Origin of the sequence: Photorhabdus sp. S10-54 (genome assembly GCF_963878145.1) — a bacterium.
Lineage (GTDB): Bacteria > Pseudomonadota > Gammaproteobacteria > Enterobacterales > Enterobacteriaceae > Photorhabdus > Photorhabdus kayaii.
The window spans coordinates 1-84,176 of sequence record NZ_CAWNXG010000021.1 but is presented as its reverse complement, the minus strand read 5'-3'; the positions used below and the strand labels follow the sequence as shown (position 1 = coordinate 84,176).

The following is an 84,176-nucleotide window of genomic DNA, read 5'->3' as shown; positions in this document are numbered from 1 at the left end:
AGCTCGATACAAGCATTAAGCTACAGAGTGAGTTGCTGGAGCAGCAGAATGAAATCGTTAATCAGCAGGAGAGGATAAGGCGCCTGTCTGAACTGGATAATCAGCATACAAAGGAACTAGCCAATGCCAAATCTGAAATTGATGTGCTTCGTGATGATATTGCCGCTGGTCGTCGCCGGTTGCGCATCGCGGCCACCTGTGATCAAGACAAAGCCAGTTCCTCCCCCGGCGTGGATGATGCAGCCAGCCCCAGATTGGAAGACCCCGCTATCAGGGATTATTTCACTCTCACCGAAAGAGTAACAACGATGCAGACACAACTAGAGGGCTTGCAGGACTACATCAAAACTCAGTGTCAGTAACAGCCCAGTCACAACAAGAGAAATTCAATTGTAGACATATCTCTACGGTTGCTTCTGATGGCAAAACTCGCGAGCACTGAAGACAATATTGTTTTCCCATGATGTAAGTAAATACAGCTCAGTCAAACCGTCAAAGTAACTCATTCAGAGCATTCTGCTGACAGAGTGCACGATAGTAGTGATTTCTTTATGGGCGCCCTGCGAGCAGATACTGACTTTTTAGCATAAAGTTCTAAATCTAACTATTTCCAAACTGGAAGGGGTTCTAACTGTTTCTGTTTGATGATGTAATGCACAACTCGGCTAGGGTCGCTCCCGAAAAGCGGATTTTGTCACCGCCTGCCGAGTACCAATGACGATTAACGAGACGAGGTTAATATGACACCCATTGAATATATTAAAAGCATTTCTTTTTATGATTCCGTTGCATGTGATGTGTTAAATGCGATTGAAGCAGGCACATTAACAGAAGCGCAAGCAATAGTTGAATTCATGAAAGTGAAAGCCGAACAGGCTAAAGTAAATGCAGAACAAACAGACGTTCTGTGGAAGCATCTTGAACTGAAAAGTCTTAAAGAGGCTAAAGCTTTTCAGGTAACGCAATGTAAGGGGATGCCGAACACAGTTAGAATTTCATATACAGTTACTGACGAATGCGGCAATGAAACTTTGCGGAAAGATCATCACATGCTTCTTACTGACGTATACAGATGTCGCTTTATTGTGTTTTTAGAAGAATTAAAGAAAAGCGCAAAAGAGTTTTATGAAACAGTAATGCAGGGAGCTAAATGGGATCTCGGAGATACAAGCGAAAAGAGTGCGGAGTGTCTAATCGTCGGCGGAAAGCACCACGGTAAGCGACGTACTTTAACTTCAAGAGCAGAAAGATACGTACTTGTAAGTGATGATGTTTTTCCTTTTGTTGATGTTGACGAAATCCCAGTACATTACTGGGCGGCTGGGGATGGTAAAACTTACATGATCGCAACAAATGAAGAGTTAATCATGTCTGATATTGATTTAGCTATTTCAGAAACAAATCCGCCGCTTAAGCCGATAAATTAAATTCAAACCCGGTCGCCCAGTGCGGCCTTTTTTATTCTGAGGAAGAGATGTAGAGAGGTAAATATGCCTGAGCACCAAATACCCCCGCACAAACTTGCACCGGGACTAAGAATACGTGAAGCAGAAGTAGCAGAAAGAAAAGCCAAGATGCTACTGGGTATCATAAAGCTAAAGCGGTACCACGGGTTAAGTGACGAAGAATTAGAGCAGGTCATGAAGATGGCCTGTGAACTGTCGAAGTAAGGAACTAAGCAATGGCACAAAAGAAAGTCACGCTCACAGATGAGCAAAAGATTCTTTTCGATGCCTTAACTCCATTACAGCAAAAATTTGTCACTCACATTCTTAAGGGTAAGAACTTAACAGATGCTTACAAGCTGTCAGGGGGGAAGGCGAAAGGAGAATCGGCTCATACCCAAGCAAGTAGAATGATGAGTTTTGATAAGGTTAAAGCTTTTCTCGACGCAATGAACGCCGAAGCCATCTCAGATGCAGTTATGAGCCGCCAAGAGGCTCTTGAGCGACTATCAGCAATGGGCCGTGTCTCTATCTACAATATAGCCGAGTTTCGCAACTGTCAGATAGGGGAAGACGAGGACGGTAAGCCGGTATTCCAAGCTTCATGGCAATTCAAAGATTCAGCATTGCAAGACCCCGCCGCATTGAGCGCCATTTCAGAACTCACTACAGGCAAAGACGGCATCAAGTTAAAGCTGCATGATCCGAAAGCCGCAATAAAGCAATTGAGTGAGCTACAGGGTTGGGAAGCGCCGAAGAAAACAGAAGTCACTGGCGCTGGTGGTGGACCGATACAGATAGCCGACTTAACCGATGAGCAACTGGATGAGAGATTGAAGGAGTTCGGATATGGCCGTCGCTCATCACAACTCGATGAGAAACTTACAGACTCTTGAGGCATATCGGCGTCGAGCAATAGAACAAGCCCGATCATCTTTGATGGATTTCACGCTCTACACAAATCCGCGGTATGAAACGGGATGGTTTAATGAGCTGCTGTGTCTTGAGTTAGATCAGTTCCTGAAAGATGTTGAAAATGGCAGGATGCCGCGCTTGATGATATTCGCCCCGCCAAGGTCTGGAAAAAGTGAATTAGCGTCTCGTCGGCTTCCGGCTTATGCGCTAGGCAAGCACCCGAACTGGCACATTATCTCTTGTTCATACTCGTCTGATTTAGCTAATCGCATGTCACGAGATACCCAACGCATTATTGATACAGAAAAATATCAAGATGTGTTTCCGAACACGCGACTTAACGGAACGAACATCAGAACACTGGCTGGTGGGGCAATTCGTACTGCTGAGCTATGGGAAGTGCTGGACGCAAAAGGCCAGTTACACGGTGGTTCTTATCGTGCGGCGGGGGTGAATGGCGGTATCACAGGTCAGGGGATGAACATCGGCATTATTGATGACCCGGCTAAAGATTATAAAACAGCATCATCTCCGGTTTACCAAGAGGCGGTGATGGACTGGTATGACACGACGTTCTTTACTCGCGCTGACCCGAAATTGAATGGCATTGTAATTATCCTCACACGCTGGCATCAAAATGACCTTGCAGGGCAACTTCTTAAGCTAGCGGAGGAAGGCGGCGAAAAGTGGCGTGTTGTCAGTTTTCCGATGGAAGCCGAGAAGGAAGAAATTCACGAGCTGAACGGCAAAACATACCACTTAAGAAAGCCCGGTGAAATTCTGTTTCCTGAGCGCATGCCGCGTGATTTTGTTGATAAATGTAAACAACGGGGTTCGCTGGTCTGGAATGCGCTCTATCAACAACGCCCCACAGCAAAAGGCGGCGGCTTAATCAAGTCAGCGTGGTTTGGTGAGTACAAAGTCCTTCCCCCTATTCGTTGGAGCACGGTCTATGGAGATACGGCTCAAAAAATCAAAGAAGCCAATGACTATTCTGCTTTTGAATTATGGGGACTCGGTGAAGACGGAAAAATATACCTGATTGACATGATCCGGGGAAAGTGGGAGTCCAAGGAACTTAAACGTCGCGCGGTGGCGTTTTGGGTGAAATGTAAAGCCAGAAAAGATTGTGGTTCTTTGATTTCAATGAAAATAGAAGATAAAGCCTCTGGCACTGGGCTGATTCAGGAAATCCAGACAGAGGCTCTATGCCCTGTCATACCCATTCAGAGAGATAAGGACAAGTTCACCCGGTTGATGGATGTTCAGGGATATATCGAATCTGGATACATCTATCTCCCCGCCGAGGCTGAATGGATAAACGATTTTCTAACTGAGATGGAAGCCGTTACATCCGATTTTAACACCCACGATGACCAGCTCGATCCGATGATGGACGCCATTTCTGATATGAAATCTGGTGACCTGGTTATATGGGAAACTTTAGGACGATAACACCATAAAATAACGGTTTCATGCCAAAATCACCCCGAAATGATTTTGGTGTTTTTATTAACAACTCAGTAACAAATAAAAGCGCCTGATTTGCCAAGAAAGATTGAGGGTTTTATCCATTTGGGTAGCGAATTTGAGTGAACCCCAAACCCTCGGTTCGCCTAAGATCCATTATGTTAAAAAGTCCCTAAATCCGACAATTTTCAGTGAGAGAGCAATGACCCGTAAAAATCGCCGTAACGGCACAAAAAAGCCCGTTAGGACTGCTGACGGGTACAACAACTTTAATGCAAAACTGGGCGGGTATACCTCGAATATTCAAACTGGCGGTACCTACATTCCAGGTTACATCTCACGCAACAGAGTACAAATTGAGTTTGGCTATCGTAGCTCATTCTTAATTGGCGCTGGTGTGGATGCGATGGCTGACGATATGACGCGGAAAGGCATAACGATTAGTTCACGGATGAAACCCGATGCAAAAGGAAAACTGGAAACGCTCTGGGAAGATATCGGGATTTGGGACGAGTTAAATAATACCCTGAAATGGTCTCGTTTGTACGGAGGGGCATTGCTTGTGGTGTTGATCGACGGTCAGGACATGTCTACACCGCTCAATCCTGAAACAATCAGTGAGGGGCAGTTTAAGGGCGTGATGTGCCTCGACCGCTGGATGGTCAAGCCGACAGATAGTGACCTAGTAAAGGAATACGGCCCCTACTTTGGAAAACCCAAGTTCTATAACGTAGTGATCAATCAACAGGGAATTCCCCCCTGGAAAATCCATCACTCGCGCGTTATTCGCATGGAAGGCGATACGCTGCCATTCCAGCAAGCTTTGACTGAAAACGGCTGGGGGATGTCGGTTGTAGAGCGCATTTTTGAGCGTGTCCAAGCTTTTGACACAGCAACGGTAGGTACGACTCAGCTCATTCACAAAGCGCACTTGCGGACGTATAGCATTGACGGGTTAAGAAAAATTCTTGCGGTGGGCGAAGGAAGTCCAGTATATGCTGCGCTGATGAAGCACATGGATATGATCCGTGAGTTTCAGACAATTGAAGGTATGACGCTAATGGACGCGTTGGACACATTCCAGACTCATAGCTATTCATTTGCCGGTATCGCTGATGTCATTTTGCGCTTTGCTGAGCAGGTATCAGGTGCTACAGGTATCCCATTAGTCCGTTTGTTTGGGCAGTCTCCATCTGGATTCAGTACGGGCGACGGCGACTTGGAGAACTACTACAGCCGGGTTAACACACTGCAAGAAAGACGTCTCCGCCGTCCGTTGAGATGGTTGTTGGATATCTCTCATCGCTCGTTATTTGGTTCGCCCCTGCCTGACGATTTCGCTTTTATATTTAATAAATTGTGGGAGATGTCGGACACGGACAGAGCAACAATGGCTAACAATGTCGCGACGGCTGTCAGTACGCTGGTGGATCGGCGAATCATGCCTGTCCACGCTGCTATGAATGACCTGCGCAACTTGTCTGACATTATCGGCATTGGAGGTTCAATCACAGATGAAGACATTGAGGAAGCAAAAAAACAGTGGACGGAGTCTGAATCTGAAACCAGCCCTCCGCCGACGTTCAGTAGTGCAGTACGAGAAAAGCCTACAGGCGATAGCTCATCAGGTGGGCGAAATCGTCACCGGTTATTACGATGGTTCTCAGGCTAGCGCTGATACCGTTTCTGGTCATCTTATCGATTACTCGCAGGTTCTTGACGATTGGATTGCCTCTGTTGCACACAAAATGTTCCTTCAAGTTGAGGGTGAAGAATGGCACCAGTGGCGTTCTGTGTCTCAGCAAATATCTGAAGGGTTACGCGACGTAGTGGGGAATACACCTGTCGGTCAGGTAGCCCAGGACGTTGTTTATCGTCAGATTCAACTGATGAAATCCTTGCCTCTGGAAGCTGCCGAACGTGTTAAAGAGATTCAGGATAGAGCGATACAGGCAGTTATCAACGGTGAGAGGCCGGGCGAGCTTTATCAGATGATTATGCAATCCGGCGAGGTTGCATCAAGCCGTGTGCGAATGATAGCACACACGGAGATAGGGAGAGCGACCGGCGCACTCACTCAGGCACGAGCATTGTCAGTGGGTTCAGAGGGCTATTGGTGGCGCATTGAGGGAGCCGGTACGCGTCCTTCGCATAAGAAGATGAAAGATAAATTTGTGTACTGGCACAAACCACCCACTTTGGACGGGATGACAGGCCACGCGGGATGCCTGCCATATTGTAAGTGTTGGTCGGAAGTTCACATACCCCCACCGAGAAAGTAACCCATGAAATATTTTTTTACGACGAAGCTTGGTGAAACACGCTATCTACAAGCCGATGGCTCTTTGCTGTGTAAAGACGTACCGATAGCGCGTACCGGCACTCAAACTTATCTACCCGAAGAAATAGATTTACAGCCGGATGCTAGCGGCTTAGTGACGGTTTATCGCACTGAGGATGAGGTTTTCTCACCCGAAACGATGGCGTCATTCGAGGGGGTGGCGGTCACACTGGACCATCCCGAAGATGATAAAGGAAACATTGTTTTCGTTAATCCTTCCAACTTCTCAGAACTGGCGCATGGTCATATTCAAAATGTGCGACGCGGCACTGGCGATAAGTCCGATCTGCTGGTGGCTGACGTGCTGGTTAAACGCCAGGAGGCTATCGATGCAGTAAACACTGGAATGACAGATGTCAGTTGCGGTTACGACACTCAATACAAACAGTTGGCCCCAGGTAAGGGCAAACAATACCAAATCACAGGAAACCATCTCGCCATTGTTGAGAAAGGCCGGGCGGGTTCTCGCTGTGCGATCGGGGATTCAGCCCCAAATTTTAAATTCAAAAAGGAGAAGCCTGTTATGGCATGGCTTAAAAGATTGGCTACGGCCGTCAAAACCAAAGACGACGACACATTAGCGAAACTCATCGATGAAGCGCCAGAACTTCCATCCGATGGGATGACTTCGATTCCGGGTGCAACAATCAATATCAATGTACCTTCTCAGGCAACCGCATTACCGCCTGCGGAGCGAACTACTACGGACACTGATCCCGATGCTAAAGATAAGCCAACAGGTGATAACGATATGCCGCCTTGGGTTCAAAAATTCATGGATTCGGTATCAACTCGCTTGGATGCATTAGAAGGGAAAACGGCGGATAGCAACCCTGATGACGAAGATGAAGACGCGAAAGTAACCGGCGACGCTGCATATCGACGCAATATCATTGCTGACGCGGAAATCATTTGTCCGGGCTTTAAACCTACAGGTGATAAAGGACTCAAGCGTCAAGTGCTGAATCAGGCTATGCGCACTGGCGATAGTACTTATCTGAAATCGTTCGGCATCTCGGATTATTCTAAAGCGCCGAAAGCAACGGTTGATGCTGTTTTCAACGGAGCAGTTGCTGTTAATAAGGCGAAAAACCATATCCAACCCATTCCAACACGCACTGGCGATCATGTGCAGGCTATCGCTCGCACCCCGGCAGAACTGAACAAAGTCTACGCCGATTTCTGGAAACGTAACAAATAAGGTAATCACACATGGCAGGAACATCCTATTTAACCCGTATGCCGCTTGGCTTTAACGGAACGGTCACTCGTTTGCGCGATTTGACCACTGAACCCGCAATTCTGGACCCCAAAAAAGTGTTTAGTCAGTACGGACTGGCTGGCAAGTACAGCGGTGATAAGTTCGTACCGCTAGGCGATGGTGACACTGTAGATGACGTAGTGGGTATTTTAGTTCGCCCTTATCCCATTCAAGCCCAATCCGACATGGCTCATCTCGGAGTAAAGGCTGGTACGACTGGCGATATCCTAAAACGTGGCTATATGGCGGTCGCTGTAAAAGGGGCAGAAAGCGCAAAGAAGGGCGGTAAAGTCTATGTTCGCGTGAAGGGCGCAACGGACGACAGCCCACTCGGATCGTTTCTTATTATGCCTGATAAGACCGCTGAAAACACACCTGAATTACCGGCAGTCAAAGTGATGGGGCCGGGTGATGCATCAGGCCATATCGAAATCGCATATAACATTTAAGGAACGCTATGTTTACTATTGATAAAGCCACAAAAGATTCTACCGGTGTATTTCTTGCCGGAGAATTAGAGCGCATCGATCAGACGCTTAATTTGCCGCTGGTTTCGTTTAAATGGAGCCGCGATATGTCGCTCCGCACCGATGTATCTATCGCGGATGAGGTTTCATCTTTCACTAACACTGACTTGGCAGCAATGGGCGGGGTTAACCCGAACGGCAAAAACTGGATCGGCAAGAACTCGACTGCGGTTGCCGGGATCAGCCTAAACATTGAGAAAACGCCACAACCTTTAACACTGTGGGGCATGGAAATTGGCTGGACGCTACCGGAGTTAGCCTCTGCTCAACAGGTGGGACGTCCAATTGATACGCAGAAATACGACGCCATGCAATTGAAATGGAACATGGACGTTGACGAGCAGGTTTATATCGGTGATGCCGAGTTAGAAATGACCGGGTTACTTAACTTGTCTCAAGTCACCCCTCGCGCCGCCGCCGCCGCGTGGACGAAAGCAACTTCCCCTGACGATATCGTTGCTGATATCAACATTTTGCTGACGGATGCCTGGCTGGCGTCGGGTTATGCGGTATGCCCGCGCAAAATCGGGTTAGCGCCTGAGTTGTTCGGTCTGTTAGTCAGCAAGAAGGTTTCAGACGCGGGAAATATCTCAGTACTGGAGTACATCAAGATTAACACCATTGCTTTTCAAGAGAACGGCGAGCCGCTTGAGATTGTCTCCATGAAATGGGCGTCTAAACGCGGTGCGCGTGGCGCACATCGTATCGTAGCGTATACACAGGAAGAGAAATATATCCGCTTCCCGTTAGTTCCTTTGTTGAACACGCCATTAGAGCCTCGCGGTTTGTACCAATTGACCACCTACTACGGACGCTTGGGGCAAGTCGAAGTGCCGTACGCGAATACTATTGCCTATCTGGATATCCCTGTAGCTTGATTAATAGCGGGTTAGTCCCGCTTACTGAGGTTGATATGAAACGATATATGGTTACAGGTAGCGTTACACTAAGTTTTCCTGATGGCCGCGAGGCGGTGCTTTCGCCGGGTATTAAATCGTTCTCGGATGAAGTGGCGAAACACTGGGCTTTTCCTTCCTATGCGCAAGCGTTGGATAATCCTGTTGAGGAGCAGGACGACAAAAGGGGGAGGGCTGGCAGTGACAAAAAACAGTCTTCTTCCGACAGTTGATCAATTCCGCACCGACTTTCCCGAATTTTCCGACAAAACCCACTACCCCGATACAGCAATCAATTTCTATCTCGGTCAGGCGGATAATCTGCTCGACCAGACTGTTCACGGCGATCAGTTCGTCTATCTGGCTGAACTGTTCACGGCGCATTACGTCGAGCTGAGAGGGAAGGCTGTTATGGGTGCCTCTATCAGCGGCAGGGTAAATACTGCCGCTGGTGGGATAGCGACGTCAAAATCCGTCGATAAAGTCGGTGCTAGTTATGATGTGTCGGGCATCATTAATCCTGATGCCGGATTCTGGAATAATACGGCGTACGGGCGCGAGTTCTTTTGGTGGTGGTCGATGTTCGGGGCTGGTGGGAGGCAATTGTTATGAAAAGTGGTTTGACGGTCAGAAAAGACAATGCAACGTCAGTGCTGGAATCCCTCAAAAAGCTATCAGGTATGGACGTATTGGTAGGTATTCCGGCAGATAAAGCCGCGCGTGAAGACGGGGAAAGCCTGAACAACGCGGAAATCGGCTATCTGCAATCCACAGGGGCAACCGTGAAACTGGGTGGAAAAACGGTAACGCTTCCTCCGCGCCCTTTTCTTGAACTCGGTATTGATGATACCAGGGACCGCACAGCCTTACATTTAAAAGCGGTGGCAGAGCTTGCTCTTGAAGGTAAGCAGGACGCGGCTATCCGTGAGTTGGAAAAAGCGGGACAAATTGCGCGTGACGGGGCAAAGAAAGTGATCGGTGACGGTGATCGACTGGCTCCCATTTCTGATGCGACAAAAGAGGCTCGGCGCAGGCAGGGAATACCGGGGGATAAGCCGCTTTATGCTCATGGCTATCTCTTGCGCTCTATCAACTATGTAGTGAGGAATAAAAATGCCGTTTCTTGATGTCACTGATGTTTTATTTGATCCCGATTTCTGCGATACGACACTGAAATATACCCGGCGCACCGTCGTTGTTGATGATGATGGGTTTGCTACTTCGGAAAAAACCACTCAAGGTTTTGCCGGAGTGGTGACAGTTGATAGTTCTCTTGAGGCCCAAATAAGGATGTCCGGGCAAGTCGTCAGCGGTAATATTCTGATTATCACAACAACGCGGCTGATTGCGGGTGAAACTGATAAAACGGGCGATGTTGTCACGTATCAAAACCGGGATTATTTGGTTAAATCGGTTGATCCTTATACGGCTTACGGCGCGGGTTTTGTTCAAGCCCATTGTGAGCTATTGCCGTTCGATGGGGGAATTCCTATTGAATAATAGTACACAACCGGGCTGGCTTACACCGGTGTCAGCCCCGGACTATGACCGCGAGGTAGAGCGAAAGCTGTCTCGCTGGATGAGTTCAGTTAGCGGTTTACCGGGGAAAATGATGTTTCCGAAATGGCAACCGAACGATGAAACACGCGTCTTCCCTAGTCACAATGCTAACTGGTGCGCTTTCGGGATCTCGTCGATAGTTTCCGATGATAATCCCGCTTTCGTTAATCAGACGGATGAAAGCACCGATTTGTGGCGTCATGAGAAAATCGAATGTCTTATCTCGTTTTACGGTCCAGCAGGGCAGCGCCATTGCACACAATTTCGCGACGGGATCACGCTCAGTCAGAACAACGCTGAATTAAATCAATTTGGTCTGTCACTCAGCAACTACGGCCGTATCTTTTCCGTTCCCGAACTCATTAACAACCAGTGGGTGCGTCGTTATGACATGACGATCACCTTGCGGCGAAAAGTGGCGCGTGAATACGGTGTTAAATCACTGGTGGAAGCGCCGGTTAAATTCTTTGGAGATTAAATTATGCAGGGATTACCTGTTTCAAATATCGTCAATGTCACGATAAACATGGCCCCGCGTGCCGCGCAATCCCGAAACTTTGGTTCATTGCTGATAGTGGGCGCCAGTCATGTGATTGATACCCATGAGCGGCTACGCTTGTATTCCGATATCGATGGTGTTGGGGCTGATTTTGGGTTAGATACACCAGAATATCAGGCGGCGGCGCTTTATTATTCTCAGTCACCCCGTCCCGTTGATTTACATATTGGTCGGTGGGTAAAAGATCAGGCATTTGCCGCTTTAAGAGGCGCAATACTGACTAAGCAACAACAACAAGCCATCAGCCACTTTACAGCTATTACGGATGGCTCTTTTAAGTTAACGATTAACGGTAAAGAAGCGGCATACAACGGCATCGATTTGAGTAAAGAGACCAATCTTAATGGCGTCGCTCAACGGGTAGCGGAAAAGCTGAGAGAGTGTTCAGTGACGTGGGATGCATCACGTTTTGTTATTTCGTTGCAAGCATCAGGCTCGATAGGTTATGTCTCATCAGCGACTACCGGAACTTATATTGGTGACCTGTTAAAACTGGACAAAGTATCAGGCGCTACCGCTATCGAACCGGCCAAGGCAGAAACCCTTGCTGAAGCAGTAGCGACATTGGGATCGGTATCCGGTGGCTGGTACGGACTGGTGGTTGCCGATAATACACTGACGGACGATGATGTTCTCTCTGTTGCTGATTACATTGAGTCCGCATCTGTTTCCCGTATCTATGGACATACAGCGCAGAAAACAGAGGCATTGGACACTGATGTTGATACCGATATCGGATCACAACTGAAAGCTGGCAACTATCAACGTACGCTCTGGCAATATTCATCCGGTAAACCCTATACCGTGGCTTCTCTGATGGGGCGAATGTTTACCGTCAATTTCAAGGGCAATAACACCACCATTACCCTGAAATTTAAACAGGAACCGGCTGTGACGGCGGAAAGCCTGACAGCAACCCAAGCCAACGCTTTGAAGAAGAAAAACGGCAATGTTTTTGTTAACTACAACAATGATACAGCCATTATTCAAGAAGGGGTTATGGCGAACGGGGATTTCATTGATGAGCGCCACGGTCTGGATTGGTTACAGAACTACGTTCAGAACAATCTTTATAACCTGCTTTACACCAGTACCAGCAAGATCCCCCAAACTGACGCAGGCGTTACGCGTTTACTGACCAATGTTGAGCAATCCCTTGATCAGGCGGTAACAAACGGGCTGGTGGCTCCCGGTGTTTGGAACGGCGGACAGATTGGACAGATCCAACCGGGCGATACCTTAACCAAAGGGTATTACGTCTACGCACCGCCAATTGCAACGCAGGCACAGGCTGATAGAGAAGCCCGAAAAGCACCGGTTATTCAGTGTGCAATCAAATTAGCAGGTGCTGTTCACTATGCTGATGTCATTATTAATGTAAACAGATAAGGGTTGATAAATGGCTACCTATTCATTTATGGATGTATCCGCATCCCTGACCGGTCCGACCGGGGTTATTGATGTTGGGTATGGTTCGGCAACTTCGGGGGAAGGGATCACAATCACGATGACCGAAGCCAAGAACACGATGACCATCGGCGCAGATGGTGAAGGGATGCATTCATTACATGCGGGAAAATCCGGCTCTATCACAGTGAACTTGCTGAAAACTTCACCGACGAATAAAAAACTCTCACTGGCTTACAACGCGCAATCGCAGTCATCAGGAACATGGGGGAATAACGTCTTTTTGATACGTAACCGGGTTTCTGGCGAAGTCACGACAGCGCGGGGTTGTGCATTTCAGAAACAACCGGATTACACCAATGCCAAAGATGGCGGTACCGTTGCGTGGGTGTTTGACTGCATCAAAATAGACCAGGTATTAGGAGAGTTCTGATGGAATTTGAAGTTAATGGTATTCAATACCGTACGGCAAAGCTGAACGTGTTCGATCAGCTCAAAGTATCCCGTAAGTTACTCCCCGTTCTTGCCGGGCTGGTATCAGATATTCGCGCCGTACAGACGATGGCCCAAGACAAAAATATGGAAGGGGCTTTAGAGAAGGCGCTGCCTAAAATCGCACAAGCAGTTAGTGACTTAAGCGACGAAGATTGCAACGCGATCCTTTACCCCTGTTTGTCCGTTGTTTCCCGTCAGCACGGTAAGGGATGGACAGCCGTATTCTCCCAAGGAGTCTTGCATTTCGATGACATAGACCTGCCGACACTGTTACAGCTTGTGGCACGTGTAATCGGGGATTCGCTGGGAAATTTTTTGCACGCACTCCCCGCCGCCGAGACGCCGTTCCCGCCAGCGGCTTAGTACTTGACACTTTGCCGAACGGCGAAGAGTTCATTATGCGTCCTATAAGAAAGGGAATGGTCTCAATGGGTGAGATCAAAAGTGGGATGGTTGATTTGGCCGATATCGCATTAATGAATGATTACCTCGATTTGGAAGACGATAACGAGGCCCGGATAGCACGCTGGAGAGATGCCCATGAGCGGTAATATTGACACAATTAAAGACTACCTTATTAGCCTCGGTTTTAATGTAGACGAAAAAGGGAGAGGTAAATTTGATGCGGTGTTAAAAGGTGTCACTGCCAACGTGTTAAAAGTGGGTGCTGCTGTTGAAGGGGCGGCACTCACTATCGTCGGTTTTACCACTAAAATTGCAGCGGGCTTAGATAAGCTTTACTGGCAGTCACAGAGAACCGGCGCCACAGTTGCCGGCATTAAAGCCCTGGGTTACGCCGTGCAACAGATGGGAGGCAGCGCCGAAGCCGCACAAAGTGCACTGGAAAACATGGCGCGGTTTATGCGCAATAATCCCGGTGCGGAAGGCTGGCTTAACCGGCTTGGGGTGCAAACTCGCGACTCGTCAGGCCAGATGCGTGATGCTGCCAGCATACTGGCGGGTGTCGGCCAAAAGCTTAGTAATATGCCTTACTACCGGGCCAATCAATATGCCCAGATGTTGGGCATTGATGAAAATACGCTGATGACCATGAGGCGTGGGTTAGCGGGTTTCACTGCTGACTATCAGATGATGTTGCAGAAAACCGGGTTCAATGCGGATAAAGCGGCGCAACAGGCGAATAAATTCACCACCGCGTTACACGGCTTTAACGCGGTGGTGGGTATCTTACGCGATAAGATTGGCGCTAATCTCGCTAATGGTCTGGCGGGTTCTTTCGATTCTTTACGTCAGCGTATTCTTGATAACTTCCCTAAGATAGAGGCCACACTCACTAAGATTATCAAAGGCATTTTGTGGTTTGCCGATGTATTTTCCAGAATGGTTTACCGAGTCGTACAGGGCGTCGGGGAGATTATTAACTGGTGGAAGGGGCTGGATGAAAGCAGCAAAATGCTGATTGCCATGTTCGGGGCGATTGTTGTTGCCTGGCGTTTGTTGAACAGCGCCTTTTTAATGTCACCCATCGGCATGATCACCGTGTTAATCGGTGCGCTTCTCCTGCTCTACGATGACTATAAGACATGGAAAGAAGGCGGCAAAAGTTTAATTGACTGGAGCAAGTGGGAAAAAGATATCGACCGCGCGGTCGATGCCTTCAAAACAGTAGGGAACTGGATTAAGAAAGGTGTTGACGGTATCGGCGGCTGGAAAAATGCTTTCCTAATTCTGGGTGGAGTTGTTGCAACTACCTGGGCTGTGAAGATGCTTGCGGGATTCGCGAAAGTGTCCGCTGCGTTAGCACCACTGATGGCCCGCCTTGCTCCACTGCTGGGGCTGGTGGCCTATGGTGGATATCTGTACAGTGACTGGGATAACATCAAACAAAATGTAGAATCCTCGTGGGACTACAACACTCGTCAGATAAAAAGAGGGATCGGGGATTTCGGTCAATGGTTAGGTATCGACAACAGTTGGGCCAATAAGCATCAAGGCGGCTTACCCAACCCTGTCACTGCGGATATCCCCGGCATGCCCGGCGCACCCACGCCGCCCCCCTCACCTGAATATAATGAAAGAGGATTGCGTAACAATAACCCCGGCAACTTGAATTTTGCCGGGCAACGAGGCGCGACAAGGGAAAATGGAGAGGGGCGTTTTGCCCGGTTTGAAACCGCGTTTGACGGCTTGCGAGCACTTTCACGCCAGTTAACGTTATACGCCAGTCGTGGACTCATAACGATACGCGACATTATCACGAAATATGCGCCCCCGGAGGAAAACGATACCGAAGGTTACATTGCTTTCCTTACTAAGTGGCTCGGTGTTGATCCGAACGCACAGTTAAATTTACAGGACCCGCAAACTCTGATGGCGATGATGAACGGCATCATTCAGCGCGAAAACGGCCGCAACCCCTATTCTAGTGAACTGATTGGTAAAGCCGCGATGGCCGGAAGCGGCAGCGTTCAGCAAACGACTAACATTACCGTTCATGGCGCAACCGACGCTAAGGCAACGGCGGATGAAATCGCGAGTCGGCAAAATGGCGTAAATGCCCGTCTGATACAGCAGGTGAGTTAATGGATATTTTATCCGCGATTTTTCAGCAGCAAACCCGTAAGTTTGGTACTGAAAGTATGTTACTTGTGCCAAGTGTCGTTATCGCTGAAAAGCACACAGACGCACTGGAAATCACAGAGCACCCCGTGGAAATCGGTGCGGCGGTCAGTGACCATGCCTACAAAAAGCCCGCTGAAATCACAATGGAATTGGGCTTTGCTGGTGGTGGTTCGCTGCTTGATTTTGTTGATACGTCAAAGATTGGGTTGAGTATGGGACTTAGCCCAAAAGAAACCTATCAGAAAATCCTGGACCTTCAAGAACTGCGTGAGCCATTTAACGTCATTACTGGCAAACGCACTTATGAAAACATGTTGATCAAAGCGATTGAAGTCACCACGGACCGACACAGTGAAAACGTATTGTTGTGCACGCTGACATTGCGCGAAGTGATTATTACCTCGACGCAGAAAGTACAAGTTGCTCAAAAAGAGGTCATGAAAACCGGGGTGTCTACGTCAGCCGTGGAGAATTCCGGCACAAAAACATTAAAGCCAGTCAACGAGTCTGTTTTATCAGAAATAAAAGAGGGTGCCGTTAATGCATTTAGAAGCTACATAAAAGGAGGCGGCTGATGCAAGTATCAGAAATCCCACTGACAGCGAGCAACCAATTTTTTGCAATAAAGCTCGGTGATATTAACGTCAAGATGCGCCTGATTTACCGAGACAGCGCCGGTTGGGTAATGGATATTCAGGATAAATCAGGCGCAGATTTGCTGACTGGGGCGCCGTTAATACCCGGTATTAACTTATTAGAACAATACCCGTATTTGGGGATCAACGGCATGTTAGTTATTGCCAATGATGCAGACAGCGCTGAATACCCGACAAGCACAAATCTTGGGTTATCTGGTCATTTATATTTTGTACAGAGGTAAAAACATGAGTCAGAACTGGTTACGTCATTTTGAATTAATGTTGTTAGATGATCAGGGTAAAGGAATCGTCTTATCTGACTTTAGAGTCATATTTAATATTGAGTGGTTCAATATTAGCAATCCACGCGTTGCGACGTTAAAGATTTACAATCTTTCCAAAAATACCAGTAATCGCATATTAGGTAGCGAGTTTTCGAAGATAAAAATTATCGTGGGCTATGATGGTGTGACCCCTACAGTTCCTGAGAGCGAAGTCGGCAAAGCTCGCACCGTTGAACCGGGTACGACCGGACAGCGTGACGGCAAAAACTATGGTGAAATCTTTAGCGGGGATATTCGCTATACGATGACCGGGCGCGATAACCCCACTGATACGTATACCCAAATTCAGGCGTGTGACGGTAATGAAGCCTTTATTTATGCTTTCGTCAATCAAACGGTAGCGGCGGGATATACCCTGAATGATGTCTATAACCTCGCTTTGCGCAGTCTGGAGCCTTACGGTATTACCGCAGGGGCAAAACCCAAAATGCCGGATACTGTTTTTCCTCGTGGAAAAGCGTTTTTTGAAAAAACACGATATGTATTAGACAATATCGCGCAGCAGTGCAATGCAAAATGGCAATTTGTAGACGGTAAAGTGGAGATGATTTCTGAGGAAATGGCCGTGCACGATGTTGTGGTGTTAAACAGCCGGACCGGATTAATTGGCATGCCGCAACAGACTATCGGGGCGGGCGTGAATGTCAGGTGTTTGATTAATCCGAATATCCGGGTAAATGGGTTAATTCAGTTAGACGAAGGCTCGGTATATAGAACGTCCCTACCTAATTCCGACATCCAGATGTCTGGCGGGCGACTAACCGATGAAAACGATAACGGGAACCTTTATGTAAATGGGGTGCCTAATCCTCCAGCGAGCATTGCTACCGATGGTGTATATATCGTCAGAGGCATTATGTATACTGGGGATACAAGAGGCAATGCGTGGTATCAAGAGATGATGTGTGAGGCACGCGGTGCGGCTGATCTTAAGACTAAATCGGCGCAAGAAAAGGGCTTGTGATCCATAGGAGAGTGCAATCGTGCGAAATATGTTTCTAACAATACTGTTATCATCTTTATTTACCTTCGGTTCCGCGCATGCAGCCATTCAGTGCGGGACGTACAAAATGACGATGAATGATAATGAAGGGATGACTAGAATTAATGGGGAAATGGTGACTTCCCAGAAGGTGACTTATTTAAAAGAAAATGGTGATGATGCAAACGCTAAGTGGGACATGGGCCTCATGCCTGCCCGCGACGGCAACATGTACGGCTTCCAGTTTATCAAGCGCAACGGTAAAGCATGGCTGAATGTCCAATTGCTCCAAAACGCTATGGACGCACCGAAAATTATTGGTTCGTTTCCTTGTAAGAAAGTGGCGGATTAAAGGCGACTGAGTTATGGATGGTTTTGTAAACCTTGCTCTGGCAATAACTTTTTTGTTTATATATTTTGCACCAACTTACGTTGCATCACGCCGGATGCATAAGCACATTTACTTTGTCGCTTTTGTGAACATCATAGTAGGATGGACTATTATCGGGTGGTTAGGCTGTATGGCTTGGGCGTTAACCAAACAGGAAATAGACTCAGTGATAACCGAGAATGAAGATTCTCTAAGAGATTGTCCGTATTGTGCTGAATTGGTCAAGAAAAAAGCCAAAATATGTAAGCACTGCCAGAGGGATATTTGACGTGTGTATTAAAATAATGGGGCACTATGCGTAGCTTATTTTTTATATCAATATCTTTGATGATTATAGCATTTCCGGCGAAGAGTAAGAGTTTAAATGATTTTTTTAATGATTATCCTGAGTTGAGTGAGAATATTTTCACTAAAAATGCCATACAGGATCAAGCAGAAAGCTTTGCTACCCAGGAAGCAATGAGAAGAGATACACCCGCGGATAAGATAGTTTCATTAACCAATAAATTAGTTATGGAAAATGGGTACGATTACGCAAGATTAGGTATGAGAAATTTAAAATTAGCGTGCTCAATTCCTGATGTTGCAGAAATAAACTCTCTTAGTAAATCTGATTGTACTTTGATAAGCAAGTATGCAGAGTAATGAATGTCGATGCGTAAGAAGGTGGCGGATTAATTATAAGCTTATCGGCGGTACGGGAAGCGAGTATACTGTACTTCTTTGTACTGTTTTACATACCAAAGGGGGTTCACATGGCTGTAGGAATGACAACGTTAGTAATGTTGCTAACGCCGCTCCCTGATACTAATCAGTTAGCAAAATTGCCAGAGTATCTTTCTGCGCCGATTACGCAATTGGTACAGGATAGATCAGGGCAAAAGATACTGACCGCTCAAGAGGCTATGTCATATTTCTCTGAATCTAAAATGGCGCTTGCCTACCTGAAAGAGAATGCCCAAATTGGCATTGAATTACTTGAAACTATTGACCGTGACGGGATCGAACCCGGTATAGATATTTGTGATGTAGTTGAACGCTATGAATTCGCTGCAAAAATCGTGACGAGTCAACTTCATCTCCTGAAATTAAGCTATATTCTTGCGGAGTCTTCCCCCGCATGGGGATCGCACGTCAAGTTATTCCAAACACATTCTCAGGGAGCACTGAGGATTTTTGCAAACAACAGAAATGTTTTATTGCGTATTGCAGCAACGCTAAAGCAATATCTACCCGTTAATGCGAGTGAGCACACGCCGAAAGCTGATGTGGAAAGTTACAAAGAATTGGTGAACCTCTCGCATAAAAAGCTGGGTATCCCATTGCCTGCATGGGGTTAGGCATGGTTTATGTCAGCGTAGCAGAAGATCTGCTTTTTAACACAGCCGCTTATGATTACGCCGCCATGTTAGCTAAATATCTGAGTGATGCGGAAGAGGTTTCGGGTTGGCTTGGGTGCCAAGGACGCTTTGAGCGTAACATGAAGGCTATGGAGTCTGGGTTATGGAAGTTACACATACTTCCACTGAATGAAAAACCGTGGCCGGCAAAAGTGATGTTACATAACAGAAAAAGTGACAATTATCTGGTTTATGCCCAACACTGGTACTACGAAAATCATTATCAGGTTATAGCCGTGGTGATACCGGATGCCCATGCACGTATTGATAAGCTCATGAGTAGACTTATTCGCATGGTAGAAGATTCTTTCCAGTGCTTAAGTGAGCAAGAATTGAAATTGCTTAACCATGTAAGCGCATGAGCCATTTTACCAAGAAAAAAAAACAGAGACCCGCCCCGCGCGGGTTTTTTTTATGGAGTTTCCCCAATGCCAGTCTCAACAGAATCCAGAACCGGCGATTTATCCGAAACCCTGAAAGCCATCAATCATTCGCTTTCTTCTCAGCTTAGAGTAGCGATACCGGGCATTATTCAATCCTTTAATGCCGAAGCAGTAACGTGCGTTGTTCAGCCTGCGATTAAAAGTGGCACAACTGATAAAGACGATAAAAAAACATCAGTATCCTTACCCTTGCTTGTAGATGTGCCCGTTATATTCCCAAGGGGCGGCGGCGTGACGCTAACTTTCCCGGTAAAAGCGGGTGATGAATGCCTGGTGGTATTTGCTGATCGCTGTATTGATTTCTGGTGGCAATCGGGAGGCGTACAAGAACCGGCAGATGAACGCCAGCACAGTTTATCCGATACTTTTGCAATTGTTGGTCCACAATCTCAGGCAAAGAAAATTTCAGGGGTTAGCACAAACACCGCGCAGCTAAGAAGTGATGATGGCGCGGCGTATATCGAACTCGATCCCAACAGCCATAACATCACGGTGATTACACCGGCAAAACTTACCGCCACGGCAAACGGCGGTACTGAAATCACTTCACCTGAAATCACTCTGAACGGCAACGTCACCATTAACGGCAACTTATCGCAGGGGATGGGGGCTGGTGGCGGAACTGCAACGATGCAAGGTCCGGTCACCGTGAATAACGATGTGACAGCAGCAGGGATTAGCCTGAAAAACCATGTCCATAGTGGCGTGCAATCGGGTGGCAGTAAGACGGGGAAACCTCAATGAGATACAGAAGAGAAGATCCGGACGGAGATTACAGTTTCGGCCAGGGGGATAATACGTTTCTGATTAATTCCCCGGAAGCGGTTGCGCTGGCAGTAAAAACCCGGCTGGCACTATGGCGCGGTGAATGGTTCTTAGATATGAAGGAAGGTACGCCATACGTACAGTCCGTGCTTGGAAAACAACGATCAGATGTTTATATCCTTGCCGTTCGTGACCGAATCTTAAAAACGAAAGGCGTTAAATCCATTCTCTCATTTGACACTCGCAATGACGGTACGACACGCCGTCTCACCTTCACAGCAACAATTGATACCATTTACGGGCAAGCAACGGTAACAAGCGAGGCATAATGTTAAATCTTGACACTTTGGGGCTGGCCGCAACTGTGACAGCTTCGGGCATCAGTGCGCCTGATTACCAGACCATTTTGAATAAGCTCTCGGAATATTTCCGTCAAATCTATGGTACTGACGCTTATTTAGATCCCGATAGCAAAGACGGCCAGATGATAGCGATTTATGCACTCGCGATACACGATGCGAATAATGCTGTGATTGCTGCTTATAACTCGTTTAGCCCTGCGTCAGCTACCGGCGCAGCACTATCTAACAACGTGAAAATTAACGGGATAGCTCGACATGCATCCACGTATTCGACAGTAGACATTAAACTCATTGGTACCGTTGGGACCACAGTAAAAAACGGTGTTGTCCGTGATATCAATGGCTATAGCTGGAGCTTACCGGGTACCGTGTCTATAGGCATACATGGCTTTGTTATCGCCACTGCTACATGCCAAACAAAGGGCAATGTCACAGCACTGGTTGGAGATCTTTCTATTATCGGCACACCAACTCAGGGCTGGCAGAGTGTAACAAACCCTTCGGCAGCAACACCCGGCCAGCCGATTGAGAGTGATACCGCATTGAGAGAACGGCAACGGAAATCCGTCGCGTTACCGTCTCGGACGGTACTTGACGGAATTCAAGGCGCCATCAGCTTAATACCGGGTGTTGTTCGACGACGTGGGTTTGAGAACGATACTAACGTGACGGACAACAACGGCATTCCGCCTCATTCTATAGCAATGATAGTCGATGGTGGTGACGCTAAGTTAATCGCCCAGACTATTGAAACCAAAAAAGGCCCCGGTGCGGGAACCTATGGCGATACTGAAATAAAGGTGGCCGATAGTTATGGTATTCTGCATCCGATTCACTTTTCACGCCCGAAAGACGTGCCTGTCTTCGTTGAAATAACACTTACCGCGTTTGAGGGATATACAACTTTAGTCGGCGATAGAATTCGATCAGCGATTGCAAGTTATATCGACGCGCAATTAATTGGGGATAATGTTTATTTAAGCCGTTTATTTTCTCCCGCCAATTTACGTGACGAGGAAGGCTTGACTTATGATATTTTTGAAATACAAATCGGCAGGTCGGCGGATGATGTATCACCGAGTAATTTAATTGTGACATTTGATGAAGCTGTTACATGTAAACCGGAACATATTAAATTGATAGCGAGGTGAAGATGAGAGATTATTTATCACTGATTACTCCTCAGCACAGAACCGCAAATAAATTTGTTACTCACATTGATTTAATTACCCGACCATTATCTAATATTTCAGATGCCGTTCAGCTCCTGAACAGTCAGTTTTCGATTGATGAAGCGGTAGGGGTTCAATTAGATGCAGTGGGGGAATGGATTGGACTTTCGCGATATGTTAAAACTCCTATCGTTGGCGTGTATTTCGCTTTAGATATCGAGGGAGTTGGCTTTGATGAAGGGAGCTGGAAACGACAATATGACTCTGACTCTGGTTTTACTGAATTAGATGATGAAACTTACCGAACTATATTGCGTTCTAAAATAAGGGCTAATCACTGGGACGGTACAAATGAAATGCTGGCTGAAATTTATCAGGGCGTTATTCCTGATGAGTCAGTATTAATATTCTTCGTTGATAACCAAGATATGTCGATGGATGTTTATGTTACCGGTGGAGTTGTACCCGAAGTTGTGAAAGCAGTTATTCAGCAAGGATATTTAAATATTAAGCCCGGAGCAGTCAGAGTTAATAACTATACCAACTCGGAAAATCGGGGAGTTATTTTCGGTTTCGATTCAGACAGTAAATATATCGCTGGTTTTGATATTGGCGGTTGGCCCATTCTATTAAATTGAGAGTAAAATTAATGGCTAAGAATGAATTTTTAACCTTTGGTATTGCCGAGGGCGCTAATGTATTGTCGAATGAGGAGTATGCGGCATTAGCAGCGCGTGTTAATGGATTTAGTGCGGGTGTTGCTAAATCTCGTGAATTAAATAAAGCGTGGCGCCAGTCATCTATTATTACGCATATCTTGGCGGATTTTATTGCAAAAGAATCGGGTAATGATGTTCTGGATAACGGGAATATCGATGCTCTGAAAAATAGCATGGCTTTAGCAATTAAAAATGCGCTGCCTGAGATGCGTGATGCTTCTCTGATAGAAAAAGGCATCACCCAGCTCACAGACAAAACAGGCAACAGTAATACCCTTGCAGCCACTCAGAAGTTAGTTTCTGATGTAAATGATAATGCAAATAGCAAACTTGCCAAATCCCAAAACGGCGCCGACATTCCTAATAAAAGTGAGTTTGTGAAAAACCTCGGCTTAGCAGAAACCGGCAATTTAGCTAAAAATGCGGTACCGAATAGTAGAAAAATTAATGGAAAAGCGTTAACCGGGGATATCAGTTTGAGTGCCGGGGATGTGGGGGCGTTTAAGCTCGGATCAACAGGTAGTGTTCCACGCGATGTAGCGTGGAACGCAGATACGGGCTTATATGCAATACAAGCGGTGACTTATTCTTCACATGTCGCTCATTTCAATAACGGAACTGGAAGTTGTCCGGCTTTTCAATTGAGAGTGCTGTACAAAAACCGGGGAATTGCTTATCGCTCTGCCCGTGATAATTTTGGCTTTGAGGAAGATTGGTCGGAACTTGCAACGCTTGATGATATCAACGTCCCGGTCGGCGTCCCGCTGCCGTATCCTCACAGATACACCCCTGCTGGCTATCTCACATGCAACGGTCAATCATTCGATAAGTCTTTATATCCAAAGCTAGCAGAAGCTTATCCTGCCGGTAGAGTACCTGATTTAAGGGGCGAATTTATCCGGGGGTGGGATGATAGCCGAGGTGTTGATCCGGGTCGGGTATGTGGAACGTGGCAAGGTGACAGTACAAAAAGAATACAACTTGCTGAAGGTAACGCCGATAGTCGTTATATGTCCCTAAATCAAGGGTCTGTGAACGGGTATTGTTACCCGCTAGGGCGTGATGTGAAGGGCAACGCAACTGATACATCAATTGCTAACAATACAGGCGGAAACGAAACCCGCCCCCGCAACGTCGCATTTAACTACATAGTGAGAGCAGCATAATGACAGAACAAAAGTACTCTTTAGAGCATGAAACAGCCGTATTGGGTAAAGACGGATTAGCAATTCAGGCAGGCTGGATAAAGGTTTATCACTCGAATCAGATAACGAGAGAATTCACAGTTTCAGACATTGAATANATGTTGGGTGTCAGTCTATCAGCCGGTGCTTATCCCGATGCGCCAGAACTTCCCGATTCTCACGATGTGGCCGTTTGTCGCAGCGAAGACGGAAAGTGTTGGCAAATCCTTCCCGATTACCGTGGCAAAACAGCTTACGACACGTTAACTCGCGCTCCGACTGAGATAACAGAAATCGGTGAATTGCCGGATACGCTAACCTTCAAGAAACCTCCCACAGATTTCGATAAGTGGAACGGCAAAGAATGGGTAGTTGATAAAGACCTTCTCAAATCTCATCAGATTAATGAAGCTAAGCAACAACAAGCAGCACTGTTACAACAAGCAAATGAAACACTCTCATTGCTACAAGACTCTGTTGACTTAGAAGTTGCTACAGACTCAGAGAAAGCCGCTCTACTCGAATGGAAAAAGTACAGAGTATTGCTTACGCGTGTAGATGTGAATCAAGCGCCTGACGTAGAATGGCCGGAAGTGCCGAAGTGAAGAGGAATAATTAGATAAACTTATATTTTTAGGTAAGAAAAGCTGGCTTATCAGTAGCTATAAATACCAGATTTGAAGTTGGGGTTTTACCAGAGTTTTACCAAAATTTTACCAGAGCCAAATCCCAGCCATAAAAAAACCAACCATAAGAGGTTGGTTTTTCTAGGGAAATTTGGTCGGCATGATAGGATTTGAACCTACGACCCCCGACACCCCATGACGGTGCGCTACCAAGCTGCGCTACATGCCGATAATTCCTATTATAGTACTGATTTTTTATCTAAAAGCAAGCACTGAATTTTGTGACCGATTGATTTTTAAGCATTTAGTTGGCTATAAAATGTTTAACCTCGGTTAGTATCTGTAACAGTTGTGCCAGATTGGGTTTAGCATCTTTGATTTCGTTGCCTTCCAGGTCATATAGGTGATAGTCACCATTTTTATCCAAGAACAAGGTGTTTTCACTGGTTGTGATGATCAAGGAACCATCATCACCGGTAATTATCCACGGGTTATCACGCTGTGCTGCAAATAGATCTTCGCCTTGAGAATAATCATCAGGAGAATTGCTGACGTGCAACAAACGTTGCATTAATGTTGTCATGATGTCCTGATGGCTTGTCAGTTTACTAATTGTCTGTGATGGTGTTCCTGGCCAATGAATCAGCAGTGGAACATGCATTTGAGCACGATTGAATCTGCCATTATTTATCCACTTAGGTGGATGTGTCGCGGCAAGTTCACTGTGTTCAGCGGTAATAACAATGACCGTATTGTTCAGTGCATTTTTGTTTTTTAGTGTCTCTAGTACAGTATTAATCTGACCATCAAAAGCTGCGGCATTTCCTACTGCATCTGCTTTATCCAAGCCACTTAGCCTCAAGAAGGAGAACCAAGGAGCGTTAGTATTGGGTAAATTCAGCCATTGCTGCCATTGTTCGATGGTGAGTTGGTTGCTTTGGTTGACCTCAATAGGTAATGAATAGTCGGAAAGTAATGCATGACGATAAAGCGGAGTGTCAAATCCCACGGAAGAGAATAGGCCAAATTGATATCCGTGATGAGTCAGGGCATTAATCAGCGCTGATGATTTACGTCCAGCCAGTATTCCATCCAGATAACCAGAAGAAATGCCATAAAACAACCCGAATAAGGCAGTATCATTTTGAATCCCGGTGCTGAAATGTTGATTAAACTGAATGTTGGTTTCTCTGAAATGAGAGAGCACAGGCATATTCTCGGTAATATCTTCATTATCCAGCTTATCAGCTACCAGTATTAACAGGTTGTATCCGCTTCCTTTATTCAGATAAGTCAGATCATTAAGTGGATATTCCACTGTCAGCGCAGCAGGATCACCCTGTTGCATAAGGCGGCGCTGATATTCTTGTTGATCCAGCAAACCATGTTTTTCAAGAAATTTACGCGCTGTCATTGGATAGGAGAGCGGTAGGTTGGAACGTTGCATGGTGATCGGACGATAAAAATTAGCGTCAGCCCAGATATACATCAGATGGGAAGCGACAAAGGCCAAAATAAGGACAGCAGCTAGTGGCTTACCAAATCGTTGCCGATTCAGGCTGCGTAGTTTCTGCCAACTCCAGGTGCCAAATAACATCTGTATCAGAAAAATGACCGGGATACAGATGAACATTAGCTGCCATTCTCGCGCCAGTTCCCCTTGATCAGGATTGATGACTAAATCCCAAACTAAAGGTGTAAGGTGAAGGTGGAAACGGTTGTATATGGCAATATCGAATATTAACAGTGTCAGTCCGGCAGTAGCGAAAATGGCTGAAAGAAACCTGAGCAGGCGCTGCGACATGGAAATAAATGTCAGTGGAAACAGAACCAGCAAATAAGCAGCAAAAACAATAAAACTAAAGTGCCCCAGCCAACTAGCCAGAGCATAAACCCGACCGAATAGTGAACCCGGCCAGTCAGAAACAAACAGATAACGACTACCCAGTCCAAGGCTGAGCAGGATGTTAAACAGGGCAAACCAGTGCCCCCAGCTAATCATCTGGGAAACTTTTTCACGATAACGCTGACGGCTAGTCACCATATTTTGTTTACGTTGTGGTCTTTAGTTAAAAATTAATGGGCTTTATCTTCGTTTACAGAAGATTTAAGCGCGTGTGCAAACGAGTCAGCAATATGTCTGCGCTGTGCAGGAGATATACTCGTATTGATTAAATTTGTCACCATATTGCCCAGCACCATTAGAGAAAGGTCTGTCGGGGTACGGTTTCTTTCCAGAACACTGACGAGTTCTGTTAATAAACGTTCAACGTGTTCGTCACTGTAACGAGATGACTGTGGCATAGATTTAAACTTCCTGAACTAACAAAGCACATTATCTTACCGTATAGATGCGTGATTTTCTGCTCTTTTGTGGCAAATTAATTTACGGTTAAGATTATGTTGCAGTAATAGCCTATTTTTAGCAATTTTTTGATATCTGTCAGCAAATTATAGTTGGTGGCAGATGATGAAATGTTATTTTCTTTTGGGGTTTTTTTATTGCAGTCGTTTGTTATCGGTGTTTGAATGCGTGTTTAAAAATGCGTGAAGTCAGCCGAAAGGAGTAGAAAGAATGAGTCTGCAAATAGACCAGATTGCCTTGCATCAATTAATCAAGCGTGATGAACAGACATTAGATGTCGTGTTGCGTGATTCTTTGCTCGCCACCGATCAAGTGGTGGAAGATATGATGGCTGAATTACACCGAGTATACAGCGCAAAAAGTAAAGCTTACGGCTTATTTAATGAAGAGAGTGAATTGGCAGAAGCACTCAGACATCAGCGTAAAGGTGATGAAGATTTTCTTGGGTTCAGTCGTGCAGCAATGGCACGTTTGAGGGATGAACTGGCAAAATATCCGTTTGCCGAGGGAGGGACGGTCCTGTTTTGTCAGTATCGCTATCTGGCGGTAGAGTATTTATTGATTGCCGTACTTAATAGCTGTAACAGTATGTCTGTTAACGATAATCTGGATTTAAATACTACGCATTATCTGGATATTCCTCATGCTGATATTGTTGCTCGTATAGATTTGACGGAGTGGGAAGCTAATCCTGAATCAAGCCGTTATTTAACATTCCTGAAAGGTCGAGTAGGGCGTAAAGTTTCAGATTTCTTTATGGATTTTCTCGCTGCTAGTGAAGGTATGAATGCTAAAGTTCAGAATAAAGGATTGCTACAAGCAGTTGATGATTATTGTGAATCTGGTGAGCTTGATAAGAATGAGCGTCAAGCCTATCGTCAGCAAGTATACAGTTATTGTAATGAACAATTGCAGGCGGGAGAGGAAATAGAAATTAAGGCGTTGTCTCAGGCATTACCCTCGTTTGGAGAACAGAATTTTCAGCAGTTTTCTCAGGAACAAGGATATGAGCTGGAAGAGAGTTTCCCAGCAGATCGCAGTACGTTACGCCAGTTGACTAAATTTGCCGGTAGTGGTGGCGGATTAACAATCAATTTTGATGCGATGTTATTTGGTGAAAGAATTTTTTGGGATCCGGCAACGGATACTTTAACTATTAAAGGCACGCCGCCAAATTTACGAGATCAGTTACAGCGTCATAGTGGTGGTCATTGATGCTAAGAAATAAATAACGCCGCAAATGCGGCGTTATTTACTCGGCGTCCCGAAAAGCTCGGCTGTGGCTAATTAAGCACGCAGGAAGTCAATGTGCGCCAGTTTTGGCTTAAACGGATGGCGCTGTACAGCCTGCACTTTAACTTTAGTCTCTTTACCGTCGATAACCAAGGTCAGAACTTCGCTATAAAATTCAGCTTGGTGTTCCATATTGATAACCAGATCATGATTCAGTTCAATAGAAACTGGCTCTTGGTTGCCACCGTATACGATAGCTGGGAACTTGTTAGTTCTGCGCAGGCGGCGGCTCGCACCTTTGCCCTGCTCTTTACGTACTTCTGCATTAATAGTAAACATTATTTTTTCTCTTCAAGAAGAAAATAAATCCTGCTACAGGCGACCCAGCGGCAGGTTCGAGATTTGGCTTAACATTTAACATAGTAACTAACATAGTAACACCGTGTTAAGCGGGCGGCATTCTAGCGAAAAATGGCAGTTACAGCAAATGGAATAGGTTAATCTGAACCTATTAATACAATTCATTTTAATACAATTCATCTGCTCGTCGAAAACGCCCTTGGTAATTAAAGATCTTTTCACGAATTTGCCAGAATCGGCCTTTTTTACGGGCGACAACAAAATCTGGATGGCGTAATAAAGATTGCCGGCGAACGATATCTGAGGCGGTTTTCCAGTCAAAAGGTATTGCCGGGGCACGTTGATGCTGACGGAGAAATTGGTGCTCAAAGGCTAGTCGTTGGGCAGGGGTTGTCAGCCGAAAGCGTTCCGAAACATCAGCACCATCTTCATCGTAATAGATGATTTTCAGACATTCGCCTTTACTGTCAGTTTCAGAGATGAGTTGCATGCCACCACAACGCAGTACCAGTGCATCTTTGAGCTTCAATGCGGCTTTCAACATATCGTCGGGATCAACCAGCACTTCCTGGCAACTGTGGCAACGCCGCGCTGCAATATCATTTTCTGCATTGCAATGAGGGCAGAGTTTAAAACGAAAGCGGAACTCACATTGATGGCGTTTGCCGCATTGATCCTTTTCCCAACCCTGACAGCGGCGGCCGAAGTGTTCAATAATTTCACCGTCGGAGGTGCATTTTCCCCAAAATAGATTAGCGAAGTTACAGATAGGGCAGAATACTTGAACCGGTTGGCTCTGTTTATCCGGTTTATTGCTGCCAACTTCTGGTGTGTAGAGATCGTGAGGATTTCCTGCATAATCGAGAATTAGGCAATCTTTTTTGCCGGGAAATAATCGTAAACCCCGACCGATAATTTGCTGATATAAACTGACGGATTCAGTAGGGCGCAAAATAGCTATCAGATCAACATGGGGAGCGTCAAATCCAGTTGTCAATACAGCGACGTTAACCATATAGCGCAATTGCTGAGTTTTAAAGGCTTCGATAAATAGATCACGATCAGCGGTTGATGTATCGGCGCTGACTAATGCAGCTTGGCCGGAAGGGAGTAATTGAAAAATTTCTTTGGCATGTTCGACAGTTGCAGCAAAAAGCATAACGCCTTTGCGATCAGCGGAATATTCAATGACTTGTTTTATAATATGAGGCGTGATGCGTTTTTGTCGTTTAATTTCGTGATTTAAATCAGTTTTATTGAAGATACCTTGCTGACTGGAGCGGACTTGACTGAAATCATATTGCATAACTGGCATGTCTAGCCGCTTTGGGGGCACCAGGAAACCGTGTTTAATCATATAACGCAGGGGCAATTCATAGATGCAATCACGGAAAAAACAGTTTTCATCACCACGGATCATCCCGTGATAGTGATATTGATATATCCAGCCGATAGCCAGTCTGTAGGGTGTTGCTGTTAAGCCAAGAATACGTAGCTGCGGGTTATTTTGCCGAAGGTGATGAATAATTTGCTGATATTGGCTGTTTTCATCATCACTAATACGGTGGCATTCATCAATTATCAGCAAAGAGAATTGATTGTCAAAATATTCAAGATTACGGGCAACAGATTGTACACTGCCAAACACCACCTTGCCTGTGCTTTGCTTCTGCTGCAATCCCGCGGAAAAAATATCTGCTGGTAAACCGTATGCGCAATATTTGCTGTAGTTCTGTGCAACTAATTCTTTTACATGCGCTAATACTAATACTTTCCCATGAGCTAACTTTGCTAGTTCAGCAATAACTAGGCTTTTACCTGCTCCAGTTGGTAATACAATGACCGCAGGCTCATGATGGTGCCGGAAATGATTAATAGTGGCATCCACGGCTTCTTGCTGATAGGGACGTAAAGTAAAAATCATAATCGTTCCGCAACAGAAAAATATTCGTAAAAGAGTAACATTTTTCTTATCAATTTGCTGTGGGCGGAAGTCAAGGTAAGATAATTATCTGATTGTGTGAAACTATAACTGGTTATAACAAATAGATAATTGTTGTTTATAGTAAACATAGTTATGATTAGCTCTCAAATCTTTTGGGTTCATTTCACATCTTCTTTTTTGGTGGTTCGGTGTTGTAGTGCCGAGGTAGTGCCAAAATAGTAGAGGATCACGTTCATTTTTAAATTAATTAATATAGGTGTCTTCATCCATGCGATTGGATAAATTTTTGTCACAACAGCTTGGTATCAGCCGGAATGACGTAGGGCGCGAGTTGCGTGCGGGGCGTATCACTGTTGATGATGAGATTGTAAAAACGGGAGCTTATAAATTAACTCCAGAGCAACAGGTCATGTTTGATGGTTCATTATTGGAACAGCAGCAAGGGCCTCGTTATTTTATGCTAAATAAACCACAGGGGTATGTCTGTTCCACCGATGATCCGATAAATCCAACGGTGCTCTATTTTATTGATGAGCCGGTAGCGCATAAATTACATACTGCGGGTAGGTTGGATATGGATACTACGGGTCTGGTTTTGTTAACTGATGATGGCCAATGGTCTCACCGTATTACTTCCCCGAAACATCATTGTAAAAAAACATATCTAGTCACACTTGAATGTCCAGTTGCAGCAGAGACGGCAGATAAATTTCTTGCAGGTGTGCAACTTAATGGTGAAAAAACAGTGACAAAACCTGCCCAGCTGGAAATTCTGGAGCCTCAAGTAGCCCGTCTGACGATTAGTGAAGGGCGTTATCATCAGGTAAAACGTATGTTTGCAGCGGTAGGTAATCGGGTAACCTCGCTTCATCGTGAGCGAATCGGTGAAATCATTTTAGCTCCTGAACTGGAGCCAGGAGAGTACCGATCATTAACTGAGCAAGAAATTGCCAGTGTCACTCTTCTTTAATTCTGGTTTTAGTTAATTATTTTAAATTATTGGAGCAATATACGTGCAACAACAACGATCATCCTATTTGGGACTGATTTTAATCCTTGGGCTACTTTCTATGTTAATGCCCCTTGCCATTGATATGTATTTGCCGAGTTTGCCGACTGTTGCCGAGGATTTCGGTGTAGATAACGGACAGGTTCAGATGACGCTGAGCAGTTATATTCTTGGTTTTGCCATCGGTCAGATGGTATATGGTCCAATGGCTGACAGTTTGGGGCGTAAGCCGGTTATTCTGGGTGGGGTTACTGTATTTGCTCTAGCTTCAGCTGCGTGTGCAATGGTTCAGAATATCGATGATTTTATTTATATGCGCTTTTTGCATGGATTCTCCGCCGCTGCAGCGGGTGTTGTCATTAACGCGCTAATGCGAGATCTGTTCACCAAAGACGAATTCTCGCGTAGCATGTCTTTTGTGATATTGGTAATGACCATTGCCCCATTAATTGCTCCAATTCTTGGTGGCATGATAATGATTTGGTTCACCTGGCATGCGATTTTCTGGAGTATTGCGGTGGCTTCTGTTATTGCTGTATTCCTTGTCGCTTTCTTTATAAGAGAGACGTTGCCAAAAGAAAAAAGACAAAAATTTCATCTTCGTACAACCGTAAGCCAGTTTATTATGTTATTTCGCCAGCGTCGTGTATTTTGCTACATGCTTGCCAGCGGTTTTTCATTTGCAGGAATGTTCTCTTTTCTCAGTGCAGGGCCATTTGTTTATATTGAGTTGAATGGTGTTTCGCCCCAGAACTTTGGTTATTACTTTGCGCTTAACATCGTATTTCTGTTTGTGATGACGACAATAAATAGTCGCTATGTCCGGCGTTTTGGTGCGTTGAAGATGATGTATTTTGGTTTGAGTGTGCAGTTTATGATGGGGATCTGGTTGTTACTGTCTACCGCGCTCGATTTTGGCTTTATTGCTCTGGTCATCGGTATTGCAGCTTATGTATGTGGTATTGCAATGATTACATCCAATGTCATGGCAGTGGTTTTAGATGATTATCCACATATGGCCGGAACTGTATCTTCATTGGCAGGTACAGTTCGTTTTGGTATTAGTGCTTTGGTTGGTATATTACTTGCTATGTTACCTGCACGTAATGCCTGGCCAATGGTTGGTTCTATGGTTTTATCTGTTACTTTGGCTGTGTTGCTTATTATATACGCAAAAAAGCGGCGATAAATAAAAACAGAAGGCTGTTTTCATGTGCAGCCTTTTCCTTCAAAAGAAAATTAGGGTAAGCGAAAAATATTTTTGATGATGTTGTCTAGTTATAATTTTATGTGAGATTTTTGAGAAATTTTTTTATTCTAAAATATATGTCTACTTTCGTTGATATATTCTTGATTGACAGGGGTAAGATTTAATCTTATTTATTAAAGATAACCAATTAGAACAGAAAATTATGCTATTTTTTGTTATTCTAAGATTTGCCGTTAAGTAACGAGGTTGTAATAGCTTTGTAGTATTGGCTGCATTTTCTGTATTACTAACATTATCATTAAAAACGATAATGTCAGTAAAGAGAATGTTTTTCCTGAATATTCAGGAAAATTGAAAAATTGGTTATGCATAATATACCCTATGGATTTCAAGATGCATCGCGACGGCAAGGGGAGTTTATTTTTTTATTATTGCTGTTGCGTATTTGTTGATTTTTATATTCCTGTTGAGCTGAGAAGCTAACTTTTTACTATAAGGAAATTCCGAAATGTTTTGCCGTGTGAATAAATTGTTATTGATGCATTGATAGTGATTATAAGTCATTGTTGTATTTTTGTTAAATTAACAAAAATTAAACGGCGTTATCATTAGGTTGTCATTAATTATACCTTATAAAACACATTGTTATCTATTTGTTTTTACAGTTCTTATTTGATTTTTATGTTAAAGTGTTGAGTTGAAAAAATAAAATATGTAAACAATCATTAAACATAAAGTTGGGTTTTTGCATAAAAATTAGTTGAGTTTTCTTTAAAAAAAGTATAAATATATGAGAAATGAGAGATTGATCTCACTTTTTCTAAGGTGAAATTTGGAATTAATGTAATACTATAAACACAAATTTAACTTTTCGTTTACCTTTTTTGGGGGTTAGTTATTCGGTTTTGGCGAGTAGAACACCTGAAGATAGCCGCTAACTTTAACTTTTGTATCTATGTTCTTTCAGGTAGGAATGATTCGTGAATAATATTCAGCTTTCGGTAGTACATCGGCTGCCGCAAAGTTACAAGTGGTCACCCGGTTTTGTGGGTATCAAAGTTGAGCCGCTTCCGGTTGATGAAGTGAATGCAGAAAGCAGCCTGATGGGGTTGAAGTTACTCAGCCACGAAGACGGGGCTGCGTGGAATGTTATGCAAAAATTACAGCAATCACTTGCTGATATGCAAATTGGAAGCACTGTGATTGAGTTGGAAGGTCAGCCGTGCTTATTTATTAATAGTGAAGACGAAAGTGCGGTTATGTGTCGTTTGAAGACACTTGGCGCTGCCATTGCTGAAAAGATAACAGCGCTTTATCCATTTTGATATATACCCTATGGATTTCAAGATGCATCGTGACGGCAAGGAAGCGAATCCCCGGGGGCATAGAGCATAGATAACTATGTGACCAGGATGAGTGAGTGCAGCCAACAAAGAGGCAATTTGAAAGATGGCGGGTATAAACGCGAAAAGCGCTTCCTTTAATGGGAGCGCTTTTTTGCGGGCAAGGGGGTAAGGGAAAAATTTTTAGCCGTTAGGTGCCATACTATTGCTGATGACCCGGCGACCACCATAATAACGTTTGCTCCAGTATGTACTGCTTAACCTGGAAACGATTACACCATTGCTAGTAGAGGCATGAACAAATTGGTCATTGCCAACATAGATGCCAATATGCCTGGTACGGGCACCTGTCTTAAATAAAACTAAATCGCCAGGGCGTAATCTTGAACGGTCGATTTTTTTGCCAATATTTTGTTGTTCAAATGTCGAACGTGGTAGTTCCATGCCAAACTGGTCACGGAAAGTACGTTGAACAAAGGCAGAACAATCTATACCGCGTTTAGTATCGCCACCGAGTCGATAGGCAACCCCTTTCCAGCCATTGTATTGGCTAAGAATTTTGGATTTTATGTCCAGATTGCGAACGAGTGCTTCGAATTCATCCTGAGACGCTTGAAGTAAGAAGCCGTTCTTACCATTTACTGCATGCGTATCAGTTTGTGTGTTACGAAACCTTGATGAATCTGGTGAGCTGCACGCGGATAAGGTGATCGCTACGAACAGCGCGGGTATCAGCCGCGTAATGTATCTCAGTGCCGGTTGAGACTTGACCATTATTTTTGTTTTCCCTTGCTATCCTTACCTTAGTTGGTCGCTATTATTGAAAAATATCAAACGCTTCAAAGCCTGGTGTTAGAAAAAACAATGAGTAAACAACGCGCTTGGCGAAAAAACGCGTCTGATGCCACGTTTTATAACGATATTTACAATAAATGTTATTCAGATCGAGAGTACAGAAACAATCAGGAAAAGGCGAGTATTTAATGACATAATTTACAAAAAATTAGATTTCTAAATGGGAGAGATTAGGAGTGTTGCTAATTTATGTGGGTTTTATGAACTATTAGGAAGGTTAAATACCTTCCCGATATGATTCAGTAAAAAGAGTTTATGGGAAAGATCTTAAATTGGGCGGCCAATTTGCGGTAGATTTTTATCCAACCAGTTAATCATTATGTCACTTAATGGTGTTAATAGTAGCCAACTTGTTCCGATTAGCACCAGAGATAAAGAACCGACTGCAATATCAGTAAACCAGTGAGCTCCTGCTATGATGCGAGGTAACGCAAATATTACCATAATGAGTAATGCAATACAGAATGCTCTGCCTGAGATATATCGAAGAATAAAGCAGCTGAAAATCAGGAGCATTAATCCGTGATCACCTGGAAAGCTATCACCTGATGCATCTTTTGTTACCAGATTGGTCATTTCGCTAATACGATTGATATGATCGAAGGTTAATGTTGGGCTTGGACGGACAACAGGGAGTAGATGACCGATTTGGTTAAGTATAACTGCGCTTATTATCATGACCAAGCCAATCATGAATAATCTGCGTTTGCCATCGTAATTCTGTTTACGAAAAGTGTTGTAATACAGCAATCCCATACATAAAAGTGAAATGACATCGAAGGCCCTGATATTCACAAATGCTACAAATTCTGTGAATGTTGAGCCTGATGTTAATTTCTCATTAAAGAAGTAGAAGATTGCAGAGTCGATCTTGAGCCAGAAACCATGATGCTCTGGTAAATACCAGGAGAGAAATAAAGTGATACCTAACAGGTTCAGTATAAATATGGCAAATGGGTGACTGCGTGTCATGGGAGACCTATTTGTTAAAAATAAGATAAGTGGTAACTAAACTTACAATTATGTAGGTTAATATAACAAATATTGAGTAATAATGTCACAGTTCTTAATCATAAGTTAATTTTTTGTTGTTTTTATCTACTTTGTTGTGCTTTTTCCAGCATTTTTTTATTTACTTTGGTATTCCTGTTCAATTCTATGGATTTTATTGAGTGATCTTGGGGTGTTTAAGGTTGTAAATTCTTAATTTATTAAGAATTACTTCTGATAATTCTAATATTGTAAGATATAAATATCTTAATCAGTTTTAATCGCTAAAAATCATAAATAAACAATGAAAATAGCCGTTACCAATACATAGGCTCATAAATTTTTCCGATTTCTAGATTGATTTCATTTTTGGAAATCGCAGCGAATGATGCTGTTTTATGGTGGGGGCTTTATGTCTATGTTTCGGGTTATAATGGGTTGTTTTTTTCTGATAATTTCTGGTCTTGTCAATAGTGAGCCAGAAACAACATCAAATACAGGGGTTATTCGCTTTTCTGGTGCGATCGTTGAATCACCGTGTCGTTTTGATTGGCGTGATAACTGGGCTGACACCACTTGTTGGCGAAAAGGACATAAGATTACCCAACGACAAAAGCTCGATTTGCAAAATGATATTTATTTTTATTTACCACACCAAATGGGGGTAACAGAGATTAAATGGATAAAAGGAAAAGAGAAAATTGGCGTTGTTACAATTTTCTATAATTGATGTTAAGAAAAATTTTATATGTTATTTATTCAATGTTTAATTGAAGAAGAGTCGGGATTTTATCTGTCATTGCTAAAATGAATGAGTGACAGATTTACATTATATTTTATTTGGGAATTTAAATTATGCCAAAATGCTAATGGAAAGGAGCTGACTGATTTAATGAATGGAATGGAATAAAATAAAAAGTGAGTTACCCTGTTTTATACCGGGTAACTCAGAATTAGCTAATATTATTAATCGCAACGCCCCATATAGCGGCGTTCTGCAATATGAATACGGATTTTTTCCCCGCTACTGATATATTCAGGTACTTGCACGGTGAGTCCGGTGCTCATTTTAGCTGGTTTTGTTCGTGCACTGGCTGAAGCGCCTTTAATTCCAGGGGCTGTTTCTTCAATAACCATATCGACTGTTTGTGGTAGTTCAAGGGCAATGACTTGCCCCTCTATCGTCAGAACTTGCATACCAGGCAGGCCACCTTCAGGAATAAATAACAGCTCTTCTTCGATTTGTTCCTTTTTAAAGTGATAAGGTGTGAAATCTTCATCATCCATGAAAACATATTCATCGCCATCAATGTAGGAAAAGTTAACGCTACGACGAGTTAGGTTGATCGTATCAAGGATATCATCGCCTTTGAAGCGTTCTTCCACTTTTTGACCAGTGCGGATATCAGTAAAGCGCATTTTATATAATGTGCTAGCTCCCCGGGCGCTTGGTGCTTGAATATCAATATCTTTAACCAGCAGTAACTTACCATTATAACTGACGGCGCTACCGCGTTTAATTTCATTGGCTTTAGCCATATGTAACCTTCCATAAAACTACAAGAGAATAATCGGCGACAAAATTACTCGCAGTCAAGACATTAGGCAAGTAGGGATTAAAAAACCCCACTGTTTTTTTACATTGGGGTTGTAGTAAGAATGTCTTATATATCAACGATACACAGGTAATAAATCAAGAGAGGACAAAATATGGGCTATAGCATTTATCAAACCAAACAGAATGACGAACCCAATGAGGAATTTCCCTCCTGGCGCTCGGTAACTGGCTTCAGGAAAGCGCTGGCGACTTGCCCGAGCCATGAGTGCTGGAATAATGACAGCCCAGATGGTTGCAGCGAATCCAGCAAAACCAATGGCATATAGAAAGCCATTGGGGAATAGTAAAGCTAGCGCTGTTGGTGGAATAAATGTCACTAATGCAGATTTTAACCGGCCGGGGTTGTTATCTTTAAAACCGAAAAAATCGGCTATGTAATCAAATAACCCTAAGGAGACACCAAGAAATGAGCTTGCTAATGCCATATAAGAGAAGGCATTTAGAAGCTGGTGAACAGTTTTGCTGTTTGTTGTATTATCCATGTGTTTTAATAAATCGCCGATATTCCCGCCATCAGCAATAATCTGTTTGAATGCTTCGCGAGGAATATTTCCCTGAATGACATATTGCCACAGGATATAAATAGCTAATGCGATTAATGTGCCTAATAACAGGCTGCGAATAACGGCTTTTCTATCTTTATGATAATATTTTACTAAACTTGGGATGTTACCGTGATATCCGAATGAAACGAGTAAATAGGGCAGAGCGGCTAAAGCGTAAGATATATAACTTGTTGTCGTGTCGTTTGATATAGCATCCGTCTGATTAAACAGAATGACATATTTCACTTCGGTAAACATGCCGCCAACCGACATAAAAAAAGTAATAACCATACCGCCGATCAAAATTGTGCTCAAACGATCGACAGCTTGAGTCGATAACCAGACAATAAATGCAACGATAAAAGCGAAAATAAAGCCAGCATTTGCCTGTGATATCGAAATAGTATTTTTAAAATTGTGGGCAATAATTGAGCCACCCGCTGAAATGTAGGCGTAGGTTAATATATAAAGTACGAATGCAATAGAGATGCCATTGATTGCATTCCATCCTTTACCGAGTAAATCTTTAGTCATGGTATGGAAGCTTGCACCTGATGGGTAGTTCAGGTTGGTTTCTAGTATCATCAAGCCGGAAAAATACATACACACCCATGTGTAAACCAGCAGAATAATTGAGCCAGTAAACCAGACACCGGAAGTTGCCACAGGAGTAGAGAACATTCCTGCACCGACAGCAGTTCCGGCAATTATCATTGCACCACCCAGTATGGGAGGGCGCTTTAAACTCTGGGGTGTCTCAATGGACATATTAACTCCTGCTGGTATATTGTTTCTTTGTACTAGCTCAAAGATACATTTTTGTCTATAGAGTGTAAATAGATGTCATAAAGGATTATTTGAAATTGAACTAACATAAGTTAGTTCATTCGGTAAAATAAAATTTATTTTCTTGCCACATTTTTATTGCATTCCGGCTAGCTTCAAAATGAGGTTCAGGAAGATTATCGGGATCGCACCACATAAACTGTTCACATTTTTCTGGTTCCATCAATTTTGGTTCACCACCTGGATGTTTTGCCAGTAAACATACTGAAATAGTATGTTTTCCTTCCTGTTGGTAAGTTTGAAGGTTATTACAAATACCGTAGACCTTTGGTGATTGAATCGTCAGACCCGTTTCTTCTTCAATTTCACGGATTGCACATTGCTCAAAAGTTTCTCCGTCATCAACATGACCACCAAAGATTGACCAGTATGGAGCATGTTTACTGCTACGTTTTCCGAGTAAGACTTGACCATATTCGTTCACAATAACTACGCCAACACCCACAATGACAGACATTTGGTTTATTCCTTTCATCTAAATTTCAATAAATTAGCAATTCTTTTTGAGAAAAATTCAATGCTATTCTTATCCGGAAATCAATTTAAGACAACGATCAATAACGATCAATAAAGTACGGAATTTAACTGAAACGATTCAATTTTAGTGATATAAAGTGATATAAATAGAACTGAAAATGCGTAGTAATGATGATGACTATACCCTATGGATTTCAAGATGCATCGCGACGGCAAGGGAGCGAATCCCCGGGAGCATAGCGAACTATGTGACCGGGGTGAGTGAGCGAAGCCAACAAAGAGGCAACTTGAAAGATAACGGGTATATCTACTTAGGAGACATCGGGTAAATATGAGCCGTAGAGTTGCCGCTATCACCCTAAACCCTGCTTATGATTTGGTAGGATTGTGCCCGGAAATCGTCAAAGGGGCGATCAACCGAGTGCAAGCCGCTGGACTACATGCTGCTGGGAAAGGCAATAATGTTGCTAAAGTTTTGCGTGACTTAGGTATTGATGTCACGGTGAGTGGTTTTTTGGGTAAGGAAAATCAGGAAGGATTTCAACAATTCTTCAATGAAAATGGTATGGTAAATCGTTTTCATTTAGTACCAGGCAGAACACGGATTAATGTCAAATTAACAGAAGAAAGCGGTGAAGTGACAGATTTTAACTTCACTGGTTTTTATGTCGGTGAAGCTGAATGGTCGGGATTTGTTAATGATTCGCTTTCATGGCTTGGACAGTTTGATATGGTTATTGTTAGTGGTAGCTTACCAGCTGGTGTCTCTGCTGAATCGTTTACCGACTGGATGGCCTGTCTACGTCAGCTTTGTCCTTGTATTATTTTTGACAGCAGCCGTGAAGCATTGGTTGCAGGGTTAAAAGCATCCCCTTGGTTAGTGAAGCCGAATCGCCATGAGCTTGAAGTATGGACGGGGCGTCTGTTACCTGAGTTATCCGATATCATCATGGCGGCACATCAACTTAGGGATCAGGGAATTGCTCATGTTGTCATATCATTGGGTGAGCAGGGAGCATTATGGGTTAATGCGTCTGGAGCATGGTTGGCGAAACCACCACATTGTAAAGTCGTCAGCACTGTTGGGGCTGGTGATTCAATGGTTGGTGGCTTGGTTTATGGTTTGCTGATGCGGGAATCCAGTGAACATACGTTGCGATTGGCGACCGCTGTATCTGCGCTTGCCGTTAGCCAGCCTAATGTAGGTATCAGCAATCGTCCTGAATTAGCTGCCATGATGGCTAAAGTTGAACTGATACCCGTTAGATAATGCTTTAATTAAAGAATAATTAATTTTGTTGTAATTTCAGCCAGGCAATTTCTTGTGGCCAAATATCTGGGTTTATTGTTTCAAGGATGAGTGGAATACCATCAAAACGAGCATCTTTCATAATATAACTGAAAGGTGTTTTACCAATATTTCCTTCTCCAAGGCTATGATGTCGGTCAACACGGCTGGCAAATTCACTTTTGGCATCATTTAAATGCATTCCGCATAAATATTGAAAGCCAACAATTTTTTCAAACTGTTGAAAAGTTTGTTTACAAGCATCGTTTGTACGTAAATCGTAGCCAGCAGCAAAGGCGTGACAGGTATCAATACAGACACCCACTCGGTTTTTATCTTCAACTCCATCAATAATTGCTGCCAGATGTTCAAATTTGAAACCCAGATTAGTGCCTTGACCTGCCGTATTTTCGATAACAGCAATGACTCCCTGGGTTTTATTGAGAGCAATATTGATAGATTCCGCAATACGTGCCAGGCATTTATCCACATCTATTTTATTGAGATGGCTGCCAGGATGGAAATTCAATAAATCGATCCCTAATTGTTCGCAACGTTGCATCTCATCAATAAAAGCTAGTCGGGATTTTTCCAGTGCTTCAATTTCTGGGTGACCAAGATTAATCAGATAACTATCGTGAGGGAGAATTTGTCGGCTACCATATCCATAACGTTCACAATTTTCTTTAAATTTATCGATAACGTCAGCGGTTAAAGGTGGAGCATGCCACTGGCGCTGATTTTTTGTAAATAGGGCAAAGGCGGTCGCTTTTAGTTCGTGCGCCCGGATAACTGCTTGATCAACTCCACCGGCAGCGCTGACATGTGCTCCAACAAATTTCATATTTTTCTCCTTCTTACTTTACGTCATTATGGCATTGTTCAATCACTCAATGAACCTTAAGTACGGAAAGGTTACATACCCGTTATCTTTCAAGTTGCCTCTTTGTTGGCTGCACTCGCTCACTCCGGTCACATAGTTCGCTATGCTCCCGGGGATTCTCTTCCTTGCCGTCGCGATGCATCTTGAAATCCATAAGGTATATGCTGCTGAAATAAAATTTCTCCGAGTGGATTCTGATCAGCCAAACAGATGTTGAATGCCAAGATTGATCAAAAGACCACCCGCCATCAGCCATGCAAACAAAATTAGAGCTAATAAAATGGGTTTAAATCCGGCCTGACGGATGGCACTCACATGAGTAGTTAAACCCAGTGCCCCCATTGCCATAGTAAGCATAATAGTATCAATATTAATCAGAGAATTAACTATTGCAGCAGGTAGTAAATTGAAAGAATTAAGACCTGCTATTGCAATAAAAATCACCGCAAACCAGGGGATAGTCATTGGTGTTTTCTCCTGATGGTTTCTGCCATTTTTAGTGTGGGCACGGCTAATGTAACGGGATAATAACAACAGGAATGGCGCCAACATCATAACCCTGATCATTTTACTGATAACGGCTGCGTTTTCCGTTTGATCGCTAATAGCATGTCCAATAGCAACAACTTGAGCAACTTCGTGAAGGGTGGAACCAGTAAAGATGCCGAAAGTTTCCTGAGTAAGTGGTAACCACTGATAATGCTCATTGAGTTGATAAAACCACGGATAAATGAAAATAGCGATAGTGCCAAAGATGACAATTGTCGATACCGCAACAGCAACTTTACTGGCGGGGGCATTCACTACTGGCTCTGTTGCCATAATAGCTGCTGCGCCGCAGATACTGCTGCCGGCACCAATCAGTATTACCGTTTGTTGGTCTAATCCAAAGAGTGATTTGCCTAGCCACATTGCAATAAAGAAAGTGGAAGACAACATAGCAGCATCAATCAGAAGGCCGGTAATGCCAACATCGGCAATTTGTTGAAATGTCAAACGGAAGCCATAAAGAATAATACCTGCCCGCAGAAGATAATGTTTTGAGAAATGAATACCCTCATCACAATAAGGTTTGAGTAAAGGATAGACAGTATTACCGGCAATGATCCCTGCAAGGATCGCTAGTGTTAATGTGCCCAGTCCCATATTAATAAACCACGGAATATTTCCGGCATATATTGAAATTGCAGTAAGTATTGCCGCTAATATTAACCCAAGTATTAATTTCATACCGGGAATAGATGATTGTTTGCTGAATTTTTTGGCACGAATGTCAGACATAGATGTTTTTCACTTTGCTTATATGTTTTTAAACATAAGCATATAGCAGACTGATTTATCATTAAAATTGATAATTTATTTATATGTAATCTAAAAAATTGGTAAGAAAGTGGATTTTTGTTAAGTTGTCTATTGCCGTATAAAATTAAAGCAAGCTAACTTTGACTGACACCATATTTTGCGGGGCAATATGCACATCACATTGAGGCAGTTGGAAGTTTTTACTGAGGTATTGAAAAGCGGTTCAACGACGCAAGCCTCTCAGCAATTGGCGCTATCTCAGTCCGCGGTGAGTGCCTCATTAACGGATCTGGAAAGCCAACTTGGCGTACAGCTTTTTGATCGGGTAGGAAAGCGATTGGTGACGAATGAACATGGTCGTCTACTCTATCCCAAGGCGTTGGCATTGCTAGAGCAAGCAGGGGAAATTCAGCAGTTATTCAAACAGGAGTTAGGAGCGTTACGTATCGCTGCCAGTAGCACCATTGGTAATTATATGTTGCCGGAAATGCTGGCAAATTATCGTCAGGATTTTCCTGATACGCCGCTAGAGTTAAATATCAGTAATACGCAGGATGTCATCAATTCTGTGCTGGAATTCCGTGTTGATCTTGGTTTGATAGAAGGTTCCTGTCATAGTCCTGAGTTGATAACTCAACTATGGATGGAGGATGAGTTGGTTATTTTTTCTTCTCCTGAAAATCCGCTAGCTAAACAGGATCTAAAATTGGATGATTTAGTTAAGGCATCATGGATATTAAGGGAGAGGGGATCGGGTACAAGAGAAGTGCTGGATCATCTGTTGTTTGTCCATTTACCTGGGTTCAAGATTTTGATGGAATTGGGAAATTCTGAAGCGATAAAACATGCGGTCAAATTTGGTATGGGCATCAGTTGTTTGTCCAGACGTGTCGTTGCAGAGCAATTGCAAAATCGTACTTTACTGGAGTTAAGAGTGCCAGAATTAAGACTTTTCAGAACATTGTACCTGATTCATCATCGGCAAAAGCATATGTCTATCGCACTGCAGAAATTACTCAGTTACTGCCGGTAAATTTTACGTTTTGTTTAAAATCCAAAATTAGCTGTGTTACTTATAATTTTCTCTAAATTATGAAGGTATCTTATAACAGTGCTTCCTCGCTATTTTGATAGTGAGGATTTGTTACAATCCGCCATCAGATTTATTTGCAGCTAACAGGAACAGAATGTCTCAACAACAAAAAAGTGTTTCCCGGAAACCAGCAACGCAACATTTGCGACGTGAATTGAAAGCTCGGCATCTGGCGATGATTGCCGTTGGTGGATCAATAGGCACCGGGTTATTCGTGGCTTCAGGTGCGACAGTTTCACAAGCAGGGCCTGGCGGAGCATTACTTTCCTATGCATTAATTGGTTTGATGGTTTATTTCCTGATGACCAGTTTGGGTGAACTGGCCGCTTATATGCCCGTTTCCGGTTCTTTCTCAACTTACGGTTCCAAATATGTTGAAGAAGGGTTTGGTTTCGCTCTGGGTTGGAACTACTGGTACAACTGGGCGGTGACTATCGCGGTGGATTTGGTTGCTGCCCAATTGGTCATGGGTTATTGGCTGCCGGATATGCCGGGTTGGATCTGGAGTGCGTTATTCCTCGCGTTGATTTTCCTACTGAATTTTATTTCAGTGAAAGGATTTGGTGAAGCTGAATACTGGTTCTCTTTAATTAAAGTCAGCACGGTTATTGTTTTTATTGTGGTCGGATTACTGATGATAGCCGGCATCATGAAAGGGGCAGAAGGTGCTGGATGGCATAACTGGACTATTGGTGATGCGCCTTTTGCCGGTGGTTTCTCTGCTATGATTGGCGTGGCAATGATAGTTGGGTTTTCTTTCCAGGGAACTGAGTTAATTGGCATTGCGGCGGGTGAGTCAAAAGATCCGGCAAAAAATGTTCCCAGTGCTGTACGTAAGGTATTTTGGCGTATTCTGCTATTCTATATTTTTGCGATCCTGATTATCAGTTTGATTGTTCCTTATACTGATCCAAGCCTACTGCGTAATGAGGTCGGTGATATTAGTGTTAGTCCGTTTACGTTGGTATTTGAAAACGCTGGTTTGTTATCCGCCGCAGCTATGATGAATGCGGTTATTTTGACGGCTGTGTTGTCTGCGGGTAATTCAGGTATGTATGCATCGACTCGTATGTTGTTCACATTGGCAAAAGAGGGTAAAGCACCGAGGATTTTTGGCAAATTATCCAAAGGTGGTGTACCGCGTAATGCCTTGTATGCAACGACGGTGGTTGCTGCGTTGTGTTTCCTCAGTTCAATGTACGGTAACCAGACCGTCTATCTGTGGTTGTTGAATACTTCTGGGATGACCGGTTTTATTGCATGGTTGGGGATTGCTATTAGCCATTATCGTTTCCGCCGTGGTTATGTAGCTCAGGGGTTGGATTTAAGTAAATTACCTTATCGTTCAGGATTTTTCCCGGTTGGCCCAATCTTTGCGTTTGTTTTGTGTCTAACCATCACATTAGGACAGAATTATCAGGCATTTCTACAAGAAAAAATTGACTGGTATGGTGTAACTGCAACTTATATTGGTATTCCATTATTCCTGTTGATTTGGTTTGGTTACAAATTAGTTAGGAAAACTCACTTTATCAAATATAGCGAGATGAAATTTCCTGATATCGCGAATCAGTGAATGTAAATACGTTAAATCGTGCTTAACAGGCCGGTAGGAATCTTTGAAAAAATTCCTACCGGCTTGGTTTTATGGTTTTTTTAATTCGATTCACGATTAATTTATTATTATCTTAATGTTTTATTTATTTGAGTAGATAAGCCGTTTTTGATAAGAAATTAAAAGAATACACTCATTTTGTGATCAAATAGGTATTTTTTATTTTTCATAGCGTTAATTCATACAATTAATCACGTAATTTACCAAAATTTGTGTAGATCATATTGATAAGTATTCTCATTTGTCCTATTGTTAGTACTATAATTATTAATATGAAAGGGCTAACAAAATGAAATTTATGTCGCGATCCATAGCAAAGAGTATCAGTGTCGGCCTGTTAGCGGGTTCGGCAGTCATGGCAAGCTTCGCATCATGGGCTGAAACGGTCACCGATATAGTTGGTCGTACTGTTGAAGTTCCTGAGAATGTAAATCGTATTTTGTTGGGCGAAGGCCGTTTGTTCCACGCTATCGCTTTACTTGAAGGTGATAAACCACTGGCCCGTATTGCGGGTTGGCAAGGTGATTTCCGCAAACTGGACCCACAGTCTTACGCCGTCTATAAAGCTAAATTCCCTGAGATTGATAAGGTTCCTTTGATTGGTAACACCAGTGCTGATAGTGTCAGCTCTGAAAAAGTGTTAACCCTAAATCCGGATATCGCCATTTTTGGCTTGTCTGGTCATGGTCCTGGTAAAAACAGCGAACTGGTCGCCCAACTTGAAAAGGCAGGTATTCCGGTGGTATTTGTTGATTTTCGTACTGAGCCGTTAAAGAATACGCTGCCGAGCATTCGTATGCTAGGTAAAGTACTAAATCGTGAAAAACAAGCGGCAGAATATGCAGATTTTTACGAGAAAAATGTAAAACTGGTGACTGATATCACCAATAAAATCCCGGAAAAGAAAAAACCAACAGTACTTATCGATTTGAGAGCAGGTGCTTTTGAAGATTGCTGTGCGACTGCCGGTGATGGCAATATGGGTAACTTTATTGATTTGGCTGGTGGTAAAAACATTGCTAAAGGTGTTCTGCCAGGCGCGCTTGGTAATATGAACCTCGAAAAAATTATTGCAGTTGACCCTTATATTTACATTGCTAGTGGGGCAAAAGCGCCAGACAGTAATGAACCTGGCGTAAAACTGGGAGCGCAATCTACGCCTGAACTAGCAAAAGCCAGTCTGAAACAAATGACTGAACGTAAAGGTATTAGCTCGTTGACTGCGGTCAAAGAGGGCAGAGACTATGCGATTTGGCATAACTACTACAACTCTCCATATAATGTGGTAGCGACTCAGGTATTTGCTAAATGGTTCTATCCTGAAAAATTTACAGATTTAGATCCGCAGAAGACACTGAATGAATTACACAGTAAATTCCTGGCAGTTGATCCATCGGGGGTTTATTGGATCAGTGAAAAATAATCAGTAAGTCAGGTAACGGGAATAATGAGTGCCACTACCGAGCCGATGCCAATGGTGAAACAACAATTAGATGACAGCAGTATAAAAGCCCATTACCAATATATTTTACGCCGCCGTATTGTGATGATGGTCTTCATCGTGCTGATTATTGGTGTTTCACTGGTATTAGATTTTACGATAGGTCCATCAGGTTTATCTTTGTCATCTCTCTGGCAGACTTTAGTATCGCCAGAGAGTGTGGATGCGGGTACACGGGTAATTGTTTGGGATATCCGTTTACCCTATGCCCTGATGGCGGTAGTGATTGGCCTGTCCCTCGGGCTGGCTGGCGCGGAAATGCAGACGATCTTAAATAACCCATTAGCCAGTCCCTCTACTTTAGGGGTTGCCCAAGCGGCTGCATTTGGTGCTGCGTTGGCGATTGTATCTGGTATTGGTATTCCAGGCGTGCCTGATCAATGGTTCATTTCTGCGAATGCTTTTATTTTCGCCTTGTTGGCCGCATTGGTGCTGGATACGATTACTCGTTGGACACGAGTTGCTACGTCTGGGGTCGTATTATTTGGCATTGCATTAGTCTTTACCTTTGAAGCATTGGTTTCCATGATGCAGTTTATTGCAACGGAAGATACCCTTCAGGGGCTGGTACTTTGGACAATGGGTAGCCTTGCCAGAGCAACCTGGATAAAACTGGGTGTTATGTTGTTGGTGTTTGCCGCCGTTTTTCCTATTTCAATGATGAATTCTTGGAAGCTGACAGCGCTGCGCTTGGGTGAAGATCGTGCAATCAGTTTTGGTATTGATGTTCGTCGTCTGCGCCTAGGGACATTATTGCGTATCAGTGTTCTTGCCGCTTTAGCAGTTGCATTTGTTGGGCCAATTGCCTTTATCGGTTTAATTGCGCCACATATTGCCCGCATGATGTTTGGTGAAGATCATCGTTTCTATTTGCCAGCCAGTGCCTTGATTGGTGCACTGGTGCTGTCTATGGCGTCCATCGCCTCGAAAAACTTGATCCCGGGTGTTGTTATTCCGGTTGGGATCGTTACTGCGTTAGTTGGGGTTCCATTCTTCCTTAGCATAATCTTACGTAATAGGGCGAATATATGAATCCGGGATTAACCATTAACAATTTTTTTGCAGGTTATCCGAAACATTCGGTTATTGAAAATCTGAATGTTGCTCCGTTGCCTCGTGGGAAAATTACAGTATTGTTGGGGCCAAATGGTAGCGGCAAATCAACACTTTTGCGTTCTTTGGCTGGTTTAAATCGTGCAAGAGGCCAGCTTTGGCTTGATGGTCAAGATTTGATGAAGATGAGTTTTGTTCAGCGATCGGAAAATGTGGTTTATTTACCACAAAGCTTACCTGCTGGTGTTCATTTGCATGTACTGGAGTCGATTATCGTTGCTCAACGGGCATCCGGAGGGCGTCATTCTGAAACCAGCGAAGAAGAAGTGATGTTGCTGTTACGTCAGTTGGGGATTGAGCACCTGGCGTTATGTTATTTAGATCAGTTATCTGGCGGTCAAAAACAATTAGTCGGATTGGCACAATCGTTAATTCGTAAACCAGCATTATTATTATTAGATGAACCACTTAGTGCGCTGGATTTAAATTATCAATATCACGTAATGGCGTTGGTGGCACAAGAAACTTATCAGCGGAATATTATTACTGTGGTTGTTGTGCATGATATTAATATCGCTTTGCGTCATGGTGACCATGTATTAATGTTGCAAAAAGGGCATTTAATTGCCGAGGGAACTCCTGAGCAGGTTATTACGCCAGATAGTCTGGCACAGGTTTATGGTGTCAAAGGCAGAATTGAACGTTGTTCTCAGGGTATTCCTCAGGTATTAGTTGATGGATTGGTTTCAAAGGTAGTGAGTGAAAATTCATTTTAACTTATTGTTTAAACTATATTTTTAATAAAGCGTAGGCGCAGAATGCGCACAAAAATCAGAACGTGCATTGTCGTATATGAGGAGTGGTTTATTTACCTTGTATTACTGTGTATTTAAAAGCTAAGCCATATTTGAAAGCTACAGCTTTTGTCTGGTTAATGCTGAGATTCATTCTTTACTGTGAAGAATAGTAAATGGAATAAGTTAATAAGATGGATTGTTGTAATTAATAAAAAATATTGTCTTATGTCTTATGTCTTATGTCTTATAGCAATAAGATATAAGAAAAATAATAAAACTACACAGAGGTAAATATTTTATCCTCGTTATTTGAGCACATGTTGATTATCCATTTTTATAGATAAATAAAGTGTAATTATATCTCTTGGAGAATCGGGAATGGGTGTTTTTAATCAAAGAAAAATCGCGTTAGGTATTATTGCTGCAATCTCATCTGGCTCAGTTTTTGCGGCTAGTAGCAGTAATGACACTATTCTTGTCACTACGGCAGCTGGTTTTCAACAGAAAATTGAAGATGCGCCAGCGTCTATTTCTGTGGTGAGCCGTGAACAATTGGAAACTAAGGCTTATCGTGATGTGACTGATGCACTGAAAGATGTGCCAGGTGTCGTTGTTACAGGTGGTGCTAGCAGTAGTGACATCAGTATTCGCGGTATGGCGTCTCAATATACAATGATTCTGGTTGATGGTAAGCGTGTTGATACCCGTGGTACTCGTCCAAACCGTGATAATTCGGGGATTGAACAGGGGTGGTTGCCGCCATTGGCCGCGATAGAACGTATCGAGGTTGTTCGTGGTCCTATGTCTTCTCTTTATGGTTCTGATGCGATGGGAGGGGTGATTAACATCATTACCCGTAAGGCACAGAAAGAGTGGAAAACCAGCTTCCGCGCTGATGGCACTTTGCAGGAGCGTTCTAAATCAGGTAATAGTCATCAGAGTAGTGTGTATACTTCAGGTCCAATTATTGATGGATTATTAGGGCTGAAAGTGAGCGGCCTGTATTCTCACCGTAATGAAGATAAATTTATCGGTGGGTTTAACAAACAGGAAATGCGTAATGGTTCAGCCACTTTCTCTTTCACTCCCGATGAGCAGAATACTTTTGATTTTGAAGCGGGACGTTATGAGCAAGATCGTGATTCTACTGTAGGGAAAACAAAGACAAGTAGTTGGCGATCTCCAGGTAATAGTGAAAGTCGATATAAAAGAAATAATTACTCTATCACCCATAATGGCGTTTACGATTTTGGAACGTCGACAACGTACTTCCAGCGTGATGAATCACGTAATCCTGGTCGTGATATGAAATATTACGATAATTTGTTCAATACTCATACAGTGTTTATGTTGGATGATCATTCATTGAGTATAGGTGGTCAGTATCGTTATGAAGATTTACGCGATGAAGGGAATCAATTAGCTTCTGCTAAAAATATCAATAAGCTGAACCGTTGGAGTTGGGCGTTATTTGCTGAAGATGAATGGCAAATGACCAATGACTTTGCTCTGACTGGTGGTATCCGCATGGATAAAGATGAAAACTTCGGTGACCATTGGACTCCACGTTTGTACGGTGTATGGCATGTTGATGAGCAATGGACGATTAAAGGAGGCGTTTCTACAGGATATCGTTCACCAGAATTACGTCAGGCAGCATCTAATTGGGGGCAGATTACGGGTGGCGGTGGTGATCCAGCGATTATCGTCGGTAATCCGGATTTGAAACCGGAGAAGAGCTTCAATCAGGAAATTGGTGTTATCTGGAACAATCGGGATAACTTTAATGTCGGTTTAACAATATTCAACACTGAATTTAAAGATAAAATTACTGAATTACGTCGTTGTACCGATCCAAGTGGTAAATCTCAGGGTAAATGTGTTATTGATGGCACTGCTTATAAATTTATCAGTGACCGTGTGAACATTGATAAAGCCAATATGCGTGGTGTAGAAGCGACGATGAACTGGGATATTGTTGATAACTGGGTATTGGCTGCAAACTATACGTATACTGATTCTGAGCAAAAGAGCGGTAACTTCAAAGGGAAGCCTTTGAATAAGATGCCTAAACATATGGTGAATGCAACCTTAAACTGGCAGGTTTTACCAGAAATGCAAACTTGGGCGCGTGTTAACTACCGTGGCAAAACGTCGAATTATTTATCACGTACCTCTATGGGGACAGGAACACCGTCTTATACCTTTGTGGATATCGGTGTCAGCTATTATCTGGCTGAAGGTTTACGCTTGGTAGGGGGGGTATATAATGTGTTTGAAAAACAAGTGACTGAAGACACCCATGATATAGTATTGGATGGTCGTCGTTATAACATTGGTATTAATTACGACTTTTGATAATGCGTTCTAACTAACTGTTTTATAATTCTCCTTGTTTGTCGCTGACAAGGAGGATTTTTGTTTTTTGCTTATACCTGTAAAACTGAATAGAAATCCGTTTTGTGTTGTGTTAAAACTTAGCCATATCAAAGAAATGTATATGACACCGTCAAATTCCATAGCGTCATCAATGAGTGTGGTAAAAAATAATGAACTTTTAGTGTGGTGAGTATTGCTATTTCAGGTCTTCAAGTGCAGAATTCGCCCACTAGAGAATAACTGATGCGTTTATATGCGTCGGTTATTTTTTTTGCTTTGACTTATTTTTTACTATACCAGAGGCCGGACTCTGAGCCGGATAGATAATTGGCCCACGATCAACCGCAATGAGAATCGGTTGCCGTAATGAGGAACGCTAATATGGAGCAATTATTTCCTTTCGCACTTGTGCCAATTGGCACATGCTGCTGCATCGATGACTATGGAGCATTGAGCTCTGCATATAATCCAGCCTCTAATTCTACTGCCTATAGGCAGAAGCGAAGTCTTCCCAGTAACTATCGATTAAGTAGTGTCATAACACGAATCGGAGTTATGGGAGGTTTTGCTCATGACTCATAATACTGTAATCACACTAGGCACTAACCAGACTGGTGCTAACAATCGTGTTCAGCTCAGAAAAACACTGACCTTGGTTCAGGTAGTGATGATGGGTCTTGCTTATCTGCAACCTATGACTATCTTTGATACTTTCGGTATTGTTTCTGGTTTGACTAACGGTCACGTAGCGACATCCTACGCTATTGCTTTGATCGCAATTCTGTTTACCGCCGTGAGCTACGGGAAGTTGGTAAAACGTTTCCCTTCTGCTGGATCTGCATATACTTATGCACAAAAATCCATTAGTCCGCATGTTGGCTTTATGGTGGGTTGGTCATCGCTATTGGACTATATGTTCATGCCGATGATTAATATCTTGTTAGCGAAAATTTATCTTCAGGCCATTTTTCCTAGCGTAGATCCGTGGATCTTCGTTGTGGGTTTTGCATTACTGATGACAGCCTTTAACCTGCGTGGCATTAACGTTGTTGCTAATCTCAACACGGCTATTGTTATTGTTCAGGTGGCCATTATGGTCGTATTTGTGGGTTTACTGATCCACGGTGTGTACAACGGGGAAGGAGTAGGAACTTTATGGAATGCGAAACCATTCGTTTCTGAAGATGCCCATTTGATCCCAATGATTACTGGGGCGACGATTTTGTGCTTCTCATTTCTAGGGTTTGATGGCATTAGTTCGTTGTCCGAAGAGACTCCGAATGCTGGTAAGGTGATTCCGAAAGCGATTTTCCTGACAGTATTAATCGGTGGTGTTATCTTCATTGCGGTTTCTTATTTCTTGCAGCTCTATTTTCCGGATATTTCTCGGTTCAAGAACCCGGATGAATCTCAGCCAGAAATTATGCTGTATGTAGCAGGTACCCTGTTCCAATCCATTATTTTGGTGTTCTCTTGTGTCACTGTTTTGGCTTCTGGTATGGCGGCTCACGCGGGGGTTTCCCGTTTGCTCTATGTTATGGGGCGCGATGGTGTATTTCCTGAGAAAATATTTGGCTATGTTCATCCAAAATGGCGGACTCCGATAATCAACGTATTGTTGGTAGGCACCATAGGGTTATCTGCGATTACCTTTGATCTGGTTACTGCAACAGCTCTGATTAACTTTGGTGCGTTGATAGCGTTCACCTTTGTAAACTTATCAGTCATTTCTCAATTCTATATCCGTGAACGTCGTAACCGTACATTAAAAGATATCATTAATTTCTTGATATTACCTGTGATAGGTGCTTGTACTGTTAGCGTACTATGGATGAATCTGGAGCAAAGTTCTATGGAATTGGGGCTAACTTGGGGAGCAATTGGTCTGGTTTATATGGTATTCCTGACCCGTCGCTTCCGTCAGCCGATGCCTCAATGCTCTGAAATGGTTTAATATTTAGCAAAAGAATAATGGCGCCGAATTTGGCGCCATTATTTTTACTATGTTGCTAATTTTACCGTAATAGTTAAGGAAAAGGAGCTTAAGAAAAAAAACAGCGAGGTCGCTTACAGATAAGAAAAATTTCAACGGTAAGCGAAGAAAAACAATCTATGCTCTGAGAGGTAATTGTATATTAAGGAAGAGACTATGAATGATGCAAAGACCTCTCAAAATCAGCAACTCATTACTACCCTGACCAATATTGTCGGTAAATCTCATATCCTGACTGCTCCCCATAAAACTGAACGTTATCGTAAAGGCTTTCGCTCCGGCCAGGGAGATGCTTTAGCCGTTGTGTTTCCCGGCTCGCTGGTGGAACAGTGGTGTGTGTTTAAGGTCTGCGTTGAAGCAGATAAAATCATTTTAATGCAGGCGGCCAACACGGGTATAACTGAAGGTTCTACCCCGAATGGTAAGGATTACGATCGTGACATAGTCATTATTAGCACGCTGCGCATGAATAAAATTCAGATTTTAAAACAGTGTAATCAGGTAGTTGCATTACCTGGCAGTACATTATGGCAACTTGAACGGGCGCTCAAGCCGCTGGGACGTGAACCACATTCAGTTATCGGTTCTTCCTGTATTGGCGCTTCTGTGATTGGGGGCATCTGTAATAACTCAGGAGGTTCTTTAGTTCATCGTGGGCCGGCTTATACCGAAATGGCATTATATGGACGTGTTAATGAGTGTGGTAAGCCAGAATTAATTAATCATCTGGGTATCTATTTGGGAGAAACACCAGAAGAGATTCTCTCTTGTCTGGAAGAACAGCGTTACAGTGATCAGGATGTAGAACAGGGTCAGCGTAAAGCATCTGATCATGAATATGCCCAACGAGTACGTGACGTAGATGCTGATACTCCATCTCGTTTTAATTCTGACGAGCGCCGTTTATTTGAAGCTTCAGGTTGTGCGGGTAAGTTGGTTGTGTTTGCTGTCCGGCTCGATACTTTTCCGGCAGAACCTTTGTCTCAAGTATTTTATATCGGTACCAACCAAACTGGCGTATTGACGGAATTGCGTCGTCATATATTAGCAAATTTTCATAATTTACCGGTGGCGGGTGAATATATGCACCGGGATATTTTCGATATTGCGGAAACTTACGGTAAAGATACTTTCATCATGATTGATAAGCTTGGCACGGATAAGATGCCGGCTTATTTTACTTTGAAAGGGAGAATGGACGCTATTTTCAACCGAATTTCATTTTTACCTGTCAATCTTATCGATCGCATTATGCAGGGGTTAAGTCGTTTACTTCCCTCTCACTTGCCTAAGCGTTTGAAAGAATATCGTAATCGTTTTGAGCACCATTTGATATTAAAAATGTCAGGTGATGGGATTGAAGAGGCCAGAAGCTGGTTGGAAGAATATTTTAGCCGGGTGGAAGGGGATTTCTTTGCTTGTACGCCGGAGGAGGGTGCTAAAGCGTTCTTGCATCGTTTTTCCGCTGGTGGTTCAGCGATCCGTTATCAAGCGGTGCATAGTAACGAAGTAGAGAATATCCTGTCACTTGATATCGCTTTGCGCCGCAATGATCGTGAATGGTTTGAACAATTACCCCCAGAGTTTGATGATGTATTGGTACACAAACTTTATTGCGGGCATTTTATGTGCTACGTGTTTCATCAGGATTACATTGTGAAAAAAGGGGTGGACATACAGGCATTGAAAGAAAGAATGATAGAGCTGCTTGATAAACGAGGAGCGGAATATCCCGCAGAGCATAATGTGGGTCATCTATATCAGGCTAAACTTCAACTTAAGGCTTTTTATCGGATGACTGATCCCACTAACACTCTCAATCCCGGAATTGGGAAAACATCCAAGTTGAAAAATTGGGGTGAAAGATCTTAATGTCAATATTCTCAGTAGTTACAACGTCATGTTGGCACTAGGAAAGTTTAAATCTGTAAAGATTGATGAGAGAGTTATCCTGTCAGAAAGGCGAGTATATATGACTCGCCGTTTTATATTTACCTACTGTCTGTTTAATTATCCGACCAGTTTTGCCGCATACTCCATGAGTGCTTTAAGTTGACGGCATTTTTCTTCGTTGCCTTGATATTCAGTGAAGAGTTGTTCAATTATAAAGAAATATTCACTCAGCTTATCTTGAGTTAATACATCTTGACGATAACGTAACCAGTGTTGTTGTTCATCGTAAGTTAGAGTAGCAGGGTAGTTTCTGGCTCTATAGCGGAATAACAGTGTTTTAATACGTGGGTCCTGAAAAGTCAGATCGAGCGCAGGTAAATTCTGAGGTAATGTCTCACGGATAATATTCATTGCTGCTTTATCGGCACTGCTAAAAAAACCATCATACAGCTTAGCGTCAATATTATCAGATTCAGGGAAAGGTTCTGCCTCTGCAAATAGTTCTACAACTTTTTCTCTAATTTGTGGATTATTTCGCAGAATAGCCAGATTTCTTTCACAATGATCACGATCTAATCCGATACGTTCAGCGTCTTCTGTTCGCAAAGTATTATCGGGGGCGACTATTGGACACTTATTAATATGAACCAGTTTTATTGGGACTGGTGGTTGATCTGGCTGTAATTCATCATGGCGGGTATATAGACGTTCACGCAATATATCTGCATCCAATTCCAGTAATGGTGAAATATCTCCGGCTAAATCGCACATAATAACCGCATTCTGATTTACCGGATGCCAGGCAAGAGGTGCAACCAAACTGAGGTTGCTGCGAGCAGCGCCAAACATCCCGGAAACATGAACCAGCGGTTTCATTTGGGGAATATCGATGAGGGCGCTAATTTTCTGCTTATTTCTTAACTGAAAGAAATAATTGAACATCCTTGGCTGTACTTCTTTGAGTAATTTTGCCATTGCGATTGTGGCATAGACATCGGACATCGCATCGTGAGCATGTGAATGTTCAACGCCATTTGCCTTAGTCAGATGTTCTAGCTTAAAGCTAGGTAGACCATCTTCATTCTTTGGCCAGACAATACCTTCGGGACGCAAGGCATAACAGGCACGTAATACATCAAGTAAATCCCAACGGGAATTACCTTTTTGCCAACTATAAGCGTACGGATCATAAAAATTGCGGTAAAAAATATTACGGCTGACTTCATCATCAAATCGAATATTGTTATAACCGAGGATACAACTGTTCGGTACACTGAATACATTATGAATCTGGCGGGCAAATTCTGCTTCATTGACCCCTTTTTCTAAGGTAATTTGCGGAGTAATACCTGTAATCATGACAGCTTCTGGTTGTGGCAGATAATCATCAGCAGGTGAACAGTAAATAACTAATGGCTCTTCAATAATATTGAAATCCATATCAGTACGAACACCAGCAAATTGAGCCGGTCTGTCTAAGGCCGGATGTTGACCAAAAGTTTCGTAGTCGTGGATGTAGAAAGTGGGTTGTTCGCTGCTATTTTTCATTGTTGTTCAATGTCCAATGAGGTTAGTTAATTATTTGTTTTTTTCTGCTTTTTAGAGAGGGGAATGATATTTTGTCCAGAAATGTAGGTAATCATTGCTTACTATCTTAGAGAATCCATGTGATTGCAATATTATATCCATATTTTCCTACTTTCTGCGCCACGATAGGATGTCAGTTATTAACATTTTTGGGGCTTGGAATAAATTATTGTATGTTTTTAGAACATTTATCCTTGACAATATTGATCTGCCTACTGCAGTATGCATTAAAGTATTGAAATGATAAATGAGGTGAATATGTAAAATTTAATTTATTTAACGGTTAAAGGTCAAAACCAAGGGTTAATTTCTGCGGGTTGTGGCAGAAGAGACTCAATAGGTATCAAAGCGCAAAATGGGCACGAAGATCAGATCTTCGTCTATAGTCTGCAACATCTTATGACTCGCAAACAAAATGTTTCACATTATCCGGTAATTATCACTAAACCTATTGATAAAGCTTCTCCTTTATTAGCAAAAAGCTTGGATGATAACGAAAGGTTAGAGTATTTTCTTGAATCTTACCGTACCAGTGAAAATGGTGGACTTGAGCTTTACTATACAATTCGTCTCGGGCAAGCGTATATTGTTAGTTTAAAATCAGACCACCCGCATTCATTAACCAGTAATCATATGATGCCACAGGAAATTCTTTCAATGGTATATACTAATATTACTTGGAATAATGTAGCTTGTTCAACAGGTGCCTATAGCATTTGGGATGAAAGGGTTTTTTAATGGACGGGGCTAAAGAAATCGCTGGAAAAATGGTTGCAACAATTGACGATGACAGTAGCTGGCTTACTGGGTTTGCCGAAGGGGTATTAGATATTCCTGTGGATTTTTATTATGTTGGTTACGATTATCTTGATACTGAGTATAGATGGGATAATGAAAATGACAAATATCGTTTTGTTGGATTGATAAAGTCGGAAGCTATTACGCTTAATAATCTTGAAAGGATTATTCAGATTATTTTTGAGGATTACTTAGGTAAACTTAGTGAAGAGCAAAAGCAACGATTAATCGAAACGAAAGTTGGGAAAATATTTGGAGGTATGATTTCGAAATATGTCATATTTAGGGGGAGCCTTGGTGCTTTTTTTGGCGCAAAATGGTTCACTAAACTTGGAGGATCTGTAACATTTACTGCGACCTTGGGGGTTGGGGCGTCAGTATCCAGAGCGATCTATACTTCTAGGGAATTAGCTCAAACAAACCCGAATTTATATATGTTGTTAAGGCGAGAGGGTAACCTGGATTTACTTTATTTTTTGGTTGAGAGTAAAATGGAGCCATATGTCAGAGCATTGGAAGCGTATGACGAAAATCGAGGTTTATTTAATGAAATATTTGATGAATTCTCTGTAGGGTTAGATAAATGAAGATAATAAGCATATTGATGAACACCGTGGTGCATATAGTGCAGGCGGTAATTGGGACTCTGTGTGTATTTTCAGTCATGGGGTTAGTTTACTTTACACTGATGTCAACGTTGGAGAATCGATATCAATATGCGATAGTTGCGAGTACATGCTTGGCGTTTTCTGTTCTTTTTTACTATATAACAGAAAAAATAAAAGAAAAATTTAGACTGTTTCATTAGATTCTGATTTATATATGAGGTATATTTTGGAGTTTATCCTATATAAGAATTATATGATTTCTTTATTAGGTTAAAATACGTCATTATATATGAAGTTAATGTGAGAAAGTGGCTTTTTTTGGTTGAGAGTAAAATGGAGTCATATGTCAGAGCGTTAGAGGCGTATGAAGAAGATCGCAGTTTATTTAATGCGATATTTAATGAATTCTCCGCAGGACTGGATAAATGCTGATGGCGATAATAAGTATATTGATGAAAATAGTGATGCATATACCCTATGGATTTCAAGATGCATCGCGACGGCAAGGGAGCGAATCCCCGGGAGCATAGAGAACTATGTGACCGGGGTGAGTGAGTGCAGCCAACAAAGAGGCAACTTGAAAGATAACGGGTATATAACTCAAGGGATAATTGGTGGGGTAGGTGTATTTTCAGTTATGGGATTAGTTTATTTTACACTAATGTCAACATTGGAAAATCGATATCAGTATGCGATAATTGCAGGTACATGCTTGGCGTTTTCTGCTTTTATTTTCTATATATTAGGGGGTGTTATTATTTACTATCTTACATCAGGTCAGCACTTTTACCAGCTAATTACAAATGTATTCATCAGTGAATAAGATATAAAACAGAATAAACTGATATGCAGTACCTTGGTAATTTCCAAGGTACTAAAGTAAAAGGATATAATCTCCTGTTATATCTGGTTTTTTAAGGATAATTAATTTCTTGAAAATGCTCATTAATAGATTCAATATATTGATCATTTAAACCAGTTTCATATTGAATTCTTTCAAGTAAATTTATTCTATTAACACTATAAAATGGTTTGATGGAAATCCCATTTTTTGGATGAGTTATTTTTATAATTGGAATTCTTGTTCTACGTGCATGGCCAAAAGAGATTTCGTAACCATCCAAATCAAAAGGAATTTTTTTCATCACTAACCTAATCATCGTTATGTTTTTCGTCAATTTTAATTATGTTTCAGTAATAAGGAATTTTTTATTTTATTATTAAGATGAATATCACAAATATAGTGATTTTTGAAAGGTGTTTAACTAATAAACTAATAAACTAATAAACTAATAAACTAATAAACTAATAAACTAATAAACTAATAAACTAATAAACTAATAAACTAATAAACTAATAAACTAATAAACTAATAAACTAATAAACTAATGGTTTTTCCTATTTTATATAAATTATATTCAAAATAATTTACTAAAAACCCTATTTCACAAGGAATTGAAAAGTGAAAGTGTTAAGACAGTTAAAAATATATGAAATATTGGGGGGGTAATAACATTTTATTCAAGTTTTTATTGTGTTCTATATAATTAATTGTCTTTATTTGGTTTGTTTATTAATATCTAACTTAATTATTTAATTTATAAATAGAATTAACTTTATAGTTTTTTATTCATTTTGTATGAGATAATAGTAATTAATAATCGTGCACTTGAAATCTGAAAAAATTGTAGAGTAACAGATGGAATATGAGCTATAGGGGAAAACTGTTCTTCTGCCAGTGGAAGATTGGCGGTTTATTATTCATTCGCATTGGCCGATTGTTTTAGATTGAGTCAATATGCTGAACCTTTAGCAAGAAGTTAACTGGTTTATGTAATTAATGAAAATCAATAAATAACGGAAACTGACTTGTTTATTAATGGTTTTAGTCTTATTGTGTAGTCAGATTGGATAATTTGTACGTTTAGATTGAAGATAAGGTATGAAAATGGACAACGTAAATAAGCCGTCATTCCACAATGTGTTGGAGTTTGTACATATGTTTCGTCGTAAGAATAAGTTACAGCGCGAAATTGCAGACAATGAAAAGAAAATACGCGATAACCAGAAGCGTGTTTTATTGCTTGATAACTTGAGCGAATACATCAAGCCCGGTATGTCAATTGAGGATATTCAGAGCATCATTATGAATATGAGAAGTGATTATGAAGACCGTATAGATGATCATATAATTAAAAATGCGGATCTTTCTAAAGAGCGTCGGGAATTGTCTAAAAAGCTTAAAACAATGGGTGAACTCAAATAGCATCATTAAATAACCACGCATGAATGCGTGGTTATTCTTACCGACTACGCAATAGCCCAATCAGGTTTAAGCTCTGGATCAACTAAGGTATAAATCTGCTGATATGAAGATTCTTCTTCTGCCATAGTTGCCAGTTGATGTGCAACATCTTGGCGACTAACTGAACCATGAATTTCATGCTGATATCTTTGACAATGGCCTGTTCCTGGTTTATCTGTTAATCCTCCTGGGCGAATAATTGTGTAATTCAAGGAACTTGTCTGAAGGTAGCTTTCTGCCATTGATTTACGCCTGACAGATTGGCCAAACAATGATTTAGCTCTGGGTGACAGGGTTTTCCAGCCTTCGCCACAACCTATTGAGGTAACGAGTAACATACGTGTTATTTCAGTTTTCTCAATAGTATCAATGATAGTCATATTGCCAAAGAGATCTGAATCAATTCCACCAATAGTAGAAAAGACGATTGCTTCTGAACTTACATGTTGTACCGTTTTTTCAACATCTTCAGCATTACAGGCATCACCTTGTATCACTTTGACACCTAAAGCACTCAGTTCAGTAGCCTGCTGAAAATTGCGGATAAGCGCAATGACGGGACGTTTTTGTTGCAGTGCGACAGTCACAAGATGACGTCCAATGCCACTACCTGCACCAAAAATAAGCCACGGTTTCATAGGTTATTCTCCTGGTTAAATAAGAAATCGAATGATAATTAATTGAAGAGAGTCACGGTAATGACTGTTTAAACTAACCCTTATGTGGATAGAATAAAATTAACGGTAAGTGTTTTTGTGGGGTTAGTAGCAAAAAAATGGCTCCTAAAAAGAGCCATTCTGCTGATATTAAACAATGTTGTTTATTCAAAGAATTGCGGTTTAGCCATTGGTGAAGTAGCCGCATTAGTGGCTGAATGGCCCCCAGCTCCCCCTTTCCCTTCAAAATGAGAAAAAGGCCGTTGCCATTCTCTGATAACAATAGGTTTTTCAATCATCTCAGGGGCTGGTGCTTTGGTCATCGGCGCGTAAGAATGATGAAATTTGGCTATAATAGCAACAGGTTGTTTAACCATTTCATCTTTATTCTCTTCAATAATCATCACTGCTGCAATTTCTTTAGAAACAACGATGTCATCTTCTACTTCAGATTGCTGCTCAAATTCAGGGATAATCGGTGTTATTGCAACCAGTTCAATAACTGACCGTTCTTCCTGCACTGATTCAGTTTGCTGTAGAACAATGTCATTTTGTTCTGTAATGCCTGTTTCAGATTTGATTCCGTTTTGGTGAGTTTCTAGCGTCTTTGCTACTTTCGGAGATTCAATGATGGTTTGTTCAGATTCTGCAACAACGATGATTGCAGGTACTGTTTCTGTTGCTATTGCCGACAATACCTCATTTTGCTGTTCTTGCTGTTCGATCATAGAAATTTCCTCAGGCATTTCTATGGAAATCGGAACCACCGGATAGCGAACCCAAACTTTACCGGAAGCCATTTCTGGTGATGCAACAGCCATAGATAATGGTACCGGTGATTGAAGTAGATTTCTTTCATCGCGGTAACGGCGGCGGCGCTGACCACTAACGCGCAAATGACGAGGTGAGCGACGAGAGCGGCGTGGCATAACATTATCTTGTTGCTCTTTATTTTCAGTCAATTGTTGCGGCTGAGCTGTTTCTACCGGTATTTCAACAGGTACTGGTAATTGCTCTTCTGTAACAACAGGTACGGGCAGCGAGGCGGCAGTTGTAACTTCTTTCACTTCATCTATGATGCGAATTTTTTGCTCAAGCTGACGACGTTGGCGACGTGGTATAACCGGTAGACGTTCTTCAACCTCATTTTCAACGACTTCTGGCTTCTGGGTTTCAAGTTGCTGCTGGCGTTTTTCTTCCTGACGACGGCGTTGACGTTCTGCACGTTGCTCGCGACGTTGCTGCTGTTGGGTTTCACGAGCAGCAGTATCTATCGTTACATTGTTATCTTGAGTGCCATTTTTCTGTTGAGTATTACGATTTTTCCGTTGTTCGTCACGATCACGGTTATTACGTTGTTCATCACGCAGATTATTATCATCACGATCTTTACGTGAATTTTGGCGGCGTTGATTGCGTCGTTCAGAAGAGCGACGGTTATCATGACCAGATAATTTATTCTCTTTTTTCTGTGCCAGTTTTTCTTCTTCTGCTTCTGTACTGAACATTTTTTTCAAAGCAGCCAAGAAGCGGCTTAAGAGACCGGGTTGTTCCGTTATAGTCTGAGCCGTGTGGTTTGGCTTTTTCTCTTTTGTTTTATGTGATGGTTGCTGTGCTGGCGTATCGGCTGGCAAAGCAAAAGCAGAAATAGCGGGCTGCTCAGGACGCTTACGTTCAGGTTGGACATCTTCTTGAGGATTTATCGTTCCTGCTTCATAAAATTGAGGAAGCAGATAGCTCAGTGCAGAAATTTCCTCACCCTTACGCACGCGTAGAACAGAGAAGTGAGGAGTCTGCATTTGATCGTTAGGCACGATCACTACGCCAACATCTCCCTGACGGCGTTCAATTGCACTGACTGCCTGGCGCTTTTCGTTTAGTAGATATGAGGCGATTTGTACTGGAACAATAGCATGGACTTGATGCGTGTTCTCTTTCAGTGCCTCTTCTTCAATCAGACGCAAAATGGATAGCGATAGGGATTCATTATCACGAATAGTCCCTGTGCCGCTACAGCGTGGGCAAACGTGGTGGCTGGATTCACCTAGTGATGGGCTCAGGCGCTGACGGGACATTTCCAGTAGACCAAAACGGGAAATACGGCCAATTTGAATACGAGCACGATCCTGGCGAACAGCATCACGTAGGCGGTTTTCCACTTCACGTTGATGACGTACTGGTGTCATATCGATAAAATCGATAACAATCAAACCACCAAGGTCACGCAGGCGTAATTGACGGGCAATTTCATCCGCTGCTTCAAGGTTGGTATTAAAAGCCGTCTCTTCGATATCTCCTCCACGTGTTGCACGGGAAGAGTTAATATCGATCGCAGTTAATGCTTCTGTGGTATCGATAACCACAGCACCGCCTGATGGCAGACGAACTTCACGCTGAAATGCAGATTCAATCTGTGATTCAATTTGATAATGGCTGAACAGGGGAACCTCACCACTATACAGCTTAATTTTACTGGTGAAATCCGGGCGGCCAAGTGCAGTAATATGTTGCCGTGCCAGATCGAGAACCTTGGGATTGTCGATTAGGATTTCACCGATGTCTGGGCGCAAATAGTCGCGGAAAGCACGGACGATAACATTACTTTCTTGATGGATTAAGAAGGGAGCAGAGCGGTTTTCGGCGGCTTTTTTGATCGCTTCCCAGTGTTTAAGGCGGAATGATAAATCCCACTGTAGTGCTTCTGCGGACTTACCGACACCCGCAGTGCGGACGATCAGTCCCATTCCTTCTGGCACTTCTAACGATGCCAAAGCTTCTTTCAGTTCTGTGCGGTCATCTCCTTCGATACGGCGGGAAATACCGCCCGCACGAGGGTTATTAGGCATTAGTACCAGATAACTGCCCGCCAGACTGATAAAAGTGGTTAAGGCGGCCCCTTTATTACCACGTTCTTCTTTATCGACTTGAACGATAACTTCCTGGCCCTCCCTTAAAACATCTTTGATATTAGGGCGACCGTGAGGATGGTAGTTATTGGGAAAATATTCGCGGGCTATTTCTTTAATAGGAAGGAAACCATGCCGTTCAGCGCCGTAGTCAACAAAAGCAGCTTCCAGACTAGGTTCAATTCGGGTGATTTTACCTTTGTAGATATTTGCTTTTTTTTGCTCGTGTCCTGGGCTTTCGATATCCAAATCATAAAGGCGTTGCCCGTCAACCAGAGCAACACGCAACTCTTCTTGCTGAGTTGCGTTGATTAGCATTCTTTTCATTGTAACTTACTCATTATTTTTTACATTAGTTATAGAGCTACGGGTAAATATAGATGAGCGACTGGTAACCGATGGTCTCGTGTCTTTTACAAATCCGCCAACCTCCCGGTTGTCGTTTGTATAGAGACGCATATTTTCGGCAGGTCTGAATTTTCACTTAGAAAACAGTACCCTTTTCTAGGAATAATCTGCAAATATAAATGAAGCTGATTTGATCCAATTCCAGTAATCTGCTACCCGTAGCCCGCTAATTATTTGATTTCCCAGTACGTCTTACGCCATTGCTGCGTTTTTGTGCAATCAAATGAAGAACAAACGTTTAACTTCGCCATTCAGGTTTAAAAAACTGATGATGGCTACGTATTATTCCATTGCTGTTGGGGTGATAGCAAGGTGACTTTATGTCTTTAAGCGGTTTTTCTGATGAAATAGGAAGAAATAGTTAATATTTAATCTTTATCTTAAAGTAGGGAAGGTAACAACCGGAAAGTATGCGTGATTTTTACACATATTTAAAAATGAGTAGCACTCTGCTTGAGTGATAATTAAAATTGCTATCATGAAAACGAATAATCAAGTTGTACAATTTGTCACTATTGATGACGATGAAGCTGGACAGCGAGTTGATAATTTTTTATTAGCGCGTTTGAAGGGTGTTCCTAAGAGCATGATTTACCGGATTGTGCGTAAGGGGGAAGTGCGGGTAAATAAAGGCAGGATAAAACCTGAGTATAAATTGTCTGCGGGGGATGTTGTCAGAATTCCACCGGTCCGGGTTGCAGAACGGCAAGAAGCGCCAGTTTCAGCCAAACTGGATAAAGTCGCTGTATTAGACGATTGTATCTTATACGAAGATGACTATATTCTGGTGCTCAATAAACCTTCTGGTACGGCCGTTCATGGCGGTAGTGGTTTAAGTTTTGGTGTTATTGAAGGATTGCGGGTTTTGCGTCCGGAAGCAAAATTCCTCGAATTAGTGCATCGTTTAGATCGTGATACCTCTGGAATTTTGTTAATTGCTAAAAAACGCTCAGCTTTACGGGCCTTGCATGAGCAATTACGCCTTAAACAGATGCAGAAAGATTATCTGGCTTTAGTACGAGGACAATGGCAATCACATTGTAAGGTTGTTCAGGCTCCATTGCTGAAAAACATCCTGCAAAGTGGTGAGCGGATTGTTAAAGTAAACAGTGAAGGTAAGCCTTCTGAAACGCGTTTTAAAGTAGAAGAGCGTTTTGCCAATGCAACGTTAATGAAAGCCAGTCCGGTAACGGGTCGGACTCATCAAATCCGTGTTCATACTCAATATGCTGGGCATCCGATCGCTTTTGATGATCGCTATGGGGATAAAGTTTTTGATTCGCAACTGTCAGCTACGGGTCTTAACCGCCTATTCTTGCATGCCAGTGCGCTAAAATTTACTCATCCCTCGACGGGGGAGACATTATGTCTTGAAGCACCGATGGATGAGCAATTGCGCTATTGTATAAAAACGCTACGTCAGAATCACAGTAATTAACCTATCGCCGTCAGTGGGTTTACCCCCTGGCGGATTAATAATTCAGTCAATGTAATTAATGGTAAACCTATCAGCGTATTCGGATCTTTCCCTTCAAGTCGTTCAAATAAAGTGATTCCTAACCCTTCGCTTTTAAAGCTTCCGGCACAATTAAGAGGGGTTTCCGCAGTTAAATAAGCCCAGATTTCATCATCAGCCAGCTCTCTAAAATAGACATTGAATAATTCACAACGGGTATCGGTTATTCCTGTTTTGCTGTTAAAGAGAGAAATGCCGGTATAAAAGGTGACGCAATGACCACTGGCTTGCCGTAATTGTTTAAATGCATTTTCAAGATTGTGGGGCTTGCCGGTGATTTCGCCGTTAATAACACAAACTTGATCAGAACCAATAATCAAATGCTGAGAATATTTTGTTTGTAATGCCTGTGCCTTGGCTTGCGCCAAACGTATAACGAGCTGTTCTGCATTTTCATTCATTCGAGGTGTTTCATCAGTATTAGGAGCTGCACATATAAAGGGTAAACGAAGTTTTTCCAGTAACATGCGGCGATAAGCTGATGTGGAAGCTAAAATGATTTGTGTCATAATTTTTCCAAAAGACATGGCGAAATAATTGCAGGCATTTTAAACTAGGCACAGCTTAATAAGCGAATATTTGGCGGAAAGGTGCAGATGTGTGGCCTTTTTCTTTGACTATACCTCATTACAAAGATAATATGCGCGCCTTATGCAAAAGGTAAAATTACCCCTGACCATTGATGCGCTTCGCGCAGCTCAGAAACGATTAGACTACGCAGGTAGTTATTCACCTGAGCAAGTTTTGCGTATCGCGGAATCTGTGGTTAGCGTGGACAATGATGTAGACAGCGTTTTATCGTTTCAGATAGATAACCAACGTCTGGCGGTTGTGCGTGGGCATTCCGATGTGGATGTTACGCTTGAATGTCAGCGTTGTGGCGGTAATTTCAGCCATCACGTTCACATAACATATTGTTTTAGCCCGGTCGTCAATGATGAACAGGCTGAAGCATTACCGGAAGAGTATGAGCCAATTGACGTTAACGAATTTGGCGAAATAGATTTGCTGGCAATGATTGAAGATGAAATAATTCTTTCTCTGCCGGTAGTTCCGGTACATGATTCTGAACACTGTGAAGTGTCCGAAGCGGACATGGTGTTTGGTGAATTACCTCTAGAGGCTGAAAAACCAAACCCATTTGCCGTATTAGCCAGCTTAAAGAAAAGTACTTAAGGAGTAAGGTCAATGGCCGTACAACAGAATAAACCAACTCGTTCTAAACGTGGTATGCGTCGTTCTCATGATGCACTGACTGCACCATTACTATCTGTAGATAAAACTTCTGGTGAAACTCACCTGCGTCACCATGTGACTGCTGATGGCTACTACCGTGGCCGCAAAGTCATCAACAAATAATCTCCGCCAGTCATTAGCAAGTTGATACCTTGACTAATCTGACTTTAGCGTTAGATGCCATGAGCGGGGACTTTGGTCCTCGCGTTACGGTGCCTGCTGCATTGCAGGCACTGGCGTCTAACCCTAGACTTAAATTATTGCTGGTCGGAATCCCCGATATCATTTCTCCGATGCTTGTAAATAGTGATGCTGAGTTGCTCAGTCGTTTACACGTGGTTCCTGCTGAACGGGTTGTGGCTAATGATGCGAAACCGTCGCAAGCGATTCGTAACAGCCGAGGAACGTCAATGCGTATTGCCTTGGATTTAGTGAAATCAGGTGAAGCGCAGGCGTGTATCAGTGCAGGAAACACCGGAGTATTGATGGGGTTATCTAAATTGATGCTAAAATTGATAGAAGGCATTGAAAGACCTGCTTTGATGACCGTGTTGCCAAATCTGAAACAGCGGCAAACTGTCGTATTGGATTTAGGTGCCAATGTTAATTGCGATAGCCGCATGTTGGTGCAATTCGCCATTATGGGTTCAGTAATGGCCGAGGAAGTCGTGGGGGTGGTTAATCCCGCGGTAGCATTGCTTAACATTGGTACGGAAGAGAGTAAAGGGCTGGATAATATCCGCGAAGCCGCCACTATTTTAAAGCGCATTCCGACGATAAATTACATTGGTTATCTGGAAGGTGACGAATTACTGACAGGTAAGAGCGATGTATTGGTATGTGACGGCTTCGCAGGTAACGTGACGTTAAAAACGATGGAAGGGGCGATTAGAGTTATCTTATCCCTGCTTAAATCATCGGATGGACAAAAGAAAAAATTTTCCTGGTTGTTGAGAATAGTCAAGAAGTGGCTGCAAAAACGGATGACAAAACGCTTCGGTCACCTGAACCCTGACCAGTATAATGGCGCATGTCTGTTAGGATTATATGGAATTGTAATCAAAAGCCATGGGGCGGCTAATGAGCATGCGTTTAAAGCCGCAATCGAACAGGCTGTTCAGGCCGTTGAAAGGCAGGTTCCTGATAGAATTGCTGCACGCCTGGAAACAGCATTACCCAAGAGTGACTGAACATACATGTATACAAAAATTTTAGGTACAGGTAGTTATCTACCTGCGCAAGTGCGTACTAATGCTGATTTAGAAAAAATGGTGGATACTTCTGATGAGTGGATTATTACCCGTACAGGTGTCCGCGAACGTCGTATTGCTACTGATGATGAAACTGTTGCGGTTATGGGGTTCCGGGCTGCAAAGAAAGCAATTGAAATGTCTGGCATTGATAAAGAGCAGATTGATTTAATCATTGTTGCAACAGCTTCATCCACCCATGCTTTCCCCAGTTCTGCGTGCCAAATTCAGCACATGTTGGGTACCCAAAATTCAGCGGCTTTTGATATTTCTGCTGCTTGTTCTGGTTTTGTTTATGCACTGAGTATTGCTGATAAGTTTATTAAAACCGGTGCGGCAAAACATGCATTGGTTATTGGTTCCGATTCTATTACCAGAACACTTGATCCAGAAGATCGCGGAACACTTGTCCTGTTTGGCGATGGTGCAGGTGCTATGGTGGTAGGGGCTTCTAATGAGCCAGGAATTCTTTCAACTCACCTTCATGCAAATGGTAGCTATGGTGAATTGTTGGTATTGCCTTATCAGGAGCGTCAGAATCTAAAAGAACCAGCGTATGCTAGTATGATCGGTAATGAAGTATTTAAGATTGCAGTCCGTGAATTGGCTAACATAGTTGATGAGACTTTAGAAGCAAATAACTTACCATATAGTGAGTTGGATTGGCTGGTACCTCATCAGGCTAATTTGCGTATTATCGCAGCGACAGCTAAAAAATTAAATATGACAATGGATAAAGTAGTGGTAACGCTGGATCGTTACGGTAATACTTCTGCGGCATCGGTACCCACAGCATTTGATGAAGCAGTACGTGATGGCCGGATTAAGCGCGGTCAGTTAATCTTAATTGAGGCTTTTGGTGGTGGCCTTACTTGGGGTTCAGCACTGATACGTTTTTAATTTGACAGGAAGATGAACATGTCTATGTCTGAATTTGCAATGGTATTTCCTGGTCAGGGTTCTCAAGACCTTGGTATGTTGGCCGATTTGGCTACAGCGTTCCCGGTTATCGAGCAAACTTTCGCTGAAGCGTCTGATGTGCTGGGATATGATCTCTGGGCTCTGGTTCAACAGGGGCCAGAAGAAGAACTGAATAAAACATGGCAAACTCAACCCGCGTTGTTGGCCGCATCGGTTGCTATCTGGCGGGTTTGGCAGGAAAAAGGTGGAAAAGCACCATCACTGATGGCTGGACATAGCCTTGGTGAATATTCTGCACTGGTTTGTGCAGGTGTCATTGATTTCAAACAAGCAGTTAGACTTGTTGAACTGCGTGGCAAATTGATGCAAGAAGCTGTACCTGAAGGTACTGGTGCAATGTATGTTATTATTGGTTTAGATAATGAATCCATTGATCGTGCCTGTAAAGAAGTAGCTCAGGGGCAAATTGTTTCTCCTGTTAACTTTAACTCACCTGGCCAGGTTGTTATTGCGGGTGAGAAAGAGGCGGTAGAGCGTGCTGGTGATGCATGTAAAGCCGCAGGCGCGAAACGTGCGCTGCCTTTGGCAGTCAGTGTACCGTCGCATTGTGCACTGATGAAACCCGCCGCAGATAAGCTGGCAGTTGTTTTGGAAGGAATTGAATTTAGCCATCCTCAGTTCCCGGTGGTAAATAATGTTGATGTGAAAATAGAACAATCTGCTGAAGCTATCCGTGATGCACTGGTACGACAACTCTATAATCCTGTCCGTTGGAGAGAAGCAGTTGAATTTATTGCTGGACAGGGTGTTGGGCAGCTATTAGAAATAGGGCCAGGTAGAGTTTTGACAGGTTTAACTAAACGAATTGTCAATACCTTAAGCGCAGCAGCAGTTAATGACACAGCTACACTAATAACTGCATTGGAAAATAATTGAGGGCAATATGAGATTAGATGGAAAGATTGCATTAGTAACAGGTGCTAGCCGTGGGATCGGCCGTGCAACTGCTGAGCTATTAGCAGAGCGTGGAGCCTATATCATTGGTACAGCAACAAGCGATAAAGGCGCTGAAGTCATCAGTACTTACCTTGGTGAAAAAGGTAAAGGTTTTGTACTGGATGTCACTGATCCGGAATCGATTGAACAGCTTATGTCTACCATCCGAACAGAGTGTGGCGGGCTTGACATTTTAGTGAACAATGCGGGTATCACCGGTGATAATCTGGTGATGCGTATAAAGGATGATGAATGGCAGCATGTTATTGACACTAATCTTTCATCCGTTTTCCGTATGTCAAAAGCGGCGATGCGCTTTATGATAAAAAAACGTTACGGTCGTATCATCTCTGTTGGTTCTGTTGTTGGATCGATGGGGAATGTTGGGCAGGCAAGCTATGCAGCGGCGAAAGCAGGGCTTGTTGGTTTCAGCAAGACATTGGCTCGGGAAGTAATTTCCCGTGGTATTACTGTTAACGTTGTTGCGCCAGGGCTTATTGAAACTGATATGCTAAAAGCATTGCCAGAAGAGCAGTTGGCGAACTTTTCGAATGATATCCCCGCTAAGCGGCTTGGGGATGCAAAAGAAATTGCTAGTGCTGTGGCTTTCTTCGCTTCTGATGAAGCGGCTTACATCACAGGCGAAACATTACATGTCAATGGCGGCATGTATATGAACTAAAAAATGAGCGAACCAGTTGCATTTTTTGTGTCAAATAACGCAAAATAGAGCAAGTTTGTGGTTCGACCAGCCGGGATTGGGTTGCATCTTTTCCTGTATTTTATAAACTACGAAAACCATCGCGAAAGCGAATTTTGATAGGAAATTTAATAGCATGAGCACTATTGAAGAACGCGTTAAAAAAATCATCGTTGAACAACTTGGTGTTAAAGAGGAAGAAGTCGTTAATTCAGCTTCTTTTGTAGATGACTTGGGCGCTGATTCTCTTGACACAGTTGAACTGGTAATGGCTCTGGAAGAAGAGTTCGATATCGAAATTCCAGATGAAGAAGCAGAAAAGATCACTACAGTTCAGGCAGCTATTGATTACGTCCAGAACCAAAGCGAATAAGTGAACACACCTAGGCGGTCATTCGACCGCCTATGTTTCTGCCCTAAATAATTTCCCTCCTTGGAGGATAAGCGTGTCTAAGCGTCGAGTAGTTGTGACCGGACTAGGCATGTTATCTCCTGTCGGTAATACAGCTGAATCTTCTTGGAAAGCTGTTTGTGCCGGACAGAGTGGTATCAGCCTTATTGACCATTTTGACACCAGTCACCATGCAACTAAGTTTGCTGGTCTGGTTAAAGATTTTAATCATGAAGATTTCAATATTTCGCGCAAGGATGCACGAAAAATGGATGATTTCATTCAATATGGTATTGCAGCAGGTGTGCAAGCCATTGAAGATTCTGGAATTGAAGTAACAGAAGCCAATGCTAGTCGTTTTGGTGCTGCTATTGGTTCTGGTATTGGTGGTTTGGGTCTGATTGAAGAAAATCACGGGGCGTTGGTGGCGAGTGGTCCTCGTAAGATCAGCCCGTTCTTCGTACCTTCTACGATCGTAAATATGGTAGCAGGTCATCTGAGTATTATTTACGGTTTGCGTGGCCCAAGTATTTCTATCGCCACAGCATGTACGTCAGGTGTACATAATATTGGTCATGCTGCCCGTATTATTGCTTATAATGATGCTGACATTATGCTAGCCGGTGGTGCAGAAAAAGCCAGTACTCCTCTGGGGGTTGGTGGTTTTGGCGCTGCCCGTGCTTTATCTACCCGTAACGATAATCCACAAGGTGCAAGTCGTCCGTGGGATAAAGGCCGTGATGGTTTTGTTCTGGGGGATGGTGCAGGTATCTTGGTACTGGAAGAGTATGGGCATGCGAAGAGGCGTGGTGCGAAAATTTATGCAGAAATCGTTGGCTTTGGCATGAGCAGCGATGCTTATCATATGACGTCACCACCAGAAAATGGTGCAGGTGCTGCGTTGGCGATGGAAAATGCTCTGAAAGATGCCGGTATCACTACCAAGCAAGTGGGATATATTAATGCTCACGGTACTTCAACATCTGCTGGCGACTTAGCGGAAGCCCATGCAGTTGAGTCCGTGTTTGGTGAAGGCACTGATGTTTTAGTGAGTTCTACCAAATCAATGACGGGTCATTTATTGGGTGCTGCGGGGGCGGTTGAATCTATTTTCACTATCCTGGCATTACGTGATCAAGTTGTTCCGCCGACTATCAACCTGGAAAATCAGGATGAGAACTGCCGTCTGGATTTCGTGCCAAATGAGTCCCGTAAGGTAGAGGGGATGGAATATGCATTGTGTAATTCTTTCGGTTTCGGTGGCACTAACGGCTCACTGATTTTCCGTAAGATTAAACCTGATTAACAGGTAGAGCTTGATATTACAGAAAAATACGGTTGAGTTCCGCTCAGTATGATTTTGTAAATACTTTAAGGCGATAGTATAGAGAGCTCCAATAGTTAATAATTATTGGAGCTTTTTTTGTGGCAAGAATCATGGACATTTTGCACTGGTATCAGCGATATACTATGATACCGCTTGTTGATAAATTGCATTGAAATGCCTTTTTTGAATAATTAAGAACAAAATTATATGTATTGGATTAATGGAGAGCAGTGCGACTATTTACCGGCCAATGATCGTTCAGTTCAATTCGGTGATGGTTGCTTCACAACAGCAAGAATAGAACAGGGGCAGGCCGCTTTGTTGTCACTACATATCCAAAGATTACAAAAAGGCGTTGAAAGGTTATATCTTCCACAACCCGATTGGCAACAGCTTGAAAGTCATATAAGACAGATTGTCTCCACGACTGAACAAGGTGTACTTAAAGTTATTATTTCCCGTGGAACCGGAGGGCGTGGCTATAGTGCTCAGGGGTTTACGCAATCTAATCAGATCTTGTCTCTGAGTCCTTATCCCGATAAATATTTGAAACAGCGTCAGGAAGGTTTATCTATGGTGCTCAGTCCGGTACCGATGGGAATAAACCCCTATCTTGCCGGAATTAAACACCTTAATCGATTAGAACAGATATTGATTAAAACATTTATCGAAAAATCAAATGCTGATGAAGCTCTGGTACTTGATACTGATGGTTTTCTGGTTGAATGTTGTACTGCAAACATTTTCTGGCGTAAAGGAAAAGATGTGTATACTCCTGATTTACGAGGTTGTGGTATCGAAGGTGTGATGCGGGAAAGAATAATCGCGTTATTATCGGAAAGCGATTATCACTTTTCTTGTGTAAGCTGTTATCCCGAAACATTGGCTGATGCAGATGAAGTGATAGTTTGTAATTCTTTAATGCCAGTGATATCTGTCAAAGAAATTCAAGCTCGTGAAAATCAGCCCGGATGGAAATATCAGTCAAGGGAACTGTATGAATATTTGCTTCCTGAATGTCTGAAGTTGTAATTCACGACGTATTTAAGTGAACCGTGTGTTTAAGTGATTAGATTAATTGATGAAATGGAAAAAACGCCTTTTTGCCCTATTGGCTTTGATTGTCATTACGGCAGCGATATTACTCTATGCTGGCTATGAAAAAGTTGAAAAATTTGCGGATCAAACAGTAACAATTAAACAGGATCGAATATTTACCCTACCAGCAGGTATTGGTCGTCATGGTTTGGAAGCGTTACTGGTTCGGGATAACCTGATTGAAGATAGTCATATTTTCCCTTGGTTATTAAGGTTGGAGCCAAAACTTGCCGAGTTCAAGGCGGGAACTTACCAATTAACGCGAGAAATGACTTTACGGGAAATGTTGCAATTATTCTCTAGTGGTAAAGAAGCGCAATTTACGGTCCGTTTTGTTGAAGGTAGCCGTTTATCTGACTGGTGGAAAATACTACAGCAATCTGAATATCTTAAACATGAATTGGATAATAAAGATGCTCAGGAATTGGCTGAAATACTCGATATTAAAGATACAGATACTCTGGAAGGGTGGCTTTATCCTGATACCTATCACTATACGGCAGGCACAAGCGATGTAACATTGCTGAAACGAGCATATCGACAGATGAAAATGACGCTGGAAGAGGAATGGGAAGGTCGCGACAAAAATCTGCCCTATAATAATGCTTATGAAATGTTGATTATGGCGTCGATTATTGAAAAAGAGACCGGTGTTGAGGCTGAGCGGACAAAAGTTGCTTCTGTGTTTATTAATCGTTTACGGTTGAATATGCGACTTCAAACTGATCCGACAGTGATTTATGGTTTAGGTGAAAAATATACAGGCACTATTTTTCGTAAAGATTTAACGACATTGACGCCCTACAATACTTATATGATTAATGGTCTGCCCCCTACACCGATTGCAATGCCTGGTCTTGCTTCTATAAAAGCGGCTGCACACCCGGCAAAAACCGAATTTCTCTATTTTGTGGCGAATGGCAAAGGTGGTCATACTTTTACAACCAATCTGGCTGCGCATAACAAGGCGGTAAATATTTACCGTCAGAGGTTAAAACAGGACAAATGAACGGCAAATTTATTGTTATTGAAGGGCTGGAAGGTGCAGGAAAAACGTCAGCGATGAAAACAGTCGTTGAAATATTGCAGCAGCACGGTATTCAGAATTTAATTTTTACCCGTGAACCGGGTGGAACACCTCTGGCAGAAAAATTACGTGGGTTAATTAAACAAGGTGTTGAAGGTGAACCTCTGACGGATAAAGCAGAGGTGTTAATGTTATATGCAGCCAGAGTTCAATTAGTAGAAAATGTGATTAAACCTGCTTTGGCCCGTGGCACATGGGTTGTGGGTGATCGTCATGACCTCTCTTCCCAGGCATATCAAGGGGGAGGACGTGGTATTGATAAAAACTTGATGACTTCGCTACGTGATACTGTGCTGGGTGATTTTCGTCCTGACCTGACTATTTATCTCGATCTTCCTCCTCAAATTGGTTTACTGCGTGCCCGTGAGCGTGGAGAGTTAGATCGAATTGAAAAAGAGTCGATAGATTTTTTTGATCGTACGCGCAGTCGTTACCTGGAGTTTGCAGCACAGGATAAGCGTATTGTGACCGTTGATGCGGCTCAACCAATAGAGCAAGTACAAGCCGATATTTGCCAGGTGTTTGGGCAATGGCTGAAGCGGCAGGAAAATGGCTAAATGAATTGGTATCCGTGGCTTAATCAGGCATATCGTCAGTTGGTGGAATCTCATCAGCAAGGACGAGGCCATCATGCTTTATTGGTTCATGCTAATGCAGGTACTGGGGCCGATGTGTTGATCTATGGATTAAGCCGATGGTTAATGTGTCGGAATAGACAGGGGATGAAAAGTTGTGGAAAGTGTCATAGTTGTCACCTGATGATGGCAGAAACTCATCCTGATTGGCATATTATGTCACCGGAGAAGGGGAAAACCAGTGTTGGTGTGGAAGCGGTACGGCAAATTACGGAAAAACTCTATAGCCGTTCTCAGCAAGGTGGGGTAAAAATTGTCTGGTTACCTTTGACCGAATGTCTGACAGATGCTGCTGCCAATGCATTATTGAAAACGTTGGAAGAGCCGCCGGAACATACCTATTTTCTTCTGAAATGTCGGCAGCCGTCCAGTCTTTTGGCTACTTTACGCAGCCGCTGTTTTTACTATTTTCTGCCGGTACCTGAGACGGAAAGTAGCCTTTATTGGTTGCAAAAACAGTTGCCTTTAATTTCTTCGGTCGATGCAATGACAGCCTTGAAACTGTCTCAGGGAGCACCTGTAGCAGCAGAACAATTGTTGCAACCGGAGCAATGGCAGATACGGGAACAGTTTTGCCAGGCTGTTAAACAGGCTTTGGATAAACGTGATGCTTTGTCACTTTTACCCCAACTGAATCATGAAAATGCGCCACAACGCCTTCATTGGCTTATCAGTTTGTTATTTGATGCGGTGAAGTGGCAACAGCAGTTACAGCGTTATTGTATCAATCAGGATCAACAAACGCTGATTTATCAATTGAGTTCCATGCATACTATGGCTGTTTTACTGCAAAGCGTTGATGACTGGATGTCTTGTCGTCATCAGTTGCTTTCAGTCGTGGGCGTAAATTGGGAATTGTTACTGGCAGAACAGTTGCTTAATTGGGAAAAACAGTTTACTTCATAACCCTGAAATCTTTTTGTATACGAGTTTAAATATGTTGTTAGTTGATTCGCATTGTCATCTCGATTGTCTCGATTATGAAAACCTACATAAAAATGTAGATGATGTTGTTGCGAAAGCGGCAGATCGGGAAGTTAAATTTATGCTGGCAGTAGCGACGACGCTACCCGGTTTCCAGCAAATGAAAACCCTAATTGGTGAACGGGAAAATATCGTATTTTCCTGTGGTATTCATCCACTTAACTTGGATGAAGGTTATAATTTTGATGAGTTAGCGCGTTTAGCTGCTGGGAATGAAGTTGTTGCACTAGGTGAAACTGGGCTGGATTACTATTATCAACAGGATAATGCTGAATTACAGCGAACTTCATTTCGTGAACATATCCGTATCGGACGCAAACTCAACAAGCCTGTTATCGTTCATACCCGTAGTGCCCGTGATGATACTTTGAGGGTATTACGTGAAGAACAGGCACGAGAATGTGGTGGTGTTTTGCACTGTTTTACCGAAGATAAAGATACGGCTAGAGAATTACTGGATTTAGGCTTCTATATTTCATTCTCTGGTATTGTTACTTTCCGTAATGCGGAGCAGATCCGTGAAGCAGCAAGATATGTACCATTGGATCGTATTCTAATTGAAACCGATTCTCCTTATCTTGCACCTGTGCCTCATCGTGGTAAAGAAAACCAGCCTGCTTATGTGCGTGATGTTGCGGAATATATGGCTGTACTCAAGGGGGTGAATATTGAGGCATTGGCAGAAGTGACCACACAGAATTTTTGCGATTTATTTCATATTGATGTGGACAAAATTTGATTTATCAACTTGAATCTTTGGTTTGTAAGCGCTCATATATCTGTTGTTTTTTTATAAAAGGAAAATGTGATGGCAGAAGAAACTATTTTCAGTAAAATTATTCGCCGTGAAATACCTTCTGATATTGTTTATCAGGACGATCTGGTCACTGCATTCCGCGATATTTCTCCACAGGCCCCGACTCATATTTTGATTATTCCAAATGACCTGATCCCAACAGTGAACGATGTTAAACCGGAGCATGAAGCAGCATTAGGTCGAATGATGACGGTTGCAGCAAAAATTGCTGAACAAGAAGGCATTGCTGAAGATGGATATCGTTTGATTATGAACTGTAATCGCCATGCGGGGCAGGAGGTTTATCATATTCATATGCATTTGGTTGGTGGTCGCCATTTAGGGCCATTGTTGATGAAGTCGATGTGAAGTACTGAAATTCATGGACATAGGCAGATATTCGGGGGGATGTTTATTTTAAGCTGGCCCCTGAATATTTCGATTTTTTAAATAAATGCTGCAAATTTATCATTGGAGTTGAACTGATAATTTGTTGCTGGTGTCACAGCAAAAACTTATCTGTTTTTTAAAACTCTGTAATTGGAATAGGTTGATGAAAAGAATTCTTTTTGTAGCACTATCGGTTATGTTTTTGGCGGGATGTCCATCCTTGCCACCGGAGCAGCCTGAACCTCCGACGCCGGTTGTACCAGTGACCCCATCGGAAAAACCGACACCACCATCTGAAAAGGTACCAGAGCCTCCTAAAATGAGCGCGGTTGACTGGGAAAATACAGTGCAACCATTAGTAGAGCAACTCGTTAAGGCTCATGGGTTGGAAAACGCGAAGTTACTATTAGTTGATACAGTGAAAAATAATACTAACGGCGCATTACAAACCATGCAAGCAACCGATACTTTGCGTCAGGCTCTCAGTAGCGAGCATGTTTTTGAATTAATACCACAAAATCAGGTGCAAAATGCCCGTCAATCTCTGGGCTTATCTGAAGAAGATAGTTTGGGATTGCGTAGTAAAGCGATTGGTCTGGCGCGTTATTTGAATGCGGATTATGTTCTCTATTCCATAGTTTCAGGTAACAGTGATAAGCGTGATATCGTCATGCAACTGATGCTGGTAAAGACGGGCGAGATTCTTTGGTCAGGGCACGGTGACGTTAAATAATCATAATTGTTTATTGCAGGCATTGCGCAAACAATGGCCGCATACCGCAGTAAACGATTGGAAGATAAGACCGTTAAGTGGGCTGACGAATGAGAGTTATTATGCCACCAATGGTGAATATCATATTGTCGGCCGCAGGCAGGGGCAGCAGGGGAAACAGCTTGGTGTTAATCGTCAGCGTGAAAGCGCCATTTTACGCCATCTCAGCCAGGTAAAAATTGCTCCACAAGTCATAGCAATGGTTCCTCACTGGCTAATGTTGGAGTGGTTGCCTGGTCATATTATTGGGCAAAATGAGTTTTCTCAGCCTGATTTTTTGCAAAAACTGGCGGCATTATTGGCTATTTTGCATCACCAGCCTCTGTTTGGTTACCGGCTTCAACTGAGGAATCAGCTAGAAAGCCATTGGTTGCAAATTGATAAAGCGCGTCTTACTCCCTGTTGGTTGCGGCTGCATAAACGTTTTATGTCATCTCCGATGCCTTCAATACTAAAATTATCACCCGTTCATATGGACGTGCATTGTGGTAATTTGCTTAATACCTCTCAAGGGCTGAAACTCATTGATTGGGAATATGCAACTGATACTGATATTGGATTTGCGTTAGCGGCGTTGTTTCGCACTGATCATTGGGATGAGCCGCAGCAGCAGGATTTTTTGAATTACTATTGTAGTCAGCCATCAGGATATTTAAACCGGACACTATTAGAACGCCAAATTAAACGTTGGCAACCTTGGGTTGATTACATGATTTTAATGTGGTTTGAAGTGCGCTGGAAACAGAGTGGTGATCCACACTTTTTAGAACTAGCACAACCGTTGCGTCTCTCTTTTGGTCTAACGTTTTAAGCTGCATTGATTGCAGTAATATGAATATAAGCGAGGAATGTTATGGGTCCGATCATGTTAGATGTTGTCGGTTATGAATTGGATAATGAAGAAAAGGAAATTTTGCAACATCCATTAGTGGGCGGATTAATTCTGTTTACCCGCAATTTTTATGATGTTGAGCAATTACGAGAATTAGTCCGTCAGATTCGTGAGGCCTCTCGTCATCGTCTTGTGATTGCTGTTGATCAAGAAGGCGGCAGAGTTCAGCGTTTCCGAGAAGGTTTCACTTGTTTACCGGCGGCTCAATCTTTTGCTGGATTGAGTGACAATCTCAATGGCACTCAATTGGCGGAAGAGGCGGGCTGGTTGATGGCGTCTGAAATGATTGCTATGGATATCGATATCAGCTTTGCACCGGTATTGGATTTAGGTCACCAGTGTGTGGCTATTGGTGAACGTTCATTCCATGAAGATCCTGAACAGGCCAAGATGATGGCGGAGCACTTTATTAAAGGCATGCATTCTGCCGGAATGAAATCGACGGGTAAACATTTTCCGGGGCATGGTGCTGTCGATGCTGATTCTCATAAAGAAACTCCCTGTGATGATCGCCCGTTAGAAGCGATTTGTCATCATGACATGTCTATTTTCCGTGATTTTATCCAGCGTAATTTATTGGATGCGATTATGCCGGCTCATGTGATCTATTCTCAGGTAGATGAACATCCCGCCAGCGGGTCGTCATATTGGTTAAAATCAGTGCTGCGTCAGCAATTGGGCTTTAATGGCGTGGTATTTTCCGATGATCTCTCTATGGAAGGGGCGGCAATGATGGGAAGTTATGTTGAGCGCGGACAGACTGCTCTCAATGCAGGTTGTGACATAATTTTGATATGTAATAACCGTGATGGAGCAGTTAGCGTGCTTGATAATCTGCCTTTGACCAAAGTGGAGAAATTATCAGAATTGTATCATCGAGGTGGTCAATACAGTCTGAATGAGTTAAAGAATTCAAAACGTTGGCAACAGGCTAATAAAGCACTAACGGTTTTACATGAGCAATGGCAGGGTTGTGTGCGGTAATTTGTAAAGTCGTATCTTATGTTTGTTCTATTACTAAATAAATGACTTTTAATGTTAATTGTGCGGGAAAATATCCCGCTTTTTGTATACATAGCATGGTCACATTCCTAAAATTTCATTGATATCAGGTTCTTTAAGGCATCTTTTTTGAAGCATATTTCATTTCCTATGTAAATAAGAAAATAAAATAAATAAGAGCTGAATCCAACCAACTGAAAATAAATTGACAAATTTTGTGATTGATGTTTATTTATTCAAAAGAATTTGATGTTGTTCAATTTTGGTATGACCCACTAACCAGTCATGATATTCTGTAATTATCACATCAGTTATTTGTATAAAACTAAATGTTATTTAAAGGTATTATTTTACTGTCCTTAAATAACATTTGGTTTACATTTTAGTGGAGTAGTCATGACAACACCAAAGAAGAGAATTGTTATCATTGGTGGAGGTGCCGGTGGTTTGGAACTGGCAACCAGTCTGGGGCATAAGTTGGGTCGTAAGAAGAAAGCAGAAATTGTGCTAGTGGATCGTAACCAAAGCCATTTATGGAAGCCGTTATTACATGAAGTGGCAACAGGCTCCCTTGACGATGGGGTTGATGCGTTGAGTTATCTGGCTCATGCCCGTAACCACTATTTCAGTTACCAATTAGGGACGTTAACTGATATTCACCGTGATAGCAAAAAAATTACTTTGACTGAGATCAGGGATGAATATAACGAAGTATTGGTTCCTGAACGTGAATTGAGCTATGACATTCTAGTTATGGCCTTGGGAAGTACATCTAATGATTTTAATACACAAGGTGTGAAAGAGCACTGTATCTTCCTGGATAACCCACAACAGGCTCACCGTTTCCATAATGAAATGTTGAATCTGTTTCTTAAATATTCTGCAAACTGTGGTCAGCAAGATAAGGTTAATATTGCTATCGTTGGCGGTGGTGCGACAGGTGTTGAGTTATCAGCGGAATTGCACAATGCGGTAAAACAGCTTAACAGTTATGGTTTTGAAGGGCTGAGTTCAGAAGCATTGAACGTGACACTAGTCGAAGCAGGGGAGCGAATTTTGCCTGCATTGCCGGCACGTATTTCTGCTGCGGCACATCAAGAACTCACAAAACTTGGCGTTCATGTATTAACCAAAACTATGGTGACCAGCGCTGATGAACGTGGGTTGAATACTAAAGAAGGTGAGCTGATTAAAGCTGATCTCATGGTATGGGCTGCTGGTATCAAAGCACCTGATTTTATGAAAGATATTGCCGGTCTTGAAACTAACCGAATTAATCAGCTAGTGGTAAAGCCAACTCTGCAAACGACACTTGATGATCATATTTTTGCCATTGGTGATTGTGCCTCATGCTCGAAGAAGGAAGGTGGTTTTGTTCCACCAAGGGCACAGGCGGCTCATCAAATGGCTAGCCGCTGTTACAGTAATATTATTGCCTTGTTGCATGATAAACCGTTAAAAGAGTATACCTACAAAGATTATGGCTCATTGGTATCATTGTCTAAATTTAGTACGGTGGGTAGTTTGATGGGCAATTTGATGCGTGGTTCAATGATGATCGAAGGGCGTATAGCTCGTGCTGTCTATATCTCTTTATATCGTATGCATCAGGTGGCTTTACATGGTTATATTAAAACTGGCTTGATGATGCTTGTTGGCGGTATTAACCGTGTTATCCGTCCACGATTAAAACTGCATTAATTATTTAATTGATATAAGGCCACCCGCAGAATAACGGGTGGCCCTGATAAAGCATTACGACTTTAATCTGAAATCATTTACTTTAATTAAGAAAACAGACGATCAACTAATTTGAAAGCATTTGCGACATTTGGTCGCGTGCCGATTCCTTGTAATTCTCCTATTGTAAAACCGCTACTTCTAACCAGTGCTGCTATTTGAGTGCCATTAAGATATTTATGATATTTTGATTTAACATAGGATTGAATAAGCGCTAATGCACCTGCGACTAAAGGTGTAGCGCTGGATGTGCCATTATAACTGCGAGTATAATTTCTATTATTTCCTAGTAGGTACTGTAAGTTTGTGTACCCAGTAGTTGTGACATTCTCACCCCAGGAGTTTAAACTGGTGTGAAGATTATGATTGGAAAAGCCTAACTTGTGTCCATTAATTGATGTACAGGCACCGATCATAATACCGCCAGGATCGCCATAATTAGGGAAAGTGAAGTCATAGGCTAAATTAAGACCACTATTACCAGAAGCGAAAATAATTATTGCCCCTGCATCAGCACAGCTTTTTATTTTTTGCCAATTAGATTTGAGATAAGTAAAAGGATAATATCTATTATTGGCTACAGTTTGAATATTTAAACTAATAATATCTCCTGGTAAAAAGCTATATATTATTCTGTCAAAATCATCGACGTCATAAAAACGAAATTGACATTCGTGAGCAATACCCGTCACACCGAATTTATTATCTTTTGCAGCAATACAGCCGGTGGCTGCTGTGCCGTGATTACAATCTTGTGTTTCTGGGCGGCTGTTGATAACCGTAATATTACCAACTAAATCTTCATGGTTTCTATAAACGCCAAAATCAAGATGGTGTACAGTGACGCCTTTGCCTTTATAACCTTCATCCCAGACCTTCCTAATATTCATACCGCTGTGTTCGTCTAAATATCCCTGTAGATGTGAAAAATCAGGTGTAACGATATGAGTAGTATCAAATTCAGGAATTATTGTTTCCTCTTCGGACAGAAGTAAAGGCGGTGGCGGTAGCTCTTTCAAAATCGGCGTAAGGGAGCAAAATTCGACATAATCCAGTTTCTCCAGTTCATTGGCTAACTTGATTAAATCAGCATGATTAATATCAGCATCTATCTTGTAGAGGTGAATTAACTTACTGAATTCTGGTGTTTTCCAGGTTTTATTATCTAAATCTTCTTGATTAAAAACAGGTTTTATCTCTATTGCGTGTTGAGATGAATTAAAAACAGATAATAAATTATCTTTTTCTATTTCAAATTTTTTTAGGCCATCAGGGGAAAACATAATCTCAAGGTTATATTTCAAATTCTTGTTTGGGATATCATTGTTTCCTTTTAAAGAGGTAGTATTTTCTTTGGAAGGTATCTGTTTCGATGGAATATGGTTAATATTGATATTATTAGTTTTGTCTTTATCTATCTCATCGATTTTTTTATCGATATCAAACAGAAAGTCTGATTCTTTTATTTCTATATTTTCTGGTGTAAGCGCAGCAATTGTTTTACCATCTTTTTTAATGGTGGTTTCTATTGTATAATTTGCGGGTTTAAGTGAAGTTAAACAGATGAGTTGATTATCTTCACTATAACGTTCATATATCTCTTTTGTGTTTGAATTGGTTACGGTGTATTTTATTTCTGTATCGTTACTAATTTCACCGTGACATTTAAGATATAAATTACCGTCAAATTTTGCAGATTGAAAATACTCAAGGGATATGGACATTTTCATTCTCCTCTTTAGTTAATTTCCTCCTCAGTATAACTATAGTTGAGTATTTTAAATTATTATTATTTCTTAGTCCATTGTTCTGTTAGAGAGTAACTGGGTTATCTATACTAATTATTACTGAGTGTGATTTTAAAATTAATTTATAATTTCTTTGGTGAGGAAGTTATTTTTCTTAAAATAAAAAGTAGGTTTTTATTAAGGTGGATAAGTTTGAATCACCCTATTAATAGTGTAGGGAAGATTCATATAATAAGTACAATATCGTTACTCTGGAAGTAAACATATCCGCATTCCTTTAAATAATTCATTGGGTGTTTTACCCCCTAGTTTTTCGGGAGCGATTACTTAATCGGTTTACCACAAAATT

General features: G+C 42.5%; 87 protein-coding genes, 1 tRNA gene and 1 pseudogene. 70 read left to right on the top strand and 19 right to left on the bottom strand.

Going from position 1 to position 84,176, the window contains the following annotated elements; translation table 11 throughout:
* From AACQ83_RS13350 to AACQ83_RS13190, 33 genes are all read left to right on the top strand, one after another.
* The coding region (locus AACQ83_RS13350) for a lysis protein (RefSeq protein ID WP_146747927.1) at positions 1–362 on the top strand (362 nt) is incomplete at its 5' end.
* Positions 363–740: 378 nt separating this feature from the next.
* Positions 741–1,427, top strand: coding sequence for a hypothetical protein (locus AACQ83_RS13345; protein ID WP_112879545.1), 687 nt, complete (start codon positions 741–743; stop codon positions 1,425–1,427).
* Between the two features lie 254 nt (positions 1,428–1,681).
* Positions 1,682–2,341 (top strand): terminase small subunit, encoded by a 660-nt coding sequence (locus AACQ83_RS13340; RefSeq protein ID WP_112879543.1) that lies wholly within the window; start codon positions 1,682–1,684, stop codon positions 2,339–2,341.
* Complete coding sequence (gene terL, locus AACQ83_RS13335) at positions 2,295–3,815, top strand: phage terminase large subunit (RefSeq protein ID WP_112879542.1); 1,521 nt, start codon at positions 2,295–2,297, stop codon at positions 3,813–3,815. The genes AACQ83_RS13340 and terL overlap by 47 nt, the downstream gene beginning before the upstream one ends.
* Positions 3,816–4,032: 217 nt before the next feature.
* Positions 4,033–5,502 (top strand): DUF1073 domain-containing protein, encoded by a 1,470-nt coding sequence (locus AACQ83_RS13330; RefSeq protein ID WP_112879541.1) that lies wholly within the window; start codon positions 4,033–4,035, stop codon positions 5,500–5,502.
* A gap of 76 nt (positions 5,503–5,578) precedes the next feature.
* Complete coding sequence (locus AACQ83_RS13325) at positions 5,579–6,112, top strand: phage head morphogenesis protein (protein ID WP_192881060.1); 534 nt, start codon at positions 5,579–5,581, stop codon at positions 6,110–6,112.
* A 3-nt stretch (positions 6,113–6,115) separates the two neighbouring features.
* Positions 6,116–7,372 (top strand): DUF2213 domain-containing protein, encoded by a 1,257-nt coding sequence (locus AACQ83_RS13320; RefSeq protein WP_112879540.1) that lies wholly within the window; start codon positions 6,116–6,118, stop codon positions 7,370–7,372.
* Positions 7,373–7,383: 11 nt separating this feature from the next.
* Positions 7,384–7,881, top strand: a complete 498-nt coding sequence (locus tag AACQ83_RS13315) for a structural cement protein Gp24 (RefSeq protein ID WP_112879539.1) — start codon at positions 7,384–7,386, stop codon at positions 7,879–7,881.
* 8 nt (positions 7,882–7,889) lie between these two features.
* Positions 7,890–8,837, top strand: a complete 948-nt coding sequence (locus AACQ83_RS13310) for a DUF2184 domain-containing protein (protein WP_112879538.1) — start codon at positions 7,890–7,892, stop codon at positions 8,835–8,837.
* 47 nt (positions 8,838–8,884) lie between these two features.
* Positions 8,885–9,088: an STY1053 family phage-associated protein gene (locus AACQ83_RS13305; protein ID WP_146747926.1), complete on the top strand. Its 204-nt coding sequence runs from the start codon at positions 8,885–8,887 to the stop codon at positions 9,086–9,088.
* Positions 9,057–9,467 (top strand): DUF4054 domain-containing protein, encoded by a 411-nt coding sequence (locus AACQ83_RS13300; protein ID WP_112879546.1) that lies wholly within the window; start codon positions 9,057–9,059, stop codon positions 9,465–9,467. The genes AACQ83_RS13305 and AACQ83_RS13300 overlap by 32 nt, the downstream gene beginning before the upstream one ends.
* Positions 9,464–9,982: a hypothetical protein gene (locus AACQ83_RS13295; protein ID WP_112879537.1), complete on the top strand. Its 519-nt coding sequence runs from the start codon at positions 9,464–9,466 to the stop codon at positions 9,980–9,982. Before AACQ83_RS13300 ends, AACQ83_RS13295 begins: the two co-directional genes overlap by 4 nt.
* The gene (locus AACQ83_RS13290) at positions 9,969–10,355 is read left to right on the top strand and encodes a head-tail adaptor (protein ID WP_112879536.1); all 387 of its coding nucleotides are present in this window, start codon (positions 9,969–9,971) and stop codon (positions 10,353–10,355) included. Before AACQ83_RS13295 ends, AACQ83_RS13290 begins: the two co-directional genes overlap by 14 nt.
* Entirely contained in the window at positions 10,333–10,893 is a 561-nt protein-coding gene (locus tag AACQ83_RS13285; protein WP_112879535.1) for a phage neck terminator protein, read from the top strand. Before AACQ83_RS13290 ends, AACQ83_RS13285 begins: the two co-directional genes overlap by 23 nt.
* A gap of 3 nt (positions 10,894–10,896) precedes the next feature.
* Entirely contained in the window at positions 10,897–12,363 is a 1,467-nt protein-coding gene (locus tag AACQ83_RS13280; RefSeq protein WP_192881058.1) for a DUF3383 domain-containing protein, read from the top strand.
* A 10-nt stretch (positions 12,364–12,373) separates the two neighbouring features.
* On the top strand, positions 12,374–12,814 hold the full coding sequence (locus AACQ83_RS13275) for a phage structural protein (RefSeq protein WP_112879533.1): 441 nt from the start codon (positions 12,374–12,376) through the stop codon (positions 12,812–12,814).
* Positions 12,814–13,239 (top strand): phage tail assembly chaperone, encoded by a 426-nt coding sequence (locus AACQ83_RS13270; protein ID WP_112879531.1) that lies wholly within the window; start codon positions 12,814–12,816, stop codon positions 13,237–13,239. Before AACQ83_RS13275 ends, AACQ83_RS13270 begins: the two co-directional genes overlap by 1 nt.
* A 35-nt stretch (positions 13,240–13,274) precedes the next feature.
* Positions 13,275–13,427 carry a DUF6889 family protein gene (locus tag AACQ83_RS13265; protein ID WP_192881057.1) on the top strand — a complete coding sequence of 51 codons (153 nt, stop codon included), beginning with the start codon at positions 13,275–13,277 and terminating at the stop codon, positions 13,425–13,427.
* Positions 13,417–15,420 carry a lytic transglycosylase catalytic gene (locus AACQ83_RS13260; protein ID WP_112879530.1) on the top strand — a complete coding sequence of 668 codons (2,004 nt, stop codon included), beginning with the start codon at positions 13,417–13,419 and terminating at the stop codon, positions 15,418–15,420. Before AACQ83_RS13265 ends, AACQ83_RS13260 begins: the two co-directional genes overlap by 11 nt.
* Positions 15,420–16,034, top strand: coding sequence for a phage baseplate protein (locus AACQ83_RS13255; protein WP_112879529.1), 615 nt, complete (start codon positions 15,420–15,422; stop codon positions 16,032–16,034). The genes AACQ83_RS13260 and AACQ83_RS13255 overlap by 1 nt, the downstream gene beginning before the upstream one ends.
* A complete protein-coding gene (locus AACQ83_RS13250) occupies positions 16,034–16,339 on the top strand; it encodes a phage baseplate plug family protein (RefSeq protein WP_112879528.1) in 306 nt (101 codons plus the stop codon). Before AACQ83_RS13255 ends, AACQ83_RS13250 begins: the two co-directional genes overlap by 1 nt.
* A gap of 4 nt (positions 16,340–16,343) precedes the next feature.
* Entirely contained in the window at positions 16,344–17,405 is a 1,062-nt protein-coding gene (locus AACQ83_RS13245; protein ID WP_112879527.1) for a baseplate hub protein, read from the top strand.
* Between the two features lie 28 nt (positions 17,406–17,433).
* Entirely contained in the window at positions 17,434–17,775 is a 342-nt protein-coding gene (locus tag AACQ83_RS13240) for a hypothetical protein (protein ID WP_112879526.1), read from the top strand.
* Positions 17,776–17,788: 13 nt separating this feature from the next.
* A complete protein-coding gene (locus AACQ83_RS13235) occupies positions 17,789–18,082 on the top strand; it encodes a superinfection immunity protein (protein WP_112879525.1) in 294 nt (97 codons plus the stop codon).
* A gap of 26 nt (positions 18,083–18,108) precedes the next feature.
* Positions 18,109–18,459 carry a hypothetical protein gene (locus AACQ83_RS13230; RefSeq protein ID WP_112879524.1) on the top strand — a complete coding sequence of 117 codons (351 nt, stop codon included), beginning with the start codon at positions 18,109–18,111 and terminating at the stop codon, positions 18,457–18,459.
* 110 nt (positions 18,460–18,569) lie between these two features.
* Positions 18,570–19,154 carry a hypothetical protein gene (locus tag AACQ83_RS13225; RefSeq protein ID WP_112879523.1) on the top strand — a complete coding sequence of 195 codons (585 nt, stop codon included), beginning with the start codon at positions 18,570–18,572 and terminating at the stop codon, positions 19,152–19,154.
* 2 nt (positions 19,155–19,156) lie between these two features.
* Entirely contained in the window at positions 19,157–19,576 is a 420-nt protein-coding gene (locus AACQ83_RS13220) for a type II toxin-antitoxin system YafO family toxin (protein ID WP_158537806.1), read from the top strand.
* Positions 19,577–19,642: 66 nt separating this feature from the next.
* A complete protein-coding gene (locus tag AACQ83_RS13215; RefSeq protein WP_049583108.1) occupies positions 19,643–20,401 on the top strand; it encodes a phage baseplate assembly protein V in 759 nt (252 codons plus the stop codon).
* Positions 20,398–20,751, top strand: coding sequence for a hypothetical protein (locus AACQ83_RS13210; protein ID WP_112879521.1), 354 nt, complete (start codon positions 20,398–20,400; stop codon positions 20,749–20,751). Before AACQ83_RS13215 ends, AACQ83_RS13210 begins: the two co-directional genes overlap by 4 nt.
* On the top strand, positions 20,748–21,935 hold the full coding sequence (locus AACQ83_RS13205; protein ID WP_192881059.1) for a baseplate J/gp47 family protein: 1,188 nt from the start codon (positions 20,748–20,750) through the stop codon (positions 21,933–21,935). The genes AACQ83_RS13210 and AACQ83_RS13205 overlap by 4 nt, the downstream gene beginning before the upstream one ends.
* A 2-nt stretch (positions 21,936–21,937) precedes the next feature.
* Positions 21,938–22,594 (top strand): DUF2612 domain-containing protein, encoded by a 657-nt coding sequence (locus AACQ83_RS13200; RefSeq protein WP_112879519.1) that lies wholly within the window; start codon positions 21,938–21,940, stop codon positions 22,592–22,594.
* 11 nt (positions 22,595–22,605) lie between these two features.
* Positions 22,606–23,841 carry a phage tail protein gene (locus AACQ83_RS13195; protein ID WP_240000792.1) on the top strand — a complete coding sequence of 412 codons (1,236 nt, stop codon included), beginning with the start codon at positions 22,606–22,608 and terminating at the stop codon, positions 23,839–23,841.
* On the top strand, positions 23,841–24,464 hold the full coding sequence (locus tag AACQ83_RS13190) for a tail fiber assembly protein (protein WP_112886944.1): 624 nt from the start codon (positions 23,841–23,843) through the stop codon (positions 24,462–24,464). Before AACQ83_RS13195 ends, AACQ83_RS13190 begins: the two co-directional genes overlap by 1 nt.
* Before the next feature lie 173 nt (positions 24,465–24,637).
* On the opposite strand, the gene AACQ83_RS13185 is transcribed toward AACQ83_RS13190, so the two are convergent.
* The 3 genes from AACQ83_RS13185 to AACQ83_RS13175 all read right to left on the bottom strand — a co-directional run bounded on the left by AACQ83_RS13185 (position 24,638) and on the right by AACQ83_RS13175 (position 26,789).
* Positions 24,638–24,714: transfer RNA gene (locus AACQ83_RS13185), tRNA-Pro, on the bottom strand.
* A 75-nt stretch (positions 24,715–24,789) separates the two neighbouring features.
* Complete coding sequence (gene yejM, locus AACQ83_RS13180) at positions 24,790–26,529, bottom strand: LPS biosynthesis-modulating metalloenzyme YejM (RefSeq protein WP_112878526.1); 1,740 nt, start codon at positions 26,527–26,529, stop codon at positions 24,790–24,792.
* A 32-nt stretch (positions 26,530–26,561) separates the two neighbouring features.
* A complete protein-coding gene (locus AACQ83_RS13175) occupies positions 26,562–26,789 on the bottom strand; it encodes a YejL family protein (RefSeq protein ID WP_011147091.1) in 228 nt (75 codons plus the stop codon).
* Positions 26,790–27,060: 271 nt separating this feature from the next.
* Here AACQ83_RS13175 and yejK point away from each other — a divergent pair, with 271 nt between their 5' ends.
* On the top strand, positions 27,061–28,065 hold the full coding sequence (gene yejK / locus AACQ83_RS13170) for a nucleoid-associated protein YejK (protein WP_112878525.1): 1,005 nt from the start codon (positions 27,061–27,063) through the stop codon (positions 28,063–28,065).
* A gap of 72 nt (positions 28,066–28,137) precedes the next feature.
* Here the strand turns inward: yejK and rplY are convergent, their stop codons facing one another.
* Positions 28,138–28,422 (bottom strand): 50S ribosomal protein L25, encoded by a 285-nt coding sequence (rplY, locus tag AACQ83_RS13165; protein WP_112878524.1) that lies wholly within the window; start codon positions 28,420–28,422, stop codon positions 28,138–28,140.
* A 187-nt stretch (positions 28,423–28,609) separates the two neighbouring features.
* Complete coding sequence (locus tag AACQ83_RS13160; protein WP_112878523.1) at positions 28,610–30,367, bottom strand: DEAD/DEAH box helicase; 1,758 nt, start codon at positions 30,365–30,367, stop codon at positions 28,610–28,612.
* A gap of 289 nt (positions 30,368–30,656) precedes the next feature.
* Between AACQ83_RS13160 and rsuA the strand changes: the two genes are divergently transcribed.
* The 3 genes from rsuA (at position 30,657) to AACQ83_RS13145 (ending at position 33,932) form a co-directional block, all read left to right on the top strand.
* Positions 30,657–31,358, top strand: a complete 702-nt coding sequence (gene rsuA / locus AACQ83_RS13155) for a 16S rRNA pseudouridine(516) synthase RsuA (RefSeq protein WP_112878522.1) — start codon at positions 30,657–30,659, stop codon at positions 31,356–31,358.
* A 43-nt stretch (positions 31,359–31,401) separates the two neighbouring features.
* Positions 31,402–32,586, top strand: coding sequence for a Bcr/CflA family multidrug efflux MFS transporter (locus AACQ83_RS13150; protein WP_112878521.1), 1,185 nt, complete (start codon positions 31,402–31,404; stop codon positions 32,584–32,586).
* Positions 32,587–33,587: 1,001 nt separating this feature from the next.
* Positions 33,588–33,932: a YejG family protein gene (locus AACQ83_RS13145; RefSeq protein ID WP_011147085.1), complete on the top strand. Its 345-nt coding sequence runs from the start codon at positions 33,588–33,590 to the stop codon at positions 33,930–33,932.
* A gap of 201 nt (positions 33,933–34,133) precedes the next feature.
* Here AACQ83_RS13145 and mepS read toward each other — a convergent pair whose 3' ends face one another.
* Entirely contained in the window at positions 34,134–34,724 is a 591-nt protein-coding gene (gene mepS / locus AACQ83_RS13140; RefSeq protein WP_112878520.1) for a bifunctional murein DD-endopeptidase/murein LD-carboxypeptidase, read from the bottom strand.
* Positions 34,725–35,072: 348 nt separating this feature from the next.
* On the bottom strand, positions 35,073–35,777 hold the full coding sequence (locus AACQ83_RS13135; RefSeq protein ID WP_112878519.1) for a phosphatase PAP2 family protein: 705 nt from the start codon (positions 35,775–35,777) through the stop codon (positions 35,073–35,075).
* 403 nt (positions 35,778–36,180) lie between these two features.
* On the opposite strand from AACQ83_RS13135, the gene AACQ83_RS13130 reads away from it, so the two are divergent.
* Positions 36,181–36,525 (top strand): hypothetical protein, encoded by a 345-nt coding sequence (locus tag AACQ83_RS13130; RefSeq protein ID WP_240000791.1) that lies wholly within the window; start codon positions 36,181–36,183, stop codon positions 36,523–36,525.
* A 236-nt stretch (positions 36,526–36,761) separates the two neighbouring features.
* Here AACQ83_RS13130 and yeiP read toward each other — a convergent pair whose 3' ends face one another.
* The 3 genes from yeiP to AACQ83_RS13115 all read right to left on the bottom strand — a co-directional run bounded on the left by yeiP (position 36,762) and on the right by AACQ83_RS13115 (position 39,261).
* Complete coding sequence (gene yeiP, locus AACQ83_RS13125; protein WP_112878518.1) at positions 36,762–37,334, bottom strand: elongation factor P-like protein YeiP; 573 nt, start codon at positions 37,332–37,334, stop codon at positions 36,762–36,764.
* A gap of 132 nt (positions 37,335–37,466) precedes the next feature.
* The gene (gene mtr / locus AACQ83_RS13120; RefSeq protein WP_112878517.1) at positions 37,467–38,726 is read right to left on the bottom strand and encodes a tryptophan permease; all 1,260 of its coding nucleotides are present in this window, start codon (positions 38,724–38,726) and stop codon (positions 37,467–37,469) included.
* A gap of 115 nt (positions 38,727–38,841) precedes the next feature.
* Positions 38,842–39,261: a nucleotide triphosphate diphosphatase NUDT15 gene (locus AACQ83_RS13115; protein WP_112878516.1), complete on the bottom strand. Its 420-nt coding sequence runs from the start codon at positions 39,259–39,261 to the stop codon at positions 38,842–38,844.
* Positions 39,262–39,612: 351 nt separating this feature from the next.
* Between AACQ83_RS13115 and fruK the strand changes: the two genes are divergently transcribed.
* Entirely contained in the window at positions 39,613–40,551 is a 939-nt protein-coding gene (gene fruK / locus AACQ83_RS13110) for a 1-phosphofructokinase (RefSeq protein ID WP_112878515.1), read from the top strand.
* Between the two features lie 19 nt (positions 40,552–40,570).
* On the opposite strand, the gene nfo is transcribed toward fruK, so the two are convergent.
* A complete protein-coding gene (nfo, locus tag AACQ83_RS13105) occupies positions 40,571–41,413 on the bottom strand; it encodes a deoxyribonuclease IV (RefSeq protein WP_112878514.1) in 843 nt (280 codons plus the stop codon).
* A gap of 237 nt (positions 41,414–41,650) precedes the next feature.
* A complete protein-coding gene (locus tag AACQ83_RS13100; RefSeq protein WP_112878513.1) occupies positions 41,651–42,733 on the bottom strand; it encodes a YeiH family protein in 1,083 nt (360 codons plus the stop codon).
* Positions 42,734–42,923: 190 nt separating this feature from the next.
* Here AACQ83_RS13100 and yieE point away from each other — a divergent pair, with 190 nt between their 5' ends.
* From yieE to dld, 8 genes are all read left to right on the top strand, one after another.
* Entirely contained in the window at positions 42,924–43,787 is an 864-nt protein-coding gene (gene yieE / locus AACQ83_RS13095) for a DNA-binding transcriptional regulator YeiE (protein WP_112878512.1), read from the top strand.
* A gap of 154 nt (positions 43,788–43,941) precedes the next feature.
* Entirely contained in the window at positions 43,942–45,423 is a 1,482-nt protein-coding gene (locus AACQ83_RS13090) for an amino acid permease (protein ID WP_112878511.1), read from the top strand.
* 328 nt (positions 45,424–45,751) lie between these two features.
* Positions 45,752–46,885 (top strand): ABC transporter substrate-binding protein, encoded by a 1,134-nt coding sequence (locus tag AACQ83_RS13085; RefSeq protein ID WP_112878510.1) that lies wholly within the window; start codon positions 45,752–45,754, stop codon positions 46,883–46,885.
* Between the two features lie 24 nt (positions 46,886–46,909).
* Complete coding sequence (locus tag AACQ83_RS13080; RefSeq protein WP_112878509.1) at positions 46,910–47,995, top strand: FecCD family ABC transporter permease; 1,086 nt, start codon at positions 46,910–46,912, stop codon at positions 47,993–47,995.
* Positions 47,992–48,792 carry an ABC transporter ATP-binding protein gene (locus AACQ83_RS13075; RefSeq protein WP_112878508.1) on the top strand — a complete coding sequence of 267 codons (801 nt, stop codon included), beginning with the start codon at positions 47,992–47,994 and terminating at the stop codon, positions 48,790–48,792. The genes AACQ83_RS13080 and AACQ83_RS13075 overlap by 4 nt, the downstream gene beginning before the upstream one ends.
* A 399-nt stretch (positions 48,793–49,191) precedes the next feature.
* Positions 49,192–51,171, top strand: a complete 1,980-nt coding sequence (locus AACQ83_RS13070; RefSeq protein ID WP_112878507.1) for a ligand-gated channel protein — start codon at positions 49,192–49,194, stop codon at positions 51,169–51,171.
* A 592-nt stretch (positions 51,172–51,763) separates the two neighbouring features.
* A complete protein-coding gene (locus tag AACQ83_RS13065; protein ID WP_112878505.1) occupies positions 51,764–53,146 on the top strand; it encodes an APC family permease in 1,383 nt (460 codons plus the stop codon).
* 195 nt (positions 53,147–53,341) lie between these two features.
* Complete coding sequence (dld, locus tag AACQ83_RS13060) at positions 53,342–55,057, top strand: D-lactate dehydrogenase (protein ID WP_112878504.1); 1,716 nt, start codon at positions 53,342–53,344, stop codon at positions 55,055–55,057.
* A gap of 138 nt (positions 55,058–55,195) precedes the next feature.
* On the opposite strand, the gene sbcB is transcribed toward dld, so the two are convergent.
* Complete coding sequence (gene sbcB, locus AACQ83_RS13055; RefSeq protein ID WP_112878503.1) at positions 55,196–56,626, bottom strand: exodeoxyribonuclease I; 1,431 nt, start codon at positions 56,624–56,626, stop codon at positions 55,196–55,198.
* A 309-nt stretch (positions 56,627–56,935) separates the two neighbouring features.
* Here sbcB and AACQ83_RS13050 point away from each other — a divergent pair, with 309 nt between their 5' ends.
* The 3 genes from AACQ83_RS13050 (at position 56,936) to AACQ83_RS13040 (ending at position 58,894) form a co-directional block, all read left to right on the top strand.
* Complete coding sequence (locus AACQ83_RS13050) at positions 56,936–57,403, top strand: Hcp family type VI secretion system effector (RefSeq protein ID WP_240000793.1); 468 nt, start codon at positions 56,936–56,938, stop codon at positions 57,401–57,403.
* A complete protein-coding gene (locus AACQ83_RS13045; protein WP_112878502.1) occupies positions 57,403–58,050 on the top strand; it encodes a hypothetical protein in 648 nt (215 codons plus the stop codon). Before AACQ83_RS13050 ends, AACQ83_RS13045 begins: the two co-directional genes overlap by 1 nt.
* A gap of 385 nt (positions 58,051–58,435) precedes the next feature.
* A complete protein-coding gene (locus AACQ83_RS13040) occupies positions 58,436–58,894 on the top strand; it encodes a hypothetical protein (protein ID WP_158537787.1) in 459 nt (152 codons plus the stop codon).
* A gap of 91 nt (positions 58,895–58,985) precedes the next feature.
* On the opposite strand, the gene AACQ83_RS13035 is transcribed toward AACQ83_RS13040, so the two are convergent.
* A complete protein-coding gene (locus tag AACQ83_RS13035; protein ID WP_112878500.1) occupies positions 58,986–59,216 on the bottom strand; it encodes a hypothetical protein in 231 nt (76 codons plus the stop codon).
* 803 nt (positions 59,217–60,019) lie between these two features.
* Here AACQ83_RS13035 and tmaR point away from each other — a divergent pair.
* Positions 60,020–60,337 (top strand): PTS system regulator TmaR, encoded by a 318-nt coding sequence (gene tmaR, locus AACQ83_RS13030; protein ID WP_112878499.1) that lies wholly within the window; start codon positions 60,020–60,022, stop codon positions 60,335–60,337.
* A gap of 44 nt (positions 60,338–60,381) precedes the next feature.
* On the opposite strand, the gene AACQ83_RS13025 is transcribed toward tmaR, so the two are convergent.
* Together AACQ83_RS13025 and rne are read right to left on the bottom strand one after the other, a co-directional pair.
* Positions 60,382–61,014: an NAD(P)-binding oxidoreductase gene (locus AACQ83_RS13025; RefSeq protein ID WP_112878498.1), complete on the bottom strand. Its 633-nt coding sequence runs from the start codon at positions 61,012–61,014 to the stop codon at positions 60,382–60,384.
* 182 nt (positions 61,015–61,196) lie between these two features.
* Positions 61,197–64,265, bottom strand: coding sequence for a ribonuclease E (rne, locus tag AACQ83_RS13020; protein ID WP_112878497.1), 3,069 nt, complete (start codon positions 64,263–64,265; stop codon positions 61,197–61,199).
* A gap of 559 nt (positions 64,266–64,824) precedes the next feature.
* Here rne and rluC point away from each other — a divergent pair.
* Entirely contained in the window at positions 64,825–65,784 is a 960-nt protein-coding gene (gene rluC, locus AACQ83_RS13015) for a 23S rRNA pseudouridine(955/2504/2580) synthase RluC (protein WP_112878529.1), read from the top strand.
* Here the strand turns inward: rluC and AACQ83_RS13010 are convergent.
* The gene (locus tag AACQ83_RS13010; RefSeq protein WP_112878496.1) at positions 65,781–66,371 is read right to left on the bottom strand and encodes a Maf family protein; all 591 of its coding nucleotides are present in this window, start codon (positions 66,369–66,371) and stop codon (positions 65,781–65,783) included. The genes rluC and AACQ83_RS13010 overlap by 4 nt on opposite strands.
* Positions 66,372–66,513: 142 nt before the next feature.
* Here AACQ83_RS13010 and yceD point away from each other — a divergent pair, with 142 nt between their 5' ends.
* The 18 genes from yceD (at position 66,514) to AACQ83_RS12920 (ending at position 82,040) form a co-directional block, all read left to right on the top strand.
* Positions 66,514–67,038, top strand: a complete 525-nt coding sequence (yceD, locus tag AACQ83_RS13005; protein WP_036782159.1) for a 23S rRNA accumulation protein YceD — start codon at positions 66,514–66,516, stop codon at positions 67,036–67,038.
* Positions 67,039–67,050: 12 nt separating this feature from the next.
* Complete coding sequence (gene rpmF / locus AACQ83_RS13000; protein WP_011147057.1) at positions 67,051–67,221, top strand: 50S ribosomal protein L32; 171 nt, start codon at positions 67,051–67,053, stop codon at positions 67,219–67,221.
* A 29-nt stretch (positions 67,222–67,250) separates the two neighbouring features.
* Positions 67,251–68,288 (top strand): phosphate acyltransferase PlsX, encoded by a 1,038-nt coding sequence (gene plsX, locus AACQ83_RS12995; RefSeq protein ID WP_112878495.1) that lies wholly within the window; start codon positions 67,251–67,253, stop codon positions 68,286–68,288.
* Between the two features lie 6 nt (positions 68,289–68,294).
* Positions 68,295–69,248, top strand: a complete 954-nt coding sequence (locus tag AACQ83_RS12990; RefSeq protein ID WP_112878494.1) for a beta-ketoacyl-ACP synthase III — start codon at positions 68,295–68,297, stop codon at positions 69,246–69,248.
* Between the two features lie 24 nt (positions 69,249–69,272).
* Positions 69,273–70,205, top strand: coding sequence for an ACP S-malonyltransferase (fabD, locus tag AACQ83_RS12985; RefSeq protein WP_112878528.1), 933 nt, complete (start codon positions 69,273–69,275; stop codon positions 70,203–70,205).
* 7 nt (positions 70,206–70,212) lie between these two features.
* On the top strand, positions 70,213–70,947 hold the full coding sequence (fabG, locus tag AACQ83_RS12980; RefSeq protein ID WP_112878493.1) for a 3-oxoacyl-ACP reductase FabG: 735 nt from the start codon (positions 70,213–70,215) through the stop codon (positions 70,945–70,947).
* Positions 70,948–71,101: 154 nt separating this feature from the next.
* Entirely contained in the window at positions 71,102–71,338 is a 237-nt protein-coding gene (gene acpP / locus AACQ83_RS12975; protein ID WP_011147052.1) for an acyl carrier protein, read from the top strand.
* Positions 71,339–71,411: 73 nt separating this feature from the next.
* Positions 71,412–72,662: a beta-ketoacyl-ACP synthase II gene (gene fabF, locus AACQ83_RS12970; RefSeq protein WP_112878492.1), complete on the top strand. Its 1,251-nt coding sequence runs from the start codon at positions 71,412–71,414 to the stop codon at positions 72,660–72,662.
* Between the two features lie 228 nt (positions 72,663–72,890).
* Positions 72,891–73,715 carry an aminodeoxychorismate lyase gene (gene pabC / locus AACQ83_RS12965; protein ID WP_112878491.1) on the top strand — a complete coding sequence of 275 codons (825 nt, stop codon included), beginning with the start codon at positions 72,891–72,893 and terminating at the stop codon, positions 73,713–73,715.
* 49 nt (positions 73,716–73,764) lie between these two features.
* Positions 73,765–74,790, top strand: coding sequence for an endolytic transglycosylase MltG (gene mltG / locus AACQ83_RS12960; protein ID WP_112878490.1), 1,026 nt, complete (start codon positions 73,765–73,767; stop codon positions 74,788–74,790).
* Positions 74,787–75,425: a dTMP kinase gene (tmk, locus tag AACQ83_RS12955; protein WP_112878489.1), complete on the top strand. Its 639-nt coding sequence runs from the start codon at positions 74,787–74,789 to the stop codon at positions 75,423–75,425. Before mltG ends, tmk begins: the two co-directional genes overlap by 4 nt.
* Positions 75,426–76,409 carry a DNA polymerase III subunit delta' gene (gene holB, locus AACQ83_RS12950; RefSeq protein ID WP_112878488.1) on the top strand — a complete coding sequence of 328 codons (984 nt, stop codon included), beginning with the start codon at positions 75,426–75,428 and terminating at the stop codon, positions 76,407–76,409.
* A 31-nt stretch (positions 76,410–76,440) separates the two neighbouring features.
* Positions 76,441–77,226, top strand: a complete 786-nt coding sequence (locus tag AACQ83_RS12945) for a metal-dependent hydrolase (RefSeq protein WP_112878487.1) — start codon at positions 76,441–76,443, stop codon at positions 77,224–77,226.
* A 69-nt stretch (positions 77,227–77,295) separates the two neighbouring features.
* On the top strand, positions 77,296–77,652 hold the full coding sequence (gene hinT, locus AACQ83_RS12940; protein ID WP_112878486.1) for a purine nucleoside phosphoramidase: 357 nt from the start codon (positions 77,296–77,298) through the stop codon (positions 77,650–77,652).
* A gap of 184 nt (positions 77,653–77,836) precedes the next feature.
* Positions 77,837–78,406 carry a penicillin-binding protein activator LpoB gene (gene lpoB, locus AACQ83_RS12935; RefSeq protein ID WP_112878485.1) on the top strand — a complete coding sequence of 190 codons (570 nt, stop codon included), beginning with the start codon at positions 77,837–77,839 and terminating at the stop codon, positions 78,404–78,406.
* Positions 78,393–79,256 carry a thiamine kinase gene (gene thiK, locus AACQ83_RS12930; protein WP_112878484.1) on the top strand — a complete coding sequence of 288 codons (864 nt, stop codon included), beginning with the start codon at positions 78,393–78,395 and terminating at the stop codon, positions 79,254–79,256. Before lpoB ends, thiK begins: the two co-directional genes overlap by 14 nt.
* 42 nt (positions 79,257–79,298) lie before the next feature.
* A complete protein-coding gene (nagZ, locus tag AACQ83_RS12925) occupies positions 79,299–80,321 on the top strand; it encodes a beta-N-acetylhexosaminidase (protein WP_112878483.1) in 1,023 nt (340 codons plus the stop codon).
* A gap of 414 nt (positions 80,322–80,735) precedes the next feature.
* A complete protein-coding gene (locus tag AACQ83_RS12920) occupies positions 80,736–82,040 on the top strand; it encodes an NAD(P)/FAD-dependent oxidoreductase (RefSeq protein ID WP_112878482.1) in 1,305 nt (434 codons plus the stop codon).
* 86 nt (positions 82,041–82,126) lie between these two features.
* Here AACQ83_RS12920 and AACQ83_RS12915 read toward each other — a convergent pair whose 3' ends face one another.
* Both AACQ83_RS12915 and AACQ83_RS12910 read right to left on the bottom strand, forming a co-directional pair.
* Complete coding sequence (locus AACQ83_RS12915) at positions 82,127–83,803, bottom strand: S8 family peptidase (protein ID WP_112878481.1); 1,677 nt, start codon at positions 83,801–83,803, stop codon at positions 82,127–82,129.
* A 270-nt stretch (positions 83,804–84,073) separates the two neighbouring features.
* Positions 84,074–84,176: pseudogene (locus tag AACQ83_RS12910) on the bottom strand (IS30 family transposase); the annotation flags it as partial.

What these genes read in the sequence shown, in the direction of transcription:
- AACQ83_RS13315 (WP_112879539.1), top strand. Translation starts at nt 7,384, where the DNA reads ATGGCAGGAACATCCTATTTAACCCGTATGCCGCTTGGCTTTAACGGA.
- acpP (WP_011147052.1), top strand. Translation starts at nt 71,102, where the DNA reads ATGAGCACTATTGAAGAACGCGTTAAAAAAATCATCGTTGAACAACTT.
- AACQ83_RS13025 (WP_112878498.1), bottom strand. Translation starts at nt 61,014, where the DNA reads ATGAAACCGTGGCTTATTTTTGGTGCAGGTAGTGGCATTGGACGTCAT.
- nagZ (WP_112878483.1), top strand. Translation starts at nt 79,299, where the DNA reads ATGGGTCCGATCATGTTAGATGTTGTCGGTTATGAATTGGATAATGAA.
- AACQ83_RS13115 (WP_112878516.1), bottom strand. Translation starts at nt 39,261, where the DNA reads ATGTCTGTCATTGTGGGTGTTGGCGTAGTTATTGTGAACGAATATGGT.
- rpmF (WP_011147057.1), top strand. Translation starts at nt 67,051, where the DNA reads ATGGCCGTACAACAGAATAAACCAACTCGTTCTAAACGTGGTATGCGT.
- mtr (WP_112878517.1), bottom strand. Translation starts at nt 38,726, where the DNA reads ATGTCCATTGAGACACCCCAGAGTTTAAAGCGCCCTCCCATACTGGGT.
- rluC (WP_112878529.1), top strand. Translation starts at nt 64,825, where the DNA reads ATGAAAACGAATAATCAAGTTGTACAATTTGTCACTATTGATGACGAT.
- AACQ83_RS13270 (WP_112879531.1), top strand. Translation starts at nt 12,814, where the DNA reads ATGGAATTTGAAGTTAATGGTATTCAATACCGTACGGCAAAGCTGAAC.
- AACQ83_RS13075 (WP_112878508.1), top strand. Translation starts at nt 47,992, where the DNA reads ATGAATCCGGGATTAACCATTAACAATTTTTTTGCAGGTTATCCGAAA.
- AACQ83_RS13230 (WP_112879524.1), top strand. Translation starts at nt 18,109, where the DNA reads ATGCGTAGCTTATTTTTTATATCAATATCTTTGATGATTATAGCATTT.
- tmaR (WP_112878499.1), top strand. Translation starts at nt 60,020, where the DNA reads ATGGACAACGTAAATAAGCCGTCATTCCACAATGTGTTGGAGTTTGTA.
- AACQ83_RS12920 (WP_112878482.1), top strand. Translation starts at nt 80,736, where the DNA reads ATGACAACACCAAAGAAGAGAATTGTTATCATTGGTGGAGGTGCCGGT.
- yeiP (WP_112878518.1), bottom strand. Translation starts at nt 37,334, where the DNA reads ATGGCTAAAGCCAATGAAATTAAACGCGGTAGCGCCGTCAGTTATAAT.
- AACQ83_RS13290 (WP_112879536.1), top strand. Translation starts at nt 9,969, where the DNA reads ATGCCGTTTCTTGATGTCACTGATGTTTTATTTGATCCCGATTTCTGC.
- AACQ83_RS12990 (WP_112878494.1), top strand. Translation starts at nt 68,295, where the DNA reads ATGTATACAAAAATTTTAGGTACAGGTAGTTATCTACCTGCGCAAGTG.
- terL (WP_112879542.1), top strand. Translation starts at nt 2,295, where the DNA reads ATGGCCGTCGCTCATCACAACTCGATGAGAAACTTACAGACTCTTGAG.
- AACQ83_RS12945 (WP_112878487.1), top strand. Translation starts at nt 76,441, where the DNA reads ATGTTGTTAGTTGATTCGCATTGTCATCTCGATTGTCTCGATTATGAA.
- AACQ83_RS13045 (WP_112878502.1), top strand. Translation starts at nt 57,403, where the DNA reads ATGGACGGGGCTAAAGAAATCGCTGGAAAAATGGTTGCAACAATTGAC.
- AACQ83_RS13325 (WP_192881060.1), top strand. Translation starts at nt 5,579, where the DNA reads ATGTTCCTTCAAGTTGAGGGTGAAGAATGGCACCAGTGGCGTTCTGTG.
- AACQ83_RS13100 (WP_112878513.1), bottom strand. Translation starts at nt 42,733, where the DNA reads ATGTCTGACATTCGTGCCAAAAAATTCAGCAAACAATCATCTATTCCC.
- AACQ83_RS13130 (WP_240000791.1), top strand. Translation starts at nt 36,181, where the DNA reads ATGATGCTGTTTTATGGTGGGGGCTTTATGTCTATGTTTCGGGTTATA.
- lpoB (WP_112878485.1), top strand. Translation starts at nt 77,837, where the DNA reads ATGAAAAGAATTCTTTTTGTAGCACTATCGGTTATGTTTTTGGCGGGA.
- AACQ83_RS13285 (WP_112879535.1), top strand. Translation starts at nt 10,333, where the DNA reads ATGGGGGAATTCCTATTGAATAATAGTACACAACCGGGCTGGCTTACA.
- AACQ83_RS13255 (WP_112879529.1), top strand. Translation starts at nt 15,420, where the DNA reads ATGGATATTTTATCCGCGATTTTTCAGCAGCAAACCCGTAAGTTTGGT.
- holB (WP_112878488.1), top strand. Translation starts at nt 75,426, where the DNA reads ATGAATTGGTATCCGTGGCTTAATCAGGCATATCGTCAGTTGGTGGAA.
- AACQ83_RS13225 (WP_112879523.1), top strand. Translation starts at nt 18,570, where the DNA reads ATGGCTGTAGGAATGACAACGTTAGTAATGTTGCTAACGCCGCTCCCT.
- AACQ83_RS13245 (WP_112879527.1), top strand. Translation starts at nt 16,344, where the DNA reads ATGAGTCAGAACTGGTTACGTCATTTTGAATTAATGTTGTTAGATGAT.
- yieE (WP_112878512.1), top strand. Translation starts at nt 42,924, where the DNA reads ATGCACATCACATTGAGGCAGTTGGAAGTTTTTACTGAGGTATTGAAA.
- AACQ83_RS13065 (WP_112878505.1), top strand. Translation starts at nt 51,764, where the DNA reads ATGACTCATAATACTGTAATCACACTAGGCACTAACCAGACTGGTGCT.
- AACQ83_RS13330 (WP_112879541.1), top strand. Translation starts at nt 4,033, where the DNA reads ATGACCCGTAAAAATCGCCGTAACGGCACAAAAAAGCCCGTTAGGACT.
- AACQ83_RS13220 (WP_158537806.1), top strand. Translation starts at nt 19,157, where the DNA reads ATGGTTTATGTCAGCGTAGCAGAAGATCTGCTTTTTAACACAGCCGCT.
- AACQ83_RS13160 (WP_112878523.1), bottom strand. Translation starts at nt 30,367, where the DNA reads ATGATTTTTACTTTACGTCCCTATCAGCAAGAAGCCGTGGATGCCACT.
- yceD (WP_036782159.1), top strand. Translation starts at nt 66,514, where the DNA reads ATGCAAAAGGTAAAATTACCCCTGACCATTGATGCGCTTCGCGCAGCT.
- AACQ83_RS13040 (WP_158537787.1), top strand. Translation starts at nt 58,436, where the DNA reads ATGAAGAAGATCGCAGTTTATTTAATGCGATATTTAATGAATTCTCCG.
- AACQ83_RS13295 (WP_112879537.1), top strand. Translation starts at nt 9,464, where the DNA reads ATGAAAAGTGGTTTGACGGTCAGAAAAGACAATGCAACGTCAGTGCTG.
- AACQ83_RS13260 (WP_112879530.1), top strand. Translation starts at nt 13,417, where the DNA reads ATGAGCGGTAATATTGACACAATTAAAGACTACCTTATTAGCCTCGGT.
- AACQ83_RS13035 (WP_112878500.1), bottom strand. Translation starts at nt 59,216, where the DNA reads ATGAAAAAAATTCCTTTTGATTTGGATGGTTACGAAATCTCTTTTGGC.
- AACQ83_RS13215 (WP_049583108.1), top strand. Translation starts at nt 19,643, where the DNA reads ATGCCAGTCTCAACAGAATCCAGAACCGGCGATTTATCCGAAACCCTG.
- AACQ83_RS13195 (WP_240000792.1), top strand. Translation starts at nt 22,606, where the DNA reads ATGGCTAAGAATGAATTTTTAACCTTTGGTATTGCCGAGGGCGCTAAT.
- AACQ83_RS13010 (WP_112878496.1), bottom strand. Translation starts at nt 66,371, where the DNA reads ATGACACAAATCATTTTAGCTTCCACATCAGCTTATCGCCGCATGTTA.
- AACQ83_RS13280 (WP_192881058.1), top strand. Translation starts at nt 10,897, where the DNA reads ATGCAGGGATTACCTGTTTCAAATATCGTCAATGTCACGATAAACATG.
- AACQ83_RS13265 (WP_192881057.1), top strand. Translation starts at nt 13,275, where the DNA reads ATGCGTCCTATAAGAAAGGGAATGGTCTCAATGGGTGAGATCAAAAGT.
- AACQ83_RS13085 (WP_112878510.1), top strand. Translation starts at nt 45,752, where the DNA reads ATGAAATTTATGTCGCGATCCATAGCAAAGAGTATCAGTGTCGGCCTG.
- mltG (WP_112878490.1), top strand. Translation starts at nt 73,765, where the DNA reads ATGAAATGGAAAAAACGCCTTTTTGCCCTATTGGCTTTGATTGTCATT.
- AACQ83_RS13340 (WP_112879543.1), top strand. Translation starts at nt 1,682, where the DNA reads ATGGCACAAAAGAAAGTCACGCTCACAGATGAGCAAAAGATTCTTTTC.
- fabD (WP_112878528.1), top strand. Translation starts at nt 69,273, where the DNA reads ATGTCTGAATTTGCAATGGTATTTCCTGGTCAGGGTTCTCAAGACCTT.
- tmk (WP_112878489.1), top strand. Translation starts at nt 74,787, where the DNA reads ATGAACGGCAAATTTATTGTTATTGAAGGGCTGGAAGGTGCAGGAAAA.
- nfo (WP_112878514.1), bottom strand. Translation starts at nt 41,413, where the DNA reads ATGAAATTTGTTGGAGCACATGTCAGCGCTGCCGGTGGAGTTGATCAA.
- rsuA (WP_112878522.1), top strand. Translation starts at nt 30,657, where the DNA reads ATGCGATTGGATAAATTTTTGTCACAACAGCTTGGTATCAGCCGGAAT.
- AACQ83_RS13210 (WP_112879521.1), top strand. Translation starts at nt 20,398, where the DNA reads ATGAGATACAGAAGAGAAGATCCGGACGGAGATTACAGTTTCGGCCAG.
- fabG (WP_112878493.1), top strand. Translation starts at nt 70,213, where the DNA reads ATGAGATTAGATGGAAAGATTGCATTAGTAACAGGTGCTAGCCGTGGG.
- pabC (WP_112878491.1), top strand. Translation starts at nt 72,891, where the DNA reads ATGTATTGGATTAATGGAGAGCAGTGCGACTATTTACCGGCCAATGAT.
- sbcB (WP_112878503.1), bottom strand. Translation starts at nt 56,626, where the DNA reads ATGAAAAATAGCAGCGAACAACCCACTTTCTACATCCACGACTACGAA.
- AACQ83_RS13175 (WP_011147091.1), bottom strand. Translation starts at nt 26,789, where the DNA reads ATGCCACAGTCATCTCGTTACAGTGACGAACACGTTGAACGTTTATTA.
- AACQ83_RS13080 (WP_112878509.1), top strand. Translation starts at nt 46,910, where the DNA reads ATGAGTGCCACTACCGAGCCGATGCCAATGGTGAAACAACAATTAGAT.
- yejM (WP_112878526.1), bottom strand. Translation starts at nt 26,529, where the DNA reads ATGGTGACTAGCCGTCAGCGTTATCGTGAAAAAGTTTCCCAGATGATT.
- rne (WP_112878497.1), bottom strand. Translation starts at nt 64,265, where the DNA reads ATGAAAAGAATGCTAATCAACGCAACTCAGCAAGAAGAGTTGCGTGTT.
- AACQ83_RS13200 (WP_112879519.1), top strand. Translation starts at nt 21,938, where the DNA reads ATGAGAGATTATTTATCACTGATTACTCCTCAGCACAGAACCGCAAAT.
- AACQ83_RS13275 (WP_112879533.1), top strand. Translation starts at nt 12,374, where the DNA reads ATGGCTACCTATTCATTTATGGATGTATCCGCATCCCTGACCGGTCCG.
- AACQ83_RS13070 (WP_112878507.1), top strand. Translation starts at nt 49,192, where the DNA reads ATGGGTGTTTTTAATCAAAGAAAAATCGCGTTAGGTATTATTGCTGCA.
- AACQ83_RS13090 (WP_112878511.1), top strand. Translation starts at nt 43,942, where the DNA reads ATGTCTCAACAACAAAAAAGTGTTTCCCGGAAACCAGCAACGCAACAT.
- rplY (WP_112878524.1), bottom strand. Translation starts at nt 28,422, where the DNA reads ATGTTTACTATTAATGCAGAAGTACGTAAAGAGCAGGGCAAAGGTGCG.
- fruK (WP_112878515.1), top strand. Translation starts at nt 39,613, where the DNA reads ATGAGCCGTAGAGTTGCCGCTATCACCCTAAACCCTGCTTATGATTTG.
- AACQ83_RS13235 (WP_112879525.1), top strand. Translation starts at nt 17,789, where the DNA reads ATGGATGGTTTTGTAAACCTTGCTCTGGCAATAACTTTTTTGTTTATA.
- AACQ83_RS13250 (WP_112879528.1), top strand. Translation starts at nt 16,034, where the DNA reads ATGCAAGTATCAGAAATCCCACTGACAGCGAGCAACCAATTTTTTGCA.
- yejK (WP_112878525.1), top strand. Translation starts at nt 27,061, where the DNA reads ATGAGTCTGCAAATAGACCAGATTGCCTTGCATCAATTAATCAAGCGT.
- mepS (WP_112878520.1), bottom strand. Translation starts at nt 34,724, where the DNA reads ATGGTCAAGTCTCAACCGGCACTGAGATACATTACGCGGCTGATACCC.
- hinT (WP_112878486.1), top strand. Translation starts at nt 77,296, where the DNA reads ATGGCAGAAGAAACTATTTTCAGTAAAATTATTCGCCGTGAAATACCT.
- AACQ83_RS13135 (WP_112878519.1), bottom strand. Translation starts at nt 35,777, where the DNA reads ATGACACGCAGTCACCCATTTGCCATATTTATACTGAACCTGTTAGGT.
- AACQ83_RS13305 (WP_146747926.1), top strand. Translation starts at nt 8,885, where the DNA reads ATGGTTACAGGTAGCGTTACACTAAGTTTTCCTGATGGCCGCGAGGCG.
- dld (WP_112878504.1), top strand. Translation starts at nt 53,342, where the DNA reads ATGAATGATGCAAAGACCTCTCAAAATCAGCAACTCATTACTACCCTG.
- AACQ83_RS13320 (WP_112879540.1), top strand. Translation starts at nt 6,116, where the DNA reads ATGAAATATTTTTTTACGACGAAGCTTGGTGAAACACGCTATCTACAA.
- AACQ83_RS13345 (WP_112879545.1), top strand. Translation starts at nt 741, where the DNA reads ATGACACCCATTGAATATATTAAAAGCATTTCTTTTTATGATTCCGTT.
- AACQ83_RS13310 (WP_112879538.1), top strand. Translation starts at nt 7,890, where the DNA reads ATGTTTACTATTGATAAAGCCACAAAAGATTCTACCGGTGTATTTCTT.
- AACQ83_RS13240 (WP_112879526.1), top strand. Translation starts at nt 17,434, where the DNA reads ATGTTTCTAACAATACTGTTATCATCTTTATTTACCTTCGGTTCCGCG.
- AACQ83_RS12915 (WP_112878481.1), bottom strand. Translation starts at nt 83,803, where the DNA reads ATGTCCATATCCCTTGAGTATTTTCAATCTGCAAAATTTGACGGTAAT.